Annotated in this window: 107 protein-coding genes, 4 tRNA genes, 1 rRNA gene and 6 pseudogenes (1 of these 118 cut by a window edge); 79 read left to right on the top strand and 39 right to left on the bottom strand. The window is 58.1% G+C overall.

Going from position 1 to position 98,012, the window contains the following annotated elements; genetic code table 11:
• The first annotated feature begins 10 nt into the window (after positions 1–10).
• From rrf to rplQ, 47 genes are all read left to right on the top strand, one after another.
• Positions 11–126, top strand: a 5S ribosomal RNA gene (gene rrf / locus H7850_RS15495).
• Between the two features lie 158 nt (positions 127–284).
• Entirely contained in the window at positions 285–1,268 is a 984-nt protein-coding gene (locus tag H7850_RS15490; protein ID WP_227370382.1) for a biotin--[acetyl-CoA-carboxylase] ligase, read from the top strand.
• Positions 1,265–2,104, top strand: coding sequence for a type III pantothenate kinase (locus H7850_RS15485; RefSeq protein WP_227370381.1), 840 nt, complete (start codon positions 1,265–1,267; stop codon positions 2,102–2,104). The genes H7850_RS15490 and H7850_RS15485 overlap by 4 nt, the downstream gene beginning before the upstream one ends.
• 103 nt (positions 2,105–2,207) lie before the next feature.
• Positions 2,208–2,291, top strand: a tRNA-Tyr gene (locus H7850_RS15480).
• 43 nt (positions 2,292–2,334) lie between these two features.
• Positions 2,335–2,408 (top strand) — tRNA-Gly (locus H7850_RS15475).
• Positions 2,409–2,424: 16 nt separating this feature from the next.
• A tRNA-Thr gene (locus H7850_RS15470) sits at positions 2,425–2,499 on the top strand.
• 151 nt (positions 2,500–2,650) lie between these two features.
• Positions 2,651–2,726, top strand: a tRNA-Trp gene (locus tag H7850_RS15465).
• 69 nt (positions 2,727–2,795) lie between these two features.
• Positions 2,796–3,164, top strand: a complete 369-nt coding sequence (secE, locus tag H7850_RS15460) for a preprotein translocase subunit SecE (protein WP_227370380.1) — start codon at positions 2,796–2,798, stop codon at positions 3,162–3,164.
• 8 nt (positions 3,165–3,172) lie between these two features.
• The gene (nusG, locus tag H7850_RS15455; protein WP_227370379.1) at positions 3,173–3,706 is read left to right on the top strand and encodes a transcription termination/antitermination protein NusG; all 534 of its coding nucleotides are present in this window, start codon (positions 3,173–3,175) and stop codon (positions 3,704–3,706) included.
• 99 nt (positions 3,707–3,805) lie between these two features.
• The gene (gene rplK, locus H7850_RS15450; RefSeq protein WP_048306688.1) at positions 3,806–4,237 is read left to right on the top strand and encodes a 50S ribosomal protein L11; all 432 of its coding nucleotides are present in this window, start codon (positions 3,806–3,808) and stop codon (positions 4,235–4,237) included.
• A gap of 2 nt (positions 4,238–4,239) precedes the next feature.
• Entirely contained in the window at positions 4,240–4,932 is a 693-nt protein-coding gene (rplA, locus tag H7850_RS15445) for a 50S ribosomal protein L1 (RefSeq protein ID WP_227370378.1), read from the top strand.
• A 262-nt stretch (positions 4,933–5,194) separates the two neighbouring features.
• The gene (gene rplJ, locus H7850_RS15440) at positions 5,195–5,695 is read left to right on the top strand and encodes a 50S ribosomal protein L10 (RefSeq protein WP_227370377.1); all 501 of its coding nucleotides are present in this window, start codon (positions 5,195–5,197) and stop codon (positions 5,693–5,695) included.
• Between the two features lie 89 nt (positions 5,696–5,784).
• The gene (rplL, locus tag H7850_RS15435; protein ID WP_227370376.1) at positions 5,785–6,156 is read left to right on the top strand and encodes a 50S ribosomal protein L7/L12; all 372 of its coding nucleotides are present in this window, start codon (positions 5,785–5,787) and stop codon (positions 6,154–6,156) included.
• Positions 6,157–6,399: 243 nt separating this feature from the next.
• Entirely contained in the window at positions 6,400–10,476 is a 4,077-nt protein-coding gene (gene rpoB / locus H7850_RS15430; protein ID WP_227370375.1) for a DNA-directed RNA polymerase subunit beta, read from the top strand.
• Between the two features lie 82 nt (positions 10,477–10,558).
• Entirely contained in the window at positions 10,559–14,776 is a 4,218-nt protein-coding gene (gene rpoC / locus H7850_RS15425) for a DNA-directed RNA polymerase subunit beta' (RefSeq protein WP_227370374.1), read from the top strand.
• 153 nt (positions 14,777–14,929) lie between these two features.
• A complete protein-coding gene (gene rpsL, locus H7850_RS15420; RefSeq protein WP_227370373.1) occupies positions 14,930–15,304 on the top strand; it encodes a 30S ribosomal protein S12 in 375 nt (124 codons plus the stop codon).
• Between the two features lie 136 nt (positions 15,305–15,440).
• The gene (gene rpsG / locus H7850_RS15415; protein WP_227370372.1) at positions 15,441–15,911 is read left to right on the top strand and encodes a 30S ribosomal protein S7; all 471 of its coding nucleotides are present in this window, start codon (positions 15,441–15,443) and stop codon (positions 15,909–15,911) included.
• Positions 15,912–15,930: 19 nt separating this feature from the next.
• Positions 15,931–18,051, top strand: coding sequence for an elongation factor G (fusA, locus tag H7850_RS15410; RefSeq protein WP_227370371.1), 2,121 nt, complete (start codon positions 15,931–15,933; stop codon positions 18,049–18,051).
• 29 nt (positions 18,052–18,080) lie between these two features.
• Positions 18,081–19,274, top strand: coding sequence for an elongation factor Tu (gene tuf / locus H7850_RS15405; protein ID WP_227370370.1), 1,194 nt, complete (start codon positions 18,081–18,083; stop codon positions 19,272–19,274).
• A gap of 154 nt (positions 19,275–19,428) precedes the next feature.
• On the top strand, positions 19,429–19,740 hold the full coding sequence (rpsJ, locus tag H7850_RS15400) for a 30S ribosomal protein S10 (RefSeq protein WP_011505728.1): 312 nt from the start codon (positions 19,429–19,431) through the stop codon (positions 19,738–19,740).
• 133 nt (positions 19,741–19,873) lie between these two features.
• Positions 19,874–20,512: a 50S ribosomal protein L3 gene (gene rplC / locus H7850_RS15395; RefSeq protein WP_227370369.1), complete on the top strand. Its 639-nt coding sequence runs from the start codon at positions 19,874–19,876 to the stop codon at positions 20,510–20,512.
• A 13-nt stretch (positions 20,513–20,525) separates the two neighbouring features.
• Entirely contained in the window at positions 20,526–21,134 is a 609-nt protein-coding gene (gene rplD, locus H7850_RS15390) for a 50S ribosomal protein L4 (protein WP_227370368.1), read from the top strand.
• Positions 21,131–21,427 (top strand): 50S ribosomal protein L23, encoded by a 297-nt coding sequence (gene rplW, locus H7850_RS15385; protein ID WP_048306675.1) that lies wholly within the window; start codon positions 21,131–21,133, stop codon positions 21,425–21,427. The genes rplD and rplW overlap by 4 nt, the downstream gene beginning before the upstream one ends.
• A 16-nt stretch (positions 21,428–21,443) precedes the next feature.
• Positions 21,444–22,274 (top strand): 50S ribosomal protein L2, encoded by an 831-nt coding sequence (gene rplB / locus H7850_RS15380; protein WP_227370367.1) that lies wholly within the window; start codon positions 21,444–21,446, stop codon positions 22,272–22,274.
• A gap of 33 nt (positions 22,275–22,307) precedes the next feature.
• Positions 22,308–22,583 (top strand): 30S ribosomal protein S19, encoded by a 276-nt coding sequence (gene rpsS, locus H7850_RS15375; protein ID WP_048306673.1) that lies wholly within the window; start codon positions 22,308–22,310, stop codon positions 22,581–22,583.
• Between the two features lie 17 nt (positions 22,584–22,600).
• A complete protein-coding gene (gene rplV / locus H7850_RS15370) occupies positions 22,601–22,933 on the top strand; it encodes a 50S ribosomal protein L22 (RefSeq protein ID WP_227370366.1) in 333 nt (110 codons plus the stop codon).
• 11 nt (positions 22,934–22,944) lie between these two features.
• Entirely contained in the window at positions 22,945–23,646 is a 702-nt protein-coding gene (gene rpsC / locus H7850_RS15365; protein ID WP_227370365.1) for a 30S ribosomal protein S3, read from the top strand.
• Between the two features lie 15 nt (positions 23,647–23,661).
• The gene (gene rplP / locus H7850_RS15360) at positions 23,662–24,075 is read left to right on the top strand and encodes a 50S ribosomal protein L16 (RefSeq protein ID WP_227370364.1); all 414 of its coding nucleotides are present in this window, start codon (positions 23,662–23,664) and stop codon (positions 24,073–24,075) included.
• A complete protein-coding gene (rpmC, locus tag H7850_RS15355; protein ID WP_227370363.1) occupies positions 24,075–24,266 on the top strand; it encodes a 50S ribosomal protein L29 in 192 nt (63 codons plus the stop codon). The genes rplP and rpmC overlap by 1 nt, the downstream gene beginning before the upstream one ends.
• A 1-nt stretch (position 24,267) precedes the next feature.
• Positions 24,268–24,528 (top strand): 30S ribosomal protein S17, encoded by a 261-nt coding sequence (rpsQ, locus tag H7850_RS15350; protein WP_048306668.1) that lies wholly within the window; start codon positions 24,268–24,270, stop codon positions 24,526–24,528.
• A gap of 54 nt (positions 24,529–24,582) precedes the next feature.
• A complete protein-coding gene (rplN, locus tag H7850_RS15345) occupies positions 24,583–24,954 on the top strand; it encodes a 50S ribosomal protein L14 (protein ID WP_227370362.1) in 372 nt (123 codons plus the stop codon).
• 14 nt (positions 24,955–24,968) lie between these two features.
• The gene (gene rplX, locus H7850_RS15340) at positions 24,969–25,286 is read left to right on the top strand and encodes a 50S ribosomal protein L24 (protein WP_227370361.1); all 318 of its coding nucleotides are present in this window, start codon (positions 24,969–24,971) and stop codon (positions 25,284–25,286) included.
• A gap of 18 nt (positions 25,287–25,304) precedes the next feature.
• Positions 25,305–25,844 carry a 50S ribosomal protein L5 gene (gene rplE / locus H7850_RS15335; RefSeq protein WP_227370360.1) on the top strand — a complete coding sequence of 180 codons (540 nt, stop codon included), beginning with the start codon at positions 25,305–25,307 and terminating at the stop codon, positions 25,842–25,844.
• 10 nt (positions 25,845–25,854) lie between these two features.
• Positions 25,855–26,160 carry a 30S ribosomal protein S14 gene (gene rpsN / locus H7850_RS15330; protein WP_227370359.1) on the top strand — a complete coding sequence of 102 codons (306 nt, stop codon included), beginning with the start codon at positions 25,855–25,857 and terminating at the stop codon, positions 26,158–26,160.
• A 30-nt stretch (positions 26,161–26,190) separates the two neighbouring features.
• Positions 26,191–26,583, top strand: a complete 393-nt coding sequence (rpsH, locus tag H7850_RS15325) for a 30S ribosomal protein S8 (protein WP_227370358.1) — start codon at positions 26,191–26,193, stop codon at positions 26,581–26,583.
• Positions 26,584–26,592: 9 nt separating this feature from the next.
• Positions 26,593–27,123 carry a 50S ribosomal protein L6 gene (rplF, locus tag H7850_RS15320; RefSeq protein WP_227370357.1) on the top strand — a complete coding sequence of 177 codons (531 nt, stop codon included), beginning with the start codon at positions 26,593–26,595 and terminating at the stop codon, positions 27,121–27,123.
• A gap of 9 nt (positions 27,124–27,132) precedes the next feature.
• The gene (rplR, locus tag H7850_RS15315; protein WP_227370356.1) at positions 27,133–27,483 is read left to right on the top strand and encodes a 50S ribosomal protein L18; all 351 of its coding nucleotides are present in this window, start codon (positions 27,133–27,135) and stop codon (positions 27,481–27,483) included.
• A gap of 11 nt (positions 27,484–27,494) precedes the next feature.
• Positions 27,495–27,995: a 30S ribosomal protein S5 gene (gene rpsE / locus H7850_RS15310; protein ID WP_227370355.1), complete on the top strand. Its 501-nt coding sequence runs from the start codon at positions 27,495–27,497 to the stop codon at positions 27,993–27,995.
• Between the two features lie 7 nt (positions 27,996–28,002).
• Positions 28,003–28,185 (top strand): 50S ribosomal protein L30, encoded by a 183-nt coding sequence (rpmD, locus tag H7850_RS15305; RefSeq protein WP_227370354.1) that lies wholly within the window; start codon positions 28,003–28,005, stop codon positions 28,183–28,185.
• A gap of 3 nt (positions 28,186–28,188) precedes the next feature.
• Positions 28,189–28,623: a 50S ribosomal protein L15 gene (gene rplO / locus H7850_RS15300; RefSeq protein ID WP_227370353.1), complete on the top strand. Its 435-nt coding sequence runs from the start codon at positions 28,189–28,191 to the stop codon at positions 28,621–28,623.
• Positions 28,624–29,955, top strand: coding sequence for a preprotein translocase subunit SecY (gene secY / locus H7850_RS15295; RefSeq protein WP_227370352.1), 1,332 nt, complete (start codon positions 28,624–28,626; stop codon positions 29,953–29,955).
• 30 nt (positions 29,956–29,985) lie between these two features.
• On the top strand, positions 29,986–30,099 hold the full coding sequence (gene rpmJ, locus H7850_RS15290; protein WP_009099023.1) for a 50S ribosomal protein L36: 114 nt from the start codon (positions 29,986–29,988) through the stop codon (positions 30,097–30,099).
• Between the two features lie 125 nt (positions 30,100–30,224).
• On the top strand, positions 30,225–30,581 hold the full coding sequence (gene rpsM, locus H7850_RS15285) for a 30S ribosomal protein S13 (protein ID WP_227370351.1): 357 nt from the start codon (positions 30,225–30,227) through the stop codon (positions 30,579–30,581).
• A 39-nt stretch (positions 30,582–30,620) separates the two neighbouring features.
• Positions 30,621–31,007, top strand: a complete 387-nt coding sequence (gene rpsK / locus H7850_RS15280; protein ID WP_048306656.1) for a 30S ribosomal protein S11 — start codon at positions 30,621–30,623, stop codon at positions 31,005–31,007.
• A 12-nt stretch (positions 31,008–31,019) separates the two neighbouring features.
• A complete protein-coding gene (gene rpsD, locus H7850_RS15275) occupies positions 31,020–31,640 on the top strand; it encodes a 30S ribosomal protein S4 (protein WP_227370350.1) in 621 nt (206 codons plus the stop codon).
• Positions 31,641–31,731: 91 nt separating this feature from the next.
• Positions 31,732–32,730, top strand: a complete 999-nt coding sequence (locus tag H7850_RS15270; RefSeq protein WP_227370349.1) for a DNA-directed RNA polymerase subunit alpha — start codon at positions 31,732–31,734, stop codon at positions 32,728–32,730.
• A gap of 39 nt (positions 32,731–32,769) precedes the next feature.
• The gene (gene rplQ / locus H7850_RS15265) at positions 32,770–33,156 is read left to right on the top strand and encodes a 50S ribosomal protein L17 (protein WP_227370348.1); all 387 of its coding nucleotides are present in this window, start codon (positions 32,770–32,772) and stop codon (positions 33,154–33,156) included.
• A 152-nt stretch (positions 33,157–33,308) separates the two neighbouring features.
• Here the strand turns inward: rplQ and uvrA are convergent, their stop codons facing one another.
• Positions 33,309–36,191, bottom strand: coding sequence for an excinuclease ABC subunit UvrA (gene uvrA, locus H7850_RS15260; protein ID WP_227370347.1), 2,883 nt, complete (start codon positions 36,189–36,191; stop codon positions 33,309–33,311).
• Positions 36,192–36,382: 191 nt separating this feature from the next.
• Here uvrA and H7850_RS15255 point away from each other — a divergent pair, with 191 nt between their 5' ends.
• Entirely contained in the window at positions 36,383–37,768 is a 1,386-nt protein-coding gene (locus H7850_RS15255) for an MFS transporter (RefSeq protein WP_227370346.1), read from the top strand.
• A 622-nt stretch (positions 37,769–38,390) separates the two neighbouring features.
• Here H7850_RS15255 and H7850_RS18275 read toward each other — a convergent pair.
• The 4 genes and pseudogenes from H7850_RS18275 to H7850_RS15240 all read right to left on the bottom strand — a co-directional run.
• Positions 38,391–38,575: pseudogene (locus H7850_RS18275) on the bottom strand (recombinase family protein); the annotation flags it as partial.
• Between the two features lie 504 nt (positions 38,576–39,079).
• Entirely contained in the window at positions 39,080–39,247 is a 168-nt protein-coding gene (locus H7850_RS15245; protein ID WP_413614166.1) for a hypothetical protein, read from the bottom strand.
• Positions 39,192–39,308 (bottom strand): annotated as a pseudogene (locus H7850_RS18360) (IS3 family transposase); the annotation flags it as partial. The gene H7850_RS15245 and the pseudogene H7850_RS18360, both read right to left, overlap by 56 nt.
• 139 nt (positions 39,309–39,447) lie before the next feature.
• Positions 39,448–39,678 (bottom strand): helix-turn-helix domain-containing protein, encoded by a 231-nt coding sequence (locus H7850_RS15240; RefSeq protein WP_072824412.1) that lies wholly within the window; start codon positions 39,676–39,678, stop codon positions 39,448–39,450.
• 101 nt (positions 39,679–39,779) lie between these two features.
• Here H7850_RS15240 and H7850_RS15235 point away from each other — a divergent pair, with 101 nt between their 5' ends.
• Both H7850_RS15235 and H7850_RS15230 read left to right on the top strand, forming a co-directional pair.
• Positions 39,780–40,367 (top strand): hypothetical protein, encoded by a 588-nt coding sequence (locus H7850_RS15235; protein ID WP_072824414.1) that lies wholly within the window; start codon positions 39,780–39,782, stop codon positions 40,365–40,367.
• A gap of 119 nt (positions 40,368–40,486) precedes the next feature.
• Positions 40,487–41,428: pseudogene (locus H7850_RS15230) on the top strand (IS481 family transposase).
• 146 nt (positions 41,429–41,574) lie between these two features.
• Here the strand turns inward: H7850_RS15230 and H7850_RS15225 are convergent.
• The 7 genes from H7850_RS15225 to H7850_RS15200 form a co-directional block, all read right to left on the bottom strand.
• Positions 41,575–41,685, bottom strand: coding sequence for an LPXTG cell wall anchor domain-containing protein (locus H7850_RS15225; RefSeq protein ID WP_139249146.1), 111 nt, complete (start codon positions 41,683–41,685; stop codon positions 41,575–41,577).
• A 389-nt stretch (positions 41,686–42,074) separates the two neighbouring features.
• Entirely contained in the window at positions 42,075–42,590 is a 516-nt protein-coding gene (locus H7850_RS18170) for an IS630 family transposase (RefSeq protein WP_298380635.1), read from the bottom strand.
• Between the two features lie 7 nt (positions 42,591–42,597).
• Complete coding sequence (locus H7850_RS18165; protein WP_084671678.1) at positions 42,598–43,077, bottom strand: IS630 family transposase; 480 nt, start codon at positions 43,075–43,077, stop codon at positions 42,598–42,600.
• A gap of 78 nt (positions 43,078–43,155) precedes the next feature.
• Positions 43,156–47,007, bottom strand: a complete 3,852-nt coding sequence (locus H7850_RS15215; RefSeq protein WP_072824418.1) for a hypothetical protein — start codon at positions 47,005–47,007, stop codon at positions 43,156–43,158.
• A 377-nt stretch (positions 47,008–47,384) separates the two neighbouring features.
• A complete protein-coding gene (locus H7850_RS15210; protein WP_139249147.1) occupies positions 47,385–47,903 on the bottom strand; it encodes a hypothetical protein in 519 nt (172 codons plus the stop codon).
• Between the two features lie 305 nt (positions 47,904–48,208).
• Entirely contained in the window at positions 48,209–48,865 is a 657-nt protein-coding gene (locus tag H7850_RS15205) for an SOS response-associated peptidase (RefSeq protein WP_072824420.1), read from the bottom strand.
• 366 nt (positions 48,866–49,231) lie between these two features.
• The gene (locus H7850_RS15200) at positions 49,232–49,957 is read right to left on the bottom strand and encodes a DUF4113 domain-containing protein (protein ID WP_227370345.1); all 726 of its coding nucleotides are present in this window, start codon (positions 49,955–49,957) and stop codon (positions 49,232–49,234) included.
• Positions 49,958–50,183: 226 nt separating this feature from the next.
• On the opposite strand from H7850_RS15200, the gene H7850_RS15195 reads away from it, so the two are divergent.
• From H7850_RS15195 to H7850_RS15185, 3 genes are read left to right on the top strand one after another with little or no spacing between them, the layout of a single operon-like run.
• Entirely contained in the window at positions 50,184–51,539 is a 1,356-nt protein-coding gene (locus H7850_RS15195; protein ID WP_072824425.1) for a site-specific integrase, read from the top strand.
• The gene (locus H7850_RS15190) at positions 51,536–54,544 is read left to right on the top strand and encodes a site-specific integrase (protein ID WP_084671681.1); all 3,009 of its coding nucleotides are present in this window, start codon (positions 51,536–51,538) and stop codon (positions 54,542–54,544) included. Before H7850_RS15195 ends, H7850_RS15190 begins: the two co-directional genes overlap by 4 nt.
• Positions 54,541–55,008, top strand: a complete 468-nt coding sequence (locus H7850_RS15185; RefSeq protein WP_139249148.1) for a hypothetical protein — start codon at positions 54,541–54,543, stop codon at positions 55,006–55,008. The genes H7850_RS15190 and H7850_RS15185 overlap by 4 nt, the downstream gene beginning before the upstream one ends.
• 27 nt (positions 55,009–55,035) lie before the next feature.
• Here the strand turns inward: H7850_RS15185 and H7850_RS15180 are convergent, their stop codons facing one another.
• The 8 genes from H7850_RS15180 to H7850_RS15145 all read right to left on the bottom strand — a co-directional run bounded on the left by H7850_RS15180 (position 55,036) and on the right by H7850_RS15145 (position 59,626).
• On the bottom strand, positions 55,036–55,494 hold the full coding sequence (locus tag H7850_RS15180; RefSeq protein ID WP_072824429.1) for a c-type cytochrome: 459 nt from the start codon (positions 55,492–55,494) through the stop codon (positions 55,036–55,038).
• Complete coding sequence (locus tag H7850_RS15175) at positions 55,487–56,353, bottom strand: WD40/YVTN/BNR-like repeat-containing protein (protein ID WP_072824431.1); 867 nt, start codon at positions 56,351–56,353, stop codon at positions 55,487–55,489. Before H7850_RS15175 ends, H7850_RS15180 begins: the two co-directional genes overlap by 8 nt.
• A gap of 23 nt (positions 56,354–56,376) precedes the next feature.
• Positions 56,377–57,120 carry a cytochrome c biogenesis CcdA family protein gene (locus H7850_RS15170; RefSeq protein WP_175546990.1) on the bottom strand — a complete coding sequence of 248 codons (744 nt, stop codon included), beginning with the start codon at positions 57,118–57,120 and terminating at the stop codon, positions 56,377–56,379.
• 17 nt (positions 57,121–57,137) lie between these two features.
• Complete coding sequence (locus H7850_RS15165) at positions 57,138–57,521, bottom strand: hypothetical protein (protein ID WP_072824433.1); 384 nt, start codon at positions 57,519–57,521, stop codon at positions 57,138–57,140.
• Complete coding sequence (locus tag H7850_RS15160; RefSeq protein WP_227370344.1) at positions 57,518–58,048, bottom strand: TlpA family protein disulfide reductase; 531 nt, start codon at positions 58,046–58,048, stop codon at positions 57,518–57,520. Before H7850_RS15160 ends, H7850_RS15165 begins: the two co-directional genes overlap by 4 nt.
• A 48-nt stretch (positions 58,049–58,096) precedes the next feature.
• Positions 58,097–58,537 (bottom strand): DUF411 domain-containing protein, encoded by a 441-nt coding sequence (locus tag H7850_RS15155; RefSeq protein WP_072824501.1) that lies wholly within the window; start codon positions 58,535–58,537, stop codon positions 58,097–58,099.
• A 64-nt stretch (positions 58,538–58,601) separates the two neighbouring features.
• Positions 58,602–59,297 carry an SCO family protein gene (locus tag H7850_RS15150; protein ID WP_072824435.1) on the bottom strand — a complete coding sequence of 232 codons (696 nt, stop codon included), beginning with the start codon at positions 59,295–59,297 and terminating at the stop codon, positions 58,602–58,604.
• 74 nt (positions 59,298–59,371) lie between these two features.
• Positions 59,372–59,626, bottom strand: coding sequence for a hypothetical protein (locus tag H7850_RS15145; RefSeq protein ID WP_072824437.1), 255 nt, complete (start codon positions 59,624–59,626; stop codon positions 59,372–59,374).
• A gap of 253 nt (positions 59,627–59,879) precedes the next feature.
• Between H7850_RS15145 and H7850_RS15140 the strand changes: the two genes are divergently transcribed.
• Positions 59,880–60,317: a MerR family transcriptional regulator gene (locus H7850_RS15140; protein WP_072824439.1), complete on the top strand. Its 438-nt coding sequence runs from the start codon at positions 59,880–59,882 to the stop codon at positions 60,315–60,317.
• Here H7850_RS15140 and H7850_RS15135 read toward each other — a convergent pair.
• From H7850_RS15135 to H7850_RS15090, 11 genes and pseudogenes are all read right to left on the bottom strand, one after another.
• A pseudogene (locus tag H7850_RS15135) lies at positions 60,311–60,913 on the bottom strand (sulfite exporter TauE/SafE family protein); the annotation flags it as partial. The gene H7850_RS15140 and the pseudogene H7850_RS15135 overlap by 7 nt on opposite strands.
• 102 nt (positions 60,914–61,015) lie before the next feature.
• Entirely contained in the window at positions 61,016–61,927 is a 912-nt protein-coding gene (locus H7850_RS15130) for an MBL fold metallo-hydrolase (protein WP_072824441.1), read from the bottom strand.
• Between the two features lie 175 nt (positions 61,928–62,102).
• Complete coding sequence (locus tag H7850_RS15125; protein WP_245791937.1) at positions 62,103–62,351, bottom strand: protein-disulfide reductase DsbD N-terminal domain-containing protein; 249 nt, start codon at positions 62,349–62,351, stop codon at positions 62,103–62,105.
• Positions 62,255–62,644, bottom strand: a complete 390-nt coding sequence (locus H7850_RS15120; RefSeq protein ID WP_227370389.1) for a hypothetical protein — start codon at positions 62,642–62,644, stop codon at positions 62,255–62,257. The genes H7850_RS15125 and H7850_RS15120 overlap by 97 nt, the downstream gene beginning before the upstream one ends.
• Positions 62,641–63,453, bottom strand: coding sequence for a prolipoprotein diacylglyceryl transferase (lgt, locus tag H7850_RS15115; RefSeq protein WP_072824443.1), 813 nt, complete (start codon positions 63,451–63,453; stop codon positions 62,641–62,643). The genes H7850_RS15120 and lgt overlap by 4 nt, the downstream gene beginning before the upstream one ends.
• A gap of 71 nt (positions 63,454–63,524) precedes the next feature.
• Positions 63,525–64,049, bottom strand: coding sequence for a DsbE family thiol:disulfide interchange protein (locus tag H7850_RS15110; protein ID WP_227370342.1), 525 nt, complete (start codon positions 64,047–64,049; stop codon positions 63,525–63,527).
• 33 nt (positions 64,050–64,082) lie between these two features.
• The gene (locus H7850_RS15105; protein ID WP_072824447.1) at positions 64,083–64,760 is read right to left on the bottom strand and encodes a TVP38/TMEM64 family protein; all 678 of its coding nucleotides are present in this window, start codon (positions 64,758–64,760) and stop codon (positions 64,083–64,085) included.
• A gap of 70 nt (positions 64,761–64,830) precedes the next feature.
• Positions 64,831–64,965, bottom strand: coding sequence for a hypothetical protein (locus H7850_RS18160; RefSeq protein WP_264477432.1), 135 nt, complete (start codon positions 64,963–64,965; stop codon positions 64,831–64,833).
• A gap of 33 nt (positions 64,966–64,998) precedes the next feature.
• Positions 64,999–67,488: a heavy metal translocating P-type ATPase gene (locus tag H7850_RS15100; protein ID WP_072824449.1), complete on the bottom strand. Its 2,490-nt coding sequence runs from the start codon at positions 67,486–67,488 to the stop codon at positions 64,999–65,001.
• A gap of 87 nt (positions 67,489–67,575) precedes the next feature.
• Positions 67,576–67,983 (bottom strand): heavy metal-responsive transcriptional regulator, encoded by a 408-nt coding sequence (locus H7850_RS15095; protein ID WP_072824451.1) that lies wholly within the window; start codon positions 67,981–67,983, stop codon positions 67,576–67,578.
• 84 nt (positions 67,984–68,067) lie between these two features.
• Positions 68,068–68,700, bottom strand: a complete 633-nt coding sequence (locus H7850_RS15090; RefSeq protein WP_072824453.1) for a peroxiredoxin — start codon at positions 68,698–68,700, stop codon at positions 68,068–68,070.
• Positions 68,701–68,961: 261 nt separating this feature from the next.
• Between H7850_RS15090 and H7850_RS15085 the strand changes: the two genes are divergently transcribed.
• The 4 genes and pseudogenes from H7850_RS15085 (at position 68,962) to H7850_RS15070 (ending at position 72,342) form a co-directional block, all read left to right on the top strand.
• Positions 68,962–69,684 carry a cytochrome c biogenesis CcdA family protein gene (locus tag H7850_RS15085; RefSeq protein ID WP_072824455.1) on the top strand — a complete coding sequence of 241 codons (723 nt, stop codon included), beginning with the start codon at positions 68,962–68,964 and terminating at the stop codon, positions 69,682–69,684.
• A gap of 142 nt (positions 69,685–69,826) precedes the next feature.
• Positions 69,827–69,961 (top strand): annotated as a pseudogene (locus H7850_RS18355) (MerR family DNA-binding transcriptional regulator); the annotation flags it as partial.
• A gap of 294 nt (positions 69,962–70,255) precedes the next feature.
• Positions 70,256–71,671, top strand: coding sequence for a multicopper oxidase family protein (locus H7850_RS15075; RefSeq protein WP_227370341.1), 1,416 nt, complete (start codon positions 70,256–70,258; stop codon positions 71,669–71,671).
• Between the two features lie 50 nt (positions 71,672–71,721).
• Positions 71,722–72,342: a class I SAM-dependent methyltransferase gene (locus H7850_RS15070; protein WP_072824459.1), complete on the top strand. Its 621-nt coding sequence runs from the start codon at positions 71,722–71,724 to the stop codon at positions 72,340–72,342.
• Between the two features lie 172 nt (positions 72,343–72,514).
• On the opposite strand, the gene H7850_RS15065 is transcribed toward H7850_RS15070, so the two are convergent.
• The 3 genes and pseudogenes from H7850_RS15065 to H7850_RS15050 form a co-directional block, all read right to left on the bottom strand.
• Positions 72,515–72,868 carry a hypothetical protein gene (locus H7850_RS15065; RefSeq protein WP_072824461.1) on the bottom strand — a complete coding sequence of 118 codons (354 nt, stop codon included), beginning with the start codon at positions 72,866–72,868 and terminating at the stop codon, positions 72,515–72,517.
• 597 nt (positions 72,869–73,465) lie between these two features.
• Entirely contained in the window at positions 73,466–74,224 is a 759-nt protein-coding gene (locus H7850_RS15055) for a ZIP family metal transporter (RefSeq protein ID WP_072824463.1), read from the bottom strand.
• 142 nt (positions 74,225–74,366) lie between these two features.
• A pseudogene (locus H7850_RS15050) lies at positions 74,367–75,204 on the bottom strand (cation transporter).
• 229 nt (positions 75,205–75,433) lie between these two features.
• Here H7850_RS15050 and H7850_RS15045 point away from each other — a divergent pair.
• The 3 genes from H7850_RS15045 (at position 75,434) to H7850_RS15035 (ending at position 78,269) form a co-directional block, all read left to right on the top strand.
• A complete protein-coding gene (locus tag H7850_RS15045; RefSeq protein ID WP_072824467.1) occupies positions 75,434–76,102 on the top strand; it encodes a DsbA family protein in 669 nt (222 codons plus the stop codon).
• A complete protein-coding gene (locus H7850_RS15040) occupies positions 76,099–77,361 on the top strand; it encodes a M23 family metallopeptidase (protein WP_084671684.1) in 1,263 nt (420 codons plus the stop codon). The genes H7850_RS15045 and H7850_RS15040 overlap by 4 nt, the downstream gene beginning before the upstream one ends.
• Before the next feature lie 125 nt (positions 77,362–77,486).
• Positions 77,487–78,269: a ZIP family metal transporter gene (locus H7850_RS15035; RefSeq protein WP_072824469.1), complete on the top strand. Its 783-nt coding sequence runs from the start codon at positions 77,487–77,489 to the stop codon at positions 78,267–78,269.
• 29 nt (positions 78,270–78,298) lie between these two features.
• Here the strand turns inward: H7850_RS15035 and H7850_RS15030 are convergent, their stop codons facing one another.
• The gene (locus H7850_RS15030) at positions 78,299–78,778 is read right to left on the bottom strand and encodes a MerR family transcriptional regulator (protein ID WP_072824471.1); all 480 of its coding nucleotides are present in this window, start codon (positions 78,776–78,778) and stop codon (positions 78,299–78,301) included.
• Between the two features lie 66 nt (positions 78,779–78,844).
• Here H7850_RS15030 and H7850_RS15025 point away from each other — a divergent pair, with 66 nt between their 5' ends.
• The 9 genes from H7850_RS15025 to H7850_RS14990 all read left to right on the top strand — a co-directional run bounded on the left by H7850_RS15025 (position 78,845) and on the right by H7850_RS14990 (position 87,164).
• Entirely contained in the window at positions 78,845–81,040 is a 2,196-nt protein-coding gene (locus H7850_RS15025; RefSeq protein WP_072824473.1) for a heavy metal translocating P-type ATPase, read from the top strand.
• Entirely contained in the window at positions 81,037–81,540 is a 504-nt protein-coding gene (gene lspA / locus H7850_RS15020; protein ID WP_072824475.1) for a signal peptidase II, read from the top strand. Before H7850_RS15025 ends, lspA begins: the two co-directional genes overlap by 4 nt.
• 4 nt (positions 81,541–81,544) lie before the next feature.
• Positions 81,545–83,047, top strand: coding sequence for an apolipoprotein N-acyltransferase (gene lnt / locus H7850_RS15015; RefSeq protein WP_072824477.1), 1,503 nt, complete (start codon positions 81,545–81,547; stop codon positions 83,045–83,047).
• A gap of 89 nt (positions 83,048–83,136) precedes the next feature.
• Complete coding sequence (locus H7850_RS15010) at positions 83,137–84,153, top strand: L,D-transpeptidase family protein (protein ID WP_084671687.1); 1,017 nt, start codon at positions 83,137–83,139, stop codon at positions 84,151–84,153.
• Between the two features lie 89 nt (positions 84,154–84,242).
• Positions 84,243–85,121 carry a cytochrome c oxidase assembly protein gene (locus tag H7850_RS15005; RefSeq protein ID WP_072824479.1) on the top strand — a complete coding sequence of 293 codons (879 nt, stop codon included), beginning with the start codon at positions 84,243–84,245 and terminating at the stop codon, positions 85,119–85,121.
• Positions 85,099–85,563 carry a copper chaperone PCu(A)C gene (locus H7850_RS15000; protein ID WP_227370340.1) on the top strand — a complete coding sequence of 155 codons (465 nt, stop codon included), beginning with the start codon at positions 85,099–85,101 and terminating at the stop codon, positions 85,561–85,563. The genes H7850_RS15005 and H7850_RS15000 overlap by 23 nt, the downstream gene beginning before the upstream one ends.
• Positions 85,564–85,573: 10 nt before the next feature.
• Positions 85,574–86,152, top strand: a complete 579-nt coding sequence (locus tag H7850_RS14995) for an SCO family protein (protein ID WP_072824483.1) — start codon at positions 85,574–85,576, stop codon at positions 86,150–86,152.
• A 59-nt stretch (positions 86,153–86,211) separates the two neighbouring features.
• Positions 86,212–86,592, top strand: coding sequence for a hypothetical protein (locus H7850_RS18270; protein WP_319799293.1), 381 nt, complete (start codon positions 86,212–86,214; stop codon positions 86,590–86,592).
• Positions 86,541–87,164 carry a hypothetical protein gene (locus H7850_RS14990; protein WP_319799292.1) on the top strand — a complete coding sequence of 208 codons (624 nt, stop codon included), beginning with the start codon at positions 86,541–86,543 and terminating at the stop codon, positions 87,162–87,164. The genes H7850_RS18270 and H7850_RS14990 overlap by 52 nt, the downstream gene beginning before the upstream one ends.
• Positions 87,165–87,357: 193 nt before the next feature.
• On the opposite strand, the gene merR is transcribed toward H7850_RS14990, so the two are convergent.
• A complete protein-coding gene (gene merR, locus H7850_RS14985) occupies positions 87,358–87,798 on the bottom strand; it encodes an Hg(II)-responsive transcriptional regulator (protein ID WP_072824485.1) in 441 nt (146 codons plus the stop codon).
• 73 nt (positions 87,799–87,871) lie between these two features.
• Here merR and merT point away from each other — a divergent pair, with 73 nt between their 5' ends.
• From merT to H7850_RS14960, 5 genes are read left to right on the top strand one after another with little or no spacing between them, the layout of a single operon-like run.
• The gene (merT, locus tag H7850_RS14980; protein WP_072824487.1) at positions 87,872–88,222 is read left to right on the top strand and encodes a mercuric ion transporter MerT; all 351 of its coding nucleotides are present in this window, start codon (positions 87,872–87,874) and stop codon (positions 88,220–88,222) included.
• A gap of 14 nt (positions 88,223–88,236) precedes the next feature.
• Positions 88,237–88,515: a mercury resistance system periplasmic binding protein MerP gene (merP, locus tag H7850_RS14975; RefSeq protein ID WP_072824489.1), complete on the top strand. Its 279-nt coding sequence runs from the start codon at positions 88,237–88,239 to the stop codon at positions 88,513–88,515.
• Positions 88,516–88,517: 2 nt separating this feature from the next.
• Complete coding sequence (merF, locus tag H7850_RS14970; RefSeq protein WP_072824491.1) at positions 88,518–88,769, top strand: mercury resistance system transport protein MerF; 252 nt, start codon at positions 88,518–88,520, stop codon at positions 88,767–88,769.
• A complete protein-coding gene (merA, locus tag H7850_RS14965; RefSeq protein ID WP_084671690.1) occupies positions 88,762–90,411 on the top strand; it encodes a mercury(II) reductase in 1,650 nt (549 codons plus the stop codon). Before merF ends, merA begins: the two co-directional genes overlap by 8 nt.
• A gap of 36 nt (positions 90,412–90,447) precedes the next feature.
• The gene (locus tag H7850_RS14960; RefSeq protein ID WP_227370339.1) at positions 90,448–90,939 is read left to right on the top strand and encodes a sterol desaturase family protein; all 492 of its coding nucleotides are present in this window, start codon (positions 90,448–90,450) and stop codon (positions 90,937–90,939) included.
• A 480-nt stretch (positions 90,940–91,419) separates the two neighbouring features.
• Here the strand turns inward: H7850_RS14960 and H7850_RS14955 are convergent, their stop codons facing one another.
• The 3 genes from H7850_RS14955 to H7850_RS14945 are packed head-to-tail and all read right to left on the bottom strand — an operon-like array spanning position 91,420 to position 92,539.
• Positions 91,420–91,917: a hypothetical protein gene (locus H7850_RS14955; protein WP_319799291.1), complete on the bottom strand. Its 498-nt coding sequence runs from the start codon at positions 91,915–91,917 to the stop codon at positions 91,420–91,422.
• The gene (locus H7850_RS14950; protein WP_319799290.1) at positions 91,914–92,360 is read right to left on the bottom strand and encodes a translesion error-prone DNA polymerase V autoproteolytic subunit; all 447 of its coding nucleotides are present in this window, start codon (positions 92,358–92,360) and stop codon (positions 91,914–91,916) included. Before H7850_RS14950 ends, H7850_RS14955 begins: the two co-directional genes overlap by 4 nt.
• Positions 92,357–92,539 (bottom strand): DUF1654 domain-containing protein, encoded by a 183-nt coding sequence (locus tag H7850_RS14945; protein WP_227370338.1) that lies wholly within the window; start codon positions 92,537–92,539, stop codon positions 92,357–92,359. Before H7850_RS14945 ends, H7850_RS14950 begins: the two co-directional genes overlap by 4 nt.
• Positions 92,540–93,180: 641 nt before the next feature.
• Between H7850_RS14945 and H7850_RS14940 the strand changes: the two genes are divergently transcribed.
• The 4 genes in view from H7850_RS14940 to H7850_RS14925 are tightly spaced (at most 2 nt apart) and all read left to right on the top strand, a layout consistent with a single transcriptional unit that may run on beyond the window.
• Positions 93,181–94,983 (top strand): hypothetical protein, encoded by a 1,803-nt coding sequence (locus tag H7850_RS14940; protein ID WP_143097609.1) that lies wholly within the window; start codon positions 93,181–93,183, stop codon positions 94,981–94,983.
• Positions 94,980–96,935, top strand: a complete 1,956-nt coding sequence (locus H7850_RS14935) for a hypothetical protein (RefSeq protein WP_092848805.1) — start codon at positions 94,980–94,982, stop codon at positions 96,933–96,935. Before H7850_RS14940 ends, H7850_RS14935 begins: the two co-directional genes overlap by 4 nt.
• Before the next feature lie 2 nt (positions 96,936–96,937).
• Positions 96,938–97,570: a hypothetical protein gene (locus tag H7850_RS14930; RefSeq protein WP_177223441.1), complete on the top strand. Its 633-nt coding sequence runs from the start codon at positions 96,938–96,940 to the stop codon at positions 97,568–97,570.
• On the top strand, positions 97,536–98,012 hold the start of the coding sequence (locus H7850_RS14925) for a tyrosine-type recombinase/integrase (RefSeq protein ID WP_177223442.1). Its footprint extends 936 nt past the window's final position; only the first 477 of its 1,413 coding nucleotides appear in the window; it begins with the start codon at positions 97,536–97,538; the stop codon falls past the right edge of the window. The genes H7850_RS14930 and H7850_RS14925 overlap by 35 nt, the downstream gene beginning before the upstream one ends.

The following is a 98,012-nucleotide window of genomic DNA, read 5'->3' as shown; positions in this document are numbered from 1 at the left end:
ACCGTTTACGCCTGACGACCATAGCGAGCGGGTCCCACCTGACCCCATGCCGAACTCAGCAGTGAAACCGCTCAGCGCCGATGGTAGTGTGGGGTCTCCCCATGTGAGAGTAGGTCATCGTCAGGCACTTATTGCGAACCCCCGATCTCCTAGAGGTCGGGGGTTTTTGCGTGGGCTAAATAAAGCAGAAGAAAGGTCTTTCTGCACTATGGCTTCTGTCTTAGCGTTTCCGGCGGGTCGTTGCTTCCGTTAGAATGGTGATTTTTTAGGTCGGATGACATGAAATGACCACCAGTGAGTTGGTTCATTTACTAAGCGATGGCAACTATCATTCCGGCGAGCGACTGGGTGAGCAGCTTGGCGTATCGCGCACGGCGGTATGGAAGCAGTTGAACAAGCTGGAAGCGCTAGGCATTCCGGTAGAAGTGGTTAGAGGCCGAGGTTATCGTTTGGCATCTCCTATCGAGTTGCTCGATGGTTCTAGGATTGTTTCTGCTTTAACCAAAAAGCCGCGGCGACATCTTGCAAGGCTGTTCGTGGAAGAGTCAGTGTCATCAACCAATAGTTTTTTGCGCGAGCGTTTTGTCCAGGGCGCTGGGCATGCTGAAGTATGTTTGGCGGAGGTACAAAGCGCCGGACGAGGTCGGCGAGGTCGCCAGTGGTTATCTGCTTGGGGCCAGGGGCTGACGCTTTCGCTTGGCTGGCGATTCGACGGTGGCGCGTCGGCTCTGAAAGGGCTGAGCTTGGCGATCGGGGTCGTCATTGCTCAAGTGCTTGAACGACACGGTCTGCTTATTGCGCTCAAGTGGCCTAACGACGTGCTCATGACTTTTACTAGCGGCGAAAAGCGCAAGTTGGCAGGGGTTTTGGTCGAGCTCAATGGTGATGCGTTGGGAGCTTGTGAGGTCGTGGTGGGCATTGGCCTCAATATTATGCTTCCCGCCTCGCTTCGTGACCAGATAGATCAGCCTGTAGCTGCAGTCGCTGAACAATTGCTTGTAGCGTCACGCAATGACCTGGCTGCAGATTTAATTGAAGCGCTGCTAAATTTGATGGCTAGCTACGAGCAAGATGGTTTCGCTGCGTGGCAACAAGATTGGAATCAGCGCAATGCTTATTCAGCTCGTGCTATCGAGGTTACCCAGGGCGTACAGTGCTATATCGCTACTGATGAAGGGGTGGATGACGAGGGTAACTTGTGTGTGCGTCGCGGCAATAAGATGCTGCGTCTGTCGGGAGGCGAGATCAGCCTGCGTGCAAGCCCATGATTCTCGATCTCGATATAGGCAATACGCTTTCTAAGTGGCGTCTCAAAGATATTGCGAGCAGTGAGATACGTTCGCGTGGAGCTATATGGACACGTGAAGAGTGGCGCCCGGGGCCTGATATCCCTGATCTAAATGTAGTAACAGCAGTGCGCATTTCCAGTGTTGCCCGGCGCGCTGTGCTCGATGACACGGTTGCGTTACTCAGGCGGCAAGTAAGCAAGGTCTACGTTGCGCGCTCAACGCGTGAAAGGCTTGGAGTCGTGAATGGCTATGAGGTGCCAGCGCGCTTAGGAGTCGATCGTTGGTTAGGCTCTTTGGCTAGCTACCAGTTGGCTGGCGGTTGTTGTAGTGTCGATTGCGGTAGCGCGATCACGATTGACTTTATACTACCCGGTGGGCGGCATATTGGGGGCTATATTATTCCCGGCTTGCGATTAATGAAGGAGAGCCTTCATCTAGGGACGCGCAACGTAGCGATAGATCCCGGTAGTGAAGCCAATGAGCTGCTTGCACCAGGAAAAAATACGGCCGAAGCAGTCAATCACGGGATTTTCATGTCTGCGGTTAGTGCCGTAAATCGTATCTACTTCGAAGTGTGTGATCGCGAGGGCGTTTCCTTGCCGCTACTTTTAACCGGCGGGGACGCGCGGGTAGTATCCAGAGGTCTACGCATTCCGCACGCATTGTGGCCAGATATGGTATACGCGGGGCTTGAAGCCTGTTACCCCTTGACGCCGGCAGAGCGAGCAGGTCGCTTGTCAGGTGCGCCCCGAATACCAGATGCTGTAGAGCTTGAAAAAATCCGCCTTGGCCTTGCATTCTCCACCTTGCTTTGACACAATGCGCCTCGCTTCAAAGCGCAAGTGTCGTAAGACGCAAGTTGTTGAATTTATAGCGCTTGACAGTAGCGGATGAAAAGGTAAAATCTTCCGCCGTATTGGAGGGGTTCCCGAGTGGCCAAAGGGAGCAGACTGTAAATCTGCCGCGAAAGCTTCGAAGGTTCGAATCCTTCCCCCTCCACCATTATTGCTAGCAAAGCGCCCCGTAGAATAGAACACGAAGGTAGGCGGGCATAGTTTAATGGTAGAACCTCAGCCTTCCAAGCTGATGATGCGGGTTCGATTCCCGCTGCCCGCTCCAAAGTGTATAGAGTTTTGCTCATGTAGCTCAGGGGTAGAGCACACCCTTGGTAAGGGTGAGGTCGACGGTTCAAATCCGTCCATGAGCTCCAGTATTTCAAAAGCCAGCGTTTCAAAAGTAAGTCCAGCCGGCTTTCATCGAAAGTTGTTGGAGCCAAATAAGGTTGTCAGTGTAAAACTTATCAGCTATTATTTCGGCCGCTGTTGCATGGCTGGCTAAAAAAGCAAGATGCAACGCTATAAAGGCCAGTAGCTCAATTGGCAGAGCAGCGGTCTCCAAAACCGCAGGTTGGGGGTTCGATTCCCTCCTGGCCTGCCAGTCTTCCCCAGGCTGGTGTGGTTCCACAGAGTTTCTTTCGTTTGCTGCACCCTGAGGAGTCCCGCTGTTATGAAACACAACGCCGAGGTGCAAAAGTCGCGCCACGACGGGGCTAAATGGGCGGCTGTCGTTGCTCTCGTTGCCTTGGCTGTCATCGGTAACAGCTATTTCTCTGATCATGCTTTGTTATACCGTGTGCTAGGTGTGGTGGTGCTAGGTGCCGCCGCCGCCGCTATTGCTTTGATGACGACCAAGGGACGCGAGCTTACCGAGTTGGCGCGTAACGCCCGCAAGGAAATTCAGCGTGTCGTTTGGCCTACTCGTCAAGAAACCATACAAACAACGGCTATCGTATTGGTAGCGGTGTTGGTGGTTGGTTTGATGTTGTGGTTGATCGATACCATTCTTGGCTGGGCCATGTCCGGCATCATAGGTTAGGAGCACCCATGTCCAAGCGTTGGTATGTCGTACATGCTTATTCTGGTTTTGAGAAGCAGGTCATGCGCTCATTGCTTGATCGTGTCAAGCTGTATGACATGACGGACCAGTTCGGCGAGATCCTGGTGCCGACGGAAGAAGTCGTCGAAATGCGTGACGGCAAGCGTCGCAAGAGCGAGCGCAAGTTTTATCCAGGTTATGTGCTGGTCGAAATGGAGATGGATGACCGCACCTGGCATCTGGTCAACGAAACGCCTCGGGTCATGGGGTTTATCGGTGGTACACCAGAAAAGCCGGCACCGATTACTCAGAAAGAAGCCGACTCAATCCTGCGCCGCGTGCAGGATGGCACCGACAAGCCGCGTCCCAAAACCCTATTCGAACCGGGCGAGGTGGTTCGCGTTGTTGATGGTCCTTTCGCCGACTTTAACGGTGTCGTCGAAGAGGTCAATTATGAAAAGAGCCGCCTGCAGGTGAGCGTGCTCATTTTTGGTCGTGCAACGCCTGTCGAACTTGAGTTCGCGCAAGTGGAAAAAGACTGATCTCAACTTGTCGATTCAGGCAGGTTGGGCGTCCGAGGTCGTGTAGACGACCCGAACCCCGGGGAGCCGAAAGGCGTTATCACCCAACTGGAGAGTATCATGGCTAAAAAAGTTCAGGCCTATATCAAGCTGCAAGTAGCAGCCGGTAAGGCTAACCCCAGCCCCCCTGTCGGCCCGGCTCTGGGCCAGCATGGCGTCAATATCATGGAGTTCTGCAAGGCGTTCAACGCGGCCACCCAAGAGATCGAGCCTGGTTTGCCGACGCCGGTCGTGATCACCGTTTATTCCGATCGCAGCTTCACTTTTATCACCAAGACGCCACCTGCTGCCGTTCTGTTGAAGAAGGCTGCTGGCATCAAGTCAGGTTCTGGTGAGCCAAACAAGAAGAAGGTCGGCACTGTTTCTCGGGAGCAGCTCGAGGAGATTGCCAAGACCAAAGAGCCGGACATGACCGCTGCGGATCTCGATGCAGCCGTTCGCACCATCGCTGGTAGTGCCCGTAGCATGGGTCTTAACGTGGAGGGGCTCTGATCATGGCGAAGCTATCCAAGCGTGCGCAAATGATTCGTGAGAAGGTCGATGCAACCAAGGTGTACTCCTTGGATGAAGCAGTGTCTCTTCTCGGTGAACTGTCTAAAGTCAATTTCAAAGAGTCTCTGGACGTCGCTATCAATCTTGGTGTCGACCCGCGTAAATCCGATCAGGTAGTGCGCGGTGCGACCGTCATGCCTAACGGTACCGGCAAGGACGTGCGCGTTGCCGTTTTTACCCAGGGAGCCAATGAAGAGGCTGCCAAGGAAGCTGGTGCCGATATCGTCGGAATGGACGATCTGGCCGAGCAGGTCAAGAAAGGCAACCTCGATTTCGACGTCGTCATTGCATCGCCGGATGCCATGCGTGTCGTCGGTCAGCTGGGTCAGATTCTGGGCCCGCGCGGCCTGATGCCCAATCCCAAAGTGGGTACGGTAACACCGGATGTGGCCACTGCGGTCAAGAATGCCAAGGCAGGTCAGGTGCGCTTCCGTACCGACAAGAACGGCATCATTCACACTACCCTGGGCAAGGTGGAGTTTTCCGCTGACGCCATTCGCGGGAATCTCGATGCGTTGGTCAGTGACCTCAAGCGGCTCAAACCCAGCACATCCAAAGGTATCTATTTCAAGAAAATGACCTTGTCCACTACGATGGGACCAGGTTTGACCGTCGACCATTCGAGCTGGGTCTGACGTTTCGAAGAGGCAGTAACTTTGCGGTCCTCGTGCCAAACGGACGGGGCACCGTCAAAGACCGCAGGTGTCACCTTCGAGTGACTTAATGGCTCAATCATCAGTGCATGTTCGATGAATGATGAGTGGCCTGCGCAGATGGTGTGGCCTGCCAGTATGCTGGTGAGCACCATCAACAAGGACTCCCATGTCTTATGCATTGGGAGAGATGGTAACCACCGGGATTTTCATCCGAACGTCCCGGCACGAAGGAGTGAACATTGTGCCACTAGCTCTCGAAGGCAAGAAAGCAATTGTCGCTGAGGTCAGTGAAGCCGCCAAGGACGCTCTCTCCGTCGTTGTTGCCGATTCTCGCGGTGTGCCTGTCAGCGCAATGACCGATTTGCGCAAGCAGGCTCGCGAGAATGGTGTGCAGATGCGTGTTGTCCGCAACACCCTGGCACGCCGCGCATTGTCCGGAACCCCTTGGGAAATTCTGGACGAGACTTTGACCGGTCCTACCTTATTGGCATTTTCCTATGAGCATCCGGGCGCTGCCGCTCGTTTGATCAAGGACTTTCTCAAAGGGCAGAAGGAGTTTGAAGTCAAGGCGCTGGCCTACGAAGGTGAGCTGATTCCAGCTTCCGATCTTGATCGTCTTGCGACGCTACCCACTTATGACGAGGCTATCGCCAAGCTGATGTCCGTCATGAAGGAAGCATCTGCAGGCAAGCTGGTTCGTACTCTGGCAGCGCTGCGCGATCAAAAGCAGGAAGCCGCCTGAGCGGTTTCGCTACGTTTCACGAATGACTATTCAGTCACCGAGCGTCAACATACGATGTGCGACGCTCCGCAAAGTTTAGGAATGTAAACATGGCACTGACAAAAGACGATATCATCAACGCCGTTGCCGACATGTCCGTTATGGAAGTCGCCGAGTTGATCGAAGCAATGGAAGAGAAGTTTGGCGTTTCCGCGGCTGCGGCCGTAGTTGCCGGGCCTGGCGGTGGCGGTGAAGAAGCCGCTGAAGAGCAGACCGAATTCGACCTGGTGCTGACCAGCGCCGGGGACAAGAAGGTCAACGTCATCAAGGCGGTTCGCGAAATCACCGGGCTTGGCCTGAAAGAAGCCAAGGGTGCCGTTGACGGCGCACCAGCGACTGTCAAGGAAGCCATGTCCAAGGATGACGCCGAGGCTGCCAAGAAGAAGTTGGAAGACGCTGGCGCTACTGTGGAGCTGAAGTAACTCTTGCGTTCCGAGGCTTCGCGCTACGCGTGAGCTTCAATGGCTGGTGGCGGGATGCCCGCTACCGGCCTTTTTCTGTTGTTACTAGCATTATCAACGCCCCTGGTTTTTCGGCGCTAGAATGCTAGATGAATTTCGACGGCGAGCCTTCAGGGCTTGCCGTCAGCGCCTGACAGGGAGGCCTCTGTCAGGCGGCGTTGACCACGCAACGGTCACCCATGGTGAACAAGCTGGGGAATACAGATGGCTTACTCATACACTGAGAAAAAACGCATCCGCAAGGATTTCGGCAAACTGCCCCAAGTAATGGATGTGCCTTATTTGCTGGCCATCCAGCTTGATTCCTACTACGACTTCCTCCAGCAGGACCGGGCGCCGAAAGAGCGCCTAGATATCGGTCTCAATGCTGCTTTCAAGTCCGTGTTTCCTATCTCGAGCTTTTCGGGTAATGCCGCGCTTGAATATGTCAGCTATCGTTTTGGAACACCGGCCTTCGATGTCAAAGAGTGTCAGCTGCGTGGCGTTACCTATTCGGCGCCGCTACGGGTCAAGGTTCGCTTGATCATCTATGACAAGGAATCGTCGAATAAGGCAATCAAGGACATCAAGGAGCAGGAAGTCTATATGGGGGAGATCCCCCTGATGACCGAGAACGGTACTTTCGTCGTCAATGGTACCGAACGAGTCATCGTCTCCCAGCTGCACCGCTCGCCAGGTGTGTTCTTCGATCATGACAAGGGCAAGAGTCACTCTTCCGGTAAGCTCTTGTACTCTGCTCGAGTGATCCCGTATCGCGGCTCTTGGCTGGACTTCGAGTTCGACCCGAAAGACAACGTGTTCGTGCGCATCGACCGTCGCCGCAAGTTGCCGGCGTCGGTATTGCTGCGCGCACTGGGTATGAGCGCCGAGCAGATTCTCGATACTTTCTTCGAGACCAGCATGTTCCACATCGAGAAGTCCGGCTTCTCCGTGGATCTGGTGCCATCGCGCCTGCGTGGCGAGACCGCCACCTTTGATATCAAGGATGGCGATGGTGGCGTCATCGTCGAGGAAGGGCGGCGCATCACCCAGAAGCATATCCGCCAGATGGAGAAGGCGGGCCTTGAGCGCCTCGAAGTGCCGATGGAGTATCTCTTCGGCAAGAGACTGGCCAAGGATCAGGTCGATCCAGGTACCGGCGAGTTGATTTGCGAGTGCAACAGCGAGATCACCCCGGAGCTGCTCGAAAAGCTGGCTCAGGCCAAGATCAAGACGCTGGAAACGCTCTATACCAACGACTTGGACTGCGGTTCGTTCATCTCCGACACCTTGAGACTGGATACTACCCGTTCAGCCCTCGAGGCGCTGGTCGAGATTTATCGCATGATGCGCCCTGGCGAGCCCCCGACCAAGGAAGCCGCCGAGACGCTGTTCCACAACCTGTTCTTCACCGAAGATCGCTACGACCTCTCCGGTGTCGGCCGCATGAAGTTCAATCGTCGCCTGCGCCGTGAGTCTGATACCGGCTCCGGCGTGCTCGACAACGACGACATCATCGCCGTGCTCAAGGAGCTGATCAGCATCCGCAACGGCTTCGGCGATGTCGACGATATCGATCACTTGGGCAACCGGCGCATTCGCTGTGTCGGCGAAATGGCGGAAAACCAGTTCCGTGTCGGTCTGGTGCGCGTCGAGCGGGCGGTCAAGGAACGCCTCTCCATGGCGGAGAGTGAGGGCCTGATGCCCCAGGATCTGATCAACGCCAAGCCGGTGGCGGCGGCGGTCAAGGAGTTCTTCGGCTCGAGCCAGTTGTCCCAGTTCATGGACCAGAACAATCCGCTGTCCGAGGTCACCCACAAGCGTCGCGTATCCGCCTTGGGGCCGGGTGGTCTGACCCGGGAGCGGGCCGGCTTCGAAGTGCGTGACGTCCACACCACGCACTACGGTCGTCTGTGCCCGATCGAGACGCCGGAAGGCCCGAACATCGGCCTGATCAACTCCCTGGCGACCTACAGTCACACCAATAGTTACGGCTTCCTCGAGACGCCTTACCGCAAGGTGGTGGATCGTCAGGTCACCGACGAGGTGGTGCATCTGTCGGCGATCGAGGAGGGCGACTTCGTCATTGCTCAGGCTTCGGCTACCGTGGATGGCGGCAACAAGCTGGTCGACGACCTGGTGCAGGTGCGCCATCGCGGCGAGACTACCTTCATGGGGCCGGACAAGGTCACCCTGATGGACGTATCTCCGCGCCAGGTGGTGTCCGTGGCGGCGGCGTTGATTCCGTTCCTCGAGCACGATGACGCCAACCGTGCCCTGATGGGCTCGAACATGCAGCGCCAGGCGGTGCCGACCCTGCGTGCCGACAAGCCGCTTGTGGGTACCGGCATGGAGCGTTTCGTGGCGCGGGATTCCGGTGTTTGCGCCGTGGCACGGCGTGGTGGCGTGATCGATTCGGTGGATGCCAAGCGCATCGTGGTGCGGATCAATGAAGATGAGATCATTGGCGGTGAAGCCGGTGTCGATATCTACAACCTGACCAAGTACACCCGCTCCAACCAGAACACCTGCATGAACCAGCGCCCCATCGTGCGTCCTGGAGACGAGGTGGCACGTGGCGATATCCTCGCCGATGGCCCGTCCGTCGACATGGGTGATCTGGCCCTGGGTCAGAACATGCGCATGGCGTTCATGCCCTGGAACGGCTACAACTTCGAGGACTCGATCCTGGTCTCGGAGCGGGTGGTACAGGAGGATCGCTTCACCACCATCCATATCCAGGAACTGACCTGTGTTTCGCGGGATACCAAGTTGGGCGCCGAAGAGATTTCTGCGGATATTCCCAATGTTGGCGAGTCGGCGCTGTCTAAGCTCGACGAGGCCGGTGTGGTCTATATCGGTGCCGAAGTAGGCGCCGGCGATATTCTGGTCGGTAAGGTGACTCCGAAGGGTGAAACCCAGCTGACGCCGGAAGAGAAGCTGCTGCGTGCGATCTTCGGCGAGAAGGCTTCGGACGTAAAGGATACCTCGCTGCGTGCCCCGACGGGCATGAAGGGTACCGTCATCGACGTGCAAGTCTTTACCCGAGACGGCGTCGAGAAGGATTCGCGGGCGCTGTCCATCGAGCAGATGCAGCTCGATGAGGTGCGTCGGGATCTGCAAGAGACCTATCGTATCGCCGAGGACGCAACCTTCGAGCGCCTGAAGCGTACTCTCTCCGGCCAAGCGGTCAACGGAGGGCCCAAGCTTAAGAAGGGTGACGTACTTTCCGAGGAGTATCTCGAGGAGTTGCCGCGTCAGCAATGGTTCAAGTTGCGCCTGCAAGACGAAGCCCTGAACGAACTGCTGGCTCAAGCCGATGAGCAGCTCGAAAATCGCCGCAAGGAGATGGACGAGCGCTTCGAGGATAAGAAGCGCAAGCTCACTCAGGGCGACGATCTGGCACCGGGCGTGCTCAAGATCGTCAAGGTCTATCTTGCGGTCAAGCGTCGCATCCAACCCGGCGACAAAATGGCTGGTCGTCACGGTAACAAGGGCGTCATTTCCGCCATCATGCCCATCGAGGACATGCCCTTCGATGACAACGGCGAACCGGTGGATGTGGTGCTGAACCCGCTAGGTGTGCCGTCGCGCATGAACGTCGGTCAGATTCTCGAGACTCACCTGGGGCTGGCGTCCCGTGGTCTGGGCATGAAGATCGATCACATGCTACGCGATGCACGATCGCAGCAGGTTGCCGAGATTCGAGAGTTCCTGGGCAAGATCTACAACACCCAGGATACGCGTCAGGAAGATATCGATTCCCTGACCGACGACGAGGTAATCACCCTGGCCAAGAATTTGCGTGGCGGTGTGCCCATGTCCTCACCGGTATTCGACGGTGCCGAAGAGCAGGAAATCAAAGGATTGCTTAAACTGGCCGATCTGCCCGAATCGGGTCAAATGGATCTTTATGATGGCCGCACTGGCGAGAAGTTCGATCGTCAGGTAACGGTGGGCTACATGTACATGCTCAAGCTCAACCACCTGGTGGATGACAAGATGCACGCTCGCTCTACCGGCTCCTACTCTCTGGTCACCCAGCAGCCCTTGGGCGGTAAGGCACAGTTCGGTGGGCAGCGCTTCGGCGAGATGGAGGTTTGGGCACTGGAAGCCTACGGTGCCGCCTACACCTTGCAGGAAATGCTCACGGTCAAGTCCGACGATGTGGAAGGACGTACCAAAATGTACAAGAGCATCGTCGATGGTGATCACGCCATGCAGGCAGGCATGCCAGAATCCTTCAACGTATTGGTGAAGGAGATCCGCTCGCTGGGTATTGATATCGAGCTTGAAGGCTAAACGCCCCACGGCTGGCGAATGACGGTCCGCGGGGCCCCGAAGAATCGGCCCCGCCCATGACAACTCCGCGATGGAGCGACCTATGAAAGATTTGGTGAAAGTCCTCAAGTCCCAGGCACAGTCCGAAGAGTTCGACGCGATCAAGATCACGCTCGCGTCCCCGGATATGATCCGCTCCTGGTCTTATGGCGAAGTCAAAAAGCCAGAGACCATCAACTATCGTACCTTCAAGCCGGAGCGCGATGGTCTGTTCTGCGCCAAGATTTTTGGCCCAGTAAAGGATTACGAGTGCCTGTGCGGCAAGTACAAGCGCATGAAGCATCGCGGCATTATTTGCGAAAAGTGTGGCGTTGAAGTGACTCGGGCCGCAGTTCGCCGCGAGCGCATGGGTCATATCGAGCTTGCAAGTCCGGTGGCTCATATCTGGTTCTTGAAATCATTGCCTTCACGCATCGGCATGTTCCTGGACATGACTCTGCGTGACATCGAGCGAGTGCTTTACTTCGAGAGCTTCGTGGTCATCGATCCCGGCATGACCACCCTGGAGCGTGGCCAACTGCTCAACGACGAGCAGTACTTCGAGGCCCTGGAAGAGTTCGGTGACGACTTCGATGCGCGCATGGGCGCCGAAGCCGTTCAGGCACTGCTCAAAGACATCGATCTCGAGGAAGAGATCGAGCGGCTGCGCGAGGAGATCCCGCAAACCAACTCCGAGACCAAGATCAAGAAGCTTTCCAAGCGCCTGAAGCTGTTGGAAGCCTTCTACAAGTCCGGCAATGCGCCGGCATGGATGATCATGGAGGTGCTGCCGGTATTGCCGCCGGATCTGCGCCCGCTGGTACCACTTGACGGTGGCCGCTTCGCGACCTCGGATCTCAACGATCTGTATCGTCGGGTGATCAACCGCAACAACCGTTTGAAGCGTCTGCTCGATCTCAACGCGCCGGACATCATCGTGCGCAACGAGAAGCGCATGCTGCAGGAGTCCGTGGACGCTCTGCTCGACAATGGTCGCCGTGGCCGTGCCATCACCGGTTCCAACAAGCGTCCGCTGAAATCGCTCGCCGACATGATCAAGGGCAAGCAGGGGCGTTTCCGTCAGAACTTGCTGGGCAAGCGGGTCGACTACTCTGGCCGTTCGGTTATTACCGTGGGCCCTACCCTGCGTCTGCACCAGTGCGGTCTGCCCAAGAAGATGGCGCTGGAACTGTTCAAGCCGTTCATCTACTCCAAGTTGCAGTCGCTGGGCTATGCCTCGACGATCAAGGCGGCCAAGAAAATGGTCGAACGCGAGCTGCCGGAAGTGTGGGACATCCTCGCCGATGTCATCCGCGAACACCCCGTGCTGCTCAACCGCGCACCGACGCTGCACCGTCTGGGTATCCAGGCCTTCGAGCCGCTTTTGATCGAGGGTAAGGCGATTCAGCTGCATCCGCTGGTGTGCGCCGCCTACAACGCCGACTTCGATGGCGACCAGATGGCGGTACACGTGCCTCTGACCCTGGAAGCCCAGCTCGAGGCACGGGCCCTGATGATGGCCACCAATAATGTGCTGTCACCGGCCAACGGCGAGCCGATCATTGTGCCGTCCCAGGACGTGGTGTTGGGCCTGTACTATATGACTCGGGAGAAGATCAATGCCCGGGGTGAAGGCATGGTGTTCGCCAACCTCAAGGAGGTCGAGCGCGCTTTCGGGACCAATAGCGTTTCTCTACACGCCCGGGTCAAGGTGCGCCTGACCGAATATGTGGCAGAAGAAGAGGGTGGTGAGAACATCGAGAAAACCTCGATCTTCGATACCACCGTCGGTCGCGCTTTGCTGTTTCGCATCTTGCCCAAGGGCGCGCCTTTCGAGCTGGTCGATCAGCCGATGAAGAAGAAGGCGATCTCGCGGCTGATCAACGAAGTGTATCGTCGCAGCGGCCTCAAGGATGCGGTAGTTTTCGCCGACCAGCTGATGTACACCGGCTTCCGTCTGGCGACCTGGTCCGGTGCGTCGATCGGTGTCAACGACTTCGTTATTCCCGAGGCGAAGAAAGACATCGTCGAGGGCGCCGAGGACGAAGTGAAAGAGATCGAGGAGCAGTTCTCTTCCGGTCTCGTCACTGCTGGCGAGAAATACAACAAGGTCATCGATATCTGGTCCAAGGCCAACGATAAGGTGGCCAAGGCGATGATGGCGGTTATTTCCAAGGAAACCGTGGTTGATCGTGACGGCAAGGAAGTCGAGCAGGATTCGTTCAACAGCGTATTCATCATGGCGGATTCCGGAGCGCGTGGTAGCGCCGCGCAGATTCGTCAGCTCGCGGGCATGCGCGGTCTGATGGCCAAGCCGGATGGTTCGATCATCGAGACGCCGATCGTTGCCAACTTCCGTGAAGGGTTGAACGTACTGCAGTACTTCATCTCCACTCACGGCGCGCGTAAAGGCCTTGCGGACACGGCGCTCAAGACTGCCAACTCCGGTTATTTGACGCGTCGTCTGGTCGATGTGGCTCAGGATCTGGTGATCACCGAGGAAGACTGTGGCACCGAAGAGGGACTGACCCTGCACCCGGTCATCGAGGGCGGCGACATCATCGTCTCCCTGGCGCAGCGAGTGCTGGGGCGCGTGGTCGCTCAGGATGTCATCGACCCTGCCAGCGAAGATGTTCTGATCCCGCGTGGCACCTTGCTCGACGAAGCCTGGTGCGCGCAACTCGATACCATGGGTGTCGACGAAATCATCGTGCGTTCCACTATCGCGTGTGAAACGCCCCATGGTGTGTGTGCCTCCTGTTACGGTCGCGATCTGGCTCGAGGTCATCGCGTTAATATCGGCGAGGCAGTGGGTGTCATTGCGGCTCAGTCGATCGGCGAGCCGGGCACTCAGCTCACCATGCGTACCTTCCACATCGGTGGCGCCGCCTCACGCGCCTCGGCAGTGGACAGCGTACAGGTCAAGCACGGCGGCAAAGTGCGGCTGCACAACATCAAGCACGTCGAACGCGGCGACGGCAAGCTGGTAGTGGTGTCCCGCTCGAGTGCCTTGGCGGTCGCCGACGAGCACGGTCGCGAGCGGGAATACTACAAGCTGCCTTATGGGGCGGAGCTATCGATCAAGGATGGCGACCCCGTGGAAGCCGGTCAGACCGTGGCCAAGTGGGATCCGCATACCCATCCGGTTATCGCAGAGGTAGAGGGTCAGGCACAGTACACGGATATGGACGAAGGCGGCACTATTTACCGTAGTGTGGATGAAATGACAGGCCTATCGTCCATCGAAGTGATCGAGGCTGCGGCACGCCCGGCCTCCAGTCGTGACAAACGGCCCATGATCATGTTGGTAGATGAGGCAGGTGAGCATGTCACACTGCCTGGTTCCAACACCCCGGTGCAGTATTTGCTGCCCGGCAAGGCTATTGTGTCCGCAGACAACGGAGCCAGAATCGGGGTGGGTGAAGTCATTGCTCGTATTCCCGTGGAAGCTTCCAGTAACAAGGATATTACCGGGGGTCTGCCGCGAGTCGCCGATCTGTTCGAGGCCCGCAAGCCCAAAGAGCCGTCGATTCTCGCTGAAATCACAGGCGTGGTCAGCTTTGGTAAAGAGACCAAGGGCAAGCGTCGTCTAACCATCACGCCTGAGTCTGGCGATCCGTATGAAGCGCTGATCCCGAAGTGGCGCCAGATCGCCGTCTTCGAAGGTGAAACCGTCGAGAAAGGCGAGGTCATTTCTGATGGTCCGAGCAATCCGCACGATATTCTGCGGCTACTCGGCGTGGCGGAACTTGCCAAGTACATCACCACCGAAATCCAGGAGGTGTATCGTCTGCAGGGCGTGGGCATCAACGACAAGCATATCGAAGTGATCGTGCGTCAGATGCTGCGCAAGGTAGAGGTCGCCGATGCCGGCGATGCCAACTTCATTCCTGGCGATCAGGTCGAATTGGTGCGCGTGCTCGAGGAAAATGCACAGCTTGCTGAAAAAGACAAGTTCCCGGCCAAGTACGATCGTGTACTACTGGGGATCACCAAGGCGTCGCTTGCTACCGAATCGTTCATTTCTGCGGCTTCCTTCCAGGAAACTACGCGAGTGCTGACCGAAGCGGCAGTGACAGGCAAGCGCGACTATCTGCGTGGCTTGAAGGAGAACGTAGTAGTGGGACGTCTGATACCGGCCGGCACGGGTCTTACGCATCATGCGGAGCGGCGGCGTAAGCGCGAGGACCTGGAACGCATGCAGGACCACCCTTCTGCTTACGATGTCGAGCAGGAATTGGGCGCGCAGCTCACCGCACTAGATGCGGACGAAGAGCTTTAGCAGTGATAGGTGCTGGTGCCCGGAAGGGCGCCAGTGTTGACGCGACTTGCTACTAGACATTAGAATGCGCAGCCTTTGATAGTGGGCCGGTGTGCCCCTATTCGTTGGATAAGTGCCTGAAGGCACGGCAACCACTGGAGTTAGCTACAGACTATGGCAACCATCAATCAGCTTGTGCGCAAGCCGCGCAAGCGCCCCGTCGAAACAAGCGACGTGCCGGCGCTGCAGGCCTGCCCGCAGCGTCGCGGGGTTTGTACCCGCGTGTATACCACCACGCCCAAGAAGCCGAACTCAGCACTGCGTAAGGTGTGTCGCGTTCGCTTGACCAATGGCTACGAAGTTGCCTCTTATATCGGCGGCGAAGGCCACAATCTTCAGGAGCACTCCGTGGTCCTGATTCGTGGCGGTAGGGTCAAGGACTTGCCGGGTGTGCGTTATCATACCGTTCGCGGTGCGCTGGATACTTCGGGTGTACAGAACCGCAGGCAGGGTCGCTCCAAGTACGGTACCAAGCGTCCCAAGTCCTAGTTTCACGAAGCTATACATTCAAGCAAAACGCTTAAACGATACGGTCAGATAAGAGTAAGGTCGAGTGGCGTAGATACGATCGGTATTGCGCGACATCTCGGGTTTACCTGAAGGACCCTTCAACAGAGGGCTTATCATGCCTAGAAGAAGAGTTGTTGCTAAGCGCGAGATACTTCCGGATCCGAAATTCGGAAGCGAGCGCCTGGCAAAGTTCATGAATCACTTGATGATCAGCGGGAAAAAGTCTGTAGCCGAGCGTATCGTCTATGGCGCGCTTGACCGGGTTGCCGAGCGCGGCAAGGACACTCCGCTGGAAACATTCGATAAGGCACTGGAAGCCATTCAGCCGATGGTCGAGGTAAAATCTCGTCGCGTTGGCGGTGCGACCTACCAAGTGCCTGTTGAGGTTCGCCCCTCGCGTCGTCAGGCTTTGGCCATGCGTTGGCTGGCGGATGCAGCTCGCAATCGTGGCGAGAAGACCATGGTGCAGCGCTTGGCAGGCGAGATGCTGGATGCCTCGGAAGGCAAGGGTGCTGCGGTGAAGAAGCGTGAAGACGTGCATCGCATGGCAGAAGCCAACAAGGCCTTCTCACACTACCGCTTCTAACCAACGGGGAGTATTACTCTTGGCACGCAAGACACCACTCAAGCGTTACCGTAATATTGGTATCGTGGCACACGTTGATGCCGGAAAGACCACGACTACCGAGCGTGTCCTGTTCTATACCGGTATCAACCATAAGTTAGGTGAGACCCACGAAGGGGCCTCCACCACGGATTGGATGGAGCAGGAGCAAGAGCGGGGTATTACAATCACCTCTGCGGCGGTGACCACGTTCTGGAAAGGTATGAACCACCAGTTCGATGAGCACCGCATTAACATCATCGATACTCCCGGGCACGTCGACTTCACAATCGAAGTCGAACGTTCCTTGCGCGTGCTTGATGGTGCTGTGGTCGTGTTGTGCGGCAGTTCCGGCGTGCAGCCCCAGACCGAAACCGTCTGGCGCCAGGCTAACAAGTACGAAGTGCCGCGCATGGTGTTCGTCAATAAGATGGACCGTGCCGGTGCGGATTTCTTCATGGTCGTCGATCAGCTGAAGGATCGTCTGGGAGCCAATACGGTGCCGATCCAGATCAACTGGGGTACCGAAGAAGACTTCAAGGGCGTCATCGATCTCATCGAGATGAAGGCTATCTTGTGGAACGAGTCTGATTTCGGTGCCACTTATGATCTGGTGGATATTCCCGATGATCTTCAGGCGACCGCCGAAAAGTACCGTGAAGAGATGGTCGAAGCTGCCGCCGAAGCATCCGAGGAGCTGATGGACAAGTACCTCGAGGAAGGCGAGCTGACCAACGAAGAGATCAAGGCAGGCTTGCGTCGCCGCACCCTGGACAACGAGATCGTCCTGGTGACCTGTGGTTCTGCGTTCAAGAACAAGGGCGTACAAGCCGTACTGGATGGCGTGGTCGATTATCTGCCCTCGCCAACCGAGGTCAAGGCCATCGAAGGTGAGCTTGACGACAAGGATGGCACTATTGCCACTCGCGAAGCGGACGACAGTGCTCCGTTCGCGGCTTTGGCATTCAAGATCGCTACCGATCCTTTCGTTGGCACGCTGACCTTCATTCGTGTCTATTCCGGTGTATTGAAATCCGGCGACAGCGTCTTCAACTCCGTCAAGGAGAAGAAGGAGCGTGTTGGTCGTATCGTGCAGATGCATGCCAACTCACGAGAAGAGATCAAGGAAGTTCTGGCTGGCGATATCGCGGCCTGTATCGGCCTCAAGGATGTCACTACCGGTGATACCCTGTGCGATCTGAACGACAAGATCGTGCTCGAGCGCATGGAGTTTCCGGACCCGGTCATCTCTGTTGCCGTTGAGCCGAAATCCAAGGCCGACCAGGAGAAGATGGGCGTTGCGCTGGGCAAGCTGGCTCAGGAAGACCCTTCCTTCCAGGTCAAGACCGATGAAGAGACTGGTCAGACCATCATCTCCGGCATGGGCGAGCTGCATCTTGATATCCTCGTCGACCGCATGCGTCGTGAGTTCAAGGTCGAGGCCAATATCGGTAAGCCTCAGGTAGCCTACCGTGAGACGATTCGCGGTAGTGTCGAGCAGGAAGGCAAGTTCGTTCGTCAGTCCGGTGGTCGTGGCCAGTATGGTCATGTCTATCTGCGCATTGAGCCGCTGACGGCGGAAGACAAGGGCGAGGACGAGGAGATGAGCTTCAAGTTCGCGTCCGAGATCGTGGGCGGCGTGGTTCCCAAGGAATACGTCCCGGCGGTCGAAAAAGGGGCTGCCGAGCAGCTGAAGAATGGTGTCGTCGCGGGTTACCCGATGATCGACGTCAAGGTTACACTGTTCGATGGTTCCTACCATGACGTGGACTCTAACGAGACCGCGTTCAGGATCGCCTCTTCCATGGCGGTCAAGGAAGGAGCTCGCAAGGCCAAGGCAGTACTGCTTGAGCCGGTGATGAAAGTTGAAGTCGTGACACCCGAGGATTTCATGGGAGATGTCATGGGTGATCTTAACCGCCGGCGTGGTCTTGTGCAGGGCATGGATGACTCGTCCATGGGCAAGATCATTCGCGCCACGGTTCCGCTGGCTGAGATGTTCGGTTATGCCACCGATCTGCGTTCTCAGACCCAGGGCCGCGCAAGCTACACCATGGAGTTTGCGAATTACGAAGAGGCGCCGTCCAGCGTCGTCGAAGCCGTCATCAATCAGAACGGTTAACCGTTAGCTAACGTAAAGAGGTTATAGCAGTGGCTAAGGCAAAATTTGAGCGTTCCAAACCGCATATCAACGTCGGCACCATTGGTCACGTCGACCATGGAAAGACCACGCTGACCGCAGCACTCACCCGCGTTTCCGCTGAGGTTTTTGGCGGTGACTGGCGTGAATTCGCCAGTATCGACAATGCGCCGGAAGAGCGTGAGCGTGGTATTACCATCGCGACGTCACACGTCGAATATCAGTCCGAGGAGCGTCACTACGCCCACGTGGACTGCCCGGGACACGCGGACTACGTCAAGAACATGATTACCGGTGCGGCCCAGATGGATGGTGCCATTCTTGTATGTTCGGCAGCTGATGGCCCCATGCCGCAGACTCGCGAGCACATCCTGCTGTCTCGTCAGGTCGGCGTGCCCTACATCGTCGTGTTCCTGAACAAGGCGGACATGGTCGATGATGAAGAGTTGCTCGAGCTGGTCGAGATGGAAGTGCGCGAACTCCTCAGCGAGTACGACTTCCCGGGAGACGACACTCCCATCATCATCGGCTCTGCACTGATGGCTCTTGAAGGCAAGGACGACAATGGCATGGGTACCACCGCCGTCGCCAACCTGATCAAGTCGCTGGACGATTATATCCCCGAGCCCGAGCGTGCCATCGATCAGCCATTCCTGATGCCGATCGAAGATGTGTTCTCCATCTCTGGCCGCGGCACCGTGGTTACCGGTCGTGTCGAGCGCGGTATCGTCAAGACGGGCGATGAAGTGGAAATCGTGGGTCTGAAGGACACTACCAAGACGATCGTTACCGGCGTCGAGATGTTCCGCAAGCTACTCGACGAAGGTCGTGCCGGTGAGAACGTCGGTGCCTTGTTGCGCGGCACCAAGCGTGACGACGTCGAGCGTGGTCAGGTACTGGCCAAGCCGGGCTCGATCACTCCGCATACCAAGTTCGAGTCTGAAGTCTACATCCTGTCGAAGGAAGAGGGTGGTCGTCACACGCCCTTCTTCAAGGGCTATCGTCCGCAGTTCTACTTCCGTACCACCGACGTGACTGGTACCTGTGAACTGCCGGAAGGCGTCGAGATGGTCATGCCTGGCGATAACGTGCAAATGGTCGTTACCTTGATTGCACCGATCGCCATGGAAGACGGTCTGCGTTTTGCTATCCGTGAAGGTGGCCGTACCGTTGGTGCTGGCGTCGTCGCCAAGATCGTCGAGTAATCGGTTACTTCTAGCAAGATCAAAGGGGGCTCCATGAGGAGCCCCCTTTTCTATATCATGTTTGACTCTCGTTTCAAGCATGTCTATAATTCGCATCCTTTAAATGCGTGGGTAGACGGCTCGCGCTGTCGTCATCCATTGGAGTTCAGGGCTAATGCAGAACCAGAAGATTCGCATTCGGTTGAAAGCCTTCGACCATCGCTTGATTGATCAGTCCGCTCAAGAAATCGTGGATACCGCGAAGCGTACTGGTGCCCAAGTGCGGGGGCCTATCCCGCTGCCAACCAATCGTGAGCGCTATACGGTGCTGATTTCACCGCACGTCAACAAGGATGCGCGGGACCAATATGAAATCCGTACTCATAAGCGTGTGCTAGACATCGTCGAGCCGACGGAAAAGACCGTCGATGCGCTGATGAAACTCGACCTCGCCGCCGGCGTGGACGTCCAGATCAAGCTTGATTAATCACACTAGTCACTTGCGGTAGCCATCCAGCGCTGCCGCCACGCCGAGATGGCGCCATACAATGTGCTAGTGGAATGCTCTGGAAAGGGCAGCCATAGCGGGTGATAGCCCCGTACACTAAAGGAGACTGAACATGACTATCGGTTTAGTCGGTAAAAAGAGCGGCATGACCCGCATTTTTACCGAGACTGGCGATTCCGTGCCCGTAACCGTTATCGAGGTTGAGCCCAATCGCGTGACACTGGTCAAGACGCTTGAGTCTGACGGGTATCGTGCGGTGCAGGTTACAACCGGTTCCCGCAAAGCCAAACACCTGACCAAGGCGGCCGCAGGCCAATATGCCAAGGCAGGTATTGAGGCTGGCCGTTCGCTGATGGAATTCCGCCTGGATGAAGGCGATGACGTTCCTGAGGTGGGTGGCGAATTCACCGTATCCCTCTTTGAAGCTGGTCAAAAGATCGACGTGACCGGCACCTCTAAAGGCAAAGGCTTCCAAGGCGCCGTCAAGCGCTGGAACTTCCGTACCCAGGACATGACACACGGTAACTCCCTGTCGCATCGTGCGCCGGGTTCTATCGGCATGTGTCAAACGCCTGGGCGTGTCTTCAAGGGCAAGAAGATGGCAGGTCAGCTCGGTAATACCCGCTGCACCGTCCAGAGTCTGGAAGTCGTCCGTGTCGATACCGAACGCAATCTGCTTCTGGTCAAAGGCGCCGTGCCTGGCGCACCGGGTGGCGATGTAATCGTTCGTCGTGCCGTCAAAGCTCGCTGAGGGGTAAAGATTAATGAATCTCAATCTTGCAGGTGCTAGCGCCGGCACCGTTGAAATCGCCGACGCCACCTTTGGTAAAGAGTTCAATGAAGCACTAGTGCATCAGGTCGTGACTGCCTATCTAGCGGCTGGTCGCCAGGGTACACGTGCTCAGAAGACACGCTCGGAAGTGCGTGGTGGCGGCAAGAAGCCTTGGCGTCAGAAGGGTACTGGCCGTGCTCGTGCCGGCACCATACGCTCGCCTTTGTGGCGTAGTGGCGGTGTCACCTTTGCAGCACGCCCCCAGGACTACACCCAGAAAGTCAATCGCAAGATGTACCGTGCGGCAATGCGTTCGATTCTTTCAGAGTTGGTGCGTCAGGATCGCCTGGTGGCCGTTGAGGAGTTCGTCGTCGATTCGCCGAAGACCAAGCAGTTGGTCGGCAAGCTAAAAGAACTCGATCTAGAGAAAGTGTTGATCGTGACCGACGAGATTGACGAGAAGCTTTACTTGGCCGCGCGTAACAATCCCCATGTAGACGTGGTCAATGTCGCCGCCGCTGATCCAGTGCGTCTGGTCGCTTTTGACAAGGTGTTGGTCACGGTCTCAGCTCTGCGTAAATTCGAGGAGAAGCTGGCATGAACCAGGAGCGCGTATTCAAGGTTCTGCTCGGGCCACACATGACCGAGAAAGCCGCATTTGCTGCCGAGAACAATCAGTATGTGTTCAAGGTGGCCAAGGACGCGACCAAGCCCGAGATCAAGAAAGCCGTCGAAGCTCTCTTCGACAAGAAGGTCGATCGCGTGCAAGTCCTGAACATGAAGGGCAAGACCAAGCGCACCGCGCATGGCACGGGCTTGCGCAAGGGGTATCGCAAGGCCTACGTGACGCTGGCCGCGGGCGAGACCCTCGAAGACTTCTCTGGCGTCGAATAAGGCAGGAGCAAGGATCATGGCAGTAGTTAAGACCAAACCCACATCCGCCGGCCGTCGCCATCTGGTCAAGGTTGTTGGCGAAGATCTCCACAAAGGGCGGCCGCATGCCGCGCTGGTGGAAAAGCAGTCCAAGTCCGGTGGACGCAACAATCATGGGCGTATTACCACTCGTCACGTTGGCGGTGGTCATCGGCACCATTATCGTCTGATCGATTTCAAGCGTATCAAGGATGGCGTTCCCGCCGTTGTCGAGCGTCTTGAATACGATCCGAACCGTAGCGCGCACATTGCATTGCTGAAGTACAAGGACGGTGAGCGCCGTTATGTCATCGCCCCCAAGGGCGTAAAGGCCGGTGATGTACTCGAGTCTGGTGTCAATGCGGCAATCAAGAAGGGTAATGCCCTGCCGCTGCGGAACATTCCGGTAGGTTCTACCGTGCATTGTATCGAACTCAAGCCCGGCAAGGGCGCACAGATTGCTCGCAGCGCGGGTACAAGTGCCCAGCTGGTCGCGAGAGAAGGCAATTACGCAACGCTACGTCTGCGCTCCGGCGAGACGCGTAGAATTCTGGCCGAATGCCGCGCGACCTTGGGCGAAGTAAGCAATTCTGAGCACAGCCTGCGTCAGTTGGGCAAGGCCGGTGCCAAACGCTGGCGCGGCGTACGCCCAACCGTTCGCGGTGTCGCCATGAACCCGGTGGATCACCCTCATGGGGGCGGTGAAGGCCGCACCAGCGGCGGTCGTCATCCGGTAACGCCGTGGGGTGTTCCTACCAAGGGTTACAAGACCCGTAAGAACAAGCGCACTGACAAGCTCATCATCCGTCGCCGCAAGCTTCGGAACTGAGATTAAAAGTCTAGATATCAAGAGGTAACGGCTGTGCCACGTTCACTGAAGAAAGGTCCTTTCATTGACCTTCATCTGCTGAAGAAGGTTGAGACTGCAGTGGAGAAGAGCGATCGCAAACCGATCAAGACCTGGTCGCGTCGCTCCATGATCCTGCCCAATATGGTCGGGCTCACCATTGCCGTCCATAACGGACGCCAGCATGTCCCGGTGCATGTCTCCGAGGAAATGGTTGGCCACAAGCTGGGCGAATTCGCTGCCACCCGCACCTATCGCGGCCATGCGGCGGACAGAAAAGCCAAACGGTAAGCCAGAGAGGATTAGAGATGGAAGTCACAGCTAAGCTGCGTGGCGCTCGTTTATCCGCCCAGAAGGCCCGTTTGGTGGCTGATCTGGTGCGCGGTAAGCCGGTCGCCGAAGCGCTCGACCTGCTGACCTTCTCACCGAAGAAGGCGGCTAAACTGGTCAAGAAGACGCTTCAGTCCGCCATTGCGAACGCGGAAGAAAATAACGGCATGGACATCGATGAGCTGCGCGTCTCGACCATCTGTGTCGATGAGGGCATGACGCTCAAGCGTATTCAGCCGCGTGCCAAGGGGCGTGCGGATCGCATTTTGAAGCGTACTTGCCATATCACCGTCAAGGTAGCCGAGAAGTAGGAGTCGACCACATGGGTCAGAAAGTACATCCGACAGGTATTCGGCTGGGCATCGTCAAGGACCATACATCGGTCTGGTATGCCGAGCGCGGTGCTTATGCCGACAAATTGAACAACGATCTCGAAGTGCGTCGTTTCTTGGAGCAGCGTCTCAAAAGCGCCTCCGTGAGCCGTATCACTATCGAGCGTCCCGCGAACAATGCTCGTATTACCATTCATACTGCTCGTCCGGGTATCGTGATCGGTAAGAAGGGTGAGGATGTCGATCGTCTGCGTCGCGACGTGGCCGATATGATGGGTGTTCCGGTACACGTCAACATCGAAGAAGTGCGTAAGCCGGAGCTCGATGCGGCGCTCGTAGCTCAAAACGTGGCTGGCCAGCTCGAGCGTCGAGTCATGTTTCGTCGTGCCATGAAGCGGGCGGTGCAAAATGCCATGCGTCTAGGTGCTGGCGGGATCAAGATCCAGCTATCCGGGCGTCTTGGTGGTGCGGAAATTGCGCGCACCGAGTGGTACCGCGAAGGCCGTGTGCCGCTGCACACCTTGCGCGCGGACATTGACTACGCCACCTACGAAGCCCACACCACCTACGGCGTCATCGGCGTCAAGGTGTGGATCTTCAAGGGTGAAATCCTCGGGGGCATCGAAGAGGTGCGCGCTAAGCAGAAGCAACCGCAAAGCCAGCCCGCGCCCAAGAAGAAAGGTTCCAAGTAAGGGGAGATGTAGTCAATGTTGCAACCCAAGCGTATGAAGTTCCGTAAGATGATGAAGGGCCGCAACCGCGGTCTGGCACATCGCGGGAGCAAGGTGAGCTTCGGTGAGTATGGTCTCAAGGCGGTTGGTCGCGGCCGTATCACCGCGCGTCAGATCGAAGCGGGGCGTCGTGCCATCACACGTCACGTCAAGCGCGGCGGCAAGATTTGGATCCGCGTGTTTCCGGATAAGCCGATCACCGAGAAGCCGCTCGAAGTCCGGATGGGTAAGGGTAAAGGCTCCGTCGAGTACTGGGTCGCGCAGATTCAGCCAGGCAGAGTACTTTATGAAATCGAGGGCGTTTCTGAAGAGCTGGCGCGTGAAGCGTTCACTCTTGCAGCACGCAAGATGCCCGTCTCCACCACCTTTGTGAAACGGACGGTGATGTGATGAAAGCTCAGGAAATTCGCGAGAAGTCGGCTGATGCACTGCAGGAGCAGCTTTTCGAGCTCCTCCGCGAGCAGTTCAACCTGCGCATGCAGAAGGCTACCGGCCAATTGAGCCAGACCCATCTGCTCAAGCAGGTGCGCCGGGATATCGCCCGCGTGAAGACGGTGCTCCACGAGAAGGCAGGTAACTGAGATGGCCGAAGAAAAGAAAGCCCGTACGCTCACCGGCAGGGTAGTGAGCGACAAGATGGACAAGTCCATCGTCGTAATGATCGAGCGCCGCGAGCGTCATCCGATCTATGGCAAATACGTGAAGCGCTCCACCAAGCTGCACGCCCATGACGAGGCGAACCAGGCGAAGCAGGGCGATACGGTTTCCATCGAGGAGTGCCGCCCGCTGTCGAAGAAAAAGTCCTGGACACTGGTCGAGGTGGTCGAACAGGCCCGTGGCTGAGTTCGACGAGATATCTTGTAATCAGTGTGGCCAGATTAGGTTTGGAGAAAACCGATGATTCAGACACAGACAATGCTGGATGTCGCCGACAACAGTGGCGCGCGCCGGGTGCAATGCATCAAGGTGCTAGGCGGGTCCCACCGCCGTTACGCCCGGGTTGGTGACATCATCAAGGTGACGGTTAAGGAAGCCATTCCACGTGGCAAGGTCAAGAAAGGCCAGGTCATGAAGGCAGTGGTTGTCCGTACCCGGAGTGGCGTCCGTCGACCAGACGGATCGCTAATTCGCTTCGACGGAAATGCGGCAGTTCTGTTGAACAACACCAACGAACAGCCAATCGGAACCCGTATCTTCGGACCGGTAACTCGTGAGCTACGTAACGAAAAGTTCATGAAGATCATTTCCTTGGCGCCTGAAGTGCTGTAAGGAGCGAGGCGGATATGCAAAAGATCAAACGTGACGATGAAGTGATCGTCATTGCCGGCAAGGACAAGGGCAAGCGTGGCACGATCAAGCGGGTTCTTCAGAACAGCCGCTATGTCGTGTCCGGTGTGAATATGATCAAGCGTCACACCAAGCCCAACCCCATGGCGGGCAACCAGGGGGGTATCGTCGAGCGCGAGGCTCCGATTCACGCGTCCAACGTGGCTATCTTCAATTCGGAGACCGGCAAAGCGGATCGCGTCGGCTTCCAGTTATCGGAAGACGGTACCAAGGTACGTATCTACAAGTCGACGCAGAAGCAGATCGACGCCTAACGCGAGTCGGGTAGCAAAATGGCGAACTTGAAAGAACGTTATCAAAACGAAGTAATGGCAGGGCTCAGAGAGCAATTCAGCTATGCCAATGTAATGCAGGTGCCACGGATCACCAAGGTGACCCTCAACATGGGTATTGGCGAGGCGACCAGCGATAAAAAGCTGATTGACAACGCTGTTGCCGACATGGAAAAGCTCTCCGGCCAGAAGCCGGTGGTCACCAAGGCACGCAAGTCCATCGCTGGCTTCAAGGTCCGCGAAGGTTGGCCGATCGGCATCAAGGTCACCTTGCGTAGCGAGCGCATGTGGGATTTTCTGGATCGGTTGGTGAACATCGCGATCCCTCGGGTACGGGACTTCCGTGGTCTTAATCCGAAATCCTTCGATGGGCGTGGCAACTACTCAATGGGCGTGCGTGAGCAGATCATCTTCCCCGAGCTCGAGTATGATAAAATCGATCGGATTCGCGGGCTGGATGTGACGATCACCACGACTGCCACCAGCGATGAAGAAGGTCGTGCTCTGCTGAGCGCGCTGAACTTCCCGTTCAAGAAATAAGGGTAGCATCATGGCAAAGAAAAGCATGATCGAGCGTGAGCTCAAGCGCGCGAAGCTGGTCGACAAATATGCCGCCAGGCGTGCAGAGCTCAAAACTATCATTCATGACGTCAACGCTTCTGACGAAGAGCGTTTCGATGCTCAGCTAAAGCTGCAGTCGTTGCCGCGGGATTCAAGCCCGGTTCGACGCACCAATCGGTGTCGTATCACGGGTCGTCCTCACGGCTTCTACAACAAGTTCGGGCTGGGCCGCAACAAGCTGCGCGAAGCCGCGATGCGTGGCGATGTCCCTGGGCTCAAGAAGTCCAGCTGGTAACGCCACGTCGAGAATCAGGAGCGTAACGTAATGAGTATGCAAGATACGTTGGCGGATATGTTTACGCGTATCCGTAACGCGCAGATGGCCACAAAGGAAGCGGTCACCATGCCGTCTTCCAAGCTCAAGGTGGAAGTGGCCCGCGTACTGAAGCAAGAAGGCTATATCAACGACTTTGCAGTCGCTGAAGGCGTCAAGCCGGAGTTGTCCGTCACCCTCAAGTATTTTGAAGGTAAGCCGGTCATCGAGCACATTCAACGAGTTTCCAAGCCGTCCCTGCGCATTTATAAAGGCAAGGGCGAGCTGCCGAAAGTCGCGGATGGCTTAGGTGTTGCGATCGTAACCACCTCCCAGGGCGTGATGACCGATCGGGCGGCACGTCATGCTGGCGTTGGCGGCGAAGTCATCTGCACCGTATTCTAGGAGTGACGAATGTCCCGCATAGCCAAGTATCCAGTTAAATTGCCCAGTGGCGTCGAGACCAAGCTCGACGGCGACCAGTTCACCGTCAAAGGTGGCCAGGGCACGCTTGGTATGACCGTTCATCCCGATGTGGTGATCGGTCAGGAAGATGGCCAGCTGACCTTCAATCCAAGCGAGAAAGCCAAGAGTTGGGCAATGGCCGGCACTACTCGCGCACTGGTTCAGAATATGGTGACTGGTGTGTCCGAGGGTTTTACCAAGTCCCTTGAAATCAACGGCGTCGGCTATCGTGCCCAGGCAAATGGCAAGACGCTAAACTTGACATTGGGTTTCTCTCACCCGGTCGAGTACACGCTGCCTGAAAATGTATCGGTGGAAACACCGAAGAACACCGTTATCGTGCTGAAAAGTTCCGATAAGCAGCAACTCGGTCAGGTCGCCGCGGAGATTCGCGCTTTCCGTCCACCCGAGCCCTACAAGGGTAAAGGTGTTCGGTATAGCGACGAACAGGTCCGTCGTAAAGAAGCCAAGAAGAAGTAAGGCAGGGTTATGAACGCGAAGAAAGAATCTCGTCTCCGTCGTGCCCGCCGCGCTCGCGCCAAAATCCGCGAGCAGGGCGTGTACCGCCTGTGTGTCAACCGTACCCCGCGTCATATCTACGCGCAGGTGATTTCGCCTCAAGGTGATAAAGTCCTGGCTAGTGCTTCTACGCTGGACAAGACACTGCGTGAGGGCGGTACTGGCAATGCGGATGCTGCAGCCAAAGTGGGTGCACTGATTGCCGAACGCGCCAAGGAAGCGGGCATCAAACAAGTTGCCTTCGACCGCGCCGGGTTCAAGTACCACGGTCGAGTCAAGGCCCTGGCGGACGCCGCACGTGAAGGCGGCCTGGAATTCTAAAGGGTTTTACGATGGCGAAGAACGAACAGCAAAGCGGTGATTTGCAAGAGAAACTCGTGCAGGTCAATCGCGTTGCCAAGGTGGTCAAGGGTGGCCGGATCTTCGGTTTCACCGCTCTGACTGTCGTTGGCGATGGCAATGGTCGTGTGGGTTTCGGTCGTGGCAAGGCGCGTGAAGTGCCAGTCGCGATTCAGAAGGCCATGGATCAGGCACGTCGCAATATGGTCAAGGTTAGTCTGAGTGGCAGCACGCTACAGTACCCGGTAAAGGCCCGTCACGGTGCCTCCAAGGTGTACATGCAGCCTGCTTCCGAAGGTACCGGGATCATTGCTGGCGGTGCCATGCGCTCCGTACTCGAACTGGCTGGCGTTCATGACGTCTTGGCCAAGTGTTACGGTTCCACCAACCCGGTAAACGTGGTGCGAGCGACCATCAATGGTCTTTCCGCCATGCAGGCTCCGGATGACATCGCCGCCAAGCGTGGCTTGTCCGTCGAAGAGATCGCGGGGTAAGGCAATCATGGCAGCTTCGATCAAAGTTACTCAGATGCGTAGTACCATCGGCGTGTTGGAAAAGCACAAGTCCACAATGAAGGGGCTTGGGCTGCGTCGTATCGGTCATACGGTCGAGTTGGAAGACACCCCTGCCGTACGCGGCATGGTCAACAAGGTGAATTACCTTGTGCGTGTTGAGGGAGAGTAATCCATGAAACTCAATAGTCTGAGCCCGGCACCGGGCTCGAAATCTGCTGCCAAGCGTGTGGGACGCGGTATCGGTTCCGGCTTGGGCAAGACAGGTGGTCGTGGTCATAAAGGCCTCAAATCCCGGTCTGGCGGTAGCGTGAAGCCCGGTTTTGAAGGCGGTCAGATGCCTTTGCAGCGGCGTCTGCCAAAGTATGGCTTCACCTCTGCCAAGTCCTTGGTATCTGAAGAAGTGCGTCTGGCGGAACTCGGCAAGGTAGACGGTGAGGTTGCCGATCTGGCTGCGCTGAAAAAAGCCAACGTGCTCAAGGATGCCACACGGTATGCAAAGGTCATTCTGTCTGGCGAACTGAACAAGGCGGTTACCGTACGCGGTCTCAGGGTCACCAAGGGTGCCCGAAGCGCTATCGAAGCCGCCGGTGGCAAGGTCGAGGACTAAATGGCTAAATCGGGAAACATGCCGGCAACGGGAAGTGGTTTGAGCGAACTCTGGGCGCGGCTACGTTTCGTGTTCATTGCCATCGTGGTGTACCGGATCGGTGCCCATATCCCTGTTCCCGGCATCAATCCTGATCAGCTTGCTGCGCTGTTCAGAGAAAACCAGGGCACTATCCTGAGCCTGTTCAACATGTTCTCGGGTGGTGCGCTGGAGCGCATGAGCATCCTTGCGTTGGGCATCATGCCCTACATCTCCGCCTCGATCATCATGCAGCTTCTGACAGCAACGTCGCCTCAGCTAGAGCAGCTGAAGAAGGAAGGCGAGGCCGGTCGCCGGAAAATCAGTCAGTACACGCGCTATGGCACAGTCGTACTGGCGTTAATTCAGGCCACCGGGATGGCAGTCGGTCTGGTCGGGCAGGGCGTTACTTATACCAGCGACTTCAGTTTTTACTTCACCGCGATCGTATCCTTTGTCGCCGGTGCGGTATTTCTCATGTGGTTGGGTGAGCAGATTACCGAAAAAGGGATCGGCAATGGTATCTCGTTGCTTATCTTCGCCGGTATTGTCGCAGGGCTCCCCGGTGCCATTGGGCAATCTTTCGAACTGGCACGCAATGATGGTGCCTGGAATGTGTTGCCTCTCTTGGCGCTAACCGCATTAGCGATTGCCACCGTGGCGTTCGTGGTGTTCATCGAGCGCGGCCAACGCCGTATCACGGTGAATTATCCTCGGCGCCAAGTCGGCAACAAGATGTATGCTGGCCAAAGCAGTTATTTGCCGCTCAAGGTCAATATGGCGGGTGTCATCCCGGCAATCTTTGCCTCGAGTATCCTGCTGTTTCCGGCCTCGATCGGCCAGTGGGTGGGCTCCGCCGAAGGCTTTGAATGGCTACAGGCGGCGTCTCAGTCCTTGGGGCCAGGGCAGCCGTTATACATCTTGCTTTTCGCTGCTGCGGTGGTATTCTTCTGCTTCTTTTATACAGCGCTGGTTTTCAATCCTAAGGACGTGGCCGACAACCTCAAGAAGTCGGGTGCTTTCCTTCCGGGTATCCGCCCCGGCGAGCAGACTGCTCGCTATATCGATAAGGTCATGACGCGTTTGACCTTGTTCGGTGCCCTGTATATCACCGCAGTTTCCTTGATGCCTCAGTTCTTGATTATTGCCTGGAACGTGCCCTTTTTCTTCGGCGGCACCTCCTTGCTGATCGTGGTGGTAGTGATCATGGATTTCATGGCGCAAGTGCAATCGCATCTGATGTCGAATCAGTATGAGTCGGTGATGAAGAAGTCTAACCTGAAAGGCTATGGCAGCGGCGGTCTGATGCGCTAAGGCGCATGCCACCGTGTAATGGAGAGAACGATGAAGGTTCGAGCTTCCGTCAAGAAGATGTGTCGTAATTGCAAGATCATTCGGCGTAATGGCGCAGTTCGCGTCATCTGCATCGAACCGCGGCACAAGCAGCGTCAGGGTTGAAATCCTGCGCTGAATGAATGCGGGTGTAGGCATACCCTGTTGCTCTTATGCGGGCGAAAGGGTATGCTATTGCGCCTTTTGTAGATGATAAACCGAGCAAGCCGCTCAAATTTCGGAGTAAGCTGATGGCCCGTATTGCAGGCGTCAATATCCCGGACAACAAGCATGCGGCGATCTCGCTGACCTATATCTTCGGGATTGGCCGTACGCGTGCACAAGCAGTTTGTGCAGCAGCCGGCATAACGCCGAACCTCAAGATCCAAGAGCTATCTGCTGAACAGCTGGATACTCTACGGACTGAAGTTGGCAAATATACCGTTGAAGGCGACCTTCGCCGTGATGTCACGCTGAATATCAAGCGTCTCATGGACCTGGGTTGTTATCGAGGTCTGCGTCATCGCCGTGGTCTTCCGTTGCGTGGACAGCGCACCAAGACCAACGCGCGTACCCGTAAAGGTCCGCGTAAGCCGATTCGCAAATAACACGCATGTTCTGGCGTTTAGACAGGAAGAAACATCAACATGGCTAACCCGCGCAGTAACCGCAAGAAGGTTAAAAAGCAGGTTGTGGATGCGATTGCGCATATCCATGCCTCTTTTAACAACACGATCGTGACGATCACAGACCGCCAAGGGAATGCTCTTTCATGGGCGACTTCCGGTGGTTCGGGTTTTCGTGGTTCTCGCAAGAGCACCCCGTTCGCTGCTCAAGTGGCAAGCGAACGTGCAGCAACTGCTGCAGCCGAGTATGGTGTGAAAAACGTTGACGTACTGGTCAAGGGCCCAGGTCCTGGCCGTGAGTCTGCCGTGCGTGCATTGAATGCCGCCGGTTTCCGCGTGCAAAGCATCACCGACGCGACGCCCGTTCCCCACAATGGCTGCCGTCCGCCGAAGAAACGCCGCGTTTAAGGAGAGAGACTCATGGCACGTTATATTGGACCGAAGTGCAAATTGTCTCGTCGCGAGGGTACCGATCTCTTCTTGAAGAGCGGTGTCACTCCTTTCGAGAAAAAATGCAAATCCGAACAGATTCCGGGTGTGCATGGCCAGCGCCGTCAACGTCTTTCCGACTACGGCTTGCAGCTTCGCGAGAAGCAGAAAGTACGACGCATTTATGGCGTACTCGAGAAACAGTTCCGCAACTACTATAAAGAAGCCGCCCGCATGAAAGGGGCGACCGGCGAGTTGCTGCTTCAGTTGCTTGAATCCCGGCTAGACAATGTCGTCTATCGCATGGGCTTTGGATCAACTCGCTCAGAAGCACGTCAGTTGGTCAGCCACAAGGCGATCACGGTGAACGGCAAGCGCGTCAATATTGCCTCTTATCAGGTCAAGCCTGGCGATGTCGTCGCGGTTCGTGAAAAGTCAAAGAATCAGGCACGGATTCAACACGCCCTGCAGCTGGCTGGCCAGCGCGGTGATGTGACCTGGATCGATGTCGACTCCAAGAAGATGGAAGGCACTTTCAAGGCTGTCCCGGAACGCGGCGACTTGTCTGCCGACATCAACGAAAATCTGATCGTCGAGCTGTACTCGAAGTAAACTCATTTGTTTGTGTTTGAAGCCGAGCCTGAACCATCAGGTTCGGCAACCGAGTACCGAGTATCCGTTTGGCAGCCTGAAAGGTGTTCATATGCAGCGTTCAGTAACAGAATTTCTTCGTCCGCGGGATATCAAGGTCGAAGAGATCAATGCACACCACGCTAAAATCGTGCTCGAGCCTTTCGAGCGTGGTTTTGGCCACACTCTGGGTAACGCCCTGCGTCGCATTTTGCTGTCTTCCATGCCCGGTTGTGCCGTGGTGGAAGTCGAAATTGCGGGTGTCGATCACGAATACAGCGCCATCGAAGGTGTTCAGGAAGATGTCATCGAAATTCTCCTGAACCTCAAGGACGTGTCGATCAAGATGCATAGTCGCGATGAGGCTACATTGTCCTTGAACAAGCAAGGGCCTGGCATCGTAACGGCCGGTGATATCGCGACCGATCACGATGTGGATATCGTCAATCCCGATCATGTGATCGCACATATCAATGAGGGCGCTGAGCTCAAGATGCAGCTCAGGATTGCACGGGGTCGTGGATACGAGCCTGCGGATGTGCGTGCTGAAGCTGATGACGAGGCTCGCACCATCGGGCGTCTACAGCTGGATGCCACTTTCAGCCCGGTGCGTCGCGTGTCTTATTCGGTCGAAGCTGCACGTGTCGAGCAACGTACCGATCTCGACAAATTGATTATCGATCTCGAGACCGATGGTACCCTGGAGCCCGAAGAAGCGATTCGGCGCAGTGCTACGATCCTTCAAGAGCAACTGGGGGCATTCGTCGATCTGGAAGTCGATAAAGAACAGGAAAGCGAAGTGGAAGAGGATCATGTCGACCCCATTCTGCTACGCCCCGTGGATGACCTCGAGCTGACGGTTCGCAGTGCCAACTGTCTCAAGGCCGAGAACATCTATTACATCGGCGATCTGATTCAGCGTACCGAGGTGGAGCTGTTGAAGACACCCAACCTCGGCAAGAAGTCCCTGAATGAAATCAAGGACGTGTTGGCAGCTCGTGGCTTGTCACTTGGCATGCGGCTGGAGAACTGGCCCCCTTCTAGCTTGAAGGACGACAAGGCTTCCGCGTGAGCGCCGACTCGAGTCCCCGTTTGGTAAGGAATTGCAACCATGCGTCATCGTAAGAGTGGTCGTCATCTGAATCGTACCAGCTCGCACCGCCAGGCCATGTTCAAGAACATGTGTGTCTCGCTGGTCGAGCATGAGGTCATCAAGACGACTCTGCCCAAGGCCAAGGAACTGCGGCGTCATATTGAGCCGCTGATCACCTTGTCCAAGCAAGACAGTGTCGCCAACAGGCGCTTGGCATTCAGCCGTACGCTTTCCAAGGAAGCGGTGGGTAAGCTCTTCAACGAGCTGGGCCCACGTTATGCCAATCGTCCCGGTGGCTATGTTCGCATTCTCAAGTGTGGCTTTCGTACCGGTGACAATGCGCCCATGGCGTTTGTCGAACTGGTCGATCGCCCTGTGGCCGACGAGGCAGCCGGCGAAGAGTGAGCTTTTCGAACACTTGATGTTCAGCGAAGCAGTATAAAAACCGGCCCACCAGGGCCGGTTTTCTTGTTATGGGGCATTGCCGCTATGCCCCGGTGAAACTGGCGAATGCAGGGCCGGATGCTTGACCGGCCCATTCATGCTAAGAGAACGTGTCAAGCGTTGCTGACGGCAATGTCCTTTGCCCGTGACTTGCTGCCCTTGCCGTCTGACTTGCGCTTCAGCAGCGGCTTGAGGAAACGGCCGGTATGGGATTCCTCCATGTTGGCGACCTGCTCTGGCGTGCCCTCGGCGATAATGCGCCCACCTCCGGAGCCTCCTTCTGGGCCCAGATCTGTCACCCAGTCGGCTGTCTTGATGACATCCAGATTGTGTTCGATGACGATAATGGTATTGCCGTGATCGCGCAGGCGATGAAGCACGGTCAACAACTGGCGAATATCCTCGAAATGGAGCCCCGTCGTTGGCTCATCGAGAATATACAGGGTCTGGCCGGTATCGCGCTTGGCAAGTTCCCTGGCCAGCTTGACTCGCTGCGCTTCGCCGCCGGACAGCGTCGTGGCACTCTGGCCAAGACGTACATAGGAAAGTCCGACATCGATCAAGGTCTGTAGACGCCGCGCAATTACCGGAACAGGGCTGAAGAACTCCAGAGCCTCCTCTACGGTCATCTCCAGCACTTCGTGGATATTCCTGTCCTTGTAGTTGACCTCAAGCGTTTCCCGATTGTAGCGCTTGCCCTTGCACACATCGCAGGGAACGTAGATATCCGGCAAGAAGTGCATCTCGACCTTGATCATGCCCTCGCCCTGGCAAGCCTCACAGCGTCCACCTTTTACGTTGAAGGAAAAACGCCCCGGCTTGTAACCTCTCGAACGTGCTTCTTGAGTGCCGGCAAAGAGTTCACGAATTGGCGTAAAGATGCCGGTGTAGGTAGCCGGGTTGGAGCGTGGCGTGCGACCGATGGGGCTCTGGTCAATATCGATGATCTTGTCGAGCTGATCGAGGCCCTCGATCTTTTTATAGGGTGCCGGTGTAAGAGTCGTGGCACGGTTTAGCTCGCAGGCGGCAATCGGCATCAGGGTCGAGTTGATCAAGGTCGACTTCCCGGACCCAGAGACACCTGTCACGCAAATGAACAAGCCGAGGGGAAGCTCCAGGGTAACGTCTTGCAGATTGTTCCCGGTGGCACCGCTCAAACGCAGCATCTTCTCAGGGTTGCAAGGAATGCGATGAGGGGGAATCTCGATACGCCGTGACCCTGCTAGATACTGGCCGGTAAGAGACTCTTTGCTGTTTTCGATATCGTCCGGTGTGCCCTGGGCCACGACACGGCCGCCATGCACGCCAGCGCCGGGGCCGATATCCAGCACATGATCCGCGGCGCGGATGGCGTCTTCGTCATGCTCGACCACGATGACCGTGTTGCCCAGGTCGCGCAGATGGACAAGCGTCTTGAGCAAGCGATCGTTATCGCGTTGATGAAGGCCGATGGAGGGCTCATCAAGGATATACATGACGCCGACAAGCCCGGCGCCAATCTGACTTGCCAGACGTATGCGCTGGGCTTCGCCACCGGAAAGCGTATCCGCGCTGCGTTCCAGATTGAGATAATCGAGCCCGACATTGACCAGAAACTCCAGGCGCGCATGGATCTCATTGACGATCTTGAGAGCAATCTCGCCTTTACGCCCAGGCAGCGTCAATGACTTGAAATAGTCCCAGGCCTCCCCGATCGGCAGGCGTACCATCTGGGGCAGGGTGTAATCGTCGACGAAGACATGGCGCGACTCTTTTCGTAGTCGACTGCCCTGACACGTCGGGCAGGGCTGCACGGCCAGATACTTGGCGAGATCATCCCGCACCATGTTCGATTCAGTCTCGCGATAGCGCCGCTGCATATTGGGCAGCACACCCTCGAAGGCGTGTTCGCGAGTAACCTTGCGCCCTCGGTCGTTGACATAGCTGAAGGCGATGACGTCATCGCCGCTGCCGTTGAGCACGATATCGCGCTCATGACGTGCAAGGTCGCTCCAGGGCGTTTCCAGTTTGAACCGGTAATGCGCGGCTAGTGCCTGCAGCTGATTGAAGTAGTAAACGCTGCGTCGATCCCAGCCCTTGATCGCCCCTTCAGCCAGGGAGAGTTCGGGATGGCTGATCAGCTTTTCCGCATCGAAGAACTGCTGCGCGCCAAGACCGTCGCAGGTGGGGCAGGCGCCTGCCGGGTTGTTGAAGGAAAACATCCTCGGCTCTAGCTCGGCGATGGAGTAACCGCAGACCGGGCAGGCGAAGCGCGCCGAAAAAGTGATGTCTTCCTGCTCATCGTCCATGAAGTGCACGACAGCGATGCCGTCGGCCAGATTAAGGGCAGTTTCGAAGGATTCGGCCAGACGCTGCTGCAGGTCTTCGCGGACCTTGATACGATCCACTACGACGCTGATATCGTGTTTCTTGTTCTTTTCCAGAGGGGCAATGTCGTCGAGTTCCAATACCTGACCATCGATCATGGCGCGCACGAACCCTTGAGCGCGAAGCTCGCTGATCAGTTGCAGATGCTCACCCTTGCGACCCTTGACGACAGGAGCCATGAGCATCAGCTTGCTGCCTTCGGGGAGGGCCAGTACCTGGTCGACCATCTGAGAGATGGTCTGGGCTTCCAGGTCGGTACCATGCTGTGGGCAGCGTGGTGTACCGGCGCGAGCGAACAGCAGGCGTAGATAATCGTAGATTTCGGTAATCGTGCCGACAGTGGAGCGCGGGTTATGAGACGTGGATTTCTGTTCGATGGAAATTGCAGGTGAGAGCCCTTCGATATGATCCATGTCGGGCTTTTCCATCATCGACAGGAACTGGCGGGCATAGGTGGAAAGCGACTCGACGTAGCGGCGTTGCCCCTCGGCGTAGAGCGTGTCGAAAGCAAGCGACGACTTGCCGGAGCCGGATAGCCCGGTAACCACGATCAACTTGTCCCGCGGCAGTTCGACATCGATGTTCTTGAGGTTGTGAGTGCGTGCACCCCTGACCTGAATCTTGTCCATTACCACCTCGGCAGCGCAAAAGCTCGATTATACGCTTCCCGTATGAAGCGGCAAAACGATGTCGTGCTTTTCCTAATAGCGGTGGTATCGGTAGAATACGGGATCTGCTGCTGGGCCTTTTTCGCCGTGCTTAACGTTCATCGTGCTGCACGGTCCAGCGAACCGCTTTTCATTCAGTATGCGACTTACTCATGACCATTCGTTTGCTTTCTACCGAGCGTCGAGCCATCGTCGGTTTGGCCAGTCTATATGCCACGCGCATGCTTGGACTGTTCATGGTGCTTCCGGTGTTGGCGCTGTATGCCGACGATCTGGCAGGCGCCACGCCGCTACTGGTCGGGCTGGCATTGGGAATCTATGGTCTAACCCAGGCTGCACTGCAGATTCCCTTCGGGTTGCTGTCCGATCGTATCGGGCGCAAGGGGGTGATCGCGGGGGGGCTGGTACTGTTTGCCTTGGGCAGTATTGTCGCTGCAGAGGCAACAACCATTGGCGGCGTCATTGCGGGACGTTGTCTGCAAGGCAGCGGCGCAGTGGCCGGTGCCATCATGGCCTTGCTTGCCGACCAGACCCGAGAAGAAATTCGCACCGCCGCGATGGCGACTATCGGTCTGTCGATCGGTGTGGCTTTTGCGGTGGCCATGGTGCTTGGTCCGTTGATAGCGGCCTCTTTCGGACTTACGGGCGTATTCTGGTTTACCGCCGGGTTGGCCCTGCTGAGTCTGCTGGTGTTGTGGCGACTGGTACCCGCGGCACCGCGGCGGGCGCGTCATCGTGACGTGGGGCTGGATCGTAGTCAGCTGCGAAATACGCTAACGCGCAGCGATCTATTGCGTCTCGATTTCTCGATCTTTGCCTTGCATCTGATCTTGATGGCGGCGTTCGTGGCGGTGCCATTTCGACTGGTCGACGTTGGCATCGAAGCTGCACAGCAAGGCTGGGTCTATCTAGCCGTAATGGGCTTGGCCTTTATCGGCATGGTGCCCTTGGTGATCATTGCCGAAAAGCGCCGGCGCATGCGTGCCGTCTTCATCGGTGCCGTGGCCAGCATGGCGCTGGTGTTGCTGCTGCTCGGGGAGGTGAGTCATCAACGCTGGACATTGATCGCCTTGCTATGGGCCTTTTTTGTCGCTTTCAATCTGCTTGAGGCGACGTTGCCTTCAATGATCAGCAAATTGGCACCGGCGGGAGCCAAGGGAACCGCCATGGGCGTGTATTCCACTAGCCAGTTTCTGGGGGCCTTCCTGGGGGGAGTGCTAGGCGGTGCGCTGTCCCAGCGCTTTGGCTATGATGCGGTGTTTCTAGGGGCGAGCGGGTTCGCTTTGATATGGCTGGCAACCGTCTGGAGGATGCCGGCGCCTCGTCATCTGTCCAGCGAAGTGGTGGCACTGGACTCGACGCATCATGATGACGCCCTGGATACTCTTATGGCCCGCTTTGCAGGCGTGGCTGGCGTCGAGGATGTATTAGTCGTGCCCGAGGAGCGTGTTGCTTATCTCAAGGTGGACCGTCAGTGCCTCGATACTCAAGCATTGGCTCAAGTGCTCGGCACCCCCCAGGATCACAAGGGCGCCTGACGTTAAATCATCTCTTCGTCTCGTAACGCGCGGCGCTCGTGGCATTTGTGTATCATTCGGCAATCATCAAAACTATCGTCCCATCACGTTCTAGGTTGCCTGACGGCCATCGACTCGATCATCCTGATCTCGAACGGAAGCGATGGTCGTCTTGGGTTTCCAATTAATTGATTGTAGAAGGAAAGGTGATTAACCATGGCTAGAGGTGTAAACAAGGTCATTTTTTATCACCCCCCTATGTCTATACCTTTTAATCTACGTCTGTATCTGTCGATGATTAAGATAAAATAGTATCCATGTTCATCTTTCAGATGCTTTCCGCAACCGATGTTTCCTAATTTGCATAAGTGCTCCAGCAACCCTACCTTCTCGAACTGACTAGCGTCGGCCACACTGGTGACCTCTGATCATTGGAGGACGCCATGAACGAACTGACCTCGACGCAGGCCTACTGGCTGAGCCATATGTTACATGCCTCGTCCCGGCAATTGGCGCTGAGCGAGTATGCCGCAGAGCAGCGACTGGTGGCGTCACTGCTGGCCTGGGAGCAGCGTCTCGCAGTGCAAGGTGTGCCGCTACCGTCGCGTCAATGGCCGCGGCGCTTCGTCGCCGACGTAGCCCTCACCACTAGGGTGTCGCCGTCACGCAGGGCGCGCAGGCAGGCCTGCAGCTCGGGGCGCTCTAGCTTGGTGCCGGTGACACGCTCCTCGAAGACCTGCTCACAGCCAGCCTCATCGAGGGCATCACATCACACTGCAGCTCGGGGTTCTGGTACTGTGTGCTGACGCGGGCATAGCCGATGATCAAGTAAGGTCTTCTTGCTGTGTGTTGAGATAGTAGGTGGCTGCATGAAAATCACGGAGCACTTCCGCGGCTGCGGTCAGGTCGGCGATCGTGAAATCAGTCCAGCCAATCAACTTCGAAAGCTACTGGCTCCGTCTCACCACAACTACAGGCATGGCTGCGCCACGTAGATAGCGCATGAAGTCATCCTGAAACAATTCCGGGATGTCTCGAATCCGAACATAAGGCGTTCCTGTTGATGTATGGGGCACTTTGACGTTCGGCTCACCTTCTTCGCGTGGTGCTTGACGCAGCGTGAGTCGACCATCACCCAACGTCTTTTGCATTGCCCAGAGTTCATGCGCAATAGCGAGCATGGCACGAGAAGCATTAGGATCCACAGCTTCTAGCCGTAAGCCGCTCTCTTGCAACTAAGAGGCATGATCATTGAGATCATCAACTAGGATCTGGATGTCATGATCGGAGAAGACAACTATCAGATACTCCTAAGTTATGTGCTATTGAACGTCATGAGAATTCGCCGCATTCGATTTTTTCCAATACCTCGCGTATCGACTGCCACCCTCTAGAAGTGCCGAGCAGATCCACGGGCCGCGAGCCAGATAGCGCCGGCGCCTCGCAGCGAGCGATGTCGCACAGCCTCAGCATCGAGAACATCAGCGACGGGGCGGCCACGTTCTGTCATTTGCTTGATAGCTTCGACCTTAAATTTTTCGGTGTTCCGTTGACGGCTCATAGGACCTCCTGGGTGCCTTCAGTATAAGATCTGGAGGTGACTACGAAACTCGGGACGATTCAGTTTGGAGCCTCTCGGGAATCCCGGTGCTGTTCAGAAGCTACAGACAGGAGTTCTTGATGGTAAGTAGCTCGTCCCGCTAGTTGACTTGGATCTTCGTTGCCGGAGGCAGGAGAGAAGCAGGGTCGCACCCTAGCACGCGGGCGATGCGGTACAGCTTGTCGACCGTGATATTGACCTCACCGCGCTCAATGCGGCCCATATAGCTGCGGTCGATATGGCTGGCCAGAGCCAGAGCATCCTGAGACAGCCCATAGGCCTTTCTCAGGGCCCGAATCCGTTTCCCTAGCGCTTTCGCCAACTGTTCCATAGCTGCCTCGATTCCACTTGAGACAGCACTATCGTGTGTTTACGCATACGCGAACCACGGATTATAATCCGCGGAATTTCTCTTTTCTCCTCGGACTTCCTATGAAACCTACCTCGTTCACTCTCGATAAGTGGATATATGAGCTATTACAGGAAGAAAGATTTGCTCAGTTCACTACTCGTGAAATGCGGGACGCTTATGCCTTACGACTTGAGGGCGTCTCCTATCCGCTCAGTGATGTTCGCCGGTATGTGTATGAGCAGATTCGCCGTATGCTGAAGTCGGGTTGGTTAGTGAAAGCTAATGAGAGCCGCAAGCGGGGACAGGTCTATCATCGACTTCCCATGCCGGAGCATTTGCAACTGAAGCTCATTGACAACGGGTTCAAGACTAGCCTGAAGCCCGGACAGCAAGCGGCGCAAGCGCCGCCGGAACATGCTCAGTCCTCTATGCCATCCACGGCTGAGGTGGATGCATATCAGCGCTTGAACGAAATCTTGGAAAGAATCCGTCTAGATTTTCTGACGTCGACGGGAGAGACAGAGCGCTACAAGCAACTCGTTGATGAAATGCCACACCTTCTGGATCACGTGAAAAGAGAATACCGCGAAGTCAAGGACCGCAGCTTTCGTCTGTTGGGGCACCACCGAGCGGTAGAGAAGGCCCTCAGCAAGTTGCCTTCACTATGACAATGCCAGTACTGCGTTATTGGCAGCGCCGTTGCCCCAAGGCAGCGGTAGGACTCCACTACGTGTGCGGTCCCGAAGAGTAATGGTCTATCTTACGAGCCACTATCGGAGGATGACCCATGGCTCAGATTCTTCATCAACGCGCCATGACCACGCACGCCATCCGAGCAGAAATACAGCGATCGACGGATTCGGTCGCGACGTTGAGCCGTCGCTACGGCATCAATCCAAAAACTGTGCGCAAGTGGCGCAGTCGGGATAGCGTCGAGGATACTCGCATGGGGCCCAAGGCGGCTCGTTCCACGTCGCTGACGCCTCTGGAGGAAGCCGCAGCTGTTACCTTCCGGTAAAAGACCCTGCTGCCTCTCGATGACTGACTTCATGCGCTTCAGCGAGAGATCCCTTCGCTTACCCAATCCCGCCTTTATCAGCGGCACGGCATCAGTCAGCTACCCAAGGCTGGCAACCAGAATCGTGAGAAGAAGCGTTTCAAGCGTTACCCGATGGGCTACCTGCACATCGATATCAGTGAAATCCGTACCGGAGAGGGCAAGGCCTACCTGTTCGTCGCCGTGGATCGCACCTCCAAGTTCGTTCATGCCCAGCTATACCGGAAGATGACGAGGCAAGTCGCCGCTGATTTCCTCGAAGACACGCTGCAGGCCCTGCCTTACCGCGCCCATACGGTGTTGACGGACAACGGGGTACAGTTCGCGAAGAAGGCCGGAACAGAGACCTACAAGCCGCATATCTTCGATGTTGTCTGTTACCGCCACGGCATCGAGCATCGCCTGACGAAGCCCTTCCATCCCTGGACCAACGGGCAAGTGGAACGAATGAACCGCGCCATCAAGAAGGCAACGACTCGGACGTTCCATTACACCTCGCTGGATCAGCTCCAGTCCCACCTGGATGATTACCTATGGGCCTATAACAGTGCCCGGCCACTCAGGGCGCTCAAGGGCAAGACACCGATAGGATTTATCCTTGAGCAGTGGCATAAAGAACCCGAGAGATTTCATTACGACCCGAACCATTACTCTTCGGGACCGCACACCTAGATGGGTTTTGGTTGTCAGGCCATCCTCGCTTCGTCGAAGCGCATAGTTTACCGGTTCCCGAGAGCTCTTTTTACCGTCACTGGCGGCAAAGCGAACCGTTTGAGCCGAGGGGAATCGACCACTTAGATCCCAGACTCAAGAAAGCACTACGGTTTATGCTTACGTTTGCGGCGCAGCCAGAGAGCAGCCACCAGCAGCATGGCAGACACGACAATAACGGGCGATGCAACGACAAGCATTTCCAAATATTTATCCATGACCGCGCTCCTTGGCAAGAAGCTTGAATTTCTTGGCTTTTCGGCATGGGGTCAGAAATTTACCCCTTATCTCGAACCTAGCTATGGCTTTCATGACGCTTGGAGGAAAGACCTGTCCGGCCCACGGCTTAACCGCCAGGCCCTGGCCCGGGAGCAATGAAGGCTTCCGATGTATGCCAGGAAATTAGAAGGGCGGTGTATCCTATTGATCGATCACGGCCAGGATCTTGATCAGTACAAGCGGCTGTGTCGTGACCGACTCTACTTTCCGGGCCCTGCCGCAAGCAACGCCCGAAGCCACCGGCCCGTTGCACGGCCTAATGCGCCACGGGCACGGGAGCTCATTGCCAAAGCCGCATAAGCAGAGCTACTGACCTTCCATAAAAAAGCTAATGAATAGGCGAGGCACGCAAGAGTTGCTTGACCTGCTCACGGCGACGCTTCAGCCATTGGGTGGCATAACGTAGCCACTCACCCAAAGCCAGAGCCGTCGAAAACGCCCGATTGGCACAGCGTCGCTTCAACCAACTCCATACCGCCTCGGCCGGATTCAACTCGGGCGCATACGGAGGAAGCGCTTCCAGGCGCAACCGGCCTTGTACCTCCGGATGGCGCAGCAGATCGCGCACAGCCTGACAGCGATGGACCGGGGCGTTGTCCCAGATGATACGAAGCTTGCCTGGCCAATAACGCAGTAGCGTCTTCAGAAAAGCGACGATGCTTGCGCCGGTGACCGTGTCCGAGGTCCAGTGAAAATAGCTACGTCCTTCGCTCGAGACGGCACCGATGACCAGGTGGCGCGGCGACTGCCCTCGCTTGCCTTTGACGACCGGCGTTTGCCCTATAGGCGCAAAGGTCTTCAGATGATGCGTGCAGAGATGGAAGCTCGACTCATCGACGAAGATCAGCGTTTCATTCTGCGCCTCGGCTTCTTTTTTTTAATTCTGGCCAGAGCTGTTCTCGCCAGTGGTCGATGGTGGCCTCGTCACGCCGACTATCCTGGCGCTTGGGCACTTGCCAGGACCAGCCCCATTGCCTGAACAGGTCGCTGATCGACGAGGTGCTGTAGTGAACGTCGGTCAGCCGCGCGATGGCATCGGCAATGCGCTGCGTTGTCCAGCGCTGATCGTCATAGCCGAAACCTTCTGGTCCCAAGGCTTCGAGCGCTACCAACACCTTGGCCATCTTGTCGGGAGGAAGACGTGGCGGCCGACCGGATCGCGGCTGTGCCTTGAGCGCGTCTTCACCGCCTTCTCGGTCCCGGGCGATCCATTGACTGATAGCTCCTTGAGTGACCTCCAGGCGCTGGGCGACTTCCTGCTGACTCATGCCGTCCTTGACCCATTTGACGGCAAGCGAACGACGATAGGCTTGAGCAAAGTCTTGTAGCATGACGATGACCTGTCAGAGCATGTTCTCGGTCGACAGATGCTTCATTACGAAGTTCCTGTATCGTCAGTAGCGTTACTTTCATTCAAACCGCTGTTCGCGCTCCTCGTCCTCCCGCTGTTCACGCACTCTCTCATGATCGATCCACTCAACCAGTTTTTCAGACACCGATTTAGCAGCCACAGCGATCTCCTCGCTCTCATGCTCAACGAACACACTAATGGCATCCGCTCTAGGTTGCATCACGTTAGATCGACTACCAGAGCATGATGAAGGTGTGACGCGCTCGGCGAATGCCTCCAGAACGGCTTCTGGCTCAGGAGAAGCTTCCAGTAACCTGATCGCTGACTCCGATATCTTAACTGCCCCCTGATCCCCATCCTTTGACCAAAGACTGATACCCGCCGCGACAGGTGCCCACACGCTAGTATCGTTTCTGGAACGACACCACCCAATCAAAACGTCCATATCGATTTTGGCGAGAGGAGAGCGACGCAAGCTACCATGGTGAATAAAGAACAGCCGTCGATGTTGTTCTTTTTCAGTGCCTTTAAAAACGCGATTGAGAAACGCCTCTGGCATCAAAGCGATAGTCGTCTCGATAGCACTTTCGAACGCATGAATGAAGCCATACCGCTCATCAATAACAGTAAAGATAGTTTCCAGCCACTTCAGCTTTTCGGCATCGTTGTCGTCAAAGCGCAACGCGACACTGATGACGCGCTCCATGTTATAATCTATGGATCCGCCAGTATCCCTGTCATCTTTTTGGAGTCTCTGGATCGCTGCTCTTAGACCGACCAGTCGAAGGTCGGAACCAAGTATATCTACAGCGTAATCTTTGCCATGTAGCTTCATGCTTAGAGCATCCAAAACCACATCATCGCCGTTCGGTATACTCAGCAGCTGCTGAGCAAGATAGAGAACACGGTCACTGGACAGATTAGCATACCCGTCACGCCATAAAATTGGACCATACATCCACGGACGTGTGTCAGAATCATCCAGAAGCGACATGCAGCGATCTAAGTCGGTTTCTGTGAACTCCCGCCTTGGGTGCAAGCCGACCAGTACATGTCGAAGTTCAGGGTGCTGTGCGCACTGGTCGAGTAACCCTTGTGCTAGTGCCCGATCAACAGAGTCTACCTCTTCGATAAAACCGGCAAAGACTGCGAAGTTCTTGTTGGATTCAGGCTTATGTTCAAGTTGATCGAAGAGTTGCCGCCAACCAACTCGCAAGTCATGTGCCCCCTTCGCCAACCCTCTTCCAAATGCAGTACAATATGGCATCCAGTCGTTGGAGAAAAGGTTGGGACCCAACTCGTCGAGCTCATGGTCTGATGCTGCGAAGCCCTCACCTAATCGAAGCGCCTTGGTTTCAAGTCGCTTTTCAACTTCGTGATACTTGTTGCTGTCCTTATGATCAAAATCGACGTCTAGCGCCCAATAGTCCTGCTCCTTGCTTAGCACGTATGTCAATATTTCCGGAACCAAGCCCTCGGGCTCCAACTCCCTTTCCAATGCGGCAAGGTTATCTGGCAGCGGCTCGAAATCATCCTTGTCTTTGCGCTTGGTATGGTTGAAATAAATCGTTGACCGGACTGCTTTCCAACCTTCGCCCCAAGGGTGATAATCATGTAGCTTGCGAGCCGCATCGACGAGTTTCTCTCTCATTGCTTTGTGATGCCACATCCCTCGAAATCCGTTCGCAAGGGTCAACCGTGCAGGCCCTTCAAGACCAGGATCGCCAGAGGTCCCCAATCGCACCGCAACGTTGATAAAGGCGCAGCGCCACTCCACAAGTTCATCGTGGTTGGGTTGGAAACCGAAGTCTCTTGGGCGAGCACCAAACTCATTCATCCCAAATCCTGTCCACGGCGGCCCACCCAAGGCAGTCGAGAGCATCCTAAAACCCAGCGACCTACGCCCAGCCACATCTGAAGAAAGGCATTCATTCATAATCCCGATGCGCTGATTTAGAGAGGCATGTGTGCCCGACAAGTATGCCTGGAAAAACTTCGTAATCTTATCTCGAACCGCGTCGTATTTGTTGTTCTCATCTTCGTAGTCTGACACGCGGATTAGTAGCCGGATGCAGCGGTCGAAGGCGCCCGATTCGTATGACAACAACTGCAAAAGATTGAGAATGGTTGTCCGCTGTGGATTGTGAAGCGGCCCCATACCACCAAAATCAGGCGCGGCAAGCTCTGCTTCAATCCTGTCAAGCAGTGCTTCAGGCGCGACCGGGCCGATATAGCCCAGCATTCGTACTGGCATTCCCTCCAGCGCTAATATCCGCCCCAGCAGCCCATCTGGCTGGAGCCAAGCTTCAACGATCTCTTTCGCCACGGGGTTATCGTGCAATAGCCCCAGTCTGTGTGCGAACGACAATAGTAAGCGTTGACGACCGGAGGCTTCAAAGGTCGCCCTGAGTTGATCAACCGGGACACCATCAAGTGCCGAGGCAGCCAGCTTGTTCGCAATGGCATGGGGCAGGATGGCTCTCCAATGTGCCCTCTTCTGCACAATATGACGGTCCAATAGTTTCTTGACTGATCGAAACAATTGGCTATGGGAATGCCCCAAGATCGATCCTAGAACTTCTAACTCGCTATAACTGTCCTCAGGGTTTGAGACCGAGAACGAATAAACCAGAGACAGTATTTCAGCCTGTTCCCGCAGATCTTCGTCCGGATAATTACGCTGCTCAAACAAGCGGTTAAACAACTGCGCATCAGAAAGCTGAGCCAAACTCTCACCTACCTCCACTCTCTCGGCGATTGCTAGGGAAACCCTTGCGTTCCCATCAGCGAACTCTGCTATCCGGCGAGCGTTGTGCTGGCCAATCCCGGGGAACCGACGGATCAGAAGCTGCTCGGCCACCTCCGGCCCAACTGCTTCAATGTGGATTACCTCAGTTGTCTGAGGTTTGTCATCCCTGATGTCATACTCAACGGTTATGAGGCTTACCTCACTGCCTGCAGCTGATACTTTTCTGGCCAATGAAGAGTGAAGTTCTGACGGACAATTATCGAGGATCATGACGGCACGTCGGCCCTCAGCGATAAGTCTGTCCAGCATCGCTGCTGCCGAAGGATCCGGCTCAGCACCAGTATCGACGTACACAGCTAGAGTCCGATCGAGAGCATTTTTGCCGACCGTTTCATCAAAGAGTGCCTGCACAATTCTGGTCTTCCCGACGCCGGATAAACCCGTTATACGAATGGCCTTGAGCGTAGACCTTATGAGGCCACGCATTGGTTCAATGGCATCTTCAATACTGAGCTTCTGGCCCTTCCCTGATGGCAGCATGACCGTCACGCCTGGGGCCGAAATCAATGTATCCTCGACATCTTGAGGTGGATTGCTCCAAGCCCCGTATGGCTGCCAACCTGAGTATCCCTGACCAAGCTTTCCTTTTGTCCACAGCATAATCGACGGATGCTGACGTAGCCATTGAGTCAGCTTCGAGCGGTCATAGAAGTCTAGGTGAATATTTCTGCTGTTGGGATCATCCTTCACAGCTTCTCGCATTGCCTGAAGACGCTTCTCCTTGTTCGGAGGCGAACAATCATCAGCCAAGCTAACGATAATGTAGCCACCCCCCTTCGAAGCCTGCTCTGAGATAGTCGCCGACAGTTCGCCGTCTATGACCATTTCCTGCGTGATCGCGCCTTTTGGCATCGGGTGTTTCTTAGCCTGAATAACCGTATCAGGCTTTTCAATAAATCCGGTGCTTAATGTATCGACTGGAACCTGAACGTGGATATCAATTCCTTCGTCAGGAGCATTGATTGAACCTGACCAGTTCACCCATGCAGGGCTATGGCCATGCGCTGCTACTTCGGCCTCGGCGAGGCGAGCAATCAACTCTTCCAGCTGGGTATCTGACAGCGGGAGTAATTCGTCTTTCTCTATGTCAAAAATTGCCACGATCTCACCTCAGTACAACATCCCATTCTTTTCAGAAATTCAGCCGACATGTATAACGTTACCCACGGAAGCGCTTTTTATAAACGGTTTTCACTAGGCTTTATTCGGAAGATAAAATGTTTTTAATCGGCGGCCCGTTTTGCTCGCTGATATAGCGAATGATCGAAAATAAGCACTGCTCGCTGTTTCTGGCACGACCTGCTGGTGTGTATCGTCAGCCGTCGAAATTTCATTCATCAGTGTTGACTAACATTCCTCAGCTGGCCAAGAGCGAAATCTCGTAATTCCCTCATTAACACCGCCGACAGCACCCGAGCGTAGTGAGCTCTAGCCCCGATAGGACGATGCTACTTGGCCTTGCCACGAGCTTTTTGATTTCAAAGGAGCTGTGAAAACACATGTCCACTCTCTGAATTCCTGTATAGATAAATAGAACTAAAAATTGATGACTCTTGCGAGAGCTCTGTATTTATAGATACGCCTGCCTGATCAATGATTTCTTCAGGCATTGTTAACGGCGTATAAGAACCTACCAGCAATATCCCTTGGCCATAAGATTGCATCAACTGCTTCATGGTTCCTTTGCGATACTTCTTCAAAATCACTTCTTTGACCTGTGAACAGGCTTGTTGGTCAGGCTCAGTTATTAGACCTCTCTTGTACGAAACATGCGTCTTATCTTCAGCAGCATACGACGTAATGCTTTTAGCCCAATCCGCACTTTGAAAAGCATCCGTAATTTCGATCCAACTTCGCTTTCCATCCAAATTTACAATGGCATCAGGTGGATCAGGTCGGTCGATAACCGTGAGATTTATTCCTTGTGCAAGGAGGTAGCCCCCAAAGCTATCCAGAACTGACTTTTCATGTGCTGGCTGTATATCTCTATGCTTCATAGTAACCCTAGCGCATAATAATTATTAGACTACTGGCCTTATGATTGGATTAAGGTTCCGGAACGTTAATCCAGCAAAGGTATCTTGACTACGTTATCGCAAGCCTTTGATTCTTAGGAATCATAAAAAATTCAGCTTTATAACAAAAATCACGTGTCCGCTGCATTTTCCGCAATGGCCGCTCTGGGTCGTGAGCAGCCTTTCTTTCCGCTATCTATCGGCAATCCCACCTCTTTCCTTGAGCCTCAGCTAAAATCCAGCTTTGTCACTATACGCCGCCTCATAACTACCTTATTGCTTTGCCGTTACGCTGGATTGATCAGCGATTCATCCCCCGGCCCGTTCGGCCTGTTCACCTTTGTGCTGACCGGCCAGTGCGTAATCAGCCCAGCATCGATATGATGCACCACGTTGCGTAGCGTCTCCTGGTCAGACAGGTCGGGGTCAAGCCATGGTTCTAAGCTCTCGTCGTCCAAGATCAGTGGCATACGATCGTGCACCTTGTGGGCTGAGCCTCGGGCCGGCTCGGTGATGATTGCACAGCCCAGTGAGCCATCCTCTCGCTCGGTGTAGATCCCTGCGAAGAAGAGCGGCTCGCGATCCTCACGGCAGATAAAGTGAGGTTGTTTGGGTGTAGTGGTCTTGTCCCATTCATACCAGCCATCGGCAGGAATTAGGCAGCGGTGCTTTTGAAACGCTGCCTTGAAATAGCCAGAGGTGGCTACCGTTTCGGCCCGAGCGTTGATCGGCTGGCTCGCCTTGCCTTTTGCCCATCTGGGTTTGTAGCCCCACCACAGTTCCTCCACGTGCGGCGGCTCATCTTCCGAGAGCCGGCGTATCGCTGTGATCCACGTGCCAGGCGGTACGTTGTAGCGCGGTGTCAGCTCTTCACTGATGGTCGGCGCACCCGCCTTGGTTGCGAACTTGGGATAGGCGCTGTAAAGCGCAAAACGTCCGCACATGTACGACTTCTCCTGACGAAGGTTTACTACAGCATGAGCAGTAACGCCTGGCTCGGCAAACCACGGTGATACACGTACCGCTTGACCTGACTCACCACCCCACGCAGACCCGCTCAGCGCCCCGGCATCACGCACCCTCTTTTCCCAAGATGCTATCAGTTGTGCAAGCCACTGATCGTTTATCAAGCTATTGAAGGCGACATTTGCCCTTCGACTAGCATCCTCGAAGAACAGCTGTCGTCATATCAGCAGTGGTTTTGCCCAGCAGACACGTTCGGGATTCCGTTGTCATTGCAACAAATGGAACCTCCTTGGTGACATCAGTACAAGAGCTAAAAGCGTCTACGAGATTCGAAGGGATTCGCCTCACCGCATCCGCACAACCGGCAATTCTTCCCAGCTGGTTGTGTATCGTGGCGTACGGTGCTGGCACCTCAACGCCCAGGCAGCATTCTTTCGGGGCTTGCCGATGCTTATCGCATTGCGACCATGCTCGCGATTGATACGATCCACCACACTCATCAGCTTTTCACTGCGCTCGCGGTCAGCATTACCCTGCTTCGCATCGAACAAGTCGTGCTGTAGGGTCTTTTTGTCCGCCAAATCGAGCATCATGACGCCGCACTTCATGAACGCGTACCCGGGACGATAGAGACAATCAAGCGCGCGCTGAGCGGTGCCGACGATGATCCGACTGTCGTCACTCGCACGCGGTAGCGGCACGACCAGGCTGGGATTGTACTGATGCAGCTCGAGGCGGTGACAATTCGTCTTGAGAAAGACCATCAGCGCCCGCGCAACCGACCCCTGACGACGCAGCTTCTCGGCACCACGGCTGGCATGCACGCGCACGGCCTCACGCAGATCTGCTCGGTCGCCGGTGAGCCGTCCAAACGAGCGACTGGTCATGATGTTGTCTTTCGGCTTGCTCATCTCGTCGATCTCAATGCAATCGACACCACGCAGCTCCCATACGGTGCGCTCCATGACAACAGAAAACTGGCGTCGAAGCCGCTTTGGATCAGCGTTGCGCAAGTCCCAGGCAGAGCGGATGCCCAGGTTGTCGAGCTTCATACCGGTACGACTGGCCACGCCCCATAAATCAGTCGTGGGGGTACGTTCCAGTATGTGACGCGTTATCGCGGAATCGGGCGCTAGTACGCAGACGCCTTCATAGGCTGCCTGCTTTTTGGCAATTCGATTGGCAAGTTTGGCCCTATACTACAGAGCATACTCTTGTTCACTGATGATGCTGTAGCACAGTCATCGGACACGTGCAGGTAGCATCAGTGTGTCTTGCCCTGGGAGGTAACCTCTCATGCCGGTTTATCGGGTCCTGCGTGCCGAAGGGGCCTTTCCCTTTCATGTGGTGGATCGCGATGGGTTACCGCACCCAGAGCTGACCCTCTATGCCTGCCTATCCGTGCGTCACCATGCATCGCTGACTGCAAGAGCCTACACGAGGGAAGTTGTCTCCTTTGCTTCATGGGCGACAGATCATCCCGTCGTGATTCGACAGGGTTGGCAGTTGCTGGGGCCACCTGCTCAGGTGCGCGCACTGTTGGCTTTCTTCCTCGCTTCGGAAATGAAGTGCATCGTGGCGTTGGGTCGAGATCGCGGTGGATTCGAAACCCGTCGAATCGAACCGACTTGGCAGACTGGCCGGCGCCTGGAACGGCTTCTGGCGGCGTTGAGATCGTTCTACACGGTACTGCATGAGCACGGTCGCTATCGCCATGGCAATCCTATGGATGCCGACGGTGCCCGCCGTTACATTGAGGAGGAGCGCCGCCGGCAACTCCAAGCGTTTGTCGATGCCCACGGTCGAATGCCCATGCCGGCCGACAGTGGCGTGGACGGCGTTCGAGAGATGCGTCTTTCCGCCAGTTACTTCCGGCTGAAAGGAAATCAATGGTTGCCCGAGATCCTGGATGAACCGGCCCTGATGAACAGGGTCATGTCAGCTGGTGAGCAGTGGGGGTGGACACTACGCGAAACTGGCCTGGTACGTATCCTCTTTGATACCGGCTGTCGTGTCCATGAGGCGTGTCAACTCAGCGTGGCGGACTGGGTACAGAGCGGTTTTATGCGCGAGATGCTGTCGATCAGCAAGGGAAGTCATGGACGCCGAGTGAAACGGCTTTTCATTACCGACCGCACGGTCAAGGTCTTGCGACGATATGTGGACGAGCAGCGTGCTCGGCTAGATCCCCGAGGGTGCGGGCTTACGGAACTCGCTGAACTGCCTGTGGAAACTCTGCATCACCTTCCGCTGTTTCTGACTCGCCACGGCACATCTCTGAGCCCGGACCACTTCCGCCGCAACTATTGGACGCCGGCGCTCGACGCCGCAGGACTGCAGCTGCGTTGTCATCAGGTCCGTCACTGGTTCGTGACACAGGCGCTCAACGACATCCACCAGCGTGCCCGCTCAGCCGAGGAACTGCAGAGCCTGCGGGGTGCCCTGCGTGAGCTCATGGCCTGGAAAAGCGATATGCTGCCGATCTATGACCAGGCTATCCGCCGGCATGACCTGCCGGATCTGGCTCATCGCATTCATGCTCGCATCGAACGTGAGCACCGGCATGATCGCGCTCGCCGCTCCCAACCGACTCCTCACCCCGAGTCACTTACCGAGAGCCAGCGAATGTTAGATGAGATGCTGAAACCATGATGCCGTCGGCCCGACAACACCGTGCTGATCCGGAGCGTCGACGGCTTACGATACGTACCGAGCTTGATCGTCGGCGCGAGCTGGGTGTGGCCTTCGTGAACCGAGAGGTGATGACGGTTACCGGCTACGATCGCAAGACGATCAGTGGCGTTACCCAGCGTTATGTTAGTGAGCTGGCAGCGGAGTTGTTGGAGACGGTGGTTGAGGACCGAGAGGCTTATGAACGCTGGGTACGTGACTACCGCACCTTTCGCCCCTTTATCACACGCACGGAGAGCGGGCCGGCGCTGTTCCGGCGCTTTGTGCGGCTGGTCATCGAACAGCTGCATCGCGAGAACGCGTTGATGACGGTGAACGCAGTTGAAACCATTACTGGGGGGAGGAAACGGATCCTCAATGAGGAGCTGGTTATCTGGGAACAGGAGACCGGCCATCAGGTAGCGCGCACGGTTGCTTGGAAATCCCTCGATACTTCTGGGGCTACCGTCCTCGTGGGCGAAAACCATACGCTGAATCGGCGAAACGAATCGATCAAGGCGGAACTGGACCGTCGCCGCCAGATCGGAACGCCTTTCAAACTCATCGACATCAGCAGGTGCTTAGGATTCAGCGTAGCCACCGTGTCGGGGTATTCGCGCCATTACGTGGCGGCATTGGCCGATGAGCTCCTGAGCGCCCCGGTCGACAGTCGTGAGGCCTATGAAAGCTGGCGTCGGGACTTCAATACCTTTCGCTATTCGCTTCCCAATACGCGGCGCTCACGTGAAGTGCTCACGCGGCTCACACGTCTGACCATTGAGCACCTACACCGAGAGGGATATACGGTGGCGTACAGCGAGGTCTTGAGGCTTTCTGGACACAACGTCTCCCGCATAAAACAAGAAATTCGGCGCTGGGAAGAAGAAACGGGGCATCGAGCTAGTCCGCTGCGAGTATGGAAGGAAATCACTCTGGAAATGGTGCTCGACAGTGTATCGCCGGCACTCCATCACCTGCCGTTGACCTTTCTAGAATCACCGACCATGGGACGGCCCTTCAATGATTCTCAACGACGGATGATTCACTCCATTTCGCAGCCGAAACTACGAGATGTGGCCTTCTTCGTCATGACCTTTGCCGATGGCAATCGGCGCAACGACATCACCTTCTTCGCCAATATGTCGCGCTACCTGACACGGTTGAAGCTACCGGATATCGACGCACTGGACCCCGAGGTGTTCTATCGACGATATCATGATGGCGAGATATTGCCGGAAGAGGGCACACCCAAACGTGGCCGGTTCCTGCAGACTTACTTTCGCCTACTGCGCAAGCAAGAGGACTATCTACTCCGGTTGACACCTAAGCAGCGCCGGGCCGTAGTGCCTTGGAAACTCATTGGCCTGAAGGATGATCACTTCTGGCACCGCTCCACCCTCCACCGAGATGTGAGAACCGACCAACGGATGCGTCGCAAGGCAGCGACCGCCGTTGTACACGATCGATTCTATCTGCTTCGTGATGTGGCCGAGCGTCGATGCATTCAGGTCGAGCGCCTGCATACAGCCTTTCAGGATGCCATGGCCCATCATGAACGGGAGGGGGAGGCCTTACCGATGTCATTCTCGATCACCGATGAAACGGTATCGACATCAGGCCGTACTCGATCGACACAGCAGCATTTCAGGCTTTGGGATGCAGCAACATTGCGTTCTGTGCATGAGCCCGTGGCAGAAGACTTCTATTACCATCAGGATCAGCGTCAGCGTATACGTGCGACGATATGTGACCAGGCACGTTACTTCCTAAGCTATGAGGGTGGCCATGCTTGCGATGATGCCACTTTGATAGAGCCCTACTGGTTCATCGAACTGCTGCAGGCCAATGTACTGAAGTCTCAAGTTACTGATTCTGACTTTCTGACGCATAACGGCTACTCAAAGGGGGCGTTCCAACTTCCCCCTCACTCAACTTGGGGGCTGTCTACATCCCATTGGTTGGAGCGTGTCTCGCGAGACCTGGGAATGCTCTTTATTCCACTCGATGCGCTCAAGCTAGCCGCTCTTGTCGGGTATGCGGCCATTCAGATCATGACCAAGACCGGGGCTCGCATGAACGAGTTCCTGCAGATCAGATTGAGTCCAGAGCACTTATCACGGGTGCTGCTCGCCAAGGATCGTGAAGCGATCGCCTTTCGCGCGATCCCCAAGGGACGCCGTGCAGAAGAACCATACTATATTGACGAGCGCTGCATGAAGGCGCTACACGCCTGGTGGAAGTTCCAGCGTGATCGGGGGCAGGATCTGGAGACCATCCCGCCTACCAGAAGCTTGCGGCATAAGCTTCGAGCGGCGTCCTACCTATGGCAACATGCCGGAAGGCATTTCAGTCATAAGGATGTCAATGCGACGATGTCTATCATGTTGCACGGTATCTCGTTGCAAACTGCTGCCGGTGAGGCCGTGCGGGTCACTTCTCACCTGCTGCGTCACGGGTTTGCCACCGAGATGCGGGCATTGAACACGCCCGTGGATGTGATCGCACTCCTCATGAAGCAGCGAGATGTGCGAGTGACCGAGTACTATTCCCAGCCGACGCCGGCCAGGCTAATGGAGTTGCAACAAAAGATCTTTGAAAGTCGTGTGGATCTGTCCCGTACCCATGTGCGATCCCCGGGGCAGATCCGGCGGCAAATCGAAGCCGCACAGGAGCAGGTGGGCGCACTGATCCCGGTTATCGGTGGACGGTGCACCGTGGCCAGTCAGTGTCCCATCAAGTTCGCCTGCATCGGCTGTGCCGGGAATGCGCCCGACTGGCACAAGCGTGACCAAGTCATCGTCTACCGGCAGGCCTGTGCGCAGATGGCGGAGATGGCAGAAGCACAGAACCTGCCCGCCGAAGGGCGCAAGGCAAAGGAATCCATGGCGAGCTGTGACGATGTGTTGGCCGAGATGGAACTGCTGGAGCGAGCTGATCAGGCGGCTGCCGATCCCGTCATACTGACCATCGGGAGGAAGGAGAAATGACACGACGATCCAGTAAGGCGCGTCCAGAGGCTGCGATGGCCGGTTTGAAACGCAGTCATCAGCAGCGACGCAATCGAAGCGTCACGATCGTGCGTCGAGCGATCAGTCGGTTGCAGGAGATCGGCAGTCCCGTGACGCTGGGACGAATTGCGAGAATATCGCGCGATCTCTCCGACACGGGAATGGGTATCTCCGAGTCCACCATTCTGCGAAATCTTGAATGCCGTCAATTATACGAAGAAGCCGCCCAACCCGTTCGTCAGCGGCGTGTCGTTGGTCGGCCGCTTGCTCGCGAGGTGGAAAAGCCCACCGACGTGGAGCGGCGACGTATGCATTATTTGATGCGCCAAACCAAAGCTGAGCTGGCCGCTCGCATTATCGCTGTTGAGCGAGAGTTGGTGTGCTCGGAAAAGTCGAATGGAGTCCTTCGCGACCGGATTCTCCGGGAAAAATTTGGCCAATAATCACCTTTTCAATTCCTAGCCCCACAGCTACTCACTTTGCGTCGGAAACGGAGCTCCCTCGCTTTCTTCCGCCTGATGGCGTCGTTGCTCCGGTGTCCATAACGTCTTGAGGTAATTCACTACGGAGCGGATCTCGGCTGGGGCTAGGGCATCCTCGAAGGCCGGCATCGTCAGTCGTTCGGTCTTGTTCCAGGGGTCACGCCATCCCTCGGCGACGATCCGGTAGAGCATAGCATCGGAGTGCTTCCAGGTATGGCCCTCCGGCCCATGAGGAGGAGCCGGCAGTTCGCCCTGGGCATTCTGGCGCTCCCAGTTCGGCATGCCCTCTCCCTGGCGGCCGTGGCAACTGGCACAATACTGCTGGTAGATGCTTTCTCCCTCTTCCAGCCGAGAGGTATCGCTTGAAGAGGGGCTTCCCTCCGCCATGGCCTGCCCCGCAGCACTGAGCAGCAGCCAGGTTGTGGCGAGGAACCAGCGCCTAAGCATCGGGGGGTGTCCAGGTTTGGCCCCGATCATCGCTACGCAGGAGCTCCCCCTCGCGATTCAGGCCATAGAGCGTTCCTGCAGGAGAATGAGCGAGCGCGACGAGCGCCGGGCTGTCACCTGTCACTGACTGCCATTCCTGGCCACCATTGTCGCTGCGCCACAGGCCTTGCTCCGTGGCGACATAGACGCGCTCTGGAGCGTCGAGGTCGTAGGCCACATCGTAGACCCTGCCGGCATCGAGCTCGCCGGTCGGTCGCCAGCCGCAGAAGCAGTCCATCGACAGGCGTACCGCATCGTCGGACACCGCATAGAGCCAGCCGGTCTGCATGCTGCCTTCCATATCGGAGTGGACGAGCCGGCGAACGGGCTGGGCAGGACCGCTATCCATCTTCTTCCAGGTCGTGCCGGCATCCTCGCTTTGATAGAGGCCATCGTCGGCGATCACCGCATAGAGGGTCTCGGCCTGCTGACGGTGGGTGGCCAAGGCGATAACGTTCTCACTGGGCAAGTCCTCGTCGAGCTCCTGCCAAGTCTTCCCATGATCGGTGCTGCGCTGCACCCCGATTGACGGGCCGGCGATATAGAGCGTCTGTTCGGCGGTTGCCGGTACCGATGCCGTGACCCACTGGCCTTCTTTCACGGCTTCCGGCAAGGGGAGTTCTTGCCAGGTCTCGCCGCGGTCCGTGCTCTTGAAGAGCTGGTTGGCCTGCGCCTTGATCAGTCGTTCGCCCGTACGGTCATAACTCAGCGACGGCAATGCCTCTTCGGCAGCCCCGGCCACACCGGCGATGCCCAGGCTGGCCACGACCCAGCTCGTCAATAACAGGGTACGCCAGAAGCGACTTGCGGGATTATTCATATCAGTGATTCCTCGAATAACGGCTAGCCAATGCTGCCTAGCGCAGGGAAGGTGCGTAATAACCAATAGGACAGCTCGGTCAGTTGCCCGGTGATCATCAAGATGCCCATCAGGATCATGAGCAGGCCGGCAGCCATATGCATGACCCGGCCCCAGCGGCGCAGGAATTGCTGGTGGTGCAAGAAACGGTCGAGCGAAACGGCAGTCAGCAGAAATGGCACGCCAAGGCCTAGCGAGTAAATTCCCAGTAACGCCAGTCCGCTTGAAATATTGGCCGTCGAAGCGCTAACGGTAAGGATGGCACCCAAGATCGGACCAATACAGGGCGTCCAGCCGAAGGCGAACGCCACGCCGAGTAAATAAGCCGCACCGCGCCCGCCGCCATTTTCCGTGAGCTTGTCGATAAACCGCCATTCTCGCTGTAACCAGTGCAGCGGGATGAGCCCGGTCATGAAGGCACCGAACAGGATGACGATGAGACCGCCGACCAGGTTCGCCTCCTGGCGATAGACCAGCAGTAGGCGACCGATGGCCGTGGCACTGGCCCCCAGCATCAAAAATACCGTGGAGAAGCCCAGCACGAACCATAGCGACTGGGTCAACACCCGGAGCCGCTCGCGCCGGTCCGCTTCCCGTATCTGCCCAAGCGATCGCCCGGCCACGAATGAGAGATAGCCAGGCACGAGCGGCAAGACGCAGGGTGAAATGAACGAAATCAAGCCCGCCAGAAAGGCCGTCGCCAGGCCGATATTGGCAATCTCCAGCATCCCTCCTTATCCCGTGGCTAGGCTTGGAACTTGGAGTTGGACTGCTCGGACGACACCTCGTGAACCGCTGCTTGGCGATGGGCGGATGCCGTCTCCGTGGATACCTCAGTAGCGGGTTCCACTCCGGCTTGCACGTCAGTGGCTTCGCCCTGGTCGGTAGCCTTACCTTTCTTGTCCTTGCATTTCATCATGCACAGCCCCAAGCCGCACATGACGAGGCAAGGCAAGAGGCTCACCAGGATAGGGGCGATCCCCAGCAGGACCAGTTGATCCCAGCCCATGGCCAGGCCACCAGCCACGACCACGGCACCCAACAGCATCCAGCGGCGGGGACCCGTCAGCAGGCCTGTCAGTCCGGCTTTCTGCTGCCCCTGTGGGGTCTTGTCGTCACAGCAACTCATGGCGCTTCCTCTTTGGTGGCGTCTATCGTTTCGGTCAGAAACTCGATCATCTCAGGGGTATCCCATTCGGCTTCCCCGACCAGGCGTCCAAGCTCCCTACCCAGGCGGTCGAGCAGCAGCGTCGTGGGAATCCCCACGGCACCAAGATCCGCGCTGGCCATGCCGGTTCGATCGACATAGGGGGAAAGATGCTCGATCCCCACCTCCTGATAGAACTCATTGACGACCTCGAGACCTTTGCGATCGATCGAGAGCGCAACGACCTCGAAATCCAGTCCCCCCAATTCGGCCTGGAGGGCATCCAGGGTGGGCATCTCCTCACGGCAAGGGCCACACCAGGTCGCCCAGATGTTGAGCAAAACCTGCTTACCTTCGAAGTCAGCCAGGGTCAGTGGGGAACCTGTGTCATCCTCGAAGCGGATGTTAGTTACGTCGCGCGGGCTTTCCCAGAGAAGAAAGCCCTGTGGCCCCAGGCGTTCAGGAGGCGTGGCGGCGGCTATCTTGGCCATGGCCATCAGCAGTGCCACCACTAGCCACCTGGTTGCGATCCGTTTCCCAATCACCAGCGCTTACCTTCAGTGGGTGGCGTAGATGTCCGGAGTTTCGGTCGGCTGAAAGGCCAAGGTGTAGACCTCGAGCGGGCCTTGTTTCTCGCCCGACATTCCCGGCGAGCCGAGGGGCATGCCGGGCACGCTCAAGCCTTTGATAAAGGGCGTCTCTTCGAGCACCTGGCTAACGCTTGCCACGGGAACGTGGCCTTCGAAGACATAGTCGCCAATCAGCGTGGTGTGGCAGCCATGCAGTTTCTCGGGCACATTGTGCTCGGTTTTCAGCTGTGCAAGATCATGGGTATCGATCGTTTCCACCTCGAACCCGTTCTGTTCGAGATACTTGGCATATTCGGCACAGCAGCCACAGTTGGGGTTCTTGTAGAGAGTGGCCGATGTCTCGGCTGCCAGTCCCGAGAGGGGAAAGGTCAAAAGAGAAGCGATGGCCAGTGTTTTCCCATACTTCATATGCGGAGTCTCCGAGGAGGTCGTGAAATGAGCGATGATGCCGTTGAGCATTGTCTCGCGGAATTTAGTTAACGATATCGGTAACGTAATGACGGATACGGTCCCAGGTGCCAGTGGATAATGTCTCTGGTCCTTCTGCCAGTACCCGTACATACGAAACCAGGTGCTCCGGATCGAATTCGAGGCCATGAAAGCGAGCCCGCATACGCCCCGACGGATCGATAACATGGGTCACGACGCCATGGGCCTGGACGCCCTCCGCCACGTCGTCGAACCGGAGGCCATAGGCTTCTGCGATCTGGCGTGTGGTGTCGGCCGGATCGCCTTCGTCACGATATAGAAAGCGCCAGTTGGCGGAGTCCAGGTCGAAGTTCTTGCCATAGGCTCGCATGTTTTCCCGGGTGCCGACGATATCTTCGCTGTCGGTGGCGATGGTAATGAACTCGACCGCCTCACTCAGGCCGGCGTCGCTGACTCGTTCCTGCACCTCGGCAATCAGGTTCATATGCACAGGGCAGGCTTCCTGGCAGCGGGTGTAGATGAAATTGAGCACCACGACGCTTTCTTTCAGGTCAGAGGACGACACGGTATTACCGTCAGCATCGGTCAAGGAAAATGCCGGCGCTGGCTGGTCGACAAACTGGGCGTAGCGCTCCCGCTCCTGCAACGTCTCCTCGGCCTCTTCGAGGGAATGAGCGAAGGATGGAGAATTTGTCACCAGCAAAAGAATGGCTAACGGAGCATAGATGCTTTTACTCAAAGGCCGTCCTCCGCTCGCATCATCAAAACCGTAACTCAGCTGCTCCTATGTGGAGCAGCCGGGCCCATATACTGTCAGGCGTTACTGTCACTCTCATGACCCTGCTGCATCTTGTCCATCATGGCATTGCATTTTTCCATCATGGCATTCATTTCACTCATCATCCCCATCATGCCGTGCATGCCACCTTCCTGCATCATGTTGCCCTGCATGCCCTGACCTTCCATTGGCTCCTGCTGACTCTCTTCCTGTGCAAGGAGCGAGCCCGCCCCGAGGCTACCGGTAACGATGATGGCGGCAGTCAGGATCGCAGTATGACGTTTCCGCATGACACTCTCCTCTATCTTCCTGGGAATCACCTATCCATCCGCGAGGGTGGGAAGGTTTGACCTTGGTTTCAACATTCGCAGCGTGGCTACTTGCTGGAAAGGTATCCTTAAAGCCCACTTCAAGGTCAAGCCCTATTTTTAGGCCTCCGCGCCGGCATGGGTTGCTCGTCGGCGAAGGCCTGGCAGCGGCCTTGACCCTTGGGCAGCCCCGCGGTTGTAGACTGCTCTCAGACACGTAGTAGAGGGTAGATCAATGCGCGTCAGCGAACTGGCCCGCGCTGGTGGCGTCACCGCCGAAACGGTGCGCCACTACACGCGAGAAGGCTTGTTACCGTCGCGGCGGGATCCACGCAACGACTATCAGCTCTATGACGAAGAGGCGCTGGGGCGGCTTCGTCTTATCGACTGCCTGCGTTGTCTGGGTCTCAGCCTCAAGGAAATCAAAGAGGTACTGGTACGCGCGGAACGAGATAACACTTTGCCTGTCGACAGGGTTGACCGGCTGGCCGAGAGCTTACCTCTTATCCACTCGCGCGTTCGAGAGCTGCAGACCCTGGCAAGTTGGCTGGAACGAGCCAGGCGACGTTCGCACGCCGAGTTTCGTGACACTACCAAAGCGCCCAGCCTCAACCAACTGATGGCAGAGCTGACGCGGCAACAGGATGGGACGACTCAGCGTGGTCATCAGTGAGGCGACGGCGTCATGCCGCCGGCCATATCGTCCATACCGGTCATGGATGACAGATGCCAGAGCTGCCAGACGGCAAACGCCATGATCAGCAACGCCGCCATCGTGCGGGTCGCCGGATGACGAATCCAGAGCGAGACGCGACGCGCGGCCACACCGGTCGCCAGGACGACGGGCAGGGTGCCGAGCCCGAAGGCCCCCATCATCGCCGCGGCACGCAGCGGCTCGGCCACGGCCAGACTCCAGGCCAGCATCGAATAGATCAGCCCACAGGGCATCCAGCCCCAGATCGACCCCAGCGCGAAGGCCTGTGGCACCTTCACCACGGGCAACAAGCGTCGACCGAGCGGCTCGATACGGCGCCAGAGCGAGCGCCCCAGGGCCTCGACATGCAGCAAGCCTCTCCACCAGTTGGCGATGTACAGGGCCATCAGAATCAGCATGACCGCCGCCAGGATACGTAGTGCCAGGGCGATGCCGTCCAGGGCATGGTTGAGCACGGAACCGAGCAGCGCCACCAGGGCACCGGCAGTCATATAGCTGGTGATGCGGCCCAAGTTGTAGCCGAGCAACAGGCCCGCCAGGCGCCCAGGCCGCCGTCAGCGGCGGCAGGCTCAGGCCGGTGGGATCCATTCAAGGTACTCCGGTTTGTCTTTATGCCGCATCAGGCGGAAGGCCGCCGCGCAAAATTGGCTAAAGTATCAGTTGCGTGCTTTGCCCCAGGTAGCTTCGGGCAGGGCATCAAGAGGAATTTTGAGATAGCGCTGGCCGTTCTCTTCCGGTTCAGGAAGAGCGCCACCGCGGATATTGACCTGTAGTGAAGGCAGGATCAGCTTCGGCATGGGCAGCCCGGCATCCCGCTCGTTACGCATGGCCACGTAACCCTCAGCAGTCAATCCGTGACAAAGATGGATATTGCTTTCTCGCTGGCTGCGTACCGTGCTTTCCCACCCCGGTTCACGATCGCCGGGCATGTAGTCATGCCCCGTAAAGAGCCGGGTATCATCCGGCAATGCCAGTATGGCCTGGATGGAGTTCCAGAGCTTGTGAGCGTTACCCCCGGGGAAATCGGCACGCGCCGTTCCGCCATCGGGCTGGAACAGCGTATCGTGAATAAAAGCGGCATCGCCGATAACATAGGTGATCGAGGCCAATGTATGCCCCGGAGAGTGCATCACATGACTTTCGACCTCACCGATCTTGAATGTGTCGCCTTCGTTGAAGAGGTGATCCCACTGATGGCCATCGGCCGGAAAGTCGGGCCAATTGTAGATATCCTTCCACAAAGCCTGGACCTTCGTGACATAACTTCCGATCGCCATAGGCGCCCCAGTTTTCTCTTTTAGGTATTGCGCTGCCGAGAAGTGGTCGGCATGAGGATGGGTATCGAGGATCCATTCTACCTCGAGTCTCTGGGCTGCCACGTAATCAAGTAATTCATCGGCATGATGTGTCGCTGTGGCTCCGGATTTTTCATCAAAGTCCAGCACCGGATCGATGATCGCGCAGCGCCGGGTTGATGGGTCGCTTACCACGTACTGCACACTGGAGGTTCTTGGATCGTAGAAGCCGGCCACGTCTGGCCTGCCTGGTGAGTGTCGAAAGGTACGCATGCTTTCTCTCCTCTTCCTTTGATTCCGTTCCAAGGTAGCTTAAAAAGAAATATGAAAAGGGGCTCTTGCAGATGTTATCAATGCCACTTTCCACCCCGCGCCGTATCTCCCGAAGCTGCGACGGGGATTATGCAGTGTTTCCCCAAGACGGCAGGCTCAGGTCGGTGGGATCCATTCAAGGTGCTCCGTTGGGATTATCCGCCGTATCACGAGGGGAGGGGGTGGCAAAGGCCGCGGGAGGCGACCCGTGAAGCGCTTCGAGCTCGACCTGTTCGGGCGGGTAACACAGTCCCCGGTCGGAACAGCCCTGAAAGGTCACCGTGATGGTCAGCGGCTCGCGAGTGGCTCCGCTCGCCTCGATGGGCGCACTGAATACCACCCGGTCATGGAACACGCGGATCTCCCCCAGCGAGGCATGCACCATGCGTTCCCCGGGTGGCAATGCCAGCTCACCGACACTGACGCCCGGGAGCGGCTGTCCAGGGCGAATTGGTGGCGATGAAGGTAATAGTCCTCGGCATTGAGGAAGCCGACGTAGAGCCGCTCATCGTCTCGCCAGGCGCTGGCCTGGAAGGCTTCTTTAGCCGGCAGGAATTGCCCCTGAACCAAATCACTGAAGGGATTGCTCTTGTCACCGCCCAAGGGAATCCCCTCACGGGCCGCTACCGGTGTGGCGACGAGCAGCGCAACCAGCAGAGAAGCGAGGGCCGTGTTCATGAGGCCACCGCCGCCTTGGCGTCATCCACCGGCTGACGCCTCGCCCAGATGACCAGCGCCAGGCCCGCGATGAGCATCGGCAGGGTCAACAGTTGTCCCATGGTCAGCCAGCCGAAGGCGATGAACCCCAGTTGAGGATCGGGCAGTCGCACGAACTCCACGGCGAAGCGGAAGGCGCCATAGAGCAGCAGGAACAGCCCGGAGATCGTGCCCCGCCGGCGTGGCTGGCTCGACAGCCACCACAGCACCCCGAACAGTACGACCCCCTCCAGGGCAAATTCGTAGAGTGCCGAGGGATGGCGTGGTTCCGGGCCCAGCCCCATCATGGGCGGAAACACCATGGCCCAAGGCACCTCGCTGACGCGCCCCGGCAGTTCGTGATTGATGAAGTTGCCGAGTCGCCCGGCCCCCAGGCCGATAGGCACCAGGGGGGCGATGAAATCGGTCAGCTGAAAGAAGGCGAGGCGCTTCTTGCGGGCAAACAACAGGGCGGCGATTAGCACGCCGGCCAGGCCGCCATGGAAGCTCATGCCGCCGTCCCAGATTCTGAAGAGCCACAGGGGGTTGGCCAGCAGTTGCTCGAACCCATAGAACAGCGCATAGCCCAGGCGACCCCCGAGGATGATCCCCAGGGCGCCGTAGAAGATCAGGTCGCCGATATCGTCATGACTCAGGCCCAGGCGGTGGGCACGACGGCGCCCCAGCCACCAAGCGGCGGCCAGGCCGACCACATACATCAGGCCATACCAGTGAATCTGTACCGGCCCCAGGGAGATGGCCACAGGATCGATCTGAGGGTATTGCAGCATGTGTTTTCCTTATATGACCGTTACCGGTCGCGCTATCAACAAAAGCAATTTCCAGCACGCTCGACGACTCATTACTGCCATTTTTCCACCTCCTTCATGACCTGCTCGACATCCCCGGGAGTGATATAGCCCGTGTGCTTATAGCGGATAATGCTCTTGGTATAGACGAGGAAGGTCTCCGGCACGCCGTAGACGCCGAGTTCGAAACCCAGGTCGCCATCCGGATCGAAGATATTGACTTCGAAAGGGTCGCCGAACTCGTCAAGAAACTCCTGCCCCTTGGCACGGGTGTCCTTGTAGTTGATGCCAACCAAGCGCACGCCACGTTCGGCCAGTGTCAGCAACTGAGGCATTTCCTCCTTGCAGGTCGGGCACCACTCGGCCCAGACATTAACCAGGGTTATTTCACCTTCCAGTAGGGACTCATCGACGTGGCGTGAGGGATCTTTCAGCGTTGAGAGGCTAAAGGCCGGAAACTTCTGAGCCAGCAGTGCCGAATCGCGTGCGCTGGGATCCATTCCCAAGCCGCGGTAGAGAAAGAACCCCATGCCCAGGAAAACCAACAGGGGTAACAGCAGTAATAGTCGCCGTTTCACGTGTGCGCCTCACAGGCTGTCAGCTGTTAGGGTTCATGTATTCCGAGCCCAGACGAGTTTCGCCAGGATCGGCAGAAGCGTGATACCACTGATCAGTATCAGTACGACCATGAGGCCGCGGGAGTCGGCAGTGATCAGGGCCTCGCCGAACATGACGACCAGGTACGCCGTGGGAATCACGCCGGCCAGCGTGGCGATCAGGAAACGCCAGAAGGCCAGCGGTGTAAGGCCCGCCGCGTAACTGACGGCATCGAACGAAATAAATGGCACCAATCGCGATGCGAAGACAACGAGCATTAATCCCATCTGGGAGCGATCCCTTCCCAGCCAGTTCAGCATTGGGCGGATACGCGACCAACGATGGATCGCCTCGTAGCCAAGCAGCCGTGCAATGCAAAAGGCGAGTAGCGCGCCGGCCTCCGCACCGAGGACCACATACGCCGTTCCCCAAACAGGACCGTAGGACGCACCGGCTACCATCGCAATCGGCCCACTGGGTATCGGGCTCATGACAATGGCCGCAATCATCATGGCGATAATGGCCAGCGGCCCCCAGAATCCCAACTGGCCAACCCACTCACGCAACGCCTGCTTATTGGTAAGCGTCGATAAGACACCGGTCTCCATCAGCACCCAATAAAGGGCCACCAAGCCAACCAGGACGGCGACTCCCCATACGAGCCTTGGCTTTATGCCGAGCCTACTTGCCATATCTTTCTCACGTCGTGCATCGAAGTCTCTAGCCAAGCCAATGGGCAACTCCACTCGTTAACGTTCTTCTCTACTTCTCGCGCTTTTTGTTGAAAAACAGGTATTTGACGAGTGCTGCCACGCCGAGCACCAACGCGATGATCAGCAGGATGCCGATCAGGCCCATCCCCGCCATGCCCCACATGCAGCTTTCGCTTCCCATCATGTCGAATTCCCCTTCGATAACCGGGTGAGTGGCTCAGGCGGGATGGGCCCGTTCTGGCCGGGTAGCCCCGTCAGTGCTTGGCATCGCGTCGTCGATATCCGGCTTAAAGCGGCGAAGCCGCAATGAGTTGGTCAGAACGAATACGCTGGAAAGGCTCATGGCGCCCGCCGCTAGCATGGGATTGAGCAAGAAGCCGGTAAACGGGAATAACACGCCCGCCGCCACCGGAATCAATGCCAAGTTATAGCCATAAGCCCAGATGAAGTTGCCGAGAATGGTCTTACGGGTGCGCCTGGAGAGTGCCGTGGCATTGACGATGCCTCTCAGATCGCCGCGCATCAGCACCACATCACCGGCCTCGATCGCGATATCCGTTCCGGTGCCGATGGCGATACCGACATCGGCCTGGGCCAGCGCCGGTGCATCGTTGATCCCATCACCCACGAATGCAACATCTTGGCCCTCGGCTTGGAGCCGCTTGATCTCGGCCGCTTTCTGGTCCGGCAGCACTTCGGCAAGCACGCGCCGTATGCCGACTTGCTTGGCGATGGCATCGGCGGTGGCGCGATTGTCGCCGGTGAGCATCGCTATCTCCAGCCCCAGCGCCTTGAGTGATGCTATAGCCTCGGCCGAGCCCTCCTTGAGCGGGTCCGCCACTGCGATGATCGCTGCCAGCCGACCGTCCACCGCCGCATAGAGCGGACTCTTGGCGTCCTCGGCGAACGCCTTGGCGCGGGCTTCCGCCTGACCGAGTTCGAGCCCCAGCCGGTGCATGTAGCGATCGGCCCCCACGTGAAGCCGGTGGCCGGCGACGTCGGCCTCGATGCCATAGCCCGGCTCGGCGCTGAAATGGCTAACGCTCGGGAGCTCGAGCCCACGCTCCTTAGCGTTGCGCACAATGGCTTCGGCGATGGGGTGTTCGCTCTGCGCTTCCACCGCCGCTACCCATTGGAGCACCTCGTTCTCGTGGCCATCGGTCACGATGAAATCGGTCAGTTCGGGGCGGCCTCGGGTCAGCGTGCCGGTCTTGTCCAGCACGACCGTATCAATCTTGGCGAGCGTCTCGAGGGCTGCGCCCTTGCGAAACAGCACCCCCATCTCGGCACCCTTGCCGGTCCCCACCATGATCGCGGTCGGCGTGGCCAGCCCCATCGCACAAGGGCAGGCAATCAGCAGTACGCTAACCGTCGTGACAAAGGCGAAGGACAGCGCCGGGGCCGGTCCGAAGCCGAGCCATACGCTGAAGGTGATCAGTGCGATAACGATGACCACGGGCACGAACACCCCGGCGATCTTGTCGGCTAGCTGCTGGATCGGGGGCTTCTCGGCCTGGGCCGATTCCACCATCCTGACGATTTGCGATAGCAGCGTATCGGCACCGACCCGCGTAGCACGGAAGGTAAGCGAGCCATTCTTATTGACCGTGCCACCGACGACTTCGGCATCCTGCTGCTTGGCAACCGGCACCGGTTCACCGCTGATCATTGACTCGTCGACGAAGGAATGGCCTTCTTCAACGACGCCATCCACCGGGATGCGCTCCCCCGGGCGGGCCAGTATGCGATCGCCGGGCACGACGGCCTCGATCGACACCTCGACCGCTTCACCGTCGCGAATGACTCGGGCGGTTTTCGCCTGCAGCTGCAGGAGCTTCTTGATCGCCTCGGAAGTACGGCCCTTGGCGACGTGCTCGAAATACCGCCCTAGCAGGATGAGCGTGACGATGACCGCCGCCGCCTCGAAATAGCTTTCGGCTGTCCCCGCGGGAAAGAATCCAGGCACCAGCAGTGCCGCGACCGAATAAAAATAGGCCGCGCTCGAGCCGATCATGACCAGACTGTTCATGCCCGGGTTCGCGTGCCGAAGCTCGGCATAGCCGGAGCGATAGAAGCGTGCCCCGGCATAGAACAGCACGGGCGTAGTCAATAACCACTCGACACCCATCCAGCCTCGGTGCGGCATGATGCTGGTGAAGAAGGCTTCCAGAGCGGGAATCATCTTGCCCATGGCGATCAACACCACGGGAATCGTGAACGCCGCAGCGAGTAGGACCTTATTGCGCAACTGGAGTCCTTCTCGGTCCTCGTTCTGCGTTTGTGCGCTGGCATCGGGTTCCTGCGGCTCATAGCCCGCATCCTTGATGGCATGATGGAGTCGCGGTAACGACACCGCGCCAGGCAGAAACCGCACGAACGTCTTCTGGGTGGTCAGGTTGACACTGGCCTGGAGAATGCCCGGCAATTTCTTGAGCGAGCGCTCCACTCGCGATACGCAGGAGCCACAGGTCATGCCGATGACCGGAATCTCAGCGTCTTCGACGACGGGTTGATAGCCCGTCTCTTCGATGGCCTCGACCACCTGGCTGAGGGTGGCGCTCTCCTCGAGGGCAACCGTCGCCTTCTCGGTGGCGAGATTCACCTGAGAGTCGATGACACCCGGTTGCTTATCGAGTGCGCGTTCCACGCGCCCCACGCAGGATGCACAGGACATGCCCCGAATCTCGATAGTGACGTTTTCCGTCATCGCTGCGTCCTCCTCGTTAGGTTCTCGCCGACCCGGGATGCGCGTAGGGGTTGTCTGGCGTCACACTGTCGGTGCTCATGTGTTTGTTCACTCGTCTTGTTCGGCGATAGCATCGACAATCGGGCACCCTTCCTGCATCGGTCCTTCGCCCGTGCACTCGTCGAGAGTTTTCGACAGCACGGCCTCGACCCGCGAAAGATGCCGAATTTGCTCACGAATCTTGTGCAGCTTCTCTGCGGCGATACGCTTGGCCTGGGCGCGATCACCGTTGGCATCCTGGAGGATCAGCAATTCGCGGATCTCGTCGAGGCTGAAGCCCCACTGCTTGGCATGCACGATGAATTCGAGCCTGGCCACGGCATCCAAGGGATAGCGCCGATAGTTGGCGTCCGTTCGCTGAGGGGCAGGCATGAGCTTCTCTTTCTCGTAATAGCGGATCGCCTGGCTGGCGACCCCGCTACGTTCGGCAAGCTCGCCGATACTGAATGTCTGCATAAGTTCACCTCAACGAGGTTGTCAATCGTCGGTCATTGGCAGCCCGGTTCAACCGGGCTGCCAGATTCGCGGACAGTGGTGCCATTAGCGTGGTTGGCGGACGACACGCAGGTAAGGTGTTTTCTCGTCCCAGCCCTCGGGAAAGCGCTCCTTGGCTTCGTCATTCGACAGCGACGGGACGATGATGACATCCTCGCCGTTCTGCCAGTCCACGGGGGTCGCCACCTTGTGCTTGTCGGTCAGCTGAAGCGAGTCGATGACGCGCAGGATCTCATCGACGTTTCGACCCGTGCTGGGCGGATAGGTCAGAGTGAGACGCACCTTCTTGTCGGCATCGATGATGAAAACGGTACGCACCGTGACCTTGGGATCGGCTTTCGGATGGATCATCCCGTAGAGGTCCGCAACCACCCGATCCTCATCCGCCAGCAGCGGGTAGTTCAGCGCCGCGCCCTGGGTCTTCTCGATATCCCCGGCCCAACCGCTATGGGAGTCGAGCGGATCGACCGACACCCCAACCAGTTTAACGCCACGCTGCTCGAACTCGCCCTTGCGCTTGGCGAACGCACCCAGTTCCGTGGTGCAGACAGGCGTATAGTCGGCAGGATGCGAGAATAGTACGGCCCAGCTATCGCCAAGCCATTGATGGAAGCTGAGCGTGCCTTCCGTGGATTCGACCGTGAAGTCGGGGGCTATCTCTCCAAGCTGTAGTGCCATCATTCTCTCCTTGTATCGGGGTATATGGGATGATGCACTATGCACGATAACTTTAAAGTCAACTTTAAGGTCAAGGGCTTTCGAAGGGAGAAGTGGTATCCCGTTAGATTATATGGATAGTCATTTATTCATGGTTGACCTGGAGGCGGACACACCCTTTAGAATCTAGAATCATTTGCCGAACTGAATACCGTAGCAGGCAGTCGGTCACAGACCGGTTCACGTCTCGCATGTTGATACCGCCCCAGGAAGCGTAATGCCTTGGAATCTCTCTCTTCTATCGGTTTATTCGGTGCTTTCGCCGGCGGGTTGGTCTCCTTCTTCTCGCCCTGCACGCTGCCGCTGTTACCGGCCTACCTGTCGGTGGTCACGGGCGGGAGCGCCGGCAAGGCCGATAGACGTCTGGAGGCCATGATCCTCAGCGTCTTCTTCGTCTTCGGCTTCAGCATTGTGTTTATCTTGCTGGGGCTTGGCGCCAGTGGTATCGGTCAACTGATGCGGGGGTATCGTCAGGAATTCAACTGGGTCGCCGGGTCGGTGGTGATCGTGCTGGGCCTGTTCATGACCGGTGTGTTCCGGTTTTCGCTGTTCCAGCGTACCCTTCAGTTCACTCCAAGCGTTCAGGGCGGCTCCCCACTGTCGGCAACGGTGTTCGGGGTCTCCTTCGCTATCGGCTGGACACCCTGTATTGGCCCTATCCTGGGTGCCATCCTGATGGCCACCTCCAGTACTGCCAGTGCCCAGGCCGGCATGATCTACTTGAGTACATATTCCCTGGGCTTGGCGCTACCGTTTCTTGCCAGCACCCTGCTGATCAATCGATTTGCCCTGCATCGGCAACGCCTGGGACGGTGGAGCGCCTATGCTCGACCGGTCGCCGGGACGATCGTCATCCTCATGGGTATTGCCATCGTCTCGGGCACCATGACACGGCTTTCCAGCATCATGGTCGACCTGTTCCCCTCCCTGGCGACACTGGGATAGCCAACACAGACGCCTGCATTGCCCGCTCTTGACCTTCCCATTGCTATAAGGTTTATCGTTTTCATGTCATGTATTGAACAGAAGTCGATGAGAACGTTATCCATGAACATCGGTGATGTGAGCAGGTTGGACCGGTGTCCCAGCCAAGCTGATCCGCTACTACGAGAAAATTGGTCTGTTTCCTGCGCTATGGCGTAGGGAGAACGACTATCGTCAATATCGCAGGACATCCATTTTCTGCGATTCATACGCCGAGCCCGGGACCTCGAATTCTTGATGAAACGGACGCGCCAATTGTTCACGCCTTGGTAGGATAGTGAGCGTTCTTGCGCAACAAAGGGTTCGTCATGGAAAAAGCCCCCGTTTGTGGCCCACCGACCATCGTGAAGAGGAGGGAAAAATCATGGACAATGTCGACCTGCAACGACGTAGCGTATTACGCCGAATCGGTGGGGTGGCGGCGCTATCGACTCTGGCGGCCGCCGGGGTGTGGTTTGGAGGGGGACGTTCCCGTTCGCTGGCGGCGTCCGCGTCGACGACCATGGAGGGCCCCTTCGACGTTGATTTGCGTTTGCGAGCCCACCCCGCCAAGGTGCCGATCCTGCCCGGCGTGCCGAGCGACGTCTGGCGCTACACGGCCGAGCGAGTCGCCGGGCCCAACGAGACCCTGACGCCGGTGGGCGAGAGCTATGCGGGCCCGCTTATCCGTCTGCACCGTGGCCAGCGTGTGCGTGTACGCATCGACAACGGGCTCCTCGAAGACACCACCGTGCACTGGCATGGCCTGCACGTGCCGCCGAACGTGGACGGCCAGCCGCGCCTGCCGATCGAACCGGGGACGAGCACGACGGTCGCCTTCGATGTCGTTGATCGCGCCGGCCTGTACTGGTATCACCCCCATCCCCATGGCCCCGATGGCGGCCGAGTCGGCCCTCAGAGCTACGCCGGCCTTGCCGGTCCGCTGATCATTAGCGACGACACCGAGCGTGCTCTCGGACTGCCCGACGGGGAGCGGGAGCTGGTGCTCATCCTGCAGGATCGTACCTTTACCGATGACAACGCGCTTCAGTACATCGGCAGTGACATGGGGGCGATGATGACCCGCATGCGGGGTTTTCGTGGCGAGCAGGTGCTGGTGAACGGCCATCCGGACGCGCGACGCGAGGTGTCCACACAGTCTTATCGATTGCGTCTGCTCAACGGTTCCAACTCGCGCATCTACAAGCTGGCCTGGAGCGGTGGCCGGGCGGTGACCGTCATTGGCACCGACGGTGGCTTGCTCGCCGAGCCCGAGCGGCGCCGCTCGGTCACCCTGGCGCCGGCCCAGCGGGTCGACCTGTGGGTCGATTTCGGCGATACCGAACCTGGTGACTCCGTGCAACTCGTGAGCGAGGCATACCAACTCGAGATGATGGGCGGAAGGGAGATGATGGGGGGCGGTGGCATGATGGGCCGAGGGATGATGGGTGACATGATGGGGAGCGAGCGGCTCACGCTGGTCACCTTCGATATCGTCGCACGGGTGAACGATTCGAGAGCCTTGCCGGAGCGGCTGGCCGAGGATTTGCCGACTTCCCCGGTGCAGGCCGATACGCCGGTTCGTCGCTTCGAGCTGGGCATGCGCATGATGCAAGGGTTCACGATTAATGGTCGGCGGATGGAGGGCGCGACGGTGGCGGACGACGAGATCGTCCGGCTGGGGGAGACGGAAATCTGGGAGTTCGTTAACAACACCATGATGCCGCATCCCATGCACGTCCATGGCCTGCAGTTCCAGGTTCAGGAGCGGATATCGGCGGGTGACAGGACAGATCTGCACGATGGCATCATCGACGCGGGGTTGCACGATACGGTGCTGGTGTTCCCGGAGGAACGGGTGCGCATCGCCTTGACCTTCAAAAGCTTCGAGGGGCTGTACATGTATCATTGCCACAACATGGAACATGAGGATGCCGGCATGATGCGCTACTACAAGGTAGTGGCATAACGAACCGACGGTATGTCGACCACAGCAACCACAAGGGATGGCGATAGCCGATGACCTTTTACGAGCAGCACGTCCTGCCGCATCTTCTCCACCTGGCGTGCGGTAGCGAGGTGGTCGAGCGTCAACGGGCGGCCGTGGTGCCGCAAGCGCGAGGCCGGGTCCTGGAGGTTGGCATGGGCTCCGGCCTCAACCTGCCTCACTACGATCCGCAGCGTGTCGAGCTGGTGTGGGGACTCGAGCCCTCCGCGGGCATGCGCCGCAAGGCCCGCCATCACGCCGCCGGGGCGCCGTTCGAGGTTCGCTGGCTGAACTTGCCGGGGGAGGAGATCCCTCTCGAGGACGACAGTGCCGATACCGTGGTGCTGACCTACACCCTGTGCACGATCCCCGACTGGCACCGAGCGCTCGAGCAGATGCGGCGCGTGCTCAAGCCGAGTGGCCAACTGCTGTTCTGCGAACACGGCACGGCCCCCGACGAGGGCGTGCGCCAGTGGCAGGACCGCGTCAACCCTCTGTGGCGCAGAGTGGCGGGGGGCTGCCATCTCAACCGCGCCATCCCCGAGCTCATCGAGCACGCCGGCTTCCGTATCCAGCGGATGGAAACGGGCTATCTGCCGAAGGTCCCGCGATTTGCCGGTTCCAATTTCTGGGGAACCGCCGCTCCCCGTTGACCAAGCCTTCGTGTAAGGATGCGATCAGCGGGCAAGTGATGCCGAGGTCACACCTGCACGAGCAGGGCCGTGGCGTACATAATCCCCACACCGACGGTGCCACCCAGCACTGAAATGCCGGAAACCAGCGAGGCCGCTTCACTCCCGGTGCATCAGACCACCTCGAGCAGGCTCATCCAGCCGAGTTCCACGAATTCGCTTTGGTGGGCGTGAAACATGTAAAGCCCGGGCTCATGGTTGGCGAAGGAGAACTCCAGGATACCCCGCTGCGCCTGGCACTGTATGACCATATCCACAGTTCTGAGAGTGGGAGCAGAGTTGTGCCATGATCGTAGTAGTCGTAGAAGTTGGCATGCAGGTGCGGCAAATTCACTGGATCGAACTTGGTGACGTTGATCAGGTAGATCCGCGCGGTTCGCGCCCGTTCGAGGCGGATGGGCCGGTTCACATAGGCATGCGCCACCGTGTTGACCGCATAGAGCTCGCTCTCCTCATCGAAATTGGTGTCGAAGCCATTCAACACCATCCCGAACTCCTGCCAGCGGGCATTCGCCCCACTGCCGCGCAGAGGCGAGCGTGCCGTCTCTTCATATTTGGGGGTGCTGCTCGGAATCGACGATGAAGGCCGTACAGGCCCTCGTGAATATGACACTTCAGCGGCAACAAATGGCAGTGATAAAGATGGCAACCGAAAAGTTCGACATCGAATTCAGGGTATCCGGATTATATGGTTGAAGGGGTGCTTATGCCCCTCCGAACCCTTCATCCCTCCAGAAGGTTGATAGATCGACACCGAAGTTCTTGTCGGGCTCGGGAAGGTCCATGCTGTAGGTCATGGTGGCCCTGCCCAAGAACGAAGATTCTTTGGTCTGTGGCGATTTCTTCCACGATGACAACGTGGCGGTACCGATCATCGACCGGATCATCCGTCACTCGCACCTCTATACGTTATACGTTGGGAGGCGAGAGCTACCGGCTGAAGCAGAAGACGCTCAGCTGACGGTCATAGGTGGGTCAGTTCTGATGGCCATTGACAGACGTGATTAGGTACGCCCTGAGAAGGGCGGTGCATTGCTTCGAGCCAGCACGTCAGTGGCTGTGCTGAAGGGGACCAGCGTGGCCGTTAGCTTTGCGATACCACTCCTTCCAAGCCCGCCGAGACCAGAACGAACAGGACGAAGCCGCCTATGAAAGCCAGAGGCGAGACGTGGGTGTCTTCACCGCTCTCATGCGCCTCGGATACCATGTCTTCGATAGCAGCGACCGTAAGAAGACCTGACGTGAACGTCAAGGCCGCTAGCTTGAACGCCTCCGGTTGGTTTCTGAGCACGAAGTAAGCAAAGATGGCTGCCGAGAGCACGGGAATTGCAAAGGAGGCAGAGAGCAGCAAGCGCTTGCTGCGGCGAACCCCTTTGTCTTTCATGTTGGCGATCGCCGCAAAGCCCTCAGGGAAATCCGCTAGAACCTGGCCCGCCGCCAGGATGATCGCAACCGACGGCGCGACCGCAGACCCCGCCCCGACCAGGAGACCATCGCTGAACAGGTCGATGGACACGGCGATATAGATCATCCAGACGCTCGACTGACCGTTCTCTCCCTGCCGGTCTTGCCGCTTCTGGATAATCTCGACAAGTTTCTCGAGACCTACGTAAGCGATGCCGCCCAACGCGAAAGCGAGGGCGATTAGCCAAGCTGAGAGTCCCTCGAGCACGCGCGGCATGATTTCAACTGCCACCACCGCAATGACGAGGCCGGCGGCACCATGAAGGGCATAATTGAGACGGCGCCCGGTAGTCAAGGAAACTTCCGCAGCGAGCCCACCACTGAAGTTGCCTAGTGCGGGAAGCAGCGCCAGGCCGAGTACCAGCCAGATACTATCCATTAATATCCTTCCTTGGTTGATGCCTAGACACGCTCCCTTGCTGGCTCCGAGATCTCGCACCATCGCTGTCGTACAGGTCTGGCGCGATCATGAAGCCACCTCGACCAGTGTTCACGGCAGCAATAGCTGCTACCGTGAGGCCTCACGCCTTGATTGCCAGAATACGCCGAGCGCCGTTGAAGACGATTAGGCCCACGATGGTACCGATAAGCAGATCCGGATAGCTAGACCCCGTCCAGGCGACCAAGGCACCGGCGGCGATGACGCCCATGTTGATGACCACATCGTTGGCCGAGAATATCCAGCTTGCCTGCATATGCGCGCCGCCCCCGCGGTGCTTGGAGATCAATAGCAGACAGCCAGTATTAGCAATCAACGCGACGAACACAATGGCCATCATCATCAGCGATTCGGGCTCACTACCAAATACAAAGCGCCTCCCCACTTCTACGAGGACGCCGAGAGCCAGAATCAGTTGGAGCACGCCAGCCAGATGCGCGGCACGCACCTGCATTTTCGCACTGTACCCTACGGCATAGAGAGCAAGGCCATAGACGGTTGCATCGGCAAACATGTCCAGGGAATCCGCGATCAGGCCGGTAGACTGGGCGATCAGACCAGCAGTCAACTCCACCACGAACATGGGAGCATTGATGCCGAGCAACAGCCGCAGGGAGCCAGGCTCCTGAGAAGCAGAGTCAGCCGAGCTCTCAAGGACTTCGATCCTCTCCGGGTCGGCGGCTTGAGTCTCCTGAAGCGAGGCCTCCAGCCCTAAGGCCGCCAGTTTCACGATAATGGGCTCAACCGCGCCATCATGCACGACTTCCAACCGGCGGTTCGATAAGTCAAAGGACAGCGTTCGAAGCTCATCAAAACTGTTCAGCGCCAAGCGGATCGTCCGCTCTTCTGACGGTCAAATCCATTTTCGGCACGGCATAAACGCTGAACCATTCCCCTGACGCTTCGGAGAAAATTGGCATATCGGTATCCGCTGCAGGCGTTACATCGCAGCCGCATTGGCCACCACAGGCTATGGCTCACCCGCCGGACGCCTTGCGGAGATGCGCGGGAAGCAGGTATTGAACCTGTACCAGCTAGAGCTTGTAAGCTTGACGCTTTCATCGTCGGCGCCGTATCGGCGCGTGGCCCTGGCCACTCGCTGCGCGCCGAGTTTCGTGGGTTAACCCGATCATCTCGTGAGGAAATAAGATGATACGACGTGCGGCTGTTATCTTGGTGGGCGCGCTGGTCCTGGTGGCCATTATCGTTGCCGTTTCGAATCCCTCGTTGGTTGGAGCCGCATCGGAGTCGGCGAGTCGTGAGGCCGATAACAGCCTCGTCCGCTCTCATTCGCCGATCCTGGGGCCCGATGACGCGCCGGTCACCATCGTCGAGTTCTTCGATCCGGCCTGTGAGGCCTGTCGCGCCTTCTATCCGCTCACCAAGAAAATCCTGAACACCTACCCCGACCAGGTCCGCCTGGTGGTGCGCTATACCCCCTTCCATGGCGAGGTGTCAGAAACGGCCATTCGCGTGCTGGAAGCCGCCAGGCTGCAGGGGGGCTTCGAGCCGGTGCTGGAGGCACTGCTGGCTCGCCAGAACCAGTGGGCGGCCCACGGCAGCTTCGATGAGGCCGCCATCCTGGAGATCGCCAGCCAGGCCGGGCTGGACAGCGCCCAGGCGCAGGAGCAACTCGATTCCCCTGAGGTCCAGGCGGTATTCGAGCAGGACAAGGAAGACGTCAAGGCCAACCAGATCCGCCAGACCCCGACCTTCTTCATCAATGAGGAACAGCTGGACCCCTTCGGCATGCAGGAGCTGGTCGATGCTGTTCAGCGAGAGGTGGAGGAGCTTTCCGAAGCAGGAGGGGGCTCATGACGCGACGCTGGTGGCTGGTGGGGCTATTGGGATTGAGCCCCCTGCTGGCGGATGCGAGCTGGCAAGAGAATACCTGGCTCGCCTCGGCGTCCCAGGCGTCGACCGGCGAGCCGGAGAGGAACCGCTCTCTGCCGAATGCTCGGCGGCCCGACGGCAGCACCAAGACGCTCAGGGTGGCATCCGGCGACACGCTCGCCTCCCTGTTGCGCCGCCTGGGCGCCGATGCCGAGACCCAACAACATGCCATCACCACCCTGACCGATAAGTTCGATCCGAGGCAGCTGCAGCCAGGCAATCGCGTGAGCCTGACCAGGCTGGACGACGGGCGGCCACTCTCGGTTGCCATCGAGCGGGCCTCCGGCGTGCGATACATTGTCACGCTGGACGAGCGACCTAGGGCGCGCGTGGTCCAGCCTCGTACCGAGACCCGGGTGCTAGGGCGCGAGATCGTGATCGAGTCCTCGCTCTACGCGGCACTCGCGTCAGCGGCGTTACCGACACGCTTCGCCGCGGATCTCGAGGCCCTGCTGGCTGGCATCATGAACGTTCGCCGAGATCTTAGCGGCGGAGAACGCCTGCAGCTGCTGTGGCAAGAGATGCGCCGCGAGAACGGTGCACGAGTCGGTGATCCACGCTTGACCTATGCCGGACTTGTGCGTCGGGCACAGCGGCTGGAGGTGGTTTGGCCACAGGGTCAGGGCGGGCCAGTGATGCTGTTCAAGGATGGCAAGCTGCAGGACACCTTGCGTTTCCCGGTGCTGGGTGCCCGCCTGACGTCCCCGTTCGGCAACCGGCGCCATCCGGTGTATGGCGGGGTCCGCCGTCATGACGGCATCGATCTTGCCGCGCCGCGTGGCACGCCGGTGGTGGCGGCAGCGTCAGGGCGCATCTCCTTTCTTGGACGTCGGGGAGGATATGGACGCGTCGTCGAGCTCGAGCATGCGTCGGGCACCATCAGTCGCTACACCCACCTCAGTCGCTTCACTCCCGGGCTTGCGGTTGGCGACTCGGTCATCACGGGCGACCCATTGGGCGCGGTAGGCGCATCCGGGCTCACGACCGGCCCCAACCTGCATTACGAAGTGAGAGTGGATGATCGACCGGTCGATCCTCTCAAGGAGGGGCAACGCCTGCTGCAAGAAAGCGACTCGCCGAGGCGTGAGGACTATCGCGTGGCCCTGTTCGAGGCGCGGGCACAGCTGCAGGAGGTGATCAGTGATCCCGTCGCTTCTGACTTGGCGGCACTGGACCGCCCATAGGTCTCCGGCAATTTTCCAGATCGCAAGCCATATGAGGGCACGCGCTCACAGGGCACGTCGAGCCACCACCGGCACGGCATTCGTCATTCACCTGCGTTAGACACTCACCTGCACAGGCAGAACTCATGGAAGCGCTTTCCCCGGTCTCGCTGGGTTTTCTGGGTAGCCTGGCCGCCGGCGCGATGACGGCTGTCGGGGCGCTTCCGGTGCTCGTGAGCAGAACGCCCGATAGGGCCATCCGGGACCTGGCGCTGGGGTTCGCCGCCGGGGTCATGCTCGCGGCGTCGTTCTTCTCCCTGATCATCCCATCCCTGGACGCCTCCGAGCTGCGCTATGAGGGGAGCGTCATTCCCGCCTCCATCGCCTGCTTGTCGATCCTGCTGGGTATCGGGATGGTGGCGCTGATGAACGAATGGCTTCCTCATGAGCACTTCCAGCAGGGTCGTGAGGGCCCCGAGGCGGCGTCTTTGCGTCGGGTCTGGCTGTTCATCATCGCCATCACGATTCATAACCTGCCGGAAGGCCTCGCGGTCGGCGTCGCGTTCGGTGCTGGGGGCCGCGAGGGCGGGCTGCCACTCGCCATCGGCATCGGCCTGCAGAATGCGCCGGAAGGCCTGGCCGTTGCGGTGTCGCTGCTCGGTGAGGGCTACTCCCGCTGGCGGTCGTGGAGTATCGCTGCCCTGACGGGCCTGATCGAACCACTGGGCGGCCTGATGGGCGCGGGCATCGTTACCGTTTCCCAGACGCTGCTGCCCTGGGGCCTGGCGTTCGCCGCCGGGGCCATGCTCTACGTCATCAGCCATGAAATCATCCCCGAGACCCACCGTAGTGGCCACCAGAACAAGGCAACGCTGGGGCTCTCGGTGGGGCTGGTGCTCATGCTGTTTCTGGATGTTTCGCTGGGCTGAGGCGTTGAAGGGTAAACGCATGGAACAAGCTACCCCAGGCCTTGGGCACCGCCATGGGCTGACTCGCCGATGCACAGCTGATGATCGCTCAGTACCTCGATGATGCGGCAGCTCTCGACCCTGCCACCGGCACACTGGCCCACCATCCTCCTGAGCTCTTCACGTAGTGCGGAGAGCCGCTGAAGACGTGACTCGACCTCCTCCAGGTGATGCTTGGCGATGGCATCGACCTCGTGGCAGGGCATCTGCGGATGGTCCGCCATCTCCAGCAGCTCACGCACCGCCTCCACCGAGAAGCCGAAGTCACGGGCATGGCGAATGAACGTCAGCCGCCTGACAGCTGCCTCACCGTAGCGGCGCTGACCGCCCTCGGTGCGCGGGGCGTCACGAAGCAACCCGATGCGTTCGTAGTAGCGCACCGTTTCGGGCTTGCAGCCGGCGCGTCGGGCCAGCTCACCGATGCCGAGCGCGGGGCAATCAATAAGCGCTGGCGTAGTATCACCGGACATGGCTTGAACCTCTAGTCGCTACAAGGTTTATGCTTCAGACGATAAATCATCTCAAGGAGTGACGCCATGGGCGAATCGACGCACCAGGAGACTTCCCCGGCCCTCTCTTTACGAGTCGAGGGCATGGACTGTGGTGGCTGCGAACGCAAGGTCGAGGCCGCGCTGGGCCGCCTGGCGGGCATCGCGGAGGTGTCGGCCAGTTCGGTCACCGGCTCGGTGAAAATACATCCTCAACAGAACACGACGCCCCCTCATGAGGCGATCGAGCGAGCCCTCAACGAGCTTGGCTACCGCCTGGTCGATGAAGAGGCAGCGAGTGAATCCGCCACCGCATCGGCCTCCTGGTGGCAGACCGCCAAGGGGCGCCTGGTGCTCGTCACCGGATGTTTACTGGTACTGGCTTTCGCCCTGCGCCTGGCCTGGCCGGCCCTGGGCAACTGGCCCTTCGTCGCGGCCACCCTGGTGGGGCTGGTGTCCATCGTGCAGGCCGCCTGGGGCGCGCTGAAACAACGCAACCCCTTCACCATCGAGATGCTGATGAGCATCGCCGCCCTGGGGGCCCTGGCCATCAATGCCGCCGCCGAGGCGGCAGTGGTGGTCTTCCTGTTCGCCGTGGGCGAGTTGCTGGAGGGAGTGGCCGCGTCGAGGGCACGACGCAGTATCTCGGCCCTGGCGGACCTGACGCCGTCCACGGCGAGGCTGATGGAAGATGGGGACACCCGTGAGGTCTCGGCCGCCTCGCTCACGCCCGGGCAGCGAGTCCTGGTGCGGCCGGGCGACCGCGTGCCCTGCGATGGGCGTATCCTGACCGGCGAATCCGATCTGGATGAGTCACCGATCAACGGCGAGTCCGTGCCGCGATCGCGCGCCCCCGGCGATGACGTCTTCGCCGGCACGGTGAACCTCGATGCCGCCCTGGAGGTGGAGGTAACCCGCAGCGCCGAGGACAACACCATCGCCCGGGTCATCCGACTGGTGGAAGAGGCCCAGGCCGCCAAGGCACCGGTGGCACGCTTCATCGACCGCTTCGCTCGCTACTACATGCCGGCGGTGGTGGGGCTCGCCCTGCTGATGGCGGTGGTGCCGCCGCTGGTCTCGACCATGGCCTGGTCGGAATCGGTCTATCGCGCCCTGGCCCTGCTGTTGATCGCTTGTCCCTGTGCCCTGGTGATCTCGACCCCCGCCGCCATCGCTGCCGGCCTCTCGGCGGGCGCCCGGCGGGGCTTGCTGATCAAGGGCGGCGCGGTGCTTGAACAACTGGGCAAACTCCGAACGGTGGCGCTGGACAAGACTGGCACTCTCACCGCCGGTGCTCCCAAGGTCACCGACGTGGAGGTCTGGGCCTCCGGCCAGAGCACGCAGGAGATCCTGAGGCTGGCGGCCGCGATGGAGCGTGATTCCAGTCACCCCATCGCCATGGCCATCCTCGCCCATGCGAAGCAACAGGGGCTTTCATTGCCCCAGGCGAGTGAGAGCCGCGCCATGGCGGGCCGAGGGGTCGCCGGTTGGGTCGAGGGGCGTGAGCTGAGCCTGATCACGCCTCGCCACCTGGCAGAACAGGCCGCCCTCGACCACGACCTGGCCGCTCGGATCGCCGAGTTGGAACACGCCGGCAAGAGTCTCGCCGTGCTGGTCGAAGGCGAGCGTCCGCTAGGCCTGATCGCTGTGCGCGATGAACCTCGCGACGATGCCCGGGAGGGGCTGACAGCGCTGTCGCGCCTGGGCGTGCAGGCGGTGATGCTCAGCGGCGACAATGCGCGTACCGCCGCTGCCATCGGTGACAGCCTGGGCATCGAGGCACATGGAGAGCTGATGCCCGAGGACAAGGCCCAGCGCGTGCAGCAATGGCAGGCCACCGGACGCGGGCCGGTCGGCAAGGTGGGCGACGGCATCAACGACGCCCCCGCGCTGGCCGCGGCCGAAGTTGGCATCGCCATGGGCGGCGGCACGGATGTGGCACTGGAAACCGCGGATGCGGCGCTGCTCAAGAACCGCGTCGGCGGCATCGCCGAGCTGATCGACCTGTCCCGGGCCACGCTGCACAACGTCAAGACCAACGTCGCCCTGGCGCTGGGCCTGAAGGCCATTTTCCTGGTGACCACGGCGCTGGGCATCACCGGCATGTGGATCGCGGTGATGGCGGATACCGGCGCCACCGTGCTGGTGACCCTGAACGCCATGCGGCTGCTGGGCTATCGCTTCTCGCCAGGCAATGCCACGAGTGGCCCGGCGAGCCCGCGCTACCAGAAAGCCACATCATGAGGACAGGGCGGATACCGATAGTGCCGCGCCGCTGGTACTGGTTGGCACTGGCCGTCATGGTCGGCCTGGCCGACCAAGCCATCAAGGGGCTGGTGCAGGCGCTGATGCCTTATGGCCAGACCATCCCGCTAGCCCCGTTCTTCAACTGGGGCCACTGGTGGAACACGGGGGCAGCCTTCAGCTTCCTCGCCGATGCAGGCGGCTGGCAGCGCTATCTCTTCCTGGGCCTGACGGGGATGGTGACTATCGTCCTGACGATACTGCTGTGCAGGCCCAGACCCCGCCTGGAGGCGCTGGGATACAGCTTGATGCTGGGTGGCGCGCTGGGCAATGGCATCGACCGCCTGGCACGAGGGTATGTCATAGACTACCTGGACTTCTACTGGCGTGAGTGGCACTGGCCCGCCTTCAACCTGGCGGATATCGCCCTGTTCCTGGGTGTCATCGCCTTTGCGATTGCGGCCTTGCGTGAGCGTCCCTCCTCCAGAGTGTCTGAGTAACGGCATGGATGCAGAGAACCTGCCAGCCCGGTACATGACGCTTGCCGGCCGGATCTCTCCGGCCCTCGGCTGTTTGCTGGCTCTGACTGCTGGGGGGCTGACCACGCTCAGCGCCGCGCCCTTCGCGCTGTGGTGGCTGGGCCCGCTGGCGGTGGCACTGGTCTATTCCGGCATCCATGCCCTGACACCCGCTCAGGCCGCCCTGCGCGGCTGGTGCTATGGCGTGGGCCTGTTCGGCTCCGGCGCCTCCTGGGTCTTCGTCGCGATCCACGACTACGGCTATACGGGGGCGCCTCTGGCGCTCTTCCTCACTGGCCTGTTCGTGGCCAGCCTGGCGCTGTTCTTCGCCGTCCCCTTCGGGCTCTATCGCCGCGTCACGGGACCACGCCTGGCCTTCCTCAGCTTCGCCGGCGCCTGGGTAGTGAGCGAGTGGCTGCGCACCTGGCTGTTTACTGGGTTTCCTTGGCTACTGCTGGGCACGTCTCAGGTCGACTCGCCGCTGGCGGCCTGGGCCCCGGTCGGCGGAGTCTATCTGCTGTCACTGGCCACCGCCCTGACCGGTACCTTGGGCGTGGAGCTGCTGCGCCGACGCTGGTGGGCTGCGGCGCCCATCGCTGCTCTCTGGCTCATCCCTCTGGCCCTGCCGACCCAGTGGACCTCCCCGGCCGGTGAGCCGCTGCGGGTCGCCTTGCTGCAGAGTAACCTGGATCAGGCGATCAAGTGGGCGCCCGAGGGCCAGCGCGAGGCAGTCAACATCTACACGGCGTTGACCGGGGAGCAGCCCGACGGCATCGACCTGATCGTCTGGCCCGAGGTGGCTCTGCCGATGCTCGAGGTGCAGGCCCGGCCAATACTGGAACGGGTGCAGTCCAACCTAGCCCCCGACACCGCCCTGCTCACCGGCATCCTGCAGCGCGACGGCGGCGACTACTACAACAGCGTGATCGGCCTGGGTGCCGCCGAGGGCGAGTATCGCAAGGCGCACCTGGTGCCCTTCGGCGAGTACCTGCCGCTGGAGCGCCTGCTCGCCGGCACCATCGCCTTGTTCGACCTGCCCATGCCGACCCTGACCCCCGGACCCGAGGATCAGGGGCCGATCCACGCAGCAGGTACCACCATCGGCAACGCCATCTGCTACGAAATCATCTACGCCGACCGGGTCGCCGAGCAGGCGCGCGGTGCCGAGCTGCTGCTGACGGTCTCCAACGACACCTGGTTCGGTCGCTCCATCGGCCCTCTGCAGCATTTGCAGATGGCCCGCCTGCGCGCCCTGGAGAACGGCCGCTATCTTATTCGTGCCACCAGCAACGGGGTGACGGCGATTATCGATCACCAAGGGCGGATTACCGCCCGTGCACCGCAGTTCCAGGTCACCAGCCTGCGCGGTGAGGCAGTGCCCATGCAGGGCCAAACCCCTTTCACCCGCACGGGCAGCTGGCCCATCTGGCTGCTGGCCGGGCTACTGGTGCTGCTTGGCTGGACATTCAACAAACGTCGGTCTGGATGACAACCCACCAGGCGAAAGGAGAGGGGATGATGGCTTTGTCGAAAGCGCATTCGGGCACAGCGGGGAACGTCTCGTTGTGGCAGCGGCGAATGCGCACACTGTTAGGGATGCTGGCCGGTTTGGCATTTTCCGGCCTCGTGCTGGCCCAGGAACAAGACGAGAGACCCCTCGGCCATTATCCGCTGCCCGAGACGGGTAACGTGATCGGCGATACCTACCGCGTATCGGTGGCCGACCAGGAACAGACCCTGATCGACATCGCCAGGCAAAACAACCTGGGGTACCAGGAGATCGTGCGCGCCAATCCAGACGTGAGTCTCTGGATTCCCGGCGAGGGTAGCGAGGTGACCATTCCCGGACGCTTCATCCTGCCCGATGCCGAGCGCACCGGTATCGTCATCAACATCGCCGAGCTGCGCCTCTACTACTACCCGGAGGTGGGCGATGGTGAGACGCCGCGCGTCGAGACCTACCCCATTGGTATCGGTCGCGAGGGGTTCGATACGCCCCTCGGCGTCACCGAGACCACCATGAACATCAAGAATCCCGCCTGGTATCCACCCGAGTCGGTACAGCGAGAAGCCAGGGAGCGCGGCGAGGAGGCGCCGAGCGTGGTCCCTCCCGGCCCGGATAATCCGCTGGGGGACCATGCCATTATCCTGGGGTTCGATGGCTACCTGATCCACGGCACCAATCAGCCGGACGGCATCGGCATGCGGGCAAGCCGAGGTTGCATTCGCATGTTTCCCGAAGACATCGAGTCGATCTTCGACCGCATACCCGCCGGCACCCAGGTCCAGATCGTCAACCAGCCCATCAAGATCGGCTTGGATGGCGGCCGGCCCCTCGTCCAGGTGTTTCCTCCCCTGGGAGAGGAAAAGCACGATATGGCGACACTGGCCGACACCCTCACACGCCTCGACCAACTCGGCAGCGAAGGCATGACCTTCGACTATGGGCAGCTCGAAAGCCTGCTCGATGCCTCGAGTGGTCGCATCGTGGCGCTGTCTCCAGCGCCGGCGGGCGAGCCGGAGAGCCAAGAGGAGGATTGGCGCTACGGAATCTATGCCGAGGTGGCACACCTTGGGAAAGACCGGCAGCCATAGGAGCGCCCAAAGTCTTTCCGAGGAACGCCATAGCGTTGGCGGCACCCGCTTGCGGCAGAGCGCAGCAGGCTTCTATGTTCACTTGAGTCATGTCGGGGGATGGGGGAAGGGCTATCGACTTCGAAGACGCTCTGGGCTACCTGCTGCCATGGGAGTTCTCGCTGACCTGGTCGGCGGCCTGCCTGATGGCCATCCTGCTCTACCTGCGGGGGCTGCGGCAGCGCCGGTTGCGTGGTGACGCCACGGGGGTGAGACGATCGGTGGCCTACCTGTTGGGCGTTGCGGCGACCTACGTCGTCACCCAGACCCATTACGACTATCTCGCCCAGTACATGTTCTTTACCCATCGTGCCCAGCACCTGGTGCTGCACCATGCAGCCCCCTTCCTGATCGCCTTGGCCGCTCCGCTGCCGGTACTGGCGGATGGTTTGCCGGCCCGAATCAGACATTTCCCGGGCAAGGGGCTTGCGGTCGACCTGCTGAGCCCACTCTACCGGCTACTGCAGCACCCGCTGATCGCACCGGTGCTGTTCGTCGGGCTGATCTATTTCTGGTTGATTCCCGAGATCCATTTTGACGCGATGCTCAGCGCCGACCTCTACCAGGTGATGAACTGGAGCATGGCACTGGATGGCCTGCTGTTCTGGTGGCTGATCCTCGATCGCCGCACGCCGCAGCAGGGTGGTCTCGGCTATGGCAAGCGCATCGCCATTCTGCTGGCGGTGATCCCGCCGCAGATTCTCCTGGGGGCCTATATCGCCTTCAGTCGGGAGGTGATCTTCGATGTCTATGAGGTGTGCGGCCGAGCCTGGCCGCTGGACCCCCTGGATGACCAGCGGCTTGGCGGCCTTATCACCTGGGTGCCGGCCACGATGATGAGTGCCATCGGAGTTCTGATCATTCTCAGCTTTCTTTTCCGTGACGCGCGTAATGAGGACCTTGCCCGTGCTAACCATCCCGTTCAATAAACTATCGTCCTTGATTCGCACGGTGTGCGGCATCGCTTTATTCCTGGTGGCCGCGCCTCCAGCGCTTGCTGCCGAGACACTGACGACAGAAGAAGCTCGCATACGCCTGCTACCGGGCGACCTCCCAGCCGCAGGCTATTTCACGCTACGTAACACCGGTGATGCCGACGTCATCCTGGTGGGTGCACAAAGCCCCGCCTTCGGCAGCGTCGAGATGCATCGCAGTGTCGATCGGGACGGCGTCGCCAGCATGCAACCGGTCGAACAGATTGAGCTGGCCGCGGGCGAGCAGATCGCATTTGCCCCGCAGGGGTACCACCTGATGCTCATGCAGCGAGCGCGGCCGCTGGCTATCGGTGAAGAGGTCGAGGTCACCCTCTTGTTCGAAGACGCGCAACGACTAATCGTGACCTTCCAGACCGTATCACCGGCGAGCCTGTAGGAGGAAAGGCATGGGCAAGTGGGTAGTTCCAGTACTCGTATCGCTTTGGCTGACAGGCTGCGGCGAGCAGGAATGGCAGACCAAGGATATCTCGGGGCTGATGCCTCCCCTCGAGTTCACCCTGACCGACGAGAAGGGCAATACCGTGGATGTCGAGTCATTCCGTGGCGAGCCGACGCTGCTGTTCTTCGGCTTCACCCATTGCCCGGATGTCTGTCCGACCACGCTTGCGCGCCTTGGCACGGCTATCAAGCGACTTGACGATGATACCCAGGAAGACATGCAGGTGCTGTTCGTCTCGGTCGACCCGGCACGCGATGATCCCGAGACGTTGAAGGAATATACCGACGCCTTCGGCCCCCAGTTCGTGGGATTAACGGGAGACAAGGAGGCCCTGGATGCCCTGACGCGCCGCTATCGCGTGACCTACGGCTATGGCGAGAAAGACGACAACGGCAACTACGATGTATCCCACTCCAGCGCTGTCTTCGCCTTCAATGACCTGGGAGAGGTACGCCTGCTGATCCGGGACAGCGACCCCCTGGAGGCCGTGGTTGCCGACCTCGAAAGGCTTGCCGACGATACCTAGGGTGACAGGCTCTCATGCCTCGGCAGCAGTTTCTCCCCCGACGAGGACATCACTGACATATGCGCGCCACACTGGAGCAGCATCAGGTCTGGATCTATTTCATCGCCATTCTGATCGGCATGGCGATCGGGTGGGGCTCGCCGGAAACGACTCAACGTTGGGAGACATGGCTCTGGCCACTGCTGGGCGTGCTGCTCTACACCACCTTCACCCAAGTGCCCCTGCTTCATCTGACCCGTGCCTTTCGTGACCGGCGTTTCATGGCCGCCCTCCTGGCAGGCAACTTCCTGCTGATACCGCTGGCCGTCGGTGCCCTGTTACTGTTGTTGCCGGAGGAGCCCGCCATTCGGCTCGGCGTACTCCTGGTACTGCTGGTGCCCTGCACGGATTGGTTTATCAGTTTGCCCATCTGGGTGGAGGGGACAGCACGCGGGCGATAGCGGCGGCCCCCTTGTTGCTGCTGGCTCAGTTGGTGATGCTGCCGGTGTATGTGTGGTGGTTCATGGGAGAGTTGGCCATCGAACTGACTGCTAGCAGCCACCTGCTGCCGGCCTTCTTTGGACTAATCGTCACGCCTCTGGTCTTGGCCTGGCTGACCGAACGGTTGGCCATGCGACACGTCGCCCTCAAGGGAATCATCGATGAGTTGGGCTGGCTCCCCATCCCTCTGCTGGCACTGGTGGTCTTGCTGATCGCCGGCTCCCAGGCCAACCTAGTAATCGACAGCGGCACCCTGCTTTGGCGGGTACTGGTGGTCTTTGTTCTCTACCTGGTGATCGCCGCGACCATCGGGAGGCTGCTCAGCCAGGTGTTCCGGCTGCCTCCTGCCACGGGACGCACTCTCACCTTCAGCTTTGGCACCCGCAACTCCTTCGTCATGCTGCCACTGGCACTGTCCCTGCCGGAAGCCTGGAGCGCGACCATCGTCGTGATCGTGCTGCAATCGCTGGTGGAGCTGTTCGGGATGGTGGCCTTTCTACGATGGGTACCTGGTCACTTGATCAGATGCTGAGGCAGTCGGAAGATGTGTTATCCGCAACGCGTCGAGCTGGTCAGGGGGGCTTGAGTCTGCCGCGGAGATGGTCGCGTGGTGGCGGGGGGCTGCCATCTCAACCGCGACATACCCAAGCTCATCGAGCACGCCGGCTCCCGTATCCAGCGAATGGAGACGGGCTATCTGCCGAAGGTCCCGCGGTTTGCCGGTTTCAATTTCTGGGGAGCCACCGCTCCCCGCTGATCGAGCCCTCGTGTAATGAGGCGATCAGCGGGCAGGTGATGCTGCCCTCCCGCTCATGACATGCCTGTACCAGTTCGGCCAGTGTCCGCTCGATGCGTCGCAGGCCGGCGATCTTCTCTTGCACATCCGCCAGTTTATGCTCGGCCAGGGTGCTGGCCTCCTGGCAATGAGTGCCATCCTCCAAGCGCAATAGCTCGGCGATCTCACCCAGGCTGAAGCCCAGTCGCTTCGCGGTTTTCACGAAGGTCAGACGCGCCACCTCGGCTGTGCCATACCGGCGAATACTGCCATAGGGCCGCTCCGGCTCCGGCAATATCCCGCGTCGCTGATAATAGCGGATGGTCTCGACATTGACGCCCGCGGCCTTGGCGAGACCGCCGATGGTCAGGGTTTCCACTTGATTCTGCATAGTGCTTGAGTCCGTACTCGGCTACGGAAGTAACCTTATCTCAGTACCCCTGTCCTGATAAGGAGAAACGTCAATGCGGAAGTCAAAAACAGGGCGAGGGCCCCTGGCCGCCGGAGGGGTAGCGGCACTTCTGGCCTCGGCTTGCTGCCTTGGGCCTCTGGTGCTGATCACGCTGGGCGTTTCCGGCGCCTGGATCGGCAACCTGACGGCCCTGGAACCCTACCGCCCGCTGTTCATCGGCGTCGCGCTGGTCGCCATGTTCTTCGCCTGGCGCCGAATCTTTCGGCCAGTGGAGCAGTGCCGGCCGGGTGAGGTGTGTGCTGTGCCACGCGTCAGAACGGCCTATAAGGCGATCTTCTGGATGGTGTCGCTGCTGGTACTGATCGCCCTGGTGTTCCCCTACTTCCTGCCCCTGTTCTATTGAAAGGAGATTTGTCCATGAGAATGCGATTCGCCCTCATCACGCTACTCGCCTTGCTCAGCATGCCTGCCCTGGCGGCCTTGCAGACCGTGACGCTCTCGGTGCCGGGCATGACCTGCGCTGCTTGCCCCATCACCGTCAAGGCCGCGCTCAACAAGGTGGAAGGCGTCTTGCAAGTCGACGTGAGCTATCCGGATCTTGAGGCCGTGGTCACCTTCGACGACACCAGAACGTCCGTGGAAGCGCTGACCCAGGCGACGACCAACGCGGGGTATCCGAGCTCGGTGAAGGAATAAGCGTGAAAGATCCGAAGAAATTTTCAAGCGTCGTGCTTGGCACCGTGCTGATGGCACTGTGTTGCGTCGTGCCAATAGTCCTGATTCTGTTCGGCACGGCTGGCCTTGCCGCGCTGACCGGCTATCTCGACTACGTGCTGTTTGCTGTCCTGGCCCTGGCCATCGTGATCGGCTTACCTCTCTACGTTCGACACCGCAAGCGTAAGCAGGACACCTGTTGTCCCCATGAAACCTCGGAGAAACGTGATGATTGAACTCAATGTGAGTGGCATGACCTGTGACAGCTGTGCGGCCCATGTCAGGGAAGCCCTGGAGAAACTGCCCGGCGTGCACTCGGCCGAGGTTTCCTATCCTCAGGGAACGGCGTCGGTAGCCGTTGATCCGGGTACACCGGCTTCGGCACTGACGTTCGCCGTGACCCGACTAGGCTACCAGGCCCGACTGGCCAACAGTGGGAGCCCTTCCCCGACAGGCGCATCGGTGTCCAAGGGCCGCGATGAAGACGCCCCGCATATCGCGGTCATCGGCAGCGGTGGCGCCGCCATGGCGGCGGCCCTGAAGGCCGACGAGCGTGGGGCCCGCATCACCCTGATCGAACGCGGTATCATCGGCGGCACCTGCGTCAATACCGGCTGCGTGCCCTCGAAGATCATGATCCGTGCCGCGCACATCGCCCACTTGCGCACGGCAAGTCCCTTCGATGCCGGCCTGAGCGCCCAGGCGCCGGTGGTGGATCGTCCGGCACTGCTGGCTCAGCAGCAAGCACGGGTGGAGGAACTACGTGATGCCAAGTACCAGGGCATTCTGAATGATAATCCCGCCATTACCGTCGTGCAGGGCGAGGCCCGCTTTGTCGATGAGCGGACCCTGACCGTTGCCCTCAGCGAAGGCGGCGAGCAAACCGTCCGCTTCGATCGCGCCTTCATCGGTACCGGCGCTCGTCCGGCCGTTCCGCCGGTACCGGGCCTGGCCGACACTCCTTACCTGACCTCCACCAGCGCACTGGCACTGGACCATATTCCCGAACGGATGGTGGTGATCGGGGCCTCGGTGGTGGCCCTGGAATTGGCCCAGGCCTTCGCCCGGCTGGGCAGCCGGGTCACTGTGCTGGCCCGCAGCCGAGTGCTGTCCCAGGAAGACCCGGCGGTGGGTGAGGCCGTGGAGGCGGCGTTTCGCCGTGAGGGCATCGAAGTGCTCAAGCAAACCCAGGCCAGCGAAGTGAGCCATGACGGCCAGCTGTTCACCCTGAACACCAACGCCGGCACCCTGCAGGCGGAGCAATTGCTGGTGGCTAGCGGCCGCGCACCCAACACCGAGGCCCTGAACCTGGCGAGTATCGGCGTGGAAACCGCGCGTGGCGCGATTCTGGTGGATGAGCACCTGCAAACCACGGTACCGGGCCTCTACGCCGCCGGTGACTGCACCGATCAACCGGAGTTTGTCTATGTGGCCGCCGCCGGGGGCAGCCGGGCCGCCGTCAACATGACGGAGGGCGACGCCACCCTGGATCTCAGCGCCATGCCGGCGGTGATCTTCACCGACCCCCAGGTGGCTACCGTCGGCCTCACGGAAGCCGAGGCACTCGAGCAGGGCGTCAGCGTGGAAACTCGCATCCTCAACCTGGAGAACGTGCCGCGGGCGCTGGTCAACTTCGACACCCTTGGCTTTATCAAGATGGTGGCCGAACGCGAGTCGGGGCGCTTGCTGGGCGTGCAGGCGGTGACGGCCAAGGCGGGTGAACTGATCCAGGCCGCCGTGATGGCGCTGCGCGCCCACATGACCGTGCAGGCCATCGGCGATGAGCTGTTTCCCTACCTGACCATGGTGGAAGGCCTCAAGCTCTGCGCCCAAACCTTCACCAAGGACGTGAAGCAGTTGTCCTGCTGTGCGGGGTAACTGATATGGGGGGATCAGGGGACAAAAGGCACCGTCATGTCAGATACGCTACTGGCTCATGAGCCGCTAATTCGTGGGGCCATCTTCACCTTCGTCCTGCTGACGATGGCACTGTGGGAGATCGTCGCCAAGCGTCGGCCTCAACACATTCACCGTCGCCAGCGCTGGCCAAGCAACCTCTTGATCGTCGTCCTCGACACATTGGCGGTTCGCTTGGTCTTCCCGCTGGCCGCCGTCGGTGCCGCCTTGGTCGCCGCCGAACGAGGCTGGGGCCTCTTTAACCTGATCGCGGTCCCGGTGTGGCTGACCGTGGTCGCTTCCGTGGTCGTGCTGGACTTGGCCATCTATTTCCAACACCGCCTCTTCCATGCTGTCCCCTGGCTCTGGCGGCTGCATCGCATGCACCATGCGGACCTGGAATTCGACGTTACTACAGGGCTGCGTTTCCATCCACTTGAGATCCTGCTCTCGATGGGCATCAAGCTCGCCGTGGTGACTCTGTTCGGGCCCCAGCGCTGGCGGTCCTGATCTTCGAGGTATTACTGAACGCCACCTCAATGTTCAACCACGCCAACATCCACCTGTCAGCCAGGCTCGATCGCCGGCTGCGCTTGCTTGTGGTGACGCCGGACATGCACCGTGTCCCCCACTCCATCATCCGTCGGGAAACCGACAGTAACTTCGGCTTCAACCTGCCCTAGTGGGATCGTCTGTTTGGCACCTACCGGGACCAACCTGCCGCCGGGCATCTCGGCATGACGATCGGCATCGAGGGGTTCAGGGAACCGCGTAACCTGCGGCTAGATCGTATGCTGCTCCAGCCCTTTGTGAGCCCTCACCAGGACGGGAAGCGACAGCGCCTTTGAGGCTGTTGCTTGTTCAGCTCATCGGCGAGTATTCCTCCGATCCTGCCAACCAGATAATCCGGAGAAAGCAAGGCGTGATCATGAATTGGTAAAAGGCCATATACACCATTTAATCTGGATACCCTTCATTCATCCACATAATCTACTTGCACAAGTCAAAAGTCAGATATGATAGATCTTTAAACCAGATTTGATTTCCTACGGATAAGGCGAGTGTTCGCGACGTTGAGAGTCCCACACTGACTGGAATGCCCGTATTGCGCTTCGTCTCGTAGCGCAGTTGCTGACAATGCGCTTCAAGCCCATGCGGGTCGAAACCATCAAAGCCGAGAAACGACTCGTCGATACTGTAGACTTCGACATCAGGCGTGAACTCGCGCAGTGTGGCTACGACCCGGGCGCTCATATCGCCATACAAGGTGTAGTTCGAACTCAACAGCGTGCATTGACGACGAATTTCAGACGGGATCTCGAATGCCGGGGTTCCCATCGCGACGCCCAGCTCCTTGATCTCCTGTGAACGCGCAACAACGCAGCCATCATTGTTGCTCAGCACGCCTACGGGGCGTCCTTCAAGACGCGGATCGAAGACCCGTTCGCAGCTCACATAGAAGTTATTGCAATCGACTAGCCCAATCATCGCCCGACGCCTCTACGAAGCGCATGGACGTTGTGAGTGACGATGCCCCATACATGGCATTCAACGCCGGTAAGCGGGATCGGTCGATAGTTGGGGCTGCCTGGAAGCAGGTAGGGGCGCTGGCCGATCGTCCCCAAACGCTTGCAGGTCAGTTCACCATCCAGGGCAATAATCAACACGTCGCCATCACGGGGTTCGAGCGAGCGATCGACAATCAGCAAATCACCATCGTAGATCCCGTCACTTTCCATGCTGTCCCCTTTTGCACGGACATAGAACGTGCTGCTGGGGTGCGGCACCAAGTGGTCGACGAGGTCGAGGTTCGCTTCGATATAATCATCTGCCGGGCTGGGGAAACCGGCACGAACTACATCGGCAAAGAGAGGCAGCAAGCGTGCCGTTGCCGTTTCATCGACACGACCCACCACATCGAGATACATCATGCCACCGCCTCCTGCAGTTCCCACCTGAGACCCGCGCAATCGTCCGGGAGACGCGTCACGGTGGCATGGCCATGGGCTTCAATCTTGTCGAGCGTGCGCTGCCATTCGCGCTTGCTTTCATCGGGAAGCCGTTGAATAACAAGGTGATAGTCATGGTGAGCGAGAGTTGGTGTTGCCATGAGGTGTCTCCATTTTGTGAATACTGTTCTTTTATACAGTATTCTGAGCCAAATGAGCCATAGGCGATCGCTAATGCACGTTCAACGCCAATGTGACTCGCAGGGTGTATCGGTTTCACCGAACCGAGCATGCTGCACTGTTTCATTTGGGCGTGCGTCTCAACAGGCAGGGGCGAGCTTAAGTTGGCTTGGTTGTGTTAATCCGGTAAGTTGCACCGGCTGAATGTGTTGTTCATCAGAGGCCTACATGCTCCGCCTGCTCAATACGCTAAAGTCCGCCGTCGCGCTAACGCTCGCCCTTGGCCTTTGGGGTCAAGCATCAGCGGATATCACGATCGGCAGCTGGAACCTCTTTAGTCGGTCTGCTGCACTATCATTTAGCTTGTGAGTAAATTTATCAATTTAATAAATATCAGTTTTAAAAAGGAATTATTTTCGGTCTCTTCCTGATAACTACGCTACGCTTCTAAATGACAACAATCATAAAGAAGCAATGGTGCTATATGACAGTCGGGCGCTCTGACATAGGTACCAATTTTACCCTCACATGCATCCTCCCGGGAGGGCGAAAGACCCGAACCTACCAGTTCTCGGGGCTGCGCCACCTTCCTGTCTCTGAAGCTGATCGGCTGCGTTCAGGTATGGAGAGGCAACTGGCGGGGAGGTCGCAGACCACCCAGCAGCATGTTATTTATCCGATAAATAACTATCTGGAGTGGTGCACCACCCATGGTCGGAACCCATCCTTCTACCAATCGAGCGCAACCAAAGTCTTTGATAATCTTCATAGCTGGCTGATTTCGTGGCTCAGCTCGGAAGAGCGGGAATATCTCTCCTCTCATCGCTATTGGGAAGCCGGTCGCCTACACCTGCGGCAATTACAACAGATCAAAGTAATCCCGGTTTTTCCACTGCCTCCGTTAGATAAGAAAGTGCCGGGACTTCGAAAAATTCATCGCTCTACTCCGACCGTTTTGGACAAGCTCGCCATTACGAGTAGCAGTGCACGCAAACTTGCACTCCCGAGCGTGAAAGATGGAGAGTTCTTCGACGACGTTCACAGAGCCAGCAGCGAGCTTTTGCGAGCTATTCGGGAGGCGGCTCAGCAGGAGGCCAGCGAATCCATCGAACTCTTCAAGAGAGGTCAGGAAATGGCTAGAGCCTGTGACATCGAGCGCTTGGAGTACTTCCTGGGCCGGGGCGTTACGTGTGACCCTGATCTGCGGCATGGCAAATACCAGGCTCGCATCAGTTTCTTCTCGACGTACCACCCAAATGGTTTGCAGAATCTCGTGGGCTACCTTCATCACCGCCACAACGGAATCGCCGTCCTGGAGGCACTGCCCTTTTCATGGGGAAGTGTGACACAGAGTTACGGTCGAGAATTTGTTCGTCGCCATCTTGGGCTGACTCGAACAACCTCCGTAGCGTTCTTCATTCTGCTGGTGATTGAGCTAGGAGTGAACGTGGAGTCACTGGATTCGGCTCGCCTGCAAAATTTAAATGGCGAATTGCGTCTAACTAGCTCATTCGACGACCCCGCCCTGACCCGTGTTGCTGTTGTGAAGCCAAGGGCGGCGAAGGTCGTTCATAAGCTTGCAGGCCCAAGCGAGGCGATCAGTGTCTCGGAGATCATGTCCGCACTGTATGCGATGACGGAGCACTGGCGGCAAGATGGCGAAATGGCCCTGTGGCTGGCACCAAGAAGGGGCGATGTGCCGGCTCCGATAGGAAAGCATCAGAGCCTTTGGAAAGCGTTCTTGCGTCGCTGGCCTAGTATCAGCGCGCTTATCTCGAAGCCTATAACCCGAGCGGATGTCCGTGTCCTGGGGGGCGTTGTGGTTTGGTTCGAAGCCGGAGGCGATATGCAGGTCGCCGCCGCGTATCTTAATAACAGACCCGACGTCGCCCTCCGCAACTACATTCCCAAAGAGATCCAGGACGCCTTCTATGAGCATCAGATTCGCAAATTCCAAAACCTCTTAGTTATCGCTGCAACGCAGCAAGATGCCGATATTTTGGTGAAAGCGCTGCGTTTTGAGTCCCTTGATGGGCTGAGTACCGAGCTGGAGGCGATTCGCCAAGACAAGGCCTTGTCCGGGTCCCCCATGTTCAAAAGAAGAGATCGGGAGATCGTGGCCGAATCCACTCCGCAACAGCAATCGGTATTTATGCTCAGCCCGAGGAATGTCGCGGTGCTTGAGCGGCTGTGCGATGCGCTCAAGGAGTTGCAGGCGAGGCACCCCCGATTCAGTCTAGATAGAGTCTATAAACGCTTTCTGGCTCGCGATTGGCTCGACCTGCGCAATTGTCTACATGGCGTCATGCGCAGTTGTATGGACCGCGAACTTGCGAGCATCTATCGAGAAGGCCTCGCGCTGGCGCGCAATACAGACTGCGAAATCGAGTTCCCATGTCTCAACGAGCTCCTGGAGGCTACATGAAAAAGTCTCTCGACCGCGCCCAACTCATTAGCTTTCTTGATGCTCCTGACTTCTCGGAGACTCCTATAGCCGATTGGCTGCTGTCCGACTGGCACGCCCCGGTGTGGTACATCAAAAGGGGGTTCGGCAAAGAAGAGCGAGTCCCCGGCACCGATCGGTGGCGTAGAGCCAATCGTATCAACTGGGACGTTAGGTTGCTGAAGGGAAGGACTTTGCTAGACCCGGAGATGGCGGATCTGCTGGAGACGATCCGGCGTCTGGTGTGGCTCTCCCGCTCCGGCCCTTCGATGTTCACATCGAATGCAAGGGTGCAGCTAAAACTTGCCCATGGCGCTATAGCCCTCATACGTTGGATGATCTTGCGAGGCTTGAGCGAGCCTTTAACCATGCTCCGATTCGGGGCCCTGACAGTGAAGCACTTCGAATGGTTTCTTGAGGATGTCCAGCGGGGTTTGGAGGGCCTTCTCGGTGTCTCTGAGAACATTCAGGCGTATCTTGCGGACCTAGAAGATAACGAGGACTACAGCTCAATACTGAATGCAGATGGCTTGGTTTCCTATCAGAAGTTGGCCGATGCGACCGATCTCCCGATGGTACATTTAGCCAAGAGTCCAGCAGTGAGGGCCATTCTGGAGGAGAGCGGGTTATCAATGCCGCGACGCAATGACCGAAGTGCCTATACAACTGAGCTGGTCGATCTTCGAATCGCGAATGGCTGGGGTGATGACGTAGAGCCTACCGTTGGCAAGCACACGATCTATAGTCTTCTGCTACCCTGGCGAGAACTTTTCACCCAACGTCCGTATCTGCCAGACGGCATTGGCTTTGACGCCTTCGGTATCGAATCAAGCCCAAGCTTATACGCAGAACAACTCGGTCGCGGCACCAACAGAACCCCTACCATTCCATACCCAATCGCACTGCACTACCTCAATCACGCGATCAAATGGGTGGTTGAGTATGGCCACGAGCTGGTCGGCTATTATTTCGACCTAGTGGATGCGACTGGCGGCCAAAGACTAAGCAAATACAGTGGCACAGCTGCGTTTGGCAAGGTACGCCAGCCTGTAGCCCTTGATTCACTGAATATAGTTCGTGCCCACAGATATCACACCGGCGTCAAACACCGTACCCGGCGCGAATCCCCCTCTATTTTCGATGCGATAGATTGTCTCATCGGCGCTTGCTTCCTAGTGCTTGGCGCGTTCTCAGCGCGGCGAGTCGAGGAGCTTGTTGCGCTCCGTGGAGACGGTTTGGTCGGCGAGCCGGGCTGCTATCGGCTGCGCTTTTACCTGGAAAAGGGAAGTGACTATGGACCTATGCAGGAAGTGTTGCGGCCGATACCCGATGTCGGCGCACAGGCATTCGGGCTTATTGCGTCGCTCTCGGGGACTGCCAGCACGAGCGGCTTCATCTTTCGCTTCGGGGACGCGCTTCGAGATATAGAGGGGAGGCATCTGATTATCAATCGCATGGCGCAGTTCGCCGACATGATCGAAGTACCAGCCCAGACCGTCAATGACGTTCTTGCTCGCTGGTACGTGCAGCCACACGAACTGCGTCGCTTCTTCGCGATGGCCTTCTTTTGGCATCGCCGCGACGCCTCCCTCGACGCCCTGTCATGGTTCATGGGTCACCTGAACAAAGAGCAAACCCTCCGCTACATCCAAGAGTCCATGGGTGGGGCAGAACTCTTCGAGGAGGAGGCGCGCTTTACGATGGAAGCCCTGCGTAGGCACATCGCCAATGTTGAAAACCGGGAAAAGCTTGAGGCGGATGTGGAGCGCCATTTCAATGTCAACCGCCTCGAAGTCATTCCTGACGAGGATCTCCAAGACTATCTTGAATACTTGCACGAATCAGGAGCGCTCAACATCGAGGTCGTTGCCAGTCCGGATGTGAAGAGCGCAGGCGAAGCGCTCATTATCCGATATCAGAGGGAGGTTGCATAGCCTTGCCAAGATTACAGTCTGGTCAAATTGCGTCCGGGATCGCCGAGAAGCAGGCGAGAATTCATAAGAGCTTGATATGGAAACAGAGGCATCTGCAGGAAATGCTCACTGAAGGCCGAATCCCTGATGGTTTTGAAGCCTACGCGTCTGTGGCATGCATTTGCGCGTGGGAGTTTAAGAGTAAGGAGAAGGGCCTGGAGATTGTCTGCTGCTCGGTCAACGCTGCAAAGAATTGTGACCTGAATCTGTATAAGGACTTAAAAGGACTTTCGAAGCAACTCCGCGCCCTTCATAAGACCCAAGAGCAAAAAGCGCTCCGAGAACATTCTCAGGACACCTTAATCAATAAGAAGCGGTCGGATACCAAGACCGGGCTCAAAGCACGCAACAGCGACCTTAACCACCAGGTGAGCGTCCTCACAGATGCTCTCCTTCAGTTGCGCGCTGCTTACCTGGACGCAGTAAGCACGCTGGAAGCCGAAGCTCAAATGAATGCCCATCGACAAGAGGCGATGCGGCGCCACCATGCCAAGTACCGTCTTGCGCTCGTTGCTGCAAAGCAGCCTTTACCTGGCAGCCAAGTGGCTGAGGATGAGAATGATGAGAAAAATTCTCCGCTCGACGCAGGCCGCTAATATCCGCGATCCGGCATTCAAAAGAGCGTACAAGTGCGATGACGCTGGTATGCCATTGATTCTCGACAATGCCGGGTATCCTTTTTGGCCGTTCATAGACTATCTGCTACGGTACTTCGGCACGGGTACGAAGGCCGTGGGCTCACTCCAGACATATGCCGCCAATCTATCGCTCTTCGTCCAATACCTAGACAGTCTCAGGCTCCCGCTCGTCGCCATTGATGGCCAGACGATGGTCGACTTTCGCAACCACCTTCTCCGGGATAAAACAGAGCGGAGTAACAACCAGATCAACACCATTCTGCGTCGTTGTTTCCATGCTCTTAGTTGGCTACAGCGTAGGCACTACTTCGGCGACAGTTTGGTTATTGGTACCGAGGATCCTGCGCAGATTGTCATTGGTATGGAAACGTATCAGATCCGCACTAAGCGTGGAGCAATC

The organism is Halomonas sp. M20 (assembly GCF_020622265.1).
Taxonomy (GTDB): Bacteria; Pseudomonadota; Gammaproteobacteria; order Pseudomonadales; family Halomonadaceae; genus Modicisalibacter.
This window is presented reverse-complemented; position numbering and strand designations above follow the sequence as displayed.

Coding starts and splice junctions, on each gene's coding strand:
- H7850_RS15130 (WP_072824441.1), bottom strand. CDS start 61,927: ATGCGTACCTTTCGACACTCACCAGGCAGGCCAGACGTGGCCGGCTTC.
- rplL (WP_227370376.1), top strand. CDS start 5,785: ATGGCACTGACAAAAGACGATATCATCAACGCCGTTGCCGACATGTCC.
- rplD (WP_227370368.1), top strand. CDS start 20,526: ATGAATCTCAATCTTGCAGGTGCTAGCGCCGGCACCGTTGAAATCGCC.
- H7850_RS15165 (WP_072824433.1), bottom strand. CDS start 57,521: ATGAGTTGCTGTGACGACAAGACCCCACAGGGGCAGCAGAAAGCCGGA.
- rplK (WP_048306688.1), top strand. CDS start 3,806: ATGGCTAAAAAAGTTCAGGCCTATATCAAGCTGCAAGTAGCAGCCGGT.
- H7850_RS15205 (WP_072824420.1), bottom strand. CDS start 48,865: ATGTGCGGACGTTTTGCGCTTTACAGCGCCTATCCCAAGTTCGCAACC.
- lspA (WP_072824475.1), top strand. CDS start 81,037: ATGAGGACAGGGCGGATACCGATAGTGCCGCGCCGCTGGTACTGGTTG.
- H7850_RS18270 (WP_319799293.1), top strand. CDS start 86,212: ATGCGCGCCACACTGGAGCAGCATCAGGTCTGGATCTATTTCATCGCC.
- H7850_RS18165 (WP_084671678.1), bottom strand. CDS start 43,077: ATGCTACAAGACTTTGCTCAAGCCTATCGTCGTTCGCTTGCCGTCAAA.
- H7850_RS15045 (WP_072824467.1), top strand. CDS start 75,434: ATGATACGACGTGCGGCTGTTATCTTGGTGGGCGCGCTGGTCCTGGTG.
- H7850_RS15040 (WP_084671684.1), top strand. CDS start 76,099: ATGACGCGACGCTGGTGGCTGGTGGGGCTATTGGGATTGAGCCCCCTG.
- H7850_RS14950 (WP_319799290.1), bottom strand. CDS start 92,360: ATGATGTATCTCGATGTGGTGGGTCGTGTCGATGAAACGGCAACGGCA.
- rpsE (WP_227370355.1), top strand. CDS start 27,495: ATGGCGAAGAACGAACAGCAAAGCGGTGATTTGCAAGAGAAACTCGTG.
- rplB (WP_227370367.1), top strand. CDS start 21,444: ATGGCAGTAGTTAAGACCAAACCCACATCCGCCGGCCGTCGCCATCTG.
- H7850_RS15175 (WP_072824431.1), bottom strand. CDS start 56,353: ATGAATAATCCCGCAAGTCGCTTCTGGCGTACCCTGTTATTGACGAGC.
- rpsG (WP_227370372.1), top strand. CDS start 15,441: ATGCCTAGAAGAAGAGTTGTTGCTAAGCGCGAGATACTTCCGGATCCG.
- H7850_RS15140 (WP_072824439.1), top strand. CDS start 59,880: ATGCGCGTCAGCGAACTGGCCCGCGCTGGTGGCGTCACCGCCGAAACG.
- H7850_RS15190 (WP_084671681.1), top strand. CDS start 51,536: ATGATGCCGTCGGCCCGACAACACCGTGCTGATCCGGAGCGTCGACGG.
- H7850_RS15270 (WP_227370349.1), top strand. CDS start 31,732: ATGCAGCGTTCAGTAACAGAATTTCTTCGTCCGCGGGATATCAAGGTC.
- H7850_RS15065 (WP_072824461.1), bottom strand. CDS start 72,868: ATGGTGTTGAATGGCTTCGACACCAATTTCGATGAGGAGAGCGAGCTC.
- lnt (WP_072824477.1), top strand. CDS start 81,545: ATGGATGCAGAGAACCTGCCAGCCCGGTACATGACGCTTGCCGGCCGG.
- merT (WP_072824487.1), top strand. CDS start 87,872: ATGCGGAAGTCAAAAACAGGGCGAGGGCCCCTGGCCGCCGGAGGGGTA.
- H7850_RS15155 (WP_072824501.1), bottom strand. CDS start 58,537: ATGAAGTATGGGAAAACACTGGCCATCGCTTCTCTTTTGACCTTTCCC.
- rplV (WP_227370366.1), top strand. CDS start 22,601: ATGGAAGTCACAGCTAAGCTGCGTGGCGCTCGTTTATCCGCCCAGAAG.
- H7850_RS14995 (WP_072824483.1), top strand. CDS start 85,574: ATGGGCAAGTGGGTAGTTCCAGTACTCGTATCGCTTTGGCTGACAGGC.
- rpsH (WP_227370358.1), top strand. CDS start 26,191: ATGAGTATGCAAGATACGTTGGCGGATATGTTTACGCGTATCCGTAAC.
- H7850_RS14935 (WP_092848805.1), top strand. CDS start 94,980: ATGAAAAAGTCTCTCGACCGCGCCCAACTCATTAGCTTTCTTGATGCT.
- rpsC (WP_227370365.1), top strand. CDS start 22,945: ATGGGTCAGAAAGTACATCCGACAGGTATTCGGCTGGGCATCGTCAAG.
- H7850_RS18160 (WP_264477432.1), bottom strand. CDS start 64,965: ATGATGGGAAGCGAAAGCTGCATGTGGGGCATGGCGGGGATGGGCCTG.
- rplC (WP_227370369.1), top strand. CDS start 19,874: ATGACTATCGGTTTAGTCGGTAAAAAGAGCGGCATGACCCGCATTTTT.
- H7850_RS15225 (WP_139249146.1), bottom strand. CDS start 41,685: ATGGATAAATATTTGGAAATGCTTGTCGTTGCATCGCCCGTTATTGTC.
- rplX (WP_227370361.1), top strand. CDS start 24,969: ATGCAAAAGATCAAACGTGACGATGAAGTGATCGTCATTGCCGGCAAG.
- rplR (WP_227370356.1), top strand. CDS start 27,133: ATGAACGCGAAGAAAGAATCTCGTCTCCGTCGTGCCCGCCGCGCTCGC.
- H7850_RS15070 (WP_072824459.1), top strand. CDS start 71,722: ATGACCTTTTACGAGCAGCACGTCCTGCCGCATCTTCTCCACCTGGCG.
- H7850_RS14960 (WP_227370339.1), top strand. CDS start 90,448: ATGTCAGATACGCTACTGGCTCATGAGCCGCTAATTCGTGGGGCCATC.
- H7850_RS15210 (WP_139249147.1), bottom strand. CDS start 47,903: ATGAAGCATAGAGATATACAGCCAGCACATGAAAAGTCAGTTCTGGAT.
- H7850_RS15010 (WP_084671687.1), top strand. CDS start 83,137: ATGCGCACACTGTTAGGGATGCTGGCCGGTTTGGCATTTTCCGGCCTC.
- rplP (WP_227370364.1), top strand. CDS start 23,662: ATGTTGCAACCCAAGCGTATGAAGTTCCGTAAGATGATGAAGGGCCGC.
- merA (WP_084671690.1), top strand. CDS start 88,762: ATGATTGAACTCAATGTGAGTGGCATGACCTGTGACAGCTGTGCGGCC.
- H7850_RS15170 (WP_175546990.1), bottom strand. CDS start 57,120: ATGCTGGAGATTGCCAATATCGGCCTGGCGACGGCCTTTCTGGCGGGC.
- rplE (WP_227370360.1), top strand. CDS start 25,305: ATGGCGAACTTGAAAGAACGTTATCAAAACGAAGTAATGGCAGGGCTC.
- H7850_RS15195 (WP_072824425.1), top strand. CDS start 50,184: ATGCCGGTTTATCGGGTCCTGCGTGCCGAAGGGGCCTTTCCCTTTCAT.
- rpsN (WP_227370359.1), top strand. CDS start 25,855: ATGGCAAAGAAAAGCATGATCGAGCGTGAGCTCAAGCGCGCGAAGCTG.
- H7850_RS14940 (WP_143097609.1), top strand. CDS start 93,181: ATGGAGAGGCAACTGGCGGGGAGGTCGCAGACCACCCAGCAGCATGTT.
- H7850_RS15125 (WP_245791937.1), bottom strand. CDS start 62,351: ATGGTGCATGCCTCGCTGGGGGAGATCCGCGTGTTCCATGACCGGGTG.
- rpsJ (WP_011505728.1), top strand. CDS start 19,429: ATGCAGAACCAGAAGATTCGCATTCGGTTGAAAGCCTTCGACCATCGC.
- H7850_RS15255 (WP_227370346.1), top strand. CDS start 36,383: ATGACCATTCGTTTGCTTTCTACCGAGCGTCGAGCCATCGTCGGTTTG.
- rpsK (WP_048306656.1), top strand. CDS start 30,621: ATGGCTAACCCGCGCAGTAACCGCAAGAAGGTTAAAAAGCAGGTTGTG.
- H7850_RS15490 (WP_227370382.1), top strand. CDS start 285: ATGACCACCAGTGAGTTGGTTCATTTACTAAGCGATGGCAACTATCAT.
- rpmJ (WP_009099023.1), top strand. CDS start 29,986: ATGAAGGTTCGAGCTTCCGTCAAGAAGATGTGTCGTAATTGCAAGATC.
- H7850_RS15240 (WP_072824412.1), bottom strand. CDS start 39,678: ATGGAACAGTTGGCGAAAGCGCTAGGGAAACGGATTCGGGCCCTGAGA.
- H7850_RS15185 (WP_139249148.1), top strand. CDS start 54,541: ATGACACGACGATCCAGTAAGGCGCGTCCAGAGGCTGCGATGGCCGGT.
- rpsL (WP_227370373.1), top strand. CDS start 14,930: ATGGCAACCATCAATCAGCTTGTGCGCAAGCCGCGCAAGCGCCCCGTC.
- rplW (WP_048306675.1), top strand. CDS start 21,131: ATGAACCAGGAGCGCGTATTCAAGGTTCTGCTCGGGCCACACATGACC.
- rpmD (WP_227370354.1), top strand. CDS start 28,003: ATGGCAGCTTCGATCAAAGTTACTCAGATGCGTAGTACCATCGGCGTG.
- H7850_RS15100 (WP_072824449.1), bottom strand. CDS start 67,488: ATGACGGAAAACGTCACTATCGAGATTCGGGGCATGTCCTGTGCATCC.
- H7850_RS15030 (WP_072824471.1), bottom strand. CDS start 78,778: ATGTCCGGTGATACTACGCCAGCGCTTATTGATTGCCCCGCGCTCGGC.
- nusG (WP_227370379.1), top strand. CDS start 3,173: ATGTCCAAGCGTTGGTATGTCGTACATGCTTATTCTGGTTTTGAGAAG.
- H7850_RS15035 (WP_072824469.1), top strand. CDS start 77,487: ATGGAAGCGCTTTCCCCGGTCTCGCTGGGTTTTCTGGGTAGCCTGGCC.
- rplO (WP_227370353.1), top strand. CDS start 28,189: ATGAAACTCAATAGTCTGAGCCCGGCACCGGGCTCGAAATCTGCTGCC.
- rpoC (WP_227370374.1), top strand. CDS start 10,559: ATGAAAGATTTGGTGAAAGTCCTCAAGTCCCAGGCACAGTCCGAAGAG.
- lgt (WP_072824443.1), bottom strand. CDS start 63,453: ATGCTGCAATACCCTCAGATCGATCCTGTGGCCATCTCCCTGGGGCCG.
- H7850_RS14945 (WP_227370338.1), bottom strand. CDS start 92,539: ATGGCAACACCAACTCTCGCTCACCATGACTATCACCTTGTTATTCAA.
- merP (WP_072824489.1), top strand. CDS start 88,237: ATGAGAATGCGATTCGCCCTCATCACGCTACTCGCCTTGCTCAGCATG.
- rplA (WP_227370378.1), top strand. CDS start 4,240: ATGGCGAAGCTATCCAAGCGTGCGCAAATGATTCGTGAGAAGGTCGAT.
- uvrA (WP_227370347.1), bottom strand. CDS start 36,191: ATGGACAAGATTCAGGTCAGGGGTGCACGCACTCACAACCTCAAGAAC.
- secE (WP_227370380.1), top strand. CDS start 2,796: ATGAAACACAACGCCGAGGTGCAAAAGTCGCGCCACGACGGGGCTAAA.
- H7850_RS15485 (WP_227370381.1), top strand. CDS start 1,265: ATGATTCTCGATCTCGATATAGGCAATACGCTTTCTAAGTGGCGTCTC.
- H7850_RS15055 (WP_072824463.1), bottom strand. CDS start 74,224: ATGGATAGTATCTGGCTGGTACTCGGCCTGGCGCTGCTTCCCGCACTA.
- H7850_RS15145 (WP_072824437.1), bottom strand. CDS start 59,626: ATGCGGAAACGTCATACTGCGATCCTGACTGCCGCCATCATCGTTACC.
- rplQ (WP_227370348.1), top strand. CDS start 32,770: ATGCGTCATCGTAAGAGTGGTCGTCATCTGAATCGTACCAGCTCGCAC.
- H7850_RS15235 (WP_072824414.1), top strand. CDS start 39,780: ATGAAACCTACCTCGTTCACTCTCGATAAGTGGATATATGAGCTATTA.
- rpoB (WP_227370375.1), top strand. CDS start 6,400: ATGGCTTACTCATACACTGAGAAAAAACGCATCCGCAAGGATTTCGGC.
- rplF (WP_227370357.1), top strand. CDS start 26,593: ATGTCCCGCATAGCCAAGTATCCAGTTAAATTGCCCAGTGGCGTCGAG.
- rpsD (WP_227370350.1), top strand. CDS start 31,020: ATGGCACGTTATATTGGACCGAAGTGCAAATTGTCTCGTCGCGAGGGT.
- H7850_RS15090 (WP_072824453.1), bottom strand. CDS start 68,700: ATGGCACTACAGCTTGGAGAGATAGCCCCCGACTTCACGGTCGAATCC.
- H7850_RS15180 (WP_072824429.1), bottom strand. CDS start 55,494: ATGCTTAGGCGCTGGTTCCTCGCCACAACCTGGCTGCTGCTCAGTGCT.
- merR (WP_072824485.1), bottom strand. CDS start 87,798: ATGCAGAATCAAGTGGAAACCCTGACCATCGGCGGTCTCGCCAAGGCC.
- rpmC (WP_227370363.1), top strand. CDS start 24,075: ATGAAAGCTCAGGAAATTCGCGAGAAGTCGGCTGATGCACTGCAGGAG.
- rpsM (WP_227370351.1), top strand. CDS start 30,225: ATGGCCCGTATTGCAGGCGTCAATATCCCGGACAACAAGCATGCGGCG.
- H7850_RS15005 (WP_072824479.1), top strand. CDS start 84,243: ATGTCGGGGGATGGGGGAAGGGCTATCGACTTCGAAGACGCTCTGGGC.
- rpsQ (WP_048306668.1), top strand. CDS start 24,268: ATGGCCGAAGAAAAGAAAGCCCGTACGCTCACCGGCAGGGTAGTGAGC.
- secY (WP_227370352.1), top strand. CDS start 28,624: ATGGCTAAATCGGGAAACATGCCGGCAACGGGAAGTGGTTTGAGCGAA.
- H7850_RS15120 (WP_227370389.1), bottom strand. CDS start 62,644: ATGAACACGGCCCTCGCTTCTCTGCTGGTTGCGCTGCTCGTCGCCACA.
- H7850_RS15105 (WP_072824447.1), bottom strand. CDS start 64,760: ATGGCAAGTAGGCTCGGCATAAAGCCAAGGCTCGTATGGGGAGTCGCC.
- rplN (WP_227370362.1), top strand. CDS start 24,583: ATGATTCAGACACAGACAATGCTGGATGTCGCCGACAACAGTGGCGCG.
- H7850_RS15095 (WP_072824451.1), bottom strand. CDS start 67,983: ATGCAGACATTCAGTATCGGCGAGCTTGCCGAACGTAGCGGGGTCGCC.
- H7850_RS15025 (WP_072824473.1), top strand. CDS start 78,845: ATGGGCGAATCGACGCACCAGGAGACTTCCCCGGCCCTCTCTTTACGA.
- H7850_RS14955 (WP_319799291.1), bottom strand. CDS start 91,917: ATGATTGGGCTAGTCGATTGCAATAACTTCTATGTGAGCTGCGAACGG.